This is a genomic window from Nocardia sp. NPDC049935 (assembly GCF_055586645.1).
The window spans coordinates 110,075-222,922 of the sequence record NZ_JBVJHV010000003.1; the positions used below are offsets into that span (position 1 = coordinate 110,075).

The window sequence follows — 112,848 nt, forward strand, 5'->3', positions numbered from 1 at the left end:
CCGGGCCGGTCCCGGGGCAGGAACCGGGCGATCACCCCGACCGCGACCAGTCCGGCCGCGGCCTCCAGGAGGAACACCGACCGCCACCCCGCTCCGATCAGATCCGCGTCGGCCAGTACCCCGCCCGCCACCGGGCCCGCGACGGCGGCGGCCGCGGCGGTCGCGCTGTGCAGGGCGAACGCGGTCACCCGGCGCCGGGGCCCGAAGGAGACGGTGATGATGGCCAGCGTCTGGGCCGCCACCAGCGCGCCGCACAGACCCTGCAGGCAGCGCGCGGTGATCAGTTCCGGGCCGGAGCCGGCGGTCGCGCATCCCGCCGCGCAGACCGCGAACCCCACCATGCCGATCAGGTACATCCGGCGTCGGCCGAACCGGTCGCCGAGCCGGGCGCCCACGATGAGCGTGCAGCCGAACGCGATGCTGTAACCGGAGACCACCAGCGCCTGATGCAGAACCGGCAACCGCAGATCGGCGGCGATACCCGGCAGCGCGACCGCCAGCATCGTCAGATCCAGTACCTGGACGACGACCGCGAACAGACAGGCGGCCAGCGGGCCCCGGATCAGCGGCGGCGGACTCGTTCCGGCGGCGCCGCCCGGGGCGGACGCCACCGTCACGGCACGGTTTCCACGAGGGCGTAATCGCCGGTGGCGCAGACGGTGTCCACGACCCGCCGGACCACCGCCAGATACCGTTCGACCGACTCCCGCGCCCGGGCGGTATCGGGGAACAGGACCGTGATCCGGGTTTCGTCCGAGAACCGGTTCACCCAGATGTAGACCTCGCGCGGACTGAGCGGGTTCGCATAGATTCCGCCGTTCACCGCCGTGAACATCGCGGCACCCGAGATCTTGCGGATATCGAGATAGGAGAGCATCGGCGTGGAGCATCCGGGCGCGGCGGAGATCTCCGGATCCCCGTCCGTCAGCTCCAGCACCCGGTGCAGCGAGATATCGGACAGCTGCCGGGCCGAGTCCATGGCCCGCTGCGCGGCGCCCACCAGGGTGGCGAAACCGTCCGCCGCACCCACCGGGAACGCCACCGGGACCAGGTTGGTGTACCACCCGACCGAGGCCGCCTCACCGATCGTGTGGCGGGTGTTGACCGGCGTCAGTCCGAGGTAGCGCGGCCGGCCGGCCAGTTCCTTCTCCACACACGCCGCCACCGCGAACAGGCCCGCGAGGAATCTGCCGCCCTGTTTCGTGCACAGTTCGTCGAATTCGACCGCGCGGGCTTCCGGGAACAGCGTCGCGGTCACCTGCGCACCCCGGGTGTAGCCGCCGGGCCCGATTCCGGTTTCCAGGGGGAAGGACGGGATTTCACCGCCGTGCCGGTAGAGGATATTGCGCCACTTCCGCACGCCGGGCGAATTCACCCCGAGCGCTTCGTTCACCCGGCGGTCGCGGGCGCAGTAGGCGATATGCCCGGAGACCTCCGGCAGCGCCGGCGAATGGTCGCCGCACTCCGCGGAGTAGATGGTCAGCAGGTCGACGAAGGTGAGCGCCTGGGCCACACCGTCGGTGTGCAGATGATCGATGGCCGCGTACACGGTGAACGAGTCCGCGCGCTCGATGATGCCGAAGGTGAAGCAGTCCCACCGGGAGGGATCCGGGGTCTCGCGCTGCACATGTGCCCGCACGGCGGCGGCGGTGGCGACCTCGCCGTGCCCCACCGGCCGGAACTCGATGGCCCGGGGGTCGACCACGTGCCGGGTGAAGGATCCGTCGGCGCCGCGAACGAAATGACCGGCGAACGTATCGTGACGCCGCAGGAAGGTGTTCACGGTCCTGGTCATGGCGCGATGGTCGGGCGAACCCGGCAGATCGAAGGCGATCATGCACAACCGAGAGGCCCGGAATTCCCGGTTCTCCTCGCCGTGCGCGGCCCGGAGGTACACCTGCTGCTGGTAGGAGGGCGCCGTGGGATGCGCCGGCGCGCGCCGGACGGCCTCGCGTGCCGCCGGGGTCGCGGTCCATGTGGTGAGGACGCCTCCCGCCGGATCCCATTCTTCGAAGAAGCCGTAATTGACCACCGATTGCCTCGATTCGTGCCGACTGGGACCGGCCCGCCGCGCGTGCCGGCCGGTCCGGGAATCGACGGCCGAGACCGGCCGCCGCATCGGCGTTCCTACGCCGGAGCCGCCGGAAAGACCTTGTTCCGCGGCGAACTCGCCTCCGAGTGAACAATACGAATCGGGACGCCGACCACAGCTGCCGTCGATTCTGTGAGCAACTCCAGCAGATCTCGATCGGGTAACTGGTCGGATATCCAAAAGGGTTCGGATCAGCGTTATTTCGCGCTCGACCGCTGAGGCACGATCACAACCCGGAACCCTGCTGTGACACTGAACAAACATCCGTTACTTTGTAATTCCGGGATTTTCCGAGCGATACGCTCCCCTCGTGTTCAGCAGCATCGGATGGGGCGAGATCCTGGTACTTCTCGTCGCGGCGCTCGTAATCCTCGGCCCGGAACGCCTTCCCGGCGCCGCGCAATGGACGGCCCGGGCACTGCGGCAGGCGCGTGACTACGCGACCGGCGCGACAGCGGACCTGAAACAGGATTTCGGCCCGGAGTTCGACGAGCTCCGGGCTCCGCTCGCCGAGTTGCGCGCCCCACTGGCCGAACTCCGGCGCCTGCGCGCCCTCAATCCACAGACTCTGCTCACGCGCCACCTGCTCGGCGACGAACCGCTGGTCCCCGAGGACGTCCGGACACTGCTGAGCACCGGCATCACCAGCGCCGAGAAGATCGATCCCGGGAATTTCGGCCTCGTGACCGCACCCCCGGAACCGGTCGCGGTGGATCTGACCAAGCGTCCGGCGCCATCCGCGACGGCGGCGGCCGGCGAACCGGCCGTCCGGGCCGATCCGGGGATCGACGTCAACTCGGGCGAACCGGCCTCCTGACCTGTATCGCACCGGCCCGGTTCGACCTTGTCACAACGAGATCGGAGCATTCCGGATGAGCGGACCGACATCGGATACACCCCCCGGCGCCACCGGCCCGCGACGGGCGCCGCACCGGGCAGCAGGCGAAGAGCTCGCCAGATCCCTGCTGTCACCCCCGCGCGCCGCGGCCGCCGCCCGTATCGCGGGCTATGCCTATACCGACCGGTACGGCGTGATCGCGCTGGCCGTCTGCCGCCCGAAAGCCGGGCACCGGCAGTCCGGTTCACCCGGCGCCGAGATCGCACTCGAGCGGATCCGCGCCGAACTGCTGCTCGACGGTCCCGACCCGCTCCCCGCACAACTCGGGCCGGATCGCAACACCGTCCTCGTGCCCGGGATGGGCCGGCATGCGCGGTGCGCGGAGGAATTGCTGATCCAGCTCTCCGACGCCGCCGACGCCGCCCTGCTGGCGACCGTGATACCGGCCGAGACCGAGAAGATCCCGGCCGCGGCGGAATTGGCGCACGAGCTCTTGGAAGTGGCCGTCCGCCTGGACCGGCCACCGGGAATGTACCGGTGGGAAGATCTCGCGCTGGAATATCACATCACCCGGCCCGGCCCGGCCTTCGATCGGCTCGGCTCGCTGCTGGAGCCCCTGGCGCCGCATCCGCATCTACTGGACACCCTGGAGCACCATCTCGACACGGGATTCCAGCCGCGACGCACCGCGCACCGTTTGGGTCTGCACGTCAATACGGTGCGTCATCGCCTCGAACGGACCCATCAGTTGATCGGGCTCGATCCGGTGCGGCCCCAGGACAGCTGGGTGTTGCGGTCGGCTCTCATCGCCCGCAGATTTCGCCTGGGCGGCACGACCGATACGCAGAGCCGAGACCGGGACAACCGGGAGAATCCGAAATTCTCACCGCAATGCACCCAACTCTGATACATTGTTACATCAACGCTAGCGGAGATACCCGCAGGCCGTTCGGCCTCAGTACACCGGAGCAGATGTGATCATGACTATCGCAACCCCCCACCTGGTGAATGCGTCATTCGCGCCATCCGTGCCCGACAGCTCGCGACCACACCCGGAGACACCCACCGCACCCGATCGCCCGGCGTCCCTGCCGGATCGGCAGGCGCCGAGTGCCGGGTGCGCCGGGCATCCGGTACACGGCCCGGTGATCGCGCTACTGCTCCACCTGCTCGAACCGGCGCTGGGTTCCGGCGAGAAATCCGATGCGCTGATCGCCGATCTGCACCGTGCGGTCGACATCGCGTTCGCCCGCCGGGAAACGGCCGATACCGTCGCCGAGGCCGTCCGCACCGCCGTCGCCGTGACCGTCGAGGAACTGAGATCCGCCGGGCTGGCGCCGAGCCGGCTCGCGGCCTACGGCCGGCGGATCGGCCGGGCCCGCGACTTCATCCTCACCACGGCGGCCACCGCCCACCACATCGCCGCGCGCCGCGTACCGGCGAACACCGCCGCCGCGACCGGCGCGCACGGCGAGACCTCCGGGCCCGCACCGACGCCCACCGAGGTCTACGCGGTGGTGGCGCTGGAGTTCACCCCCGACACCGGAGCCGTCGCCGAGGCCGCGCCGATCCGGCGGATATCCGCCGACCGCCTCGAAGCCTGCCTCGCCGACGAGCCCGAGACGCGCGCGCTGACACCGATCACCCGCCACGGCGGCACGGTGGCGCTGCGACTGGGCGACGATACCGACACCCGGATCGCCCGGATCATGGCGCGGCTGCGTCATCTCCTCCACGCCGACGTCACCGCCGCGGTGCTGCACTGCCCGCGCGCACAGGTCCACGACGCGGTGAACGAAGCACACGAATTGCTGGATGTGGTCCGGCGGCTGGGATATCCGCACGATATCTACCGGTTCGAGCGGCTCGCGCTCGAATACCAGGTGACCCGGCCCGGTCCGGCCCGTACGAGCCTCGCCCGGATCGCCGCGTCGCTGGACGGTCATCCCGATCTGATCGACGCACTGCTGCTGTACATCCGGTGCGGCGGCAGCCGCAAGAGCACGGCCCGGCAACTGCACGTCCACCCGAACACCGTGGACTATCGGTTCCGGCGTATCCACCAGGTCACCGGCTACGACCCCGCGACCGTGGCCGGACTGTCGAAACTCCAGGCGGCCCTGGTCGTCGGCGCCTACGCCGGCGACGGCTACCCCGGTCCGGCGGTTCCGGTCCCGGCGGCGGAATTGCTCGCGCGTTCCCGCTCGGCCCCCGTGAAGAGGGCGGTCTGAGGGCCCGCAGGATCACCGAGGAGACATGATGCAGATCATCGGCGGCCTCTCGAGATCCACCCGGACGACCGCGGCGCGGGCAGGCGACACACCGGCCCGGCCGGCGGACCCCGGCAGGATGCGTGGGCGATACCCCTATTTCGTGACACGGGAGCGAATCCGGACCTTCGCCCGCCTCACCCACAACGACCATCCGATCCACCGGCACGAGAGTGCGGCCCGGGACCTCGGTTATCCGGCGCTCGTCGCGCCGCCGACCTTCGCCACGCTCGCCATGATGCGCACCCAGGACGATGCCCTCCGGATTCTGGCGCCGGGGTTACAGCGCACCGCACTGCTGCACACCCGGCAGTCGCTGCATATCCGGAGACTCCTGGTCGCCGGGGACGTCGTCACCACCGATGTCCGGATCCATTCACTGCGGACCACCTCCGAATACGCCGTGGTGGAAGCGGATCTGGTACTCACCGATCAGCACGGCGAGATCGTGCAGTCCGGGTCCGGCGCCCTGCACCTCTCCGTATCCACGGCCGCCGCGGCACTCGCCACCGCGCGGTTGTCGCACTGCCGGGAAACCGCTCCGCCCGGGGCTCGGTCGCCGGGGGCCGCGGAAACCGCCGTCGCCCTGCGACGCAACGGCCGGTCGCCCGGATTGGCACTGCCACCACGGACCTTTCACCTCGCGACCGCCGAGACCGCTGGGCGGCGCCGCGATCCGCGCGACGAGCCCTGGGCGACGAGCACGGGGACCGGGCCACCTACCGGCATGATGCGGCTCGCGCTGGCCGCCGGATATCTCTCGTCCTGTATCGGCGACCCCGGAGCGGTATCCCGCTACGACGCCGAGTTCACGCATTTCGTGGGAAGGACCACCCGTATGGTGCATCCGGTGGATATGTCGGGCCGGGTGATATCGGTCGATCCGGCCGGCGCCGCGCTGGTCGAGATCGACGGCCGCTGCCTGGACCGCGAACTGTTCATCGCCGCGCACGCGGTGCTGCGACCACCCGCGTGGTGACCGCCGTCCGGACGGCCGGTCAGCGGCTGTAGGACTCACCCCGGGCCGGTGCATCCGGCGACGAACCGGCCCCGGCGGTCGCGCCGTACCGGACCAGGGGCACCACCGCCATGCGCACGAACGCCGCGGCCTGGTCCCCGTCCCGGAAATCGACGCCACCCAGCGGTGTGAGCAATAACGAATGCGCCAGGCGGGCCAATAATTCGGCCACCGGCCGGGGATCGTATTCGTCGATCGCGCCCGCCGCCTGCGCACGCTCCAGCATGGTGACGATATAGCCGATCGCCGAACTCACCATTTCCTCACCGCGCACGGTGTAGAACTCGATCGCTTCCTCGGGCGAGACCTCGATGAGCTGGGTGAGCAGCGGATGGGTCCGAGCCTGCTCCAACACATATAACGCGGTGCGCTCGATCTGATCGTCGACATCGGTGCCGCCGGCGGCGATCCGCCCGATTTCGGCGAGCATGCGCTCGATTTCACGCATGATCACCGCTTCGATGAGATTGTCCTTACCGGCGAACCGCCGGTAGATGGTGACCCGGTTGAGGCCGGATCTGCGGGCGATATCGTCGAGGCTCGCCCGCCGGATGCCGACCTGCAGCAACCGCACCAGCGCAGCATCCATGATCTTCTCGTCGACCGCGTCGCCCTGCCTCACCATCATTTCAATCTACCAACCGGGCAGTACCAATTGCCGATACAATCTCCCGCCCTCCGGTACACCGTTGCGTAGTCGATACGAACCCTTCGGAAGTTCGCGCGACCGATCCCGGTCCGATTTGTGTTCTGCCACAAGAGGCCCGGCGAGGCCGGCCGGTGACCGGATTCGTACACACGGTGGACCGCTACCGGAATGACCGGAACCGGGAGACAGCGCAATAGCGTTCACCCACCGGTGGACCGGTGTTACTTTACAAACACATTGACTCCATGTAACCGCATTCGTATGTTCGTTGCATATGCCGGACAGGGGTTGGTGGCATTCAGCGGGAAGGCAAGACCCGGACACTTCCGGAGGACTCCACCGGGAGTCCCGGGGAGCAGCGCTCGACGTGGCACCGCCCCGACGCACCGGCACGGCACCGTGTTCGGAGGACCTGAACCATGACCCAGCTCGTTCCCACCCGCCATCCCGGCACTCCCCGTCCTGTCCCGGGCCTGCGCCCGTTCGCGCTGTTGCTCGGTATCCGCAAACCGGATGCCGCCCGATGGCGGCGCCTGGGCGAATCGCTACTCGTCGCCGACCCCGCGATGGACGATCTCGCGGCCTGGATCTGCGATACCGGCACCGCCACCACACGACCGCTGTTCGAACAGGCGATCGCCGAGGGGATCTCGTCGATACCGAATCCCCCCGCACCCCTGGCGGCGTTCTTCGCCCAGGTCGAGACGCCACCCGCCTGGCTCGACGAGGATCTGCTCCGGCGCGGCGCACAGCTCTATCGCATGGGCGGGGCGGACGGGCTGTACCTGGCGCGCGACGTCTCCTTTCTCGGCGGTTACCTCGCTTCCGGCTTCAACCGGACCCTGCTGCGCACGGGAGCGCTGGAAAAGGGTCCCGCCGCCCGCTTCGCCGAAACCCTGAGCTGGGCCATGGATGTCTCCGGCGACGACGCGATGACACGGTTCGGCGCGGGCTACCGGTCGACGCTGCGGGTCCGGCTCATCCACGCGATGGTCCGCAGGCATCTGCTCGCCACACCCGATTGGCGCACCGCGGAGTGGGGCCTGCCGATCAACCAGACCGATATGGCCGCGACCCTGGTCGGCGCGCTCCTGGCCCCGTTCGTGGGCGGAATGGCGATGGGGATGCTGCCGGGACCCCGCGATCTGCACGCGGCCGCGCACCTGACCCGCTACGTCGGATGGCTCATCGGCGTCGAGGAACAGTGGCTGCCCACCGGATTCCGCGACGGGGTCCGGATCCTGTACCACACCCTCACCGCCATCATGAACCCCGACGAGACGAGCCGCCGGCTCGCGGTTCCGATGGATCGTGACCCGCTCACCTGGTCGTATCCGAATCTCGCGGGTCTGCGAGGGCGGTTCGCCCGCGCCCAGCACCTCTCTTTGGCCACGGCCTTCCTCGGCCCCGGCTCGCTCCGCAGACTGGGTCTGTGGCCGTATATGCCGCCCTGGTACCCGCTGGTCCGGCTCCCGGTCAACCTGGCGCGCAGCGCGACCGCCCGGTTCGGCCGGCACGGGCGCGCGCGGGCGGCCGCCCGGGGCCGCCGCCAGCAGCAGCGATTCCTCGACCTCCTCACCGGGTCCACAGCGACGGGCCCGGAGGCGGAAATTGTGAATTTCCCGAAATTGCCGGCCTAGTTTCTTTTCGCCCGGACAATGCGAAAGGTATGCCGTGCGAATATTCCGGAGAACTGTCCGGCCCTTTGCCGGTAATCACCTCGTATCTCGATTGTGGAGCGGCCCAGGAGTATCGGAATGGATTGTGTCGATAGGCCGGGAATCGACATGAGGAGTTACGGCCGTCATACACTGCGGATACCGATCGGTAATTGAGCTCTCGAAATTTGTTGGTACGACAGCAAGGATTTCTGATGCCGATAACCTCCCGCAGGCTCGCGACGTTCGCCATCGCGGTGGCGGCCGCCGGATTGGTCGCACCGCTGGCGTCGGCCCAACCGGCGGAGCAGACCACCCCGGCCCCCACACCGACCGTCGAGGCGCCGGCCGAACCCGCACCCACCACCGGAAACGAGGAGACGACACCACCGTCGGAGTCGGCGCCGCCCACGGAGGAAGAGGGGGCCCCCGGCACCGAGACGGTACCGCCCGCCGACAGCGGGGAAACCACGCCTCCGGTGGAGGAGGGCACCACCGCACCGGCCCCCGAGGGCGAGACCGGCGCGCCCTCGACCGAACCGGTACCGCCTGCCGAGGGTGAGCAGACCGACCCGCCGGCCTTGGTTCCGGAGGCCCCGGAAACGCTCCAGGGGCAGGTGGCCTGCATGTTCGAGGACGCCTCGGTCGAGGTGCTGCCCAGCCGGGCCGACGCCGACAAGAAGGCGGAGGAGAAGGGCGTCGCGCTCCTCGCCTGCGCGACCCATCCGATCGACGAGCCGCCGGCCGCCGAACCCCCGGCCGACCAGCCGCCCGCCGACCAGCCGCCCGCCGACGAGCCCCCGGCCGACGAGCCCCCGGCCGACCAGCCGCCCGCCGACGAGCCCCCGGCCGACCAGCCGCCCGCCGACGAGCCCCCGGCCGACGAGCCGCCGGCCGAGGAGCCGCCCACCTCGGTGGAACCCACCGAGTAGATCCGGCATGACAGGCGTCGCGAAACCCATTGCGGCGCTCGATGTTCGCGGCCCCTGCCGCCGAGTCCTCCACTCGGTCGGCGGGGGCCGCACCGGCGTGCGCCCGCCCGCCGTGCGCCGGCGCTCTTCCAGGAACGGGCCCCGGCGTCAGATACCGGCGGTCACCGCGGCCACCGCCCGGCTCAGGGCTGCCGCGATGCGCCGCCGTTCGACCGCCGGATCGAGCGTCGAATAGAGATCGATCGTGCGCTCGACCAGCGCGGCCAGAATCACCGCGACCGCCGGTTCCACCGCGCGCGCCGGAACCCGGCCCGCGGCCCGGGCCCGCCGCAGGCCGTCCAGAACGCTCTCCGACAACCGCGCGGTCCGGGCCGCGTGATATGTCGCCACCGCCGCGTCGTAGGCGGCCACTTCCGCCAGCGCGGTGAGCAGATGACCGCGCTCCCGGCGGTATTCGATCAACGCCTCCAGCGCGTCGGTCAGGGCGGAATCGCTCTCCGCCAGCTGGTTCCACCAGCGTTCGACCGGCGCGAAACGATCGCCGGTGCCCGCGTCGACCAACCGGATCAGCACACAGTTCTTCTGCGGGAAGTGGCGGTAAACGGTGGACCGGGCGATACCGGCGGCCACGGCGACCCGCCGCATGGAGATCGCCGTGAACGGAATCCCGGCCGCGAGCATACGGTCCGTTGCCCACAGCACGCGCTCGGCGACCGAGTCATCCGATGCGGTTTCCGCGACCGGCGGGCGGACCGCCGGTCCGCGGTCCGCCCGCCGGGGTCCCGCGGCGTCAGCTCTTTCCATCGCGGATCGCGGCGGCCGGACGCGGGACGGTCCGGTAGTTCTCGATATCGAATCGCTGTGTCCGGCGCCGGTATTCCCGCATCGAACCGGGCCAGTTGTTCGTATTCACGGGTCCGGTCGCGGTATCCGCCACATACCAGCTGTGACAGCCGCCGGTGTTCCACACCGTCGAGGCCAGGCGCGCATGGGCGTCGGCCTCGAATCGGTCCAGGACTTCCGGCCGCAGTTCGAGGTACCGCACCCGGCCGATCGCGGCGACGGCGCCGGCGATGTAGTTCATCTGGCTCTCGAGCATGTGGACGATCGAACCCGAGCCGACATTGGTATTCGGCCCGTACATCAGGAACAGGTTCGGGAAACCCGGAACCGTGAGACCGAGATAGGCGCGCGGCCCCGCCTGCCAGGCGGTATCGAGGTCCTGGCCGGCCACCCCGGTGATCCGCGTCGGCGCCACGAAATCGTGCGAACGGAAGCCGGTCGCGTAGATCAGGGTGTCCACTGCGAACCGCCGCTCGTCCTCGGTGACGATCGCCGTGGGCTGTACCGCGCTGATCGGGCTGGTGACGACCCGGGCGCCGTCCCGGTTGAGCGCGTCGTAGTACTCGTTCGAGGTGAGGATCCGGTTGCAGCCGAGTTCGTAGTCGGGCAGCAGCGCGCGCCGTAATTCCGGATCCGCGATCCGGCGCAGGTTCCACCGGCACCACAGACGTATCGGCGCGGCCATCAGGCGCCGGCCCCACCGCGACACCAGCATCGGATTCAGCACGCCCTCGAACCAGAGGAACACACCCAGCCGCGGGAGTTTCTGCAGCAGCGGCAGCCACCGGTTGGCCCGCCGCCGCAGCGCCGAGTACTCGCCGTCCGGTTTCGGGCTGATCCAATGCGGTTGCCGCTGGAATACGGTGACACTGCGCGCCTGCTCCACCAGATGCGGGACGAACTGGATCGCACTGGCGCCGTTTCCGATCACCGCAATATCGCGCCCCGCCGGGTCGTACTCGTGGTCCCAGCGCGCGGAATGGAATTCCGTCCCGGTGAATTCCGGTAACCCGGGCAGCCGGGGATAGGAGGGCCGGCTCAATTGCCCGCACGCCGGGATCAGTACATCGGCATAAGCGGTCTCGCCCGACCCCAGCTCGAGTTCCCAGCGGTAGCTGTGTTCGTCGAATACCGCCGCGACCACCTCTGTCGAGGTGCGGACGTACTGCCTGATCCCGAACTCATCGGCACATCGCCGCAGGTAGTCCAATATTTCCGGTTGCGGGGCGAAGCGCCGCGACCAATCGGGATTGGGTGCGAAGGAATACGAGTACAGATGCGACGGCGCGTCGCAGGCGGCGCCCGGGTAGGTGTTGTCACGCCATACTCCCCCGATATCGCCGGCCTTTTCATAGACCGTCAGATCGGTGAACCCCGCCTGCGCCAGGCGTATCGCCACCCCTATTCCACTGAACCCACTGCCGATGATCGCGATGGACGGATGATTCGAATCTTCGGTGCTCACTACCGCTCCTGTCGGGGCTGAAAACGGCTCCGGGCCCGGGCCCAAAGTAACTCGGCCGAACCGCGGCAAGAACACCTCGACGACAGGTTGGTGATTTTCTCCAGTCCGGGGCAGAGCCCGGTTCGGCAAATATGTGGAACAGCAATTCATTCGGGTGCCGCGAATGCGGAACCATTACAGATCGAGGACGATCCGGGTGACCGTCCGCGTGGTACTGACGCACAGCCGGATCGGCACGCCGCCCGCTTCCGCCCGGTCCGGGCGGACACCCGGAGGCCGTTCCACCGCGAGAGCCCGCTGCTCACAACTCCCGCACAATCCGGCCCGGCACAGGGAGGGCACGGCGATCCCGTGCCGCTCCAGCGCCTCCAGCACGGTCAAGGCCGGCGGGACGACGAGTTCGATACCGGATCGCCGCAACTCGACGATCACCACCCGCGCGGGCTCGCGCTCCCCGCGACGACCCGCCTTCCTCACCGCCTCGGCCGGTACATCTGCCCGCCCGCGGACCCGTCGTGATGGTCGTAGGGCGTCTCGTGGATACCGGCACGGGCGGCGGCCGCCTTCGCGATCCGCGACTGCCAGCGCCACATCGGATCGTCCCGGCGCGCCTTGCGGTCCAGCCTGGCCCGCGCGCCCGGCAACCGGTCACCCAGCGCCCGCGCCCGGACCTCCACATGCGATACCGCGGCCGTCGCCGATTTCCAGGGCTGCAACGCGATATCGCGCAGCGGTGTCGCCGCGAGCAGTTCCCGGACCAGGACATCACTGCTGTAGTAGGCCATCATGCCCGCGACCGGCCCCGCCGCGGCGATCCGGGCCCGGGCCGCCGGCCCGCTACCGGCGAATCCGGAGGTCGCCGCCTTCGCCATCTTCGCCGTCCACTCCGGCGCCGCGCCCGCGTTGGCGACCATGTAGTCGACCACTCGCATTCCTTCCAGGGCCGTCGCCGGAATCAGCTCCTCGGCCACTCCGAACACCTGCGCGATACCGGCCCAGTAGTGCATGACATCGTCGAGTTGCCCGGTGGTGACCCGCCGGCCGTGCGTATGGTCGAAACACAGCGGCGTCAGCCCGAAGGTCACCGCCGCGCCCATCATGGTCGCGTTGGAGATGGGATTGCCGTGCCGCGCGAAATGCTCCGGGCCCCAGGCCTTCTTCAACCCCGCGCGCACCTGCGCGTGCATGAGCCGGACGCGAACAGTGTTCTGGAACATCGGTGACCACCGGTCCAGCGCCCCCGCCACGGTCATACTGCGGAACCAGTTCGCCGTTTCCAGATTCCGCCGATAGGGATCGTGCACATACCTGCCGGTGGCGCCGGTCGCCGAGGCGACTTCGGCGCCGACGAAGGTCCCCATGAAGTCCTGGATCAACATCGCCGTCTTGCCCGACATCGAGGCATCGAGCCACAACCGCCGGCCCCGTTCCCAGCGCCGCGGGTCGAACCACTCCGGCGGATTGTCGAGCCGGTCGAAGAGCGCCACGAGTTCCGCGGGCGCGTCCTCGACGGTGTCGATACCGTGCGCGAGCGCCCGGTCGAGCATGTCCCGGCCCGCCGCCGTACCCACTCGGGCGAAGGCGGCGACCACACCGTCCATCAATTCGTCGCCCTGCCAGAGATGGTCGGCCATCATCCGGGCCTGCGGAGTGTCCACCGGGACCCGCCGCACATCGATCCAGGTGGACAGCATCCGTTTCCGGGTCTCGAACCACAGCCCGGACGGCGCGATCCGCGGCGGCGGCGGTCGCAGCGGCATACCGGGCCGGAAGTAGTAGTCGAACCGGTGCCGTTTCTCCGCGTCGGCGGGTTCGGTTGTCCGATCGTGCGGGTCTGTCGTCGGCTCCTGTGGCAGCATGGGCGAATGCTGACACGAACAATTACTCGCGTTCAATTCGCATTCTGAGATGCCGCCCGCACCCCGCGCCACCCTGCGCCGGACCCCTCGCCAGCAACGATCGCGCGAGATGGTCGAGCGCATCATCGATGCCGGCCAGGCCGTTCTCATCTCCCACGGATACGAGGGCGCCTCGACCAACCGGATCGCGCACGCCGCCGGAATAAGCCCCGGTTCCCTGTACCAGTACTTCCCCAACAAGGACGCGGTGATCGGCGCCGCCATCGACCGCTACAACAGCGAGGTCTCCGAACGGGTCCGCGCCCAGGTCCTGAAGAATATGGCCGAGCCTCCCGAACAGGCGCTACGCCGATCGATCTCCGCCCTGCTGGATGCGCTGGGAAATCAGCCGGAACTCCTGCGCGCCGTGGTCGAGCAGACGCCCCGGCTCAGCGTCGGGCATACCGTCGTCAACTTCGAGGATCAGATCGCCGACCTCACCCGCGCCGCCCTGACCCTACGCGGATACCGCCCGCGCGCCGATACCGATATCCCGACCGCCGCCTGGATGCTGGTCCGCACCGTGGAACACCTGACCGTCCGCTATATCCTCGACCAGCCCGCCATCCCCCGCGACGCCTTCCTCACCAATATCACCCGGATGATCCTCAACTACTTCCGCGCGGGCTGATCCACCGGCCGCCGGCGAAGCCGAGTAGGACGCGAGTACCGGGTTCGAGGACCCCACGCGCGCCGGTGTCCGCGCGGTCGAGTGGACAGTTCGCGAGTGTTCGCTCGCATAGACACCCGGCGTCGGGCACCTCGGCGATCACCCTCGCAGGTTCGCCATCAGTTCCTCGGCCACCGGCGTCAATTGCTCGGGACCCACGGGATCGAATGTGGATACGGCGACCACCAGCCGTTCCTCACCAACCGTGAACACCACAGCGACCTGGCGGCCGGACAGCGGAAGCTCCCCGTACCCGGCACGGACGCCGATCCCGGGCACGTCCCGGTAGGAGGCCACGGTCTTCTCCTCGAGATCGGTGTAGCGCCCGATACCCTCCGTGAACTCACCGTCCAGCGCCTGCTGATCGCTTTCCTCCGGCCGGGTGACATCCACCCGGGTCTCGAGCCACCACGATGTCCCGTCGGCATCCTCGTCGGGGTAGTACTTGCACCCGTGCGCGAGAACATCCGTGCGCCCCGGCGGGCGCCCGCCCAGGCGGTCACCGAGCGGCATACCCAGCACCTCCCGGATCGTCTCTCCGGAAACGAGCGCGCATACCGTCTCCTCGGTCATATCGTCCAGCACCGAGGAACTCGTCGCACCCGTCAGCGAACAGGACGATACGGCGAACGCGGCAACCGCACCGGCCACAGCCTTCCGGAACATGATCCCTACCCCCTCGTCTCCCACCGGTTCGCATACCGTAGCGCTGCGGGTGCCGCACCGATACCGTGCCGACCCGAACGTATTCCACGGCGCGACTATCGGAAAGCCCCCGATCCCACCGGCACGAGCCCGCCGCGACGACCAGGGAGCCGGCCCACCGGACCCGGTGCGGCGGAACGGAATCGACGCGCGATCGAACAGGAGAACCGATGCCCCGGACCGCCGCGAGAATCCTTCCACCGGCCGCCGCGAGCCCCGATGACGAGCAGAACCGCTACCTGCTGAAATTCAAGTCGTCGCTGGTGAAGCGCTGGTCGCATACCCGGATGACCGAGCTGTACGAGATCGTGGACCTCTCCCTCTACCTGTGGGCATCACGCCGCTCCGACGAATCGCTGGCCGTCCTGCGCTCGGTGACCACCGCGATCACCGAACCACCGCGGACCCGCGACGGCACGGCCGACTACAACCTCTGGTGCCCGGTGGCCGCGGCCAACGCCCTCGAAGCCCGGCTGCTGCGCGAGGCCGGCGATCCCGCGGCCGAGGTCCCGGCCGGGCGGCTCGCGGCCGATCCCGGTCTCGCGGACAACGCGGGCTTCATCGGAGACAAAGTGACGGGCGCCGCCGAGAAAATGGCCGCCGCCACCGCCGACACCTCGGTGAAACGGGCCTGCCATCGATTGTCCCGGACCCTGATCGATCTGCTGCTGCTCGCCGAACTCGCGGAGTCGGGGCACCCCTACGCCGCCTACTACGACGCCGCCGAGGTGGCGCGACTGATCGGAACAGGCCGCGATCTGCTGCACACCCGCCTCACCGCCGCCGCATGACCCACCCCGCGGCCAACGCCGCCCGGTGCGCTCATGTCGATCGAGACCGTATCGAATGACACCAATCCTTGATAGTGTCCGCTTCATGGCCGCCGACACTCCACGACGGGCGACCCCTCCCTACGCCACCGACCGCGCCGGCGACACATCGCCCTTCGCTCTCGGACTGCTACTGCGCCGGGCCCATCAACGCGCGGCGGCGGTGATGACGCGGGCACTTCGACCGCTCGGCATCGAGTTGCGCCACTTCGCCGTGCTCATCGTGCTGGTCGACCGTGGACCCACCACGCAACGGGAGCTGGTGGAGGCGACTGGATCGGACAAAGCCGGAATCATGCGGGTCGTGGACGACCTGGAGCGTGACCGGCTGGCCGTGCGCAAACCCGTTCCGGGTGACCGGCGCGCACGGGCGGTGGAGATCACGCCGCGCGGGCTGGAACTCTTCGAAGCCGCCCACCGCGCCGCCGAGCCACTGGCCGAGCGTCTGGTCTCCCCCCTGCGAGACAGCGAGTCCGAGCAGCTGACGGACCTACTCACCCGGTTCCTGTCCCCCGACGAGGACTGAACACCCCGGCCGTCGTCGCACGTGTCCTTCCTCTCACACGGCATACCCGGCCCTCGTTTCGGGTTGAAAGTATTGAATGACATAGTATCAATCGATACTATTTTCTGGACAACCACATCCACACCGAGCAGATCCCGGAGGTTGGAGGCAGGAGATCATGGATGTCTACGAGGCGGTCACGAGCCGGCGGGCGGTGCGCGGATTCACCGGCGAACAGGTCCCGAGAGAGGTGCTGGAGCGGGTGCTCTCCGCCGCGGCCCGGTCACCCTCCGGATCCAATATCCAGCCGTGGCACATCTACGTACTGAGCGGCGCGCCCCTGGCCGAGTTGAAGAAGCGCGCCGGCGAGCGCGTGGCGACAGGCGACCCCTGGGACGAGCGGGAGTACGAGATGTACCCGCCCACGCTGAAGTCCCCCTACCGCGAACGCCGCGCCGCGTTCGGCGAGCAGCGCTACGGCGCACTCGGCATCACTCGCGCGGATTGGGAGTCGCGCCAGCGGGCCGCGGCCGCGAACTGGGACTGCTTCGGAGCCCCCGCCGCCCTCTTCTGCTACATCGACCGCGATATGGGCCCCGCCCAGTGGGCCGACCTCGGCATGTATCTCCAGACGGTCATGCTGCTACTGCGCGCCGAGGGTCTGCACAGTTGCCCGCAGATGGCGTGGTCGGTCTACCGCAAGACCGTCGCGGAGGTCGTGGCGCCCCCCGACGACCTCATCCTCTTCTGCGGTATGTCGATCGGATTCGAGGACCCCGCGGTGAACAACCCCCGCACCGGCCGGGCGCCGCTCGCCGAAACGGTCACCTTCGTCGACGATCGGACCGGCAGCCCTGCGCGCCGGCCCGGGTACATCAGCGATCGGATTGCGACAGTAGAAGACCCATGATCCCGGCCTCTTGCCCCTGGCTGCTCAACATATCGCGAGCAGTCTGCTTGACCACACCGGAATCGAGCAGCCGGTCGGCGGCCGTGGCCATGTCGATGCCCCCGTAGTGGTGTCGCCGCATCAATTGCAGGAACAGGATGCCGGCTTGTTCGCCACGGGCCGCGGCCAGCGCGTCGAGTTCGTCTCGGCTTGCCATCCCCGGCATCGACGTACCCACTGGTTGCTGGTCGGACCCGGACTCCGGAGTGCTGCCGTGATGACCGGCATCGTCCGGCACCGGGTGCATCCAGCCCATGGGTTCGGGGTTGACCGTCGGCGCCCCCGCCAGGCGCAGCCATCCGATCAGCTGACCGATCTCCCCGCGCTGGGTGCCGTCGATACGTTCGGCCAGGGCACGAACCGCGGGCGCGGCGCCGGTATCCAAGCGCTCGACCATCATCAGAGCCTGATTGTGGTGGGCGAGCATATCCTGCGCGAACCCGATTTCGATCGGATTCAAGATCGGCTCGGGAGCCGTACGGTCGTCGAACAGCAGCGGCCGTCCCGCCGCGCCGATCGCCAGTAGCAACAACACTGTGCCGAGGACTGCCACCGCGGCCGGAATCCGGGCTTTCACGAGCCGATGGTGGTTCGCTGATCAGCGGGCGGGGTGTAGGCGTCGGCAGCGATTTCCAGGGTCAGATAGGTGTTGTCGTTGCAGCTCACCCGCAGCCGGCGACCTTCCCAATGCGGTGGCGAGGTGCACCAGTCACTGGTCATATCCCCGAACACGACCTGCCCACTCCGCGGCCCGGCGGCCTCGGCGGGGTCGAATACGCCGCTGCCGATGGCCTGCATGATCGCATTGGCGCCGAGGACCGGTGCGCCGATGACCGACATCAGCCGGTGCGGTGAATTGGTGAGCCGGTCCCGGTCGGCCGGGCGCGCGGGTGGGTTGTAGTAACCGATCTCCGCTACATCGAAAGGATCTCGCACATCGAAGACACGGATGCCCGAACCGAACCATCCGCAGGCCAGTGCGGTCGGGTCGGCGGGGCGGTCGGCGGTGCAGTAGTGCGGGTCGTAGGAGAATATGGAGCCACCCATACTCGAGGCGAGCGCGGTATCGAGGTTCTCCTGCAGGTTGATCTCGAGTTTGATCGAGTTGACGATGCGCGGGCGGGTCTCGTCGGAGATATCGATCAGCTTCACACCACCGGATCCGGCTTCGTCGGGCGCGAACAGATACGGGACGCCGCCGTAGGTGACCGGGATCGCATGCTGGGTGGCCCACCCGTCGGTCCAGGTGGTCTCCGACAGGACGGGCACCACCGGTTCCGGATCGCGCCGCTGGACAGCGCTGGTGTCCAGGACGGTGACCCCACCCATATTGTTGGTCAGGTACAGCCGGTTGCCGTCTTCGCGGAAGCCCATACCGTGCATGGACGGCCCCGGCAGCCCCTGCCAGACGACGCGGGGTCGGGTCGGGTCCGCGAGGTCCACCGCGCTCACCAGACCCGGTGCGGTTCCGGAGGTCCAATAGGTCCGGCCGTCCGGCGAGAAGCCGCCCTCGTGCGCGGTGATCGGCAGCGGTTCGGCCGAACCCGGGCCGGGATTCAGGAGTTTCGGATGCCGGCAGTCGGAGATGTCGTAGACCGCGAGCAGGCCGGCGCCGGTCAGGAACGGAACTCCCGCCGCTACCAGCAGTTTCCGTTCCGGATGGACCTTGAGCGTTTCCCAGGTGCCCGACAGCACCGCCGGCGCGGTGAGCGTATCGGTCGGAATCGGCGCGGCCGGGTCACCGACGTCGAGAACTTGGACGCCGACCGCCGGGCCGGACAGACTTGCCGGAAAGAAACTGCCGATATAGGCGCAGTTCTCGAAATCCGCCGACACCACTCCCCCACCGCGACCGTCGTAACCGCCGACCTCGGTGATATTGCAGGTGTAGCCCTCGGCGCTGCGTCCGCCGGCCCGGTCGGCGGCGGGAACATCACCCTGAAGACCCGTTTCGGGGCGGGATCCGGGGCCGCATTCGGCCGGGGCGGCGACGGTGCGGGCGATATCGTGGAAAGCCTGTACCTCGGCATGCCCCTCGGGGATCGGACCGAATCCGGTCAGCACGGGGAGCAGCGCCGCGGCGAACACGACAGCCGCACGGCGGGTACCTACGAAGTATGGAGTCATGATCTCCCTCGCCGATGAGGGACCTTTCCTACTGTGCGGCCGGATTCGGCCGGCCCGCTGTCGATCAGCGACCGAATGGATTGTGCACGACTACTGTCACCCGGCCTTCCGGGCCGTTCCAGCGTTCGTTCCGCGGTACGGCACGAGCGCCGGGCAGGTGTCCAGCGAATGCACCCGGGCCGCCGTCACACCGAGCCCGCGTCCGCTGCGGGCCGCCCCACGGTCGGACCGAACTGACGGACCTGCGGCACCGTGGTGACCATATGGGCCACGGCGCGCTCGGTCAGGCATGCGTAGGAGTGGGCGACATCGCCGGGGAAACGCACGAAATCACCCGCCGCCAGCTCGACCGGATCGTTCACCGGCCCGGTGCGCAGTTTTCCCGTGATCATGTAGAGGTGATGCAGGGTTCCCAGCGAATGCGCCTCCACGACCTGAGTCCGGTTACCGCTGCGCTCGAACCGCAGCACCAGGGTCCGCACATACCCCGACCCGTATACCTCGTCGAGCAGCCGCTCGCCGCGATCGCTCCACACTCCATCGGCTGCTCGCTGGGTGTACACCGGCGTCCCCCACTCGGTGAGCAGTCGCCGCACCGACACGTCCAAGGCGGCACCGAGTAGGGACAGGGTCTCTACCGTCGGATTGCCGACCCCCTGCTCCAGCTTCGACAACGTCTGTTTGGACAGGCCCGACCGCCGGGACAGCTCGCCCAGGGAGATGGCGCGTTCTTGCCGGTAGCGCCGCACATTGCGGGCGACAAGTTCGTTCTCGGTCGCCTTACCGTCACTTCTGGGGTTCACATCGTCATTCTCGATGAACACCGCGCCGAACACCAGGCCCGGGCCATCCGTCACTTTTAATGGAGCATTCGTCATGTTGACGCGAGTATCGGTTGCTGCCCATCATTGTCTCGTAAAGGTGACCCAACGGTCATCAGAGTTGACGATCTGGAGAGAACCGCCATGACCGGACCCACAGCCGCCCGCGACGACCGCGCCGCCGTCGACAAAGCGGTCAGCCTCCTGGTCGCCCTCGGCGAGCACCGCCGTCACGGTGCCGGCGTCAGCGAACTCGCCCGTCATACGGGCCTGTCCAAATCCACCGCGTTCCGGGTACTGCGCATGCTCGAACGCAACGACATCGTCGAACGGATCGGCACCGATTACCGCCTCGGCACGCGTATGCACCAGCTCGGACGTCCCGCACACACACCCGAACACGATGTCCTGCGCGACCGGCTCCTTCCCCACCTCGCCGACCTCTACGAACTCACCCATCACACAGTGCATCTCGGTGCGTTGATCGACACCGACGTGGTATACCTCGCCAAGCTCTACGGGCACCACAGCATGCCCGCGCCGTCACAGATCGGCGGTCGTCTGCCCGCCCACATCACCGCCGTCGGCAAGGTTCTACTGAGCAATGACCCGGTCGCGGCGACCACAGTCACCACCCGGCCTCTGCGGTCGGTGACCCCCTACACGATTACCGACCCCGCCCGGCTCTGCGCCGAACTCGCCGCGGCCCGCGAGACCGGCCTCGCGTTCGACCGGCAGGAAAGCCGTCTCGGCCTGGGCTGTATCGCGGCCCCGATCTCGGATCACCGAGGGCGGGTCGTGGCGGCCTTCTCCATCTCGGCTCCCTACACCGCGCTCGCGGCCGACGGACCTCTGAGCACTCCGCTGCGCCGCATCGCCGCGGACGCTTCGCGGACCATATCCCGGCTGCGTGTAACGGCGACCGATTCTCCCGCATCATCCATCGGCAGCGGCCACAACCCAGTTCACACCGGGTTGCGTGGTCGCACGACACCGACCCGCAAGGAGGGGCACGGGCGCCGGTTGACCGCAGCCCAGTAGCCCGGACACCAACCAGGCTGCGAACTTCCGGCGAGTCCAGGCGTGCCGGCGGGTGTCGCGCAAGCGCGTGCCGGCACCACCGTTCAGGAGCCCGGTACCCGGTCGAGATCCATATCCACGCGGGTTACCCAATCCGGTTCCGACACAAGCAGACTCAGTTCCGCACCGGTGATGTCCACGTCGACCACATATCGGAATCCGGCCGCTTCGGCCGCGGAAATCAAGGCGGCGGCCTCGCGGGGTTCCCGGCCACGGTCGACGGCGTACACGATCTTGCGGCAGTGCGGATCGACGGCACGGGCGGCGCGGACCACGGTGACCAGGATTTCGGTGAGAGGGCCGCAGAACTCAGGGTTCGACACCTGTACCTCGAGGTCGCGGGCAGCCACCGGGTAGCTGTCGCGCAGCCGCCCGTTCGCGCATCGCCGCACTTCCACAGTCACCGACAGGTCGGCACCGCGATGTAGCAGCAGTTGGCCGCCGGTGCTGGACCAGTGCAGTTCGCCGCTCGTCCACGGTGGCGCGAATCGGAGCCGAGGCAGGACGTTCTCAGGCATCATCGCGGTTCTCCGGGTCCAGCATCTTCCGGATGGTGAGTTTTTCGAGTTTGCCGGACGCGTTGCGCGGCACCCGTTCGACGACGTGCAGGCCACGGGGCAACTTGTAGCGGGCCAGTTCGGAGGCCGCGTAGTCACGGACGGCCTCGAGCGTCACCGGCGAGCCCTCGTCGGCGGAAACCACCGCGACGAGCGTCTCACCCCATTTCTCGTCGGGCACACCGACCACCGCGACATCGGTGATCCCGGGCATATTCGCCAGAACACGCTCGACCTCGGCCGGATAGATGTTCTCCCCTCCGCTGATCACCATATCCTTGAGCCTGTCGACGATATAGAGGTAGCCGTCGGCGTCGAGAAAACCGATATCACCGGAGTGGAACCAGCCGTCGGCGTCGAACGCCGCCTCGGTCGCGGCCGGGTTCTCCCAGTAGCCGGGGGTGACGTTCGGCCCACGGACCACGATCTCGCCGGAAACTCCGGGGTCCACGGGCTGGTTGGTCACCGGATCCACCACGCGGACCTCGGTATACGGCATCGCGACACCGGCGGAACCGGCTTTCCTCAGCGTGTGCTCGACCGGCAGGTGAGTGGCGAAGGGCGCTGTCTCGGTGAGGCCCCACGCCTGCTGCAGCCGGACCCCCTTCTCGGCGTACAGGTGGATCAGGGACGGCGGCACAGGGGCGCCGGCCACGACGACCGCGCGCAGTCCGGAGAGGTCGGCGTCGAATGCTCCCGGCACCCGGCTCGCGGCGGCGAGCATGGCCGGCACCGCGAAGAGCGAGTCGACTTCGAATTCGACGAGATCGGAGAGAAATTGCGCGGGGTCGAAGGTGCGCCGGACGACAACGGTCCCGCCGCGGACGATGGTACGCACGACGAAGCTGTTCAGGGCGCCGACGTGGAACAGCGGCGCCACCGCGAGGGTGACGTCGCCGCGCCGGGTATCGATACGGCTGTCGACATTGATCGAATTCCACCAGATGTTGCCGTGCGTGAGCACCACTCCCTTCGGCAGACCTGTGGTACCCGAGGTGAACATGAGGATGGCCGGGTCGTCGAACCGCGCTTCGGGAACGGATTTCGCGATAGCCGTGGTCGCCCCTACCTCCGACCACGATTCCCAGCCGGGAGCCGGGATCTGTACCGGAAACAGCGGATCGTCGTCCACGAGCAGAAACCGTTCGATCAGCGAATCGTCACGTATCGAATCGACGACCGCGCGGTGACCTTCCTCCGCCACCAGTGCGGTCGCTCCACTGCGATCCAGCACGGCATGCAGTTCCGGCCCGGCGAGCCGGAAGTTCACCGGCACGAAGATCGCGCCGGCCCGGAAGGCGGCGAACATGGTGATCAGGAAGGCCGGGCTGTTGTGCCCGGCGTAGGCGACGCGGTCCCCCGCGGTGATACCGCCGCCGGTCAGTGCGGCCGCGAGACGGGCCGCGCGCTCGTCGAGCCGGGCGTAGGTGAGGTCCCCGCCCTCGTACCGGATCACGAGTGATTCGCCGCTGTGCCGGGCATGCCGGGCTACCGCCGCCGCCGGATTGATGTTCACGGCCGCACCGGAATTGGCGGGATGTCCGAATGTCATATCGCTCGGTCTTTCTCAGAGATGATCGCCACCGGCGTCGGAGGAGAATCCGCGCACACCCATACCCCCGTCGATCGAGATCGCCTCGCCGGTGATCGGCCCGCTCTGTGCCCGGGACGCGAGCAGGACGTAGGGGCCCGTGAAGTCCTGGGGCTCGGTACTCGAATCGTGGAGCGGAATGGGCGGGGGCGGGGTGTCGGGTCCACGCTTGGCGAACGAGGCCGAGATGGACCGCTCGTCCAGCGCGAGGGCGGCCGGGCCGCGCAGGTCGGTGTTCATTCCCCCGCAGGCCACACCGTTGACCCGGACCTTCGGGGCGAGCTCGTAGGCGAGTTCACGCATCAGCCCCAGGCACGCGTGCTTGCTCGCGGTGTACACGGGACCGCCGCCGTTGACGTAGAACGACGCGTTGGACAGGGTCATCACGATGCTGCCGCGGGTTTTCACGAGTTCACGCCAGGCCGCCTCGGCAGCCAGGAAGTAGCCCTTCACATTGACCGCGAAGACCTCGTCGAAGGCGTCGGCGATCTCCTTGCCGGAGAGCCGGGTCAGCTGACGCTGGTAGTCCCAGACGCCCGCGTTCGCCACCAGCGTGTCCAGCTTCCCGAATCGGCCGACGGCCGCGGCGACTGCCGCGTGGAGCTGATCGGTGTCACGGACATCGGCCGTGACGGCGTGCATCCGTGCGGGGTCCGTGGAGTCGGCGATCACCCGGTCCAGCTGCGCCCGGTGCCGGCCGAGGATCGTGACCGAGGCACCCTCGGCGAGATAGCGTTCGGCGACCGCCCGCCCGATCCCGGTGCCGCCGCCGGTGACGAGCGCCGAGTAACCCTCCAGCCACCCGGTCATCCGAGGCTCCCGAGAAAGCCGGTGACCTGCTGCTCGAACTCGGCGGCACGTTCGAGTTGCACCCAGTGGCCGCAGCGCCCGAAGACGTGTAGCTGGACGTCCGGGATCTGCTTGAGCATGATCTGGGCGCCTTCCAGTGTGATGGTCCGGTCGTCGCGTCCCCACAGCAGCAGTGTGGGGGCGGCGATCCGGTGCAGGTCCTTCCACAGCGGGTCCATACCGTGGCGCTTGGCGAATGCCGCGTTGTAGTGGTGGTAGAAGGCGATATGGCTCTCGTCCAGAGATGCCTCGTACCGGGCGCGGACGGCGTCGGCGCCGAACTGCTTGTGGTCGAAGACCATGGTCCGGATGAACGCGGCCATCTTCTTCTCGCTGGGCCCGGCCCCGTTGAAGTACTTGAACATCTCCTTCTGCCCCTCGGTCGGGGTGGGCCCGAACGGCAGCCAGCCCCCACCGGGCGCCATGAGAACCAGCCCGGCGACCCGGTCGCGTCGCGACTGGGCCATGGCGATGGCCGCGGCACCGCCCAGGCTGTTGCCGAGCAGGTGGAAGGAGGCGATGCCGAGCGCATCCAGGGCCTGGAACAGGGCGTCGACGGTGATCTCGGTGATGGATCGGTCGTCGAGATCGGCCGCGGTCGGACGATAGCTGCCGCCGAAACCGGGCTGGTCCGGTAACAGGATCCGGAAGTGCCGGGCGAGGGCGGCGAGGTTCTGGCGGTAGTTGCTCACCCCGGAGGCGCCCGGCCCGCCCCCGTGCAGCATCACCAGCACGGGGCCGTCGCCGGGCACTTCGGCCACGGCGATATCGCCGAGCGAGGTGGGCACCGTGTGCTGGACGATTTCGATCTCGGTGGTGGTCGCGGTAGTCACTGGAATTCCCATCGACGTCGGTGGTCAGAAGAATGTGGAGAGGTTTTTCGACAGCAGGATGTTCTGGTCGAGCAGGATCTCGCGGCGGGCGACCTCGAGCCCGGAACCCGTCCGGCGCAGCACATCCGTGCGGCCGCCGGCGAAGATGTTCTCTTCTCGCTCGAGCCGGTTGCGGTAGACGAGGAACGCGGAGTGGACGAGTAGGTCGTCGGCGGTGAAGCCGGGATTCTCCGCCGGATCCACGTGCCGGACCGCGATATTGGTGATCAGGTGCCGGGTGCGCGAAGGCGGATCCTCGGCCCAGGCCATCCCGGAATCGAACCGGCGGATCCGCCACGCGAGGCTTTCCTTGGTTTCGTCGTAGAACGCGGCTTCCCCGCGGCCGGCGGTCGACAGGGCCTGCTGACGACGCAGCCGGTTGGTCCGGGTAGGCATCCAGTAGTCGAGGTCCTCGGCGAGGAACCCGAGCCAGTCGACATAGCGGCCCTCATCGAGAAGCCGGGCTTCCTCGAAATAGAACTGTTCGACCTCGAAGTGGATATCTCGATCCGCGCGCTGCCCCGCGCACTCCGCCGGGCGCGCTGCGGTCTCGGTCGTGGTGCTCACGATATTCGGTTCCTTCCAGTGACGAGATCCGGTAGCAGGATGCTCAGCCGCGCAGCAGCTTCCGCAGATCAGTAGTCGTATCGGCCAGTTGCCGGGGGTCGACCGGGATACCGCGGTCGATCATGCGCCGGGCGGCACGAACGGCGTTCGGGTCGTCGACCGCGACCGCGCCGACAACCTGCCCGCCGCGCAGTCCGAACGCGGCGAACGCCCGCGCGCCGAGCTCACCGCGCAGAACGGTGCGCGTCGCATCGGCCATGCGGCCCACCGCCTCCACGTGACGGTCGTGCCGGTCCGTCCAGAACCACGACGCCGACACCTGCGGCGGTGCAGTGCCGAGGATCGTCGCCGCGGCACGCGCACCGTCGTGCCGGGCGGCTTCCCAGTGCTCCGCACGAGGACCGAGGACATCGTCGCGGCGCATCCGCGTCGGGTCACCCACGGCCAGTACGGCGGGGTTGGAGGTGACCTGGCCGGGGTCCACCACGATCCCGCGATCGACCTCGAGACCCGCCGCCGCGGCCAGCGCGGTCTCCGGGACCATGCCGACGCCCAGTACCACCGCGTCGAAGCGGCGGGGTGCGTCCTCGCCGGCGATCTGTGCGGCGATACCGCAACCGGTCTCCGCGAACGACTCGACGGCCGCGGTGATCGTGGTGATTCCCCGCGTCCGGTGTTGTTCGTGCAGCCAGGTCGCGATATCCGGGCCCACCGCGGCGGCCAGCGGCACCGCGACCGGGTCCACCAGGACCACCTCGCAGCCGAGACCGACCGCGGTCGAGGCCACCTCGGCGCCGATCAGCCCCGCGCCGACGACGAGGATCCGCGCACCCGGGACCAGACTCCTACGGAGCCGGTCGGCATCGTCGCCGGTCCGCAGCACGTGCACGCCGGAGCTGTCCACGCCGGGGATCGGCGGCCGCGCGGCCCGGCCTCCGGTGGCGAGCACCACGCGATCCGCGCGCAGGGTCGCACCGTCGGCGAGTTCTACGACGCACTCGCTCGGACGTAGCGCGGTCGCGGTGCGGAGGTTGCACAGCCGGATCGCGTTGTCGTCGTACCACTGCACCGGCTGCAACGCGATCTGCTTCAGATCCTTGGTCCCGGCCAGGTACTCCTTCGACAGCGGTGGCCGGTCGTAGGGCAGCTCACCGGTGTCGACGAGGGTGAGCTCGCCGGCGAAACCACCGGCCCGCAAGGCCGATACCGTGCTCACGCCCGCGATTCCCCCGCCGAGCACCACCACACGTTCGATTCCGCTCATCCGGGCAGCTCTCCCGGAAACAGATAGACCGCGCCGTCACGTACCTCGACGCGATGCGGACACGCCGGCCGGGTGGCCGGGAGCCCGTCCACCACACCGGTCTTCAGGCAGAACTTGCTCGAGTGCAGCGGGCACTCGACCTGGCCGTTCTCCACCCAGCCCTCCGCGAGGGATGCCTCGGCGTGGGTACACGTGTCGTCGAGGGCCCAGACGCTGCCGTCGTCGTCTCGTAGCAGCGCGATGTTGTCGGCGGTACCGGTGATGCTCTTGTCGATGGCGATACCTTCGCCCTCGGGGAGGTCGTCGAGCGCCGCGACGCGGATGCCGGTGGTCATCGGGCCTCCTCGTGCCAGGCGGGGGTGTTCATCAGCTCACGCCACCGCGCGTAGAAGGCGCGACCGGCGGCGTCGCTGTACAACTCGCTGGTCGTGCCCGGATGGCGGCCGTCCTCGCGTTCGGATCCCATACCCATCTGGTAGTTCAGGGCGACACTGTTGGTGATGAAACCGTGCGAAATCGCCTGGACCTCACTCCAGTTCTCGCCGTCGTCCTGTTCGAAGATGCCGCTGGGACCGAAGGTCCTCAGGTTGTACAGACGCTGGGCTTCACGAACTTCCTCGGGCATGGATTTGTCGACGACCGTCCACGCCCAGACCTCCATCTTGTCCGGGCCCTTCGGATGCCAGATCCGGATCGATCCGTTCACCGGCAGATACGAGAAGTTCGGGAACACGGTCGCATGACCGTTGGTGAGCGGCCCCTCCACCCGGGCGTCGCCGAGCCGTTCGCGCAGCGCCGCGTAGTCCACCCAGTCATGCACAGTCCGTGCGTCGAAGCGGTTCTTCGGATGCACCGGGAAGCCGGCGCCGTGCCCGTTGGGGTCCACGTACTGGCGACCGGCTCGGTGCACGATCTCGTCTTTCGGCGTTTTACCCGAGGGCGACAGCAGCATGAGCGCGGAGGCGTGACTCATGTTCACGTGGTACCAGTCGGTCGCGAACTGTTCGGCCGACAGTTTCCAGTTGCCGTCGAGTACCCACTTGTGCACGCCGCCGACGACGACGGTGCCCTCGTCGTCGTGGTCGAGCATCGCGTCCATGTACCACGCCATGGTCCCCAGCGATTCGCGCAGCGGCACCGGCTCGGGATTCCAGGTACCGAAGATCAGGCCGTGATAGGTCCCGATATGGGGCACCTCGACCAGGCCCCAGTCCCGCACGTCGAACGACTCGGGATATCCCTCTTTGTTCGGGACGCTGATCAGCTTTCCCTCGAGGTCGTACGCCCACCCGTGGTAGGTGCAGGTGAAGTTGCGGGTCGCGCCGAAGTCGGCGCGGCACACCCGCGCACCGCGATGGCGGCACGAGTTGAGGAACGCCCGAATCCTGCGGCTCTTGTCCATGGTGACGATGACCGGGTCCTCGCCCATATAGGTGGTGAAGAAGTCACCGGGCTTGTGGAACTGGTCGGTGTGGGCGAGGAACAGCCAGCTCGGGGCGAAGATCCGGCGCATCTCCTGCCGGTACAGCTGATCATCGGTGAAGATGGCTCGATCGAGCAGGCCCCCTTCGGAGTCGACGAGTCCGGAGACGTCGACGTTCCGCGTCATCGCGGCCGGGCGCCGCAAGGCTCCGCGCGGGGCCGGCGTGGCCACGCCGCGAGGAGGTTCGCAGGCCCCGCCGCAGGCGCCGGACCCGGCGGAGGATCGGATGGTGGAGGTCATGCCGACCATGGGAACCCGGCCGGCGTGTTGTGTTCCAGCCGCTGTTCCGTTGTAGGCAACGCCTCCTGGGATCGTGCCCCGGCGGGCGGCAATCTGTGGACATGTTCGCCGCAACCGCCGTCTCCCAGAGCGCGACCGATCCACTGTCCGGCCTGGTTCTCGGAAACGTACCCAGGCCCGAGCCCCGGCCCGGCTGGTCGGTCGTCCGGGTCGTCGCCTCGTCGCTGAACATGCACGATCTGTGGACGCTGCGTGGCGTGGGCCATCCACCCGAACGGCTGCCGATCATCCTCGGCTGCGACGCCGCCGGTTACGACGAGGACGGCAACGAGGTGATCGTCTATCCGGTCATCGCCGACTCCGACGCCGGCATGGGAGACGAAACCCTCGACCCGAACCGCGCGCTCCTCTCCGAACAGCACAACGGGGCTTTCGCCGAGTACATCACCGTCCCGACTCGCAACCTCGTCCCGAAACCGGAGTGGTTGTCGTTCGAGGAGGCAGCGTGTCTGCCCGTCGCCTGGACCACCGCCTACCGAATGCTGTTCACCCAGGCCGCCATCACCGCCGGGGATCGCGTCCTCGTCCAGGGCGCCGGCGGAGGTGTGGCATCGGCCGCCATCAAGCTCGCGGCCGCCGCCGGAGCCGTCGTCTACGCCACCAGCCGCAGCGCGGCGAAACGCACCGAAGCGGTCTCCTGGGGCGCCCGTGCGGCTTTCGGCACCGGCGAACGGCTCCCGGAACGGGTCGACGTCGTCATCGAAACCGTCGGCGAGGCCACCTGGGCACATTCGATGAAATGCCTGCGGCCGGGCGGCACCATCGTGATCGCCGGCGCCACCAGCGGCGCCAACCCACCGGCCGACCTCAACCGGATCTTCTACCTCCAGCAGCGCATTCTCGGCTCCACCGGCTGCACCCGCAGCGAACTCGTCGCCATGCTGAAAATGATGGACGCGACCGGTGTCCGGCCGGTGATCGACCGCGTCATGCCGCTCACCGATATTCACAAAGCCTTTCAGCTCATGATCGACGGCGGCCTGACCGGCAAGCTCGTCATCCACCCGACCGTCACAACGCAGTGAGGAACCGATCCGTCATGACCGCAGCCCTCGTCGGCCTCTCGCACTCACCCCTGATCGGCAAGAACGACCCCGCCCCGGAAATCCTCGCCCGCATCGGCGACGCTCTGGACGGGGCCCGGGCCTTCGTCCGCGAGTTCGACCCGGAACTGGTCGTGCTCTTCGCACCCGACCATTACAACGGGTTCTTCTACAAAGAGATGCCGCCGTTCTGCCTGGCGACCGACGCGCACGCCGTGGGCGATTTCGGCTCCGCCGCCGGTCCGCTCTCGGTGAACTCCACCGCGGCCCGGTCCCTGGCGCAAGGTGTTCTCGATCGAGGGGTCGATCTGACGGTATCGGCCCGAATGACCGTCGACCACGGGTTCGTCCAGCCCCTCGAGGTGCTTTTCGGGGGAATCGACCGGGTTCCGGTCGTACCGATCTTCATCAACGGCGTGGCCACACCACTCGGCCCACTGCACCGGATACGTGCACTGGGCACCGCTGTCGGCGCGGCCGCCTCGGATCTCGACGCACGAGTGCTGTTCCTCGCCTCCGGCGGACTCTCTCACGACCCGCCGGTACCCACTCTCGACGGCGCGCCTCCGCGCGTCGCCGAGGCCCTCATCGAAGGCCATCCCCCCACTCCGGAACAACGGGCCAAAGGGGAAGAACGGGTGGTCCGCGCGGGGCGCGACTATGCCGCCGGATCGACCACGATGATCCCGATCAACCCCACCTGGGACAACCACGTCCTCGACACCTTCGAAAACGGCACACTCGCCGATATCGACGACTGGACCGTCGAATGGATGGCCGCCGAGGGCGGAGGCTCATCCCATGAGGTACGGACCTGGATCGCCGCCTACGCCGCCCTCGCCGCCACCGGCTCGTACACAATGACCTCACGCTTCTACCAGCCGGTACCCGAGTGGATCGCCGGCTTCTCGGTCACCACCGCGACCCCCGGCCGCTGACCGCTCGTGCTGGAAGCCGGTGGCTGCGTCCGACAGAGAGGACTACCGCCGAGTATTTCCCTACAGCGCGTTCCAGTTCCAGGGTTTTTGGACGCGGCCGCGTAGGCAGGCGATGCGGTGGGTGGCTTCAACTCGGGCGGTGGGGCTGTGGTGGGACAGGCTGATGGCGAAGGCGGTCCAGCGGAGTTCTTGGACATCGGCGTAGATGCGGAATTCCGGTGTGATGGTCATGTCGTCGCCGTAGGCGGCGACAAAGGCGTGGTAGTCGGTGGCGTGGAGGCGGTTGAAGTCGGTGTGGTCGACGGCGAGTTGGATGAGGTCCCATTCCGGGCGCCCGAGGGAGACCTTGTCGAGGTCGAGGAATATTGGTGTGCCGGTTGGGGGGACGAGGAGGTTGCCTTGCCAGGCGTCGCCGTGGATGACCGAGGTTCGGTTCACCGGCGGGAGTTGTTCGTAGCGTTGCCGGAGTTCCCTGCAGTGCTGGGTCAGCCAGTGCCGGTCGGCGTCGGTGAGTGTGGTGGCTGTGGTGATTCGCTCATCGAGTCCGGCAAACGGTTGGTATTCGGGGAGTTCGAAGGTGGTCGGTGGGGTGAGGCGGTGTAGGCGGGCGAGGGCCGTGCCGAGTTCGCTGGGGTTGGCGGGGCGGTGGTCGGGGATGAGCCGCCACCAGGTGACGGGGTGGTCGTCGATGACGATCGGCTGCGGCAGTGTGTCCACGGCGTGGACAGCGAGGATGTCGGAGTCGTTGAGCCAGTGGGAGACGCGTAGCTCGCGACGGGCGGTGTCGGCGCTGCCGGGTTTCCCGATACGGGCGATAACGCCGCCGGCGAGTTCGAAGATCGCGTGGGCTCCGGTGCGGAGCGGGGTGGCGGTGGAGGCGTCGAGGCCAGCGTGGGCGGCGGCTTGTTCGAGGATGCCGGCTGCCGAGGCGAGAGTCATGGTGTCGCCTCTAGTTCCGGTAGGGCGGCGATGGTGTGGCGGAGTTCGGCAACTTCGGCAATTCTGCGGTGTGGTGTCGTGGCGGCGGTGAGACTCATGATTTCGTCGCGGATACGTTGGGAGTGGAATTGTATGGCGTCGGTGACGGCTTGCATGCCGAGGGCCGCGGCGGCGCGCGGGTCGCCGAGTTGCATGGTGAGGGTGGCCAGGCGGGTGCGGGAGAAGGTTCGTGAGCGGGGGTAATTGTCGCACTGGAGTTGGATGGCTTGGTGGATGCGGGGTGCGGCCAGTTCGATTCGCTGGCGTGCGAGGGCGACGGGGATGAGCGCTTTGCCGGTGCTGCCGAGGTGTTCGGCGTGGTCGTAGTAGCACATCCAGGCGGGGTCTTCGTCGGGGCTGCGGGCGGCGAAATGTTCGTCGGCGCGGGCTACTTCGGAGAGGGCGTCGTCGGTGCGGTCGAGTGCTGAGAGGAATTGGGCGCGCAGGGTGGCGAGCATGGCACGGGTCGTTCCGGTGAGGCGGTCGGCGCGGACTTGGGCGAGTTCGATCAGTGAAAGTGCTCCGTCGGGGTTGCCGACGTAGGCGGTTTTGCGGGCCATGTCGGCAAGGGTTGCGGCGCGGAGTTCCCAGGATCCCGCGGCGTCGGCGCACCACAGGGCGAATCGGAAGCGTCGTTCGGCTTCGGTGTGGGCGGCGATGTCGAAGGCGGAGTAGGCGGCGATACCGCTGAGGTTACCGACTGCCTCGCAGAGCGCCTGCCGTGTGGCGGGAGCGGCGTGGGCGTGGAGCAGCGGGGAGAAGACGCTGAGATGATGGGCCGCGTCGTCGGCGGCCGAGCCACCGCCGTGCAGGTTCTCCGCTGCGGCGACCGCGGCGACCGCGTACCGGACCTTGTCGACGTCGGATCGTCCCACGCGGCCCACGGGCTTCGAGCTTGTTAGATAGTCGGTGGGGATGTGGTCGGGATCGAACGGGCTGAACAGATTGACTGCCAACGGATCTCGATGTTCAATGGCAGGCGCCCGGCGGGCGGCGGCGAAGCCGAGTTCGATTTCGGTGGCGTGGAGCACCGCGCACATGGCCTGGCGGTAGTCTTTGCCGGGCCAGCGCACCGCACCGCGTTCGTAGCGCGCGATCGTATGTGCATCGAGTTCACGGCGCCGGCCCGTGGTTCGCCACAGGTGGTCGTTGACCGCTTCGGCCAGTTCAGCGCGGGTCATCGACCGCCCCGCCACGGTCGGTGACGGGGTCGCTTCCCGACGCTGCTGCAGTTTCAGGTTCGGTGTCGGCACCTTCGATCCCCTCGATCGGCCTCGGCCAGTCTATCGACCTGCCCGAATCCGAGACCGGTTCACGCCGATCTGCCCCGCAATCTGCCCTCCTGGCATATCGCGGCACAGACAAGTCTGGAGGAACAAGTTCGACGCACACGCCAGATGAGCGAGAAGCCGATTCTCGCGCGGCGGGAGGAGACGACGATGAAACCACTTGTCTACGGCTACCTGCGACTCGACGTCGCGGGCGAACACATCCGCGACTGCGAGAGACGGATTCAGCAGTTCGCCGACCAGCAAGGCTACGACCTGGGCATGGTGTTCCACGAACGCACCTACGGGCAGGCGGGGTTGGATGCGCTGATCGCGGAACTGGTTCGCGCCCAATGTCATAACGTTGTCGTGCCCGATCTGGAGCAACTGACCCGGCAGACTGCTCTCCGGCAGGGGGTGGAGGCACGGCTGTGGTGTGAAGCCAACGCGGGCGTGCTGGTCGCGGGCGCCTCGGACGGGGTCCAGGATCGGGCGTTGGCGGGAGCGATCCGATGACGGCACTCGATTGCGCCCGCGTCGACCAGCTCCCGGAAGTGCCGACAAGCGCAGGCGAGCAGCCCCCTCGCCCACTGTCCCTCATCCCTCGGCGGCGCGTTCCGCTGCGTGTGGGTGTGATTGGGTTGGGCAGGCAGGCGCTCGACGATCACCTGCCCGGGCTGGCCTGCTGCGAGGCTGCCGAGCTGGTGGCAGTGTGCGATGAGGATCCCGAGATCGTGCGCGAACACCAGTACCGGTGCCGGGTCCCCGGGTACACCGACTTCACCGCCATGCTGGGCTCGGAGCAGTTGGATCTGGTCGTGGTGTGCGTCCCGCACTACGTCGGGCGCCGGGTGATCGAAGCCGCCGCCGAGCACCGCGTGCACGTGCTGAAGGAGAAACCGTTCGCCACATCGCTGACCGAGGCCCGGGAGCTGGCGCGGCTGTGCGAGGACGCCGGGATCGAGCTCATGGTCACCCTGCAGCGGCGCTTCAACCCGATCTACACGAGCTTCCCGCAGCTGGCCGATCAGATCGGGACGCCGTTCGTCATCGACGCCCGCTCTACCCTGCACACCACCGATCCCTCCGACGGCTGGCGTGGCGACATCGCTACCGCCGGCGGCGGCTGCGTGATCGACATGGGCTACCACGTCATCGACCTGATCCTGTGGTACTTCGGTCTCCCGGATCGCATCACCGCGGACCTGTCAGTCGCGGCCCGCCCGGACCGCGAATACGACGCCGAAGACACCGCCCTGGTGCACTTCTCCTACGACTCCGGCCTCTACGGCTCAATCCTGCTGTCGCGATTCATCGGACCCAAAACCGAAGACCTGCGCCTGGTCGGTTCCAAGGGCATGGTCCATCTCGAACGCGGACGCATCCGCCGCCTCACCAACGACGGCGAAGTCGTCGAATCCCTGCGCCGAGAACAAGCCTGGCCCTCGGCCGCAGCCACCCAGCTCGACTACTTCGGCCGGGTCATCGACGGTGAACGCCCCAACCTCAGCGGCCCTCGCCAGCACCTGGCCCACCTGCGCTTCGTCACCGCCTGCTACCAAGCCGCCCGCACCCACACCTGCGTCGACCCCAAGGAGCTCCGGTGAACTCACCTCTCGCTCTGCTCGGCGGAACACCCGCCGTCACCGGCCCGGCCCCGCACTTCCAGTGGCCGCCAACCGATCACCTCACCCGTAAAGCCGTCCTGGCCCAGCTCGACGACACCATCTCCATCTACGACCGCTCCGGTGTCATCGCCGACCTCGAAGACGCGCTCGCCGCGTACTTCGGCAGCCGGTACGCCGTGCTCACCAGCTCCGGCACCGCCGGCCTGTACTCGATGTACGCGGCTTGCGGCCTACGTCCCGGCGACGAGGTCATCGTGCCCGCCTACACCTTCTTCGCCACCGCCACTCCATTACTGCACCTGGGCGTCATCCCGGTCCTGGCCGACTGCGACGACACCGGCAACCTCGACCCCCGCGAGCTTCCCCACCGCATCACCGAGAAGACAAAAGCCGTTGTCGTCACCCACATGTGGGGAATGCCCGCACAGATGCGCAGCCTCGCCGGCCTCGCCGAGGTCTACGGGCTGCAGCTCCTCGAAGACGGCTCCCACGCCCACGGCGCCACCATCGGCGACCGCAAAATCGGCACCTTCGGTCGCGCCGCGGCCTTCAGCTTGAACGGCCCCAAGCCGCTCTCGGCCGGCGAAGGCGGATTCGTGCTCACCGACGATGACAACCTCTACTATCGCCTGCTCCTGCACGGCCAATACAACAAGCGATGCCGCAACGAAATCCCTGAACACCACTCGCTACACCGCTACGCGGTCACCGGCATGGGTCTCAAACACCGCATCCACCCCCTCGCCGCCGCCATCGCCCTCGACCAACTCGGCCACCTCGACGACTACCTCACCGGCCGCAACCGGATCGCCGATCACATCGCCGACCGCCTCGACGGCTTACCCGGGATCGTCGCACCCCGGCCCGGCCCCGAGACCCGGCCCTCCTGGTACGGGATGGCCCTGCAGTACCAGCCCGAGGAACTCGACGGAATCCCCGTCGAACGCTTCCACCAGGCGCTACTAGCCGAGGGATGCCGCGAAATCGACCGACCGGGCTCCACCTGTCCCCTCAACCAGCTCGAACTCTTCCAGACACCCAGTACCCTATTCCCGGAACACGCAGGCGAATTCGCTTATCGCACCGGTGAATTCCCGCACGCCGAACACCTGCACCACCACACCCTCAAACTCCCCGTCTGGCACCGCGACCACGACCTCCCCCTCGTCGACCGCTACCTCGACGCCATCGAAAAAGTCATCCACCACGCCCACCACCTGAAAGGATGACCCCAATGACGACCCACCTCGAAGACCTCACCACCAAAGCCGAAAGCGACGGCGTCCAGCAACTCGTCGTCGGCGCGGTCGTCGAGCACGACGGACGCATCCTCCTGCTGCGGCGCCCCGGCAACGACTTCATGGGCGGCATCTGGGAACTGCCCAGCGGCAAAGTCGAACCCGGCGAAAACCTCCACCAAGCCCTCGCCCGCGAAGTCGAAGAGGAAACCGGCCTTCAGGTCACCGCCATCGGTCGCTACATCGACAGCTTCGACTACCGCTCCGGCAGCGGAAAACACAGCCGCCAATTCAACTTCACCGTCCAGTGCACCGCTCCCGAACCCGTCCGGCTCACCGAACACGACGCCTACACCTGGACCCCACTCACCGAAGAACCGCCCGTCACCGACGCCGTCAAACAGACTCTCACCACCTACCGAAACGCCGCCTGAACGGCGAGATCATCGTGGACGCGGGCGGCGCCGGGTAAGCGGCGACGAGCGTTCGGCCGGCCGCCCGCGGCACCTCGGTCACGATCCTGCCGGTCGGCAGCTTCGAACAGCACGGCTACCACCGACCCTTCATCACCAGGGTCCCGGCGCTATCGTGGCCGCCGAACGGACCGCGCGGTGCAATCCGCCTTACGACGTCGGTGTTGCTTCGGTCACATGCCGTAGGAGAATGCGTCCGTCGAGAGGAGCAGCTGGCCCCGGTCCGGTGACAACCACACCGACAGAAAACGACCCTCACACCGGCTTTGTTGGTGTGAGGGTCACTGTCGTAGGAAACTGTCGTAAAACCCGTCAAATCGGGCATCCCAAAAGGACATAATCCCTGGTGGGGCCAAGGGGACTCGAACCCCTGACCCCACAAAGAGGTTCATGAGACCGATCGGTCCGGCGAGACATCGATGTTCGGCACCGACACCGATGATCGCCCCGGCGACGGCGACGAAAACAGCAACGTCGGTCCGCTGCGAAACAGCGAATTATTCTTGTCTGCAACGGAATACAACGCACATCGAGGAATGTCCATCAGGACTGAACCGCACGGCCTCCCCACCGGACTACCCCGCGCACACTCCACAACGACTACTCAGACCTCGATCTGTCTGGTCGTCAGGACGTCAAGTCAACCGGAGGCAACGCAGCATCCCGGCCCACAGCGCCCGAGCCGTTCCGTTGCGCCCGTGCAGACGACTGACCAGGGAGAATCCCATTCGGCCGGCGATGCCCCTTCAGCTCCACGAGCAGTCCCGTCCCGGTAGCACCCGACGCCGACGTCATATCGACGATGAAAGCGCGGGGTAATCGGGGGGCCGACTCGAGTCGGCGCCTGGACATGGGCGGCTTTGAAACCGCGGCCGACGGAGGCCGGGCCGCGAAGGCAATGGCGGGACATCTCACACCGGAGGAGCCGACCGAAACTCCAGTTGGTGCATCGCGCGCAGTGCCGACTACAGGTTGCCGGGAGTCATGACAACTCCGCTGTCAACGGTCGTTCTCAGACGAGGCGTCGTCGTCGAGAAGGCTGATGGCTTGCAGGTGCAAGGCGAGGCGCATACGACTGTCCTTCAGGTCGACATCGATGAGACCACCGATCGTGTTCATCCGATAGCGCAGTGTGTTCGGGTGGATGAGAAGCTGTTCGGCTGCGCGTCTCGGCTCGCCGAGATGGCCGAGATATGTTGCGAGTGTTCGGACATACTCGGTTCCGCGTTCGCGATCGATTGCGCTCAACGTCGACACCGGGATCATGTCCGACGCTGGGCTCCGTTTCAGTCCCGATAACACACGAGCGATCACAAGTTCGTGCCACGCATCCTCGACCGCTGAGATCGGGCCGGTACGACCCATTCGTGCAAGTTCTATCAGTTCGGCTGCCTCGCTTCGCGATCGAGGAAGCTCACCAGGGCTGCCGACGGCACGTCCCGCGACCACAATGACAGTTCCGTCCTGAGCCCGGATATCCGAGGACAGAGCCCGAAGCCACGGCCAGGTGCCGGCAGTGCGCGGTGACCCTTCGCTTCTCACCACCACCATCGGGACGCCGTCGACCTCGGTCATCGACGGCTGAGCCCACCCGAAACGGCGCAGCGTCAGTTCCCAATGCTCGAGTTGATATTGCAGATTCTCTTGATCTGAGTCCCTGACCAGGGTGGCAACCCGCCACGGTCCGCTGGGCAGCCATGTGGCCGACTCCTCATCGGCCGTGATGAGCGCTGCACGCAGCCGCTCGAACGTCACGCGACGGGCGGCGCCGGACACGGCACGAAGGCGCAGCAGATGCAGTGCGACCACAGACGCCGTCTGTGTCAGGTCGCGCAGTTGTTCCTCGGGAATCGGCCCGGGATCCACTACCCAGATCGAGCCGAGCAGTTCTCGGCCGGCTCGTACAGGGATGATCAGGCGTGGCAGGATTCCGTCGGGTCCGGATTCGACCCAGATCGGATTCTCGGAGGCGTGTAGTCGCCGGAAGACGCCCCGAGATTTGAAGTGCCGAAGGACCGGTTCCGGAACACGGCGTCCGACGATGGTGGAAATGCGGGCGCGGTCGGCCGATTCCTGTAATTCGGAATAGGCGAGTACACGGGAGTATGCGTCCTCGATTGTGACCGGCGCCGAGACGATCGCCGCTGCCGCGTCCGCGAAGACGAACAACTCGCTGTGGCTGACCACATTGCGGGCATCCGGCCCAACCGGAGCCGCGGAATTGTCGAGAATCGCGCGGGCAAGCCACACCACATGCGTCCAGGACGCCGCCGGCTGCAGCTCTATTACGGCCAGTCCGAGGGAATCGGCGTGCTCGAGGACTGCGGAGGACTCGGAGACCGGGGACTCGAGGACCACCGCACTGGCGTTCGCGCGCGCCGACCGGCTCAGCAGCTCGAGCGCGGAGTTTTCGTCCCGGACTCCGTGACACAGCACGAGCACATCGGAGTCCGGGTAGATCTCATCACGGCTGTCGGCGAGTACCACGTCTCGTACGGTGCCGCGGCGACCCGGCACGAGAAGCCTGACCATCGCCCCGCCCAAGGACTCGACCAAGGTATCGATCGCTATCACCCGAGGCTCCTCTCGGTTCTGGCCCCAGAGTGACGCTACTGCCAGAAGCCATCCCGTAGTTGTTGCGAGGACACTAATTCACACTGCCTGGTTGATGCGATCACACAGTGACTCTCGTTGCTGGACGCCCGATGATCAATCAGCATCTACTTCCCGAAAGAGGTCCCATGAGTCTCCGAAGCAAAGCACCCCGACGAGTCTGCGTGGTCGGCGCAGGAATGGTCGGCTTGTCCACCGCCTGGTTCCTTCAGGAGCAAGGGGTGGAAGTCACGGTCCTCGAGCGCGGAGCGGTGGCATCCGGGGCTTCTCGGGGGAACGCTGGATGGATCACCCCTGGAATCAGTACACCCCTGCCAGAGCCCGCTGTTCTGAAGTACGGAATCCGTGCGATTCTCAATCCGTCGTCGCCGGTGTACGTACCACCGAGCCTGAATCCTCGACTGATCCGATTCTTGTTGTCGTTCGCTCGCAACAGCACGACCTCCCGGTGGAAGGCTGCGATGGACGCGCTGGTGGCCATCAACCGCCAGGCGTTGCCTGCGTTCGACGAACTCGCTGAAGGTGGAGTGACCGCTCGAACCGAGGACGCTAAATCGTTTCTCGCCGCGTACCGCACCGCGGCCGAACAGCGGGTGCTTCTCGAGGAGTTGCGGCATATCCGGGCCGCCGGCCAGAAGATCGAGTTCGAGGTCCTGACAGGTGATGAGGCACGGGGTATCGAACCATCGCTGTCGGACCGGATCAGTACCGCGATACGACTCCACGACCAGCGATTCGTCAACCCTGGTGAGTTCGTCGCCGGTCTCGCCGCCGCCGTTCGCGCGCGGGGTGGTTCGATCGTGGAAAGGGTTCGTGTGGACCGTGTCGTCGACGAGGGCTCCGCGGTCCGCGTCACGACCTCGGAAACACGTGACGAGCAGTTCGATGCACTGGTACTCGCAACGGGCGCCTGGTTGAGCCACGATGCGCGTCCATTCGGCGTGCACATTCCCATCCAGGCCGGACGCGGATACAGCTTCAGTGTGTCGATCGACCAGGTACCGGCCGGCCCGATCTACTACCCGGCCCAGCGCATCGCCTGCACACCCATCGGAGACCGTCTGAGAGTCGCGGGGATGATGGAGTTCAAGGCACCGGACGCTGCGATGGACCACCGGCGCATCGCAGCGATCGTCGATACCGCAAGACCCCTGTTGCGCGGCGCCGGTCTCGATGAACGCCACGACGAATGGGTCGGATCGCGTCCGTGCACCCCCGATGGACTACCCGTGATCGGCGCCACCTGGTCCCAGCGCGTATTCGTCGCAGGCGGTCACGGCATGTGGGGTATTACTCTCGGGCCCGCAACCGGACGTCTTCTCGCTGCGCGGATTGCCACTGGCACGGCTCCGAGCGAACTGGCCCCGTTCGATCCCCTGCGATGAACAGAGCTGCCGTGGACGCGCACGACGATCTCCAAGGATCGGATCCCACGCCCGAAGCGCAGTGGGTGTCGCCGCGCTTCCTCTCGGCGCCTGCGTAGAGGTTGAGATTCTGGTCGAGGTACACAGCTGATAGCTGTGAAACCGAGAGATGATCCGCCGTATGTGGACCGTCTCCGCTCGATCACCAGGTGCGCCGCCAGAGCCGAGACAGTGTTCGCTCGATTCGGGATGTCGGTCGTGCCCGGCCATACCCTGCGCCGAAACTCGTGGTTCTCCCCGGCTTGCCGATTCGACCCCGGTCGGCGCCGGGGAGCTCTCGATCACAGCCGTTCGCCCACCGCCGTCTATGTTGATGTGTCGCCGAGGAATCGCACGACATCGTCGACGAAGTCCGGATGTGAGACCGCACCCATATGGCTGGTACCCGGATATAGGACCAGCCGCCCGTCCGGGATGCCGTCGGCGGTCTGCCGGAAGCTCTCGGCGCTGTAGGAGGTATCGCGCTCACCGCCGATGATCAAGGCCGGGACCTTGATCTCGCCGAGGCGTTCGGTGACATCGAACCCGTCTTCGGCGAGCAGGAAATGGTGCGTGTCGGCAGGCGACTTCGGCCGAACCAGCGGATCGGCCAACCACATCGCCGCACCGACCAGACGCGCGCCCACCGGGTTGCCGACGGTGGTGAGCGCCATATGGTGCAGTCCGCGCCTGCCCGCCAGCACCGCCTCGGCGTAACGGCGCTGACCGATCCGCAGAGCCGGATCCAGTCGGCAGGCCGCCGACACCACCACGAGCTTGCGCACCGCGTCGGGATGATCGGCGGCCAGTTGCAACGCGATCGAACCGCCGGAGGACACCCCGAGGACATCGACCGGCTCGCCGAACTCGGCACGCAATGCCTCGGCATGCTCTCCGGCGAGATCGGCCATAGTGGCTCCCGCAGCCGTTCCCGGCGCCCGGCTCACCGCGTACACCCGGAAATGCCGTGCGAGCCCGGCCAGTTTCTTGAGCTCCGAGGACCGCATCCACCCGGTCGGATTCGCGTGATCAGGAGTGAACCAGCGCAGAAAGACCAGCGGCGGTCCGCTGCCCGACGCCAGGTACGGCATTCCGTATCGCAGCACGCCCTCGGTCACCGCGAGCTCGTCGCCGCCCTTGCCCATCATCGCTCCGATCGTCGAATCGCTTTCGGCACCAACGCTAATCGCGCCGGTGCCCTCGGGCGATGACCTCTGAGGTCATGAATGCGGATCGCCGGTGGCTCCGGATCAATGCCTCCGGTCCGCGTCCGGAGGCGACGGTTGCGAAGCGCGGGTGTTGCCCTGGTCTGCGCTCGAGCAGCTCGGTAGGCATTACCGGAAGGGCCGATCATCGCCCGGTCTCCTTCAGTGTTCGGGTGCCTTGTGTTCGGGAGTCCAAGCCCGGGGCGATTACCGCGAAGGCCCGGTCGGTCAAATCGGCGGGGTCCATTGCGCCGTCACTGTCACTCCAGCATCGGAGGACCGCGTTGAAGGCGGTCAGCGCCATTCCGGTAGCCATCTGCGGATAGAGATCGCGGTCAGGGTCGAGGTCGTGCCTGCGTGCTACTTGCGCAGTCAGGTCTCGGTGCCACTGCACCTGGCGTTCCAGAAAGCGCGAGTGGAGGGCGGAGGTACGCAGCACCAGCTGGACTACTCGGAGCGCCCGGTCGGCGTGGTCGCCGCAGGCGCCGATCGGGACCCAGACAGCGTGCCGCCAGGCGACGGACGGGGGCTCGGCGATGGGGCGTGCGGCCAGTTCAGCGTGGATTCTCGTACCCATCTCGGCCAGAAACTGGACGACCACGTCCTCCTTCGACTCGAAATAGCGAAAGAAGGTACGTTTGGAAACACCTGCAGCAGTAGCGATTTCGTCGACGGTGACCGCATCGAAGCCCTTGTTCACCAGTAGCTGTAGCGCCGATTCGGTCAGCTCTCCGGCAACAAGTCGGCGTTTGCGCTCGGCCATGGTGATTCCGGCGAGATCAGTCACTCGATCACCGTAGCACACCATGCCTCATACGACACCCACTGACAGATTGACACTGAGTGACTCGAAGGTCATTATGTGCCGTATGACTGAGCGGAACTCGTGGCACGCCACGGCTATCCCTGATCAGACCGGGCGGCTTTTCGTCATCACCGGGGCAAACAGCGGCCTCGGTCTGGCGACCACCCGGGCGATCGCGAGCAGGGGCGGGCGGGTGATCCTCGCCGTACGTGACATGAACAAGGGACACCGCGCGGCCGCACGGATCAGCGCCGAGCAGCCAGGAGCTCGCCTGGAAGTTCGCAGCGTCGACTTGGCCGACTTCGATTCGGTCCGAGCGTTCGCCGACCGAATCCGAGCAGACCATGACCGGTTGGATGTGCTGATCAACAACGCGGGCGTGCTGGCGCCACCACGCACCCTCACTACGCAGGGACACGAATTACAATTCGCCGCAAATCATCTCGGCCACTTCGCCCTCACCGGCCTGCTGCTCGACCTGCTGACCGGCGACGATTCACGAGTGGTCACGGTGACCTCGGCCAATCACCGTCGGGGACGGTTGTTCTTCGAAGACCTCGCGGGCGAGCGCAACTACGCGCCGATGCGTTTCTACAACCAGTCCAAGCTGGCCAACGCCGTCTTCGGCTGGGAGCTACACCGGCGACTGAATGCGCAGGGCAGTCGGGTCCGCAGCGTGCTCGCACACCCGGGTTACGCCGCCACCAACCTGCAGCGCGGCACGCCCGTCGGCGCGATCCGGATGGTGTACGGCCGGATCCTCAGCCCGCTCGCCCAATCCCCGGACCAGGGCGCGTTACCGCAACTGTATGCCGCAACCGCACCTGAAGTGCGCGGCGGCGAGTTCATCGGGCCGGGCGGCACGGGCGAATTGCGTGGCGCACCCAAGCGGGTGCGACTGTCCGCGGCGGCTACCGACATCGAAATCGGGCAGCGGCTCTGGGTAGTCTCGGAAGACTTGACTACCGTTCGATACACCTGAGGAGCGCTCCTTCACCGCCGTCTCCCGTAGGGCTGTGTTTATTCCGGTGGACGGGTGGCGGTGGCCAGACGCTCGGCGAGGATATGCAGTTCGTCGAGAAGTTCGGGTGACGCGTCGAGGGCGAAGGGGGCGGCGAGGGCGATGAGGGCTGTGGCGATCGTTTCGGGTGAGTCGGCTCCGAGGGTGACCGTGCAGGTGTGATCGTCGAGCGGCTGCACCCGGCCGGGGATCGAGGTAGGCAGCCGGGCGGTGATCGTTTCGGCGGGTGCGGACACGGTGGCTCGGGCTGTGTATCGGTAAGGGGTATCGCGGATGCTGTCGGCCACGTAGGTGACCGGATCCGGGCCGGGTAGCTCGCGGGGGAGGAAGTGCCGGCGCAGGGGTGTGGCTGTGGAGATGCGGTCGATGCGGAAGGTGCGCCAGTCGGCGCGGTCGAGGTCGTGGGCGAGCAGATACCAGCGGTCGTGCGCGGTGACGATGGTGTAGGGCTCGACTCGCCGAGTAGTGGTGCCGCCGGCACGGGCGTGGTGTTCGAAGGACAGCAGGTCGTGGTCGCGGCAGGCGAGCGCGATAGTCGCCAGCGTTTCCGGATCGACGTGCGGACCGTGAGGCGACCGGCCGGTGTCGGTCGCGTCGGTGAGCGCGGCGACTCGCCTGCTCAGCCGGGCGGGCAGGATCTGTTCGAGTTTGGCCAGCACCCGTAATGCGATGTCAGGGCTGCCGCTGATTCCGCTGCCTGCCATCGTCAGCAGCGCGGCCGCCACGGCGATGGCCTCGTCGTCGTGCAGCAGCAGTGGCGGCAGTTTCTGACCGGAGGCCAGCCGGTAACCCCCGGCGGTGCCCGTGGTCGCCTCGACGCGGTAGCCGAGTTCGCGGAGCCGGTCGATGTCGCGGCGGACGGTGCGTCCGGTCACGCCGAGCCGTTCGGCGAGTTCGGCGCCGAACCATTCCCGCCGCGTCTGCAGCAGCGACAGCAGGCACAGCATCCGCGCCGGCATGTCCTTTGTCATAGAAATCAGATTGCCACGCCTTGCGGACTTGTTCGGTCCTAAAGGTTTTCTACCTTGGGGCATGAGCGTCCGCAGGGGACGCCACGACAATGCGGAGGAGCCGAGGGTGGCAAATGGTTTCGGGAACGCGGGGCAGGCCGCGGCGATGGCACAGTTGGCCGACCGTGTACGAGGCCCGCTGTTCTTTCCAGGTGAAGGCGGATACGACACCGAGCGGGTCGGGTTCCAGCTTTCGGACGCACATCGTCCCGAGGTGATCGTCGGGGCTGTGTCAGCCGCGGATGTGCAGGCGGCGGTCGAGTTCGCGGCTGGGCGCGGGATACCGGTGTCGGTGCAGGCGACCGGGCATGGGTTCGCGGGACCGGTGACGGAGGGGATCTTGATCAGTACCCGCCGGATGTCGGGTGTGCGTATCGACCCGGGGGCCCGTACCGCGTGGATCGAGGCGGGTGTGTGCTGGCAGCAGGTCATCGACGCGGCGGCCGGTCACGGGCTGGCCCCGCTGAGTGGTTCGCTACCCCAAGTCGGTGCCGTGTCCTACAGTCTGGGAGGCGGAATCGGGCTGCTGGCCAGGCGATACGGTTACGCCGCCGATCAGGTGCGCCGCCTCGAACTCGTCACCGCCGACGGCCGGCTGCGTGAAGTGACGGCCGAGTCCGAGCCGGACCTGTTCTGGGCGTTGCGTGGCGGCGGCGGCAATTTCGGGGTGGTCACCGGCATGGAGATCGGCCTGGTTCCGGTGCCTCGGCTGTACGGGGGCGGGCTGTACTTCGACGCCGACCCGGCGATTCTGGACGGTTGGCTGCGCTGGACAGCTTCCGTTCCGGAGGAAATGACCTCAGCGGCACTGCTGATCCCGTTCCCCGCTGTCCCGGAAGTCCCCGACCCGCTGCGAGGACGCCTGGTCGCCCACATACAGCTCGCCTACGCCGGAGACTCCGACGCCGGCGAGAAAGTGATCACGCCGCTGCGTGATCTCGGTACCTGCCTCGTGGACACCGTCCGCGATATGGCCTTCGCCGAGTCGGCCGCTGTATTCGACGACCCCTCCGACCCGCACTCCTATCAGGGAACCAACGCTTTCCTGCGCGAAGGCACCGGGATAGCCGAAACAATTCTGGCCCAGACCCACTCGAAACTGCCGCTCATCATCGGCCTCCGCCATCTCGGCGGCGCGTTGTCCAGACCACCGCAAGAACCCAGCGCGGTCGGCCACCGCGACGCCCGCTACCTGCTCAGCGTCCTGTCACCCGCGGACGGGCTCGACCCCGACCTCCTGCGCACCGCGCACAACGGCGTCCTCGACGCGATGCAGCCCTGGACGACCGGCGGATTCTCGCTGAACTTCCAATTCGGGCCGGCCGACCCCACACGCATACCGGCCGGATACGCACCAGGGGACTACCAGCGCCTCCTCGACCTGAAAAAGCAGGTCGACCCGACGTTCCTCTTCCGGGGCGGCAACACCGTCCCCGACACCGCCCTCGACAACGACTGAACCTTCGATACCGTCCAAAGGAACAGAAATGACAGAAAACTCGACGCGAGCGGCAGACGAGATCGCGCTCGCCGAACTGGAACAACGCCAGTGGCAGGCATGGGAACGCGGCGACGGCCCAGCGTTCGCCGAAACCTTCACCGAAGACGCCGACTTCGTCGCGGTCAACGGCGAGCACATCCACACCCGGGCAGCCATCGCCGAAAGCATGCAACAAGGCTTCGACACCTTCATGGCGAACACCCGGATCTCACCCGCCGAGAAGCGCACAATCCGGTTCCTGTCCCCGGATACCGCCATCGTGATCTCCAGCGGCATCTGCGTATTACGCGACGGCGCCACCGAATGCCGCCCCCAAGACCGCTCGATCCAAACCCGCACAGCAGTCAAGACAGACAGACGGGCGATGGCTGATCACCGCCTTCCAGAACGGAAGAATGGCCCCACCCCCGGCATGAACGTCGCACCGGTCGGCAGCAGACTCCGATCCCCACCACCCGGCTGCTGATCTGCTGGCCGCGCAAACGACGTGGGCATCATCCAATCCCTCACCGGACTCCCGAACGCGGCCATCGTCATCCACATGCTCGGCGCCGAACGGGACTGCTGCACGGATAGGTGTCATCGTGGTGTGCCCCACCGGTCAACCCCGTTCCCATGTTCGACGTGCCAACCGTGGGCACATCTACGCGGGACCAGGACCAGTCCGTACCGGCGGTCTGGCATCGCTGGAACGAAAAGCAATCCACGATGACCATGCGTTTTTCGGTTGCCCATGTTCTGCGTGCCTGCCGGGGACACGAACCTGCGACGACGGCAGCCACAACGGGCGATCGCACCGGCGTAGCGACCAAACATAACCCACGACCAAAACGGGGGGTAAACGCGGGGCCGGGCGCAAAAAAACAGGTCAGGCCCAATCTGAGATTGGGTCTGACCTGCTATTTTTGTGGAGCTAAGGGGACTCGAACCCCTGACCCCCACACTGCCAGTGTGGTGCGCTACCAGCTGCGCCATAGCCCCGGACATCTGCCGCCGGTTCCCCGGCTGCCTGAACGAAGTTACACCACCTCCACGTCAGGAGCCAAATCGCCTGGATTCCGAGTGAACGCTGAGGTCACGGGGCCACCTCCTGGACCCATTCGGGTTCGTTGACGTCGATCTTGGTGGCGACGTCGAACACAGCGGGAGTGGCGGCGCTGCCGTCGAGGGCGGCGGAGAGGTCGTCGACCGCGGCGGTGGCCTGGTCCTTCGCCTGAGCCTGACGCGAGCCCCCGGTGATGCAGTCGAGGGCCGGTTCGGGGGCGCCGGCGCCGGTGGCGAGGGAGGCCAGTTCCTCGTCGGTCAGGCCGGAGCCCTCTTCCGGCTGGCGGTCGGTGAAGAGGGTGTCGTGGAATTTGGCGTAGGCGACGGCGGGGCCGGAGTCGGCGACGCACTGCAGGGCCGCGGTGGCGCGGGTGGAGTAGTCGCCGCTGGAGGATTTGGGGTCGAGGAAGTTGACGAAGCGGTAGCGGACGGCGAGTTTGCCCTCGTCGATCTTCTGGGCGATCTCCTGGCCGTAGAGGGTTTCGAGGCTGCCGCAGGCGGGGCAGAGGGGGTCTTCGTAGATCTCGATGGTCTTGGGCGCCTCGGGGCGGCCCAGGCGGACGCCGCCGTCGCTCTGCAGATCCACGGTGACCGCCTCGTCGCGAACCGTTCCGTAGCCGTCGTTGCGCACCTCGGCGCTGTCGCTGCCCCATTGGAAGGCGAAGAACACGATCAGGGCGATCACCACCACGGCCACCGCGCCGAGGGCGTAGGTGGTGCGGTTGGACATGGGACGGGGGGTGTAGCCGGGCGACGAATTGCTCACCCGGACCACTCTGCCGCATCCGGGCGAACCGGTCACGCGCGAACCACCCGGGGCGGCCGCGGCCGGGTCAGGTCCGGCCGGGTCCGGGACCTGCGGTGGGAAATCCTGCGGCCTCCTCGGCCGCAGCTATGTCCACCTGGGGTTTCTCGGTTCCGGAGGACGCCGGTTGGTCACCTTCGGGGACGCGGTTCATGGGTTCGGGGACGATCAGCCAGGCCAGTGCGGCGACCAGCAGCAGCGATCCGGTAACGGCCAGGCCCGCGCCGTAGGACAGCGACTGGGCGATGGCGCCGACGATGATCGGGCCGAGAACGGTGCCGAGATCCTGCGACATCTGGAAACCGGCGAGCATGGTGCCGCCGCGGGCGCGGGAGCCGATGATATCGCCGACGGCGGCCTGCTGGGCGGGGGTGAACAGGCCCGATCCGATACCGGCGACGAACGAGGTCACCAGCAGCCAGGTGAGGTCGGGGGCCAGGCCCAAGCCGGTGGTGCCGACCGCGCAGACCAGGGCGCCGGAGATCAGCAGCGGCCGCCGGCCGTAGCGGTCGGAGAGCCGGCCCGAGAAGAACAGCACGGTGGCGTTACCGGCGGCGAATACGGTGAGCGCCACTCCGGCCATACCGGAGGGCTGCCCCAGCACCTCCACCACCAGCAGCGGCACCAGCGCCATCCGGACCCCGAAGACGGCGGCGCCGTTGGCGAAGTTGGACCACAGCGCGGCCCGGTACTCGGGGCGGGACAGGCCCTGCATGAAGCTGACGGTGCGCACGTCACCGGCGGACTCGGTATCGGCTAGCCGGGAATCGCGGAGGTTGAAATACACCACCGCGACCGCCGCCAGCAGCGCGATCGCGTAGATGAGGAAGGGGGCGCGCAACCCGAATCCGGCGAGCGCGCCACCCACCAGCGGGCCGGACAGCCCGCCGATGAGGAAACAGGTGGACCACAGCCCGGTGACACGGCCGCGTTCGGCGGGCGGGGAGAGCCGGATCACCAGCGCCATCGAGGAGACGGTGAACATGGTGGAGCCGACGCCGCCCAGCGAGCGCAGCACCATCAGCTGCCAGTAGGTCTGGGCGAAGGCGCTGGCGCCGGTGGAGACGGCGACGATCAGCAACCCGACCAGGTAGATCCGCCGCTCCCCCAGCATCTGCACCAACCGGCCGCTGACCGGGGCGAACAGCAGCCGCATGGCGGCGAAGGCACTGACGATCGCGGACGCGGCGGCCACTCCGACGCCGAAGCTGAGCGCGAACTGGGGCAGCACCGGAGAGACCAGGCCGAACCCGATCGAAATACAGAACGCGGCGCCGATCAGGACCCAGATCTCGCTGGGCAGCGGGGCGCGGCCGGATTTGCGGCGGTGCAGACGGGCGCGCAACCTGCCGGACGCCGCTTCCGCTCCACCCGATCCGTTCGTACTCCCGGATCCGGGTCGATCGTTCGCTACGGCGTCACCACTCACCCAGGCAACCAACGCCGGGTCGAGGGTCACATATTCCTGTGTTGTCGGAGCAGCTCCGCTGCTCGAGGTTCGGCCCTCCTGAGCGTCTGCTGTCGGCCCTCGAGACTCGCGGCTTCGCCGCATGCGCTTCGAGGGCCGACAGCAGACGCGGGCCGAACCGTGTCCCGGGGGGCGCCGGACTGTGTCTGGGGTACCGGGCTGTGTCTGGGGGTGCCGGAGGGGGCTAGGTGGCTTCGGACAGGGCTCGGCCTACCAGGTCTCGGGCCGCGTCCTGGACTTTCGCCAGGTGTTCTGGGCCGTGGAAGGATTCGGCGTAGATCTTGTATTTGTCCTCGGTGCCGGACGGGCGGGCCGCGAACCAGGCGTTGGCGGTGCTCACCTTCAGACCGCCCAGCGCCGCGCCGTTACCGCGTGCCTTGGTCGCGACCTCGGTGATGGGCTCACCGGCGATCTCGCTGTCGGTGACCCGGTCGGCGTCCAGTGCGGCCAGCAGTTTCTTCTCGGCGGGTCCGGCGGGCGCGTCGATCCGGGCGTAGGCGGGACTGCCGTAGCGCCGTTCGAGTTCCTGATACCGGGCCGAAGGACTCTCGCCGGTGACGGCGGCGATCTCCCCCGCCAGCAGGGCGAGCAGGATGCCGTCCTTCTCGGTGGTCCAGACGGTGCCGTCCATCCGCAGGAACGACGCGCCGGCGCTCTCCTCCCCGCCGAACGCGAGGCTGCCGCTGAACAGCCCGGGCACGAACCATTTGAACCCGACCGGCACCTCGTGGATATCGCGGCCGAGGACACCGACCACACGATCGATCATGGACGAGGTGACCGCCGTTTTGCCTATCTTGGTGAGCGCGTCCCAGCCCCGGCGGTTGGCCACCAGGTATTCGATCGCGACCGCGAGGAAATGGTTCGGATTCATCAGCCCGCCATCGGGGGTGACGATCCCGTGCCGGTCGGCGTCGGCGTCGTTGCCGGTGGAGATGTCGTAGTCGTCGCGGATGGATACCAGCGAGGCCATGGCGTTCGGTGAGGAGGGATCCATCCGGATCTGGCCGTCACTGTCGAGTGTCATGAAACTCCAGGTGGGATCCACGGTGGGATTGACCACCTCGAGTTCGAGGTCGTAGCGCTGGCCGATCTCTTCCCAGTAGTCGACGCTGGCGCCGCCCATCGGGTCGGCGCCGATCCGGATGCCCGCGCCGCGGATGGCGTCCAGGTTCAGGACGGCGGGCAGATCGCCGATGTAGTGGTCGAGGTAGTCGTAGCGGCCGGCGGCAGCCATCGCCTGCGCCAGCGGGGCGCGTTTCACCTCGGCCAGTCCACCGCGCAGCAGCGCGTTGGCGCGTTCGGCGATCGCGTCGGTGGCGCCGGTATCGGCCGGACCCCCGTGCGGCGGGTTGTATTTGATACCGCCGTCGCGCGGCGGATTGTGCGAGGGGGTCACCACGATGCCGTCGGCCTGGCCGGCGGTCGCCGCGCGATTGTGGCGGACCACCGCGTGACTCAGCGCGGGCGTGGGGGTGTAGCGGCCGCGGGCGTCGACCACCGCGCCGACCTCGTTACCGGCCAGCACCTCGAGCACCGTGGTCCAGGCGGGTTCGGAGAGGGCATGGGTGTCCCGGGCCAGGTACACCGGGCCGGTGATGCCGCGATGGGTGCGGTATTCGACGATCGCCTGGGTGATCGCGAGGATATGGGCCTCGTTGAAGGACGCGTCGAGGCTGGATCCGCGGTGCCCGGAGGTCCCGAAAACCACCTGCTGCGTGGGTTCGCCGGGGTCGGGGACGCGGCTGTAGTACGCGGTCACCAGTCCCGGAACATCCACCAGATCGTCCGGGCGGGCGGGCCGGCCGGCTCGGGTATGGGCCATGTTCGGATCTCCCTTCGTGGTCGGCCGCACGCGGCTGGTCATCATGATCATCCGAACAGTCCCGCGATCGTGGCGGCGAGATAGACCGCGACGAGGCAGATCCCGGCGTTGAGGACGATATTGGCGAGCGCGTACGCGTACGCGCCGCGGGTGGCGAGCACGACCGTCTCGTGACCGAAAGTGCTGAAGGTGGTGAGCGCACCGCAGAATCCGATGCCCGCAGCCGTCCCCAGTACTCCGCCCGCGCCGAAACCGATCAACGCGCCCAACACCGCCGAGCCCACAATATTAACCGTCAGCGTGCCCAGTGGCAGCAGGGAATCCGAGCGCAGGGTCACCGCGTGGTTCAGCAGGTATCGGGCTGTCGCGCCCAGCATTCCGCCGAAGATCACCCAGACGGCCGTCACCGCGCGCGCTCTCGCGCGATCGACCGCCGGCGAACCGGACCTACCGCCACCACCATGACCGACCTCTTTCGCTGGTACCGCCCTACGTGTGCGCTTTCGATCGCCGTATTACGCTGTCCCGCCCCGCCTGCCGGTGATACCTCGGGTGAGCCACATCCCGGCGACCACCGCGCCGAGGCACACCACCACGGTTCCCACCAGGTAGCCGAATGCCACGGCGGTGGCACCCGATTCGAGCAGTGTACGAACCTCGGCGCTGTAACTGGAAAAGGTGGTGTAGCCACCCAGCACTCCCACACCGAGGAACGGCCGGATCAGCCGATGCGGTGCGTGCCACACCTCGGTGATCAGCACCATGAGCACCCCGATCGCCAGGCAGCCGGTGACATTGGCGAGAAGGGTGCCCCACGGCACGGATTCGGGCCGATGCGGCAGCCACAGCGCCAGACCGTATCGCGCGACCGCGCCGATCCCGCCGCCCGCCGCCACCACCGCGACGACGCGCGCCTCTATCGGGGCGGGCCGTACGAATTCGGTCACTCGGGGTACCTCCGGAGCGGGTCACGGCGGGGCGGGGCACGGGTCCGGCACCGCGCCCGGGCGATCTCCGACACCGTATCCGCAGGCCGAATCGGCCTTTCGCTCGGCCGGATCGAAACGAATCGTCCTTAATTCGTAGCTTGCTACCATTCCGGATGTGAATCTCGCCACCACCGCGGTCCGGACGCGACGTCTCCGGGTCGACGCGGCGCGTAACCAACAGCGCATCGTCGATGCCGCCCGGGAATTGTTCGCCGACCGCGGTCTCGAGATCACGCTCGACGAGGTGGCCGACCACGCCGGGGTCGGCGTGGGCACGGTGTATCGCCGCTTCGCGAACAAGCGGGAACTCGTCGCGGCGGTATTCGCTGTCCATATCGAGGAGTTCACCCGGGCCGCGGAGGACGCGCTGGCGGCCGACGACCCCTGGGAGGGTCTGGTCCGCCTGTTCGAGTACGCGTGCCGGCATATGGCGACCAACCGCGGTTTCAGCGAGGTCATGCTCGAACTGCGCGACGATCCCATCCGCCTGGGCTGCGGGCAGGACCGCGTCGGCCCGGCCGTGGCCGCGGTGATGGAACGCGCCCGGACCGCCGGGGTGGTGCAGCCCGAGATCGAGGCCACCGATCTGTTCGCGCTGATCTACATGGTCGACTCGCTGGCCGAATTCGCCCGCCCGGTGGATCCCGATATCTGGCGCCGCTATATGGCGATCACCCTCAACGGCATCCGCGCCGACGCGTCGTCGCGGCAGGCGCTGCTGGTGAACGCGCTCACCCTGGCCGAGGTGGAGCAGGCCAAGGCCGCCAAACCGGGGCCCTTCCCGGCCCGTCGCCGCTGATCACACGGCTGAACCCGTTTTCCGGCGGGATACCCGCCGATGGCCTAGAGTTGGACGTGTGACCAAGTTATGGGTGAACTGGGCCGGCGACCAGCAGTGCGCGCCGTCCCGGCTGGTCGCGCCCCGCGATCAGGCCGAACTGGCCGCCGAACTCAGACGCGCCGCCGATGAGGGGCAGCGTGTCCGGGTGGCGGGGTCCGGGCATTCGTTCACCGACACCTGCCTCACCGACGGCGTACTGCTGGATCTTTCCCGGATGAACCGCGTCCTGGAGGTCGACCGCGAGACCGGCCGGGCCCGGGTCCAGGCCGGAATGACCCTCGCCGCGCTCAACGACCGGCTGGACGCGCACGGCCTGGCCTTCCCGAACCTCGGCGATATCGACGTGCAGACCATCGCGGGCGCCACGGCCACCGGCACCCACGGCACCGGGGGCCGGCTGCCGAATATCTCCGCGGCCCTGCACTCGGTGGAGCTGATGACCGCCGACGGCCGGGTCACCGAGCTCTCGGAGGAGTCCAACCCGCAGGCCTGGCGCGCGGCGCGGGTGAGCCTCGGGGCACTGGGCGTGGTGACGGCGTTCACCGTCCAGCTGGTCGAATCCTTCGTACTGGAGGGCATCGAGCGGCCGGTACCGGTCGAGGACGTACTCGCCGATCTGGATTCCCTCATCGACGACAACGACCATTTCGAGTTCTACATGTTCGCGCACAGCCCCATCGCGATGACCAAACGCAACAACCGCGTCGAGCTGCCCGCCGCGCCGCGCGGTGAGGTGGTGGACTGGTTCGCCGATGTCCTGCTGTCCAACCACGCCTTCGACGCTCTGTGCCGGCTGGCCCGGCGCCGGCCGGCTCTGATCCCCTGGATTCATCGCGGCGCGGCGTACGCCGGTAGCTACCGGCGTCAGGTGGATCGCTCCTACCGGGTGTTCACCAGTCCCCGGCTGTTCCGCTTCACCGAGATGGAATACGCCGTCCCGCGCGAGCATTCGGTCGCGGCGATCCGCGAGATCAAGGAGACCGCCAAGCGGTTCGACAGCCCCATGCCGATCGAGGTGCGCTGGGTGGCCGGCGACGACGCGTTCCTCTCCCCCGCGGGCGGACGCGCCACCTGCTATATCGCGGTGCATCAGTACCAGGGCATGGAGTACGAGCCGTTCTTCCGCGCCTGCGAAGCGGTTTTCGATCGCTTCGACGGCCGGCCGCACTGGGGCAAACGCCACTTCCAGACGGCGGACACCCTGCGCGACCGCTACCCCGACTGGGAGCGGTTCGCCGAGGTGCGCCGCCGCTACGACCCGGAGGGCCGGTTCACCAACGCCTATCTCGAGCGGGTCCTCGACCCGGTCTCAGCGGCCCAGGATCGTATCGACCAGCCGGGGTAGCGCGGTACCGATGGGTTCGCGGATCACCTCGGTGGCCAGCGAATCATAGGGCGTGGGTTCGGCGTTCACGACGATCAGATCCGCGCCCGCGGCGACCGCCCGCCCGCACAGCGAGGCCGCGGGCTCCACCTGCAGGGAGGTGCCCACGGCCAGGAAGATCTCCGCCGTCTCCGCGGCCAGCGAGGCCTTCAGCAGCGTGCGATGGTCCAGCGCCTGGCCGAACATGATCACATCCGCCTTGAGGATCCCGCCGCAATCCGGGCACGGGGGATCGGATTCACCCGCGGCGACCCGTTCCAGCGCGGCCGCCATACTCGCGGTGTACGCGCAGTTCACACACACCACATCGAACATGTTCCCGTGGATTTCGACGACCCGCTGCGGCGCCGACCCGGCCTGCTGGTGCAGCCGGTCGATGTTCTGGGTGATGATCGTGACCCCTCGACCGGACCGCTCCAGCTCGACCAGCGCGCGGTGGGCGTCGTTGGGCCGTGCGGCCCAGGCCGGATTGTCCCGGCGCGCCAGCCAGGACCGTTCGCGCAGCCCGGGGTCGGCCATGTAGTTGTCGTAGGTCGACAGCAGCTCCGCTATCGGGTCCTCGGTCCACACCCCACGCGGCCCGCGGAAATCGGGGATACCACTGTCGGTGGAGATACCGGCGCCGGTCAGCACCGCGATCCGGCCGGTCCGCTCGTACCATTCGGTCACCGGCGCACCCCGCGTACCGCCGCACCCGCGCGGGAGGGACGACGACGGCGCGGCGCCCGGGAGTCTGGAATCGGCATGCCACCAGCTTAGGCACGGCGTGATCACCGGTTGCCATACCACAGCCCGCGAGGATGCCGGGCAAATATTTGGCAATCCATTTGCAGACTTTCGGTCTGTTATCGGATCGTTTCGGAAACCTACGGTCCCGTACTTGCCTCAACGGCCGTTCTGATCCCCGCCAGCTGCCGATTTACCCTTCCAGATCACGCCCAGATCGCGGTAACCGACCGCCTCACGGCGTTCCCTGTGACCCTTTTCTCCAGATTTGCTACGCGGTATCCAGACAGAGATTTCTCCGTTACGCTGAACACAGTTGCCGCACCGACACCGAGACGGAGGTCCCGCCATGGCCAGCCATTACGCACCTCGTACGGCCGACCTGCGGGTCGGATCCCGGCCTGCGGAGAGCTACGGCAGTAACGGTTTGATAACCAACCGGCTGGGGTACCCGGAAGATATGGCAGCCCTGCGAAATCGACCCGCCCGGATCGCCGGCATGGAATGGGGTACCGCGCTGCTGGCTCTGGCCACGTGCCTGATCTTCAGCACCGGAATCGCCGCCATCACCCAATCGCTGGGCACCGCCCTGGTCGCCACCGCCTGCATTCTGGTCGGCATCGGGGTCGCGCTCCGCATCCTGAGATCCCCGCGCTGAAAGATTTCCGGCACCGGCCGACCGGCCGTGCGCATCGCCCCCGAATTCCTCGTCACGGGGTTACTCTGCGTGCATGCCACCCGGGGATGACTCCGATCAAGCGAGCGGCGCGGAGATCGGTGGACCCACAGCCGGCGAACCCGCCGATGCCGCTCCCGCGCGCGGACCGCATATCGACCCCGCTGTCGAGAGCGGCTGGCTGGGCCGCCGGGTGCCCCGCCCCCGGCATCGCCCCCGGTGGTCCACCGTCCTGCTGGTCGTCGCCTTCGTGGCGGTACTCGTTCTCTATCTGATCCTGCAACCCGCCTGAGTGACGACCGGGAATAATCCGGTTGCCGCAGCGCCTTAAGGTTGTCGATATGAAGGAGAAGGGGCGCAAGGTCATCGCGACCAACCGCCGGGCGCGGCACAACTACACGATCCTGGACACCTACGAGGCCGGGATCGCGCTGGTCGGCACCGAGGTCAAGAGCCTGCGTGAGGGTAAGGCCTCACTCGTGGACGCCTTCGCGACCGTGGACAACGGCGAGGTCTGGCTGCGCGGCCTGCACATCCCCGAATTCAGTCACGGCACCTGGACCAACCACTCCCCGCGGCGGGTCCGCAAACTGCTGCTGCACAAACGGGAGATCGAGCGGCTGGTCGGCAAATCCCGCGAGGGCAATCAGACACTGGTACCGCTGTCGATGTACTTCTCCGACGGCAAGGTGAAGGTCGAGCTCGCCCTGGCCAAGGGTAAACAGGACTACGACAAGCGCCAGGACCTCGCGCGGCGTACCGCCGAACGGGAGGTCACCCGCGAGATCGGGCGCCGGATCAAGGGGATGCGCTGACGCCTCCCGCAGGGGACCCGGGCACCCGGAAAACGGGAATGAACGACCCTGCCCGAAGTGTTAGCATGACTAGCCCGGCAAGGTGCCGGGACGTACGGGGCTGAACGGTTTCGACTGCGTACGTTGATTCAGGGGAAGCGTGTCGGTGCAGGCAAGAGACCACCGTAAGCGTCGCTGCAACCAATTAAGCGCCGATTCTCATCAGCGCGAGTACGCTCTCGCTGCCTAAGCGATAGCGTCTCTGTCGGCCCGAGGTTCGCCCTCGGCTTCGGTGCCGGCATCAGCTAGAGGGCTCACCGTGCGGCTCGGTCGCGGAGTCGTACGGGACATCTCACAGCGACTGGGATCGTCATCCCGGCTTGTTCGCGAGACCGGGAGATCCGAGTAGAGGCACAGCGAACTGCACACGGAGAAGCCCTGGTGACGCGGCGGAGGACCCGGGTTCGATTCCCGGCAGCTCCACGAAAGGCCCGGTCCGAACGGACCGGGCCTTCGCCTTTTTCATTCGTCGGTCTCGGGTGGGTTTGCGGATGCCCAACTGGCCTCGTCGGTGGGTTGGACCGTTCGATGATCCAGTTGGTGCATTTGCGTCGCCCCCGGGGCAAGGTGAACAAGAGGATCAAGCAGCGTCGGTGTGATGGCCCGTGAAAGTCACCCTGGTGGCATCGATGTCGAGGGCGATATTGAGGGTGGCGTCGAGGGCATCGGCGAGCTTGGCGAGCAGTGGAAGGGTTGGCACAGTGTCGGAACCCTCGATACGCGAAATCTTCGCCTGGGTCAGTCCGGCACGATCGGCAAGGTCGGCTTGAGTGAGTCCGAGTTCGACGCGGCGGTCGTAGACCGCCTTGGCCAACGCCATAGAGAGTCGGATCTCGCGGCGGGCCTCGGTGACGTCATCGGGCTCGGTATAGCCCGCAACAAGGTTACGTTCCTGGCGGGTTTGCCAGCGTGCGTGGCTCATCGGTCCAGTTCTCCCTTCTCGATCATGCGGACGAATTGCCGATGGGCGGGTTCATGTTCTGCCTGGCAGATCTGCTGGGCGAGCTTTGCGCGTTTCACTTGGGCGTCCTCGCGCATCCGCGTCTTACGGAACACTGTCAGCAGGATGGCACGTTTGCCAGGCGCGAGCCAGTAGGTGATACGGATGGCAGCACCGCCCACCGTCGGACGTAATTCCCGTACACCGTCGCCGAGGTACCGGGCGAAGGGCTCCCCCAGGAACTCGGCTTGTTCGGCGAGCAATCCGACGTATTCGTCGATTTTCAGGAAGTGCCTGGCAGGCAGGGACTCGAGCCAGGCCCGGACCTCGGGCTCTATTTCGATAGTGAACAGTTCCCCCACAGCATAAAGCCTATATGTCGTTGACGACATACTGCAAGGATCTCGGGCTCCTCAATTGGAAACGGGTATTCCGGAGAGCACCAGCGCCGCGCCCGCCGCCGACGCGGTGGCCACGACGGCGGCGAAAAGGGTGACGCCGGTGGAGAAGCCGAGTCCGTCGCTGACGACTCCGAGCGCGAGAGTCATGAAGCCGGCGACGGCGTAGGCGCCGATATTGAGCGCGGCATTGGCCTCGGCGAGCCGCTCGACCGGGACCCCACTGTTCAGCAGGGAGAGACCGCCGAGCATGCCGGGACCGTACGCGGCCCCGGCCAGGGCGGCCGCGGCGGCGAATCCGGCCACCGAGGCGGTATCGACCGCGACCACCAGGGCGGCGACACAGGCCACCGTGGTCACCGCGGAGATCAGCAGTAACCGGCGCACGGGCAGACCGCGGAGCAGGAACTGACTGCCGGTGGCGACGGTGAAGGTGAGGCAGGCCATGGCGCCGGCGAGGATCCGGTTGGTGGACGCGAGCAGTTCGGACAGCAGCGACGGCGCCAGCGAGAGCATGAACGCGGTGGTGGTGAGCGCGGGTCCGGCGACCACCACCGCGATCAGCAGGTGGCGGCGGTTCGGGCGCGGCACCCGGGGAACGCGCACCCAGGCGGTGCCGGAGCGGGTGGCGGGGCGCGGGATGGGCAGCACGGTCACCAGGACCAGCGCTATCAGGAGGAATACGGTCTCGGCGAGGAAGACCGTGACGGTCGGGCCGGGCAGGGTTTCGGAGAGTATCCCGCCGAGCAGGGGGCCCAGCCCGGTTCCCACCGCGATACCCACGGCGCCGGCCAGTGCCGCGGTGCGGGCCCGCAGCGGTCCGGCGATATCGGAGACCGCGGCCACACCCGCGGACACCATGGCGCCGCTGGCGATTCCGGTGAGCGTGCGGGCGACGAACAGGGCGGGTGTTCCGGGCGCGACGGCGAACAGCACCCCGGCCGCGAGGGCCAGGACGAGCGCGGGGATCAGGACGGCTTTGCGCCCGAGCCGGTCGGAGACCACCCCGGATACCAGCAGGGCGGCCGCCATACCGGCCATATAGCAGCAGAAGACCGCGGTGAGGGTGCTCTTGCCGAATCCGAATTCGGCCTGCCAGAGCACATAGAGCGGGGTGGCCGCGTTGGCGAGCACGAAAACGGCCGCGATCGGCCAGGCGGTCGCCCAGATGCGCAGGTTCGGTGATCGGATCGCGGACGGTGCGGCGGTGGCTACGGCCATGGCATGATCCTGTTCTCGAGTACGAGTTTTATCGAACTAGTTCGAATAGAATCGAACTGTAGCAGCCCGGTACGATGTTTGTCGTACCGAACGAGCGGAGACGAACGTGCCCGACCCCTCACCCACCCCACCGGCCGGGGCGCCGCTACCCGAACCCACCCGCGCCGAACTCCGCCTGGAGACGGTGCTGGGAGCCCTGAGCGATCCGCTCCGGCTCGCCATCGTGCGCGCCTACTACCTGGAATCCGGAGGTGTCCCGCAGGCCTGCGGCTGGTTTCCCATCGACCGTCCGAAATCGACCCGGACCCACCACTGGCGGGTACTGCGCGAAGCCGGGCTGATCCGGCAGTGGCAGCACGGGATGGAACGGCGCAATCTGGTGCGGGTCGAGGATCTGAACGATCGCTTTCCGGGCCTGCTGGACCTGGTGGCGCACTGGGAGCCGCCCGCCGGATAGGACGAATCCGGAACTATATGTAACCCTTCGTCCTAGTTATGGGTATGATCGCAACACCGGGGCAATCTCCGGCCGCGATCTCGGTCGCGGCCGGTGCTGGTGACGATCGAGGAGGATCGATGGGGCTGTTCGGCCATCCCGCACTGCGGCAGGTGACAGATCCGGGCGAGGTGGCGCTCAACGCCCGCAACGTCAGTTTCGACTGGACCGCCATCCCCCTGCACTGGATGCGCGCCGAACCCATCGCCTCCCATGTGCTCAACGCGCTGAACCTGCTGCTGCCCGAGGGCGAGCGCAACTTCCTGGTGACCTTCGGGGAAGCGCTGCCCTTCGTCCGGGACGAGAAACTGCGCGAGGACATGCTCGGATTCATCGGGCAGGAATCGATGCACGCCGAAACCCACGCCGATTCGCACGAAGCGCTGCTCGCGGCCAACGGTATCGATCCGCGGCCGTTCGTCCGGCAGACGGAATACCTGTTCCGCACCACCGTCGGCCCGCGCCGCAGCACCGCCACCCGCGCCGGCCGCCAGCAGCTGGTGGACCGGCTCGCCGTGATCGCCTCGCTGGAGCATTTCTTCGCCTTCCTGGGCGACTGGGTGCTCAACCAGAATCTGGAGAAATTCGAGGCCGACCCGCGCATGCTGGACCTGTTCCGCTGGCACGGCGCCGAAGAGGTCGAACACCGCAATGTGGCCCACGATGTGGCCGAATACTTCGGGGTCGGCTATTTCCGGCGCGGGGCGCTGATGCTGCTGGTCTTCCCCACCTTCCTGGTGCTGCTCGTCCGGGGCACCAAATTCCTGGTGCATCGGGACCCGGCACTGCCCGATCTCGGCTATCCCCGGCTGCTGCTGCGCATCCTGGGCGCGATGCGCCGGGGCGCGCTGCCCGGCATCCCGTCGCTGCTGATCAGCGCGCTGTCGACATTCAAGCCCGGCTACACCCCGGAGTCGGTCGGCTCCACCGCGCAGGCCATCGCCTATCTCGCGAAATCCCCGGCGGCACGGGCGGCGTCGTGACGGTCACCGATTCCGGGCGGCCGATGCCGCCGGCCGATCTGTACGGCAGGAGCCGGGGCGATCGCACCATGCGCGTGCTGGACGCGGTCGTGAACGCCCGGATGCGCTGGACCGCCGTGACCAACCTGCGCGACCTGCGCCCCCGGGTCGACGACCGGCGGATCCCGCTCGTGGTCACCGAACGCCGCATCGTGGCCTCCGACCAGGACGTGGTGAGCCTGCGGCTGGCCGCGCCGGGCGGCGGCCCGCTACCCCCGTGGCGGCCCGGCGCCCATCTGGATCTGGAACTGCCCTCCGGGTTGCTGCGGCAGTATTCGCTGTGCGGCGACCCGCGCGATACCCGTGGCTACCGGATCGCGGTCCGGCGCATCCCGGACGGCGCCGGATCGGCCGAGGTGCACGATGATCTGGGCGTGGGGCGCGCGCTGGTGGTTCGCGGGCCGCGCAACGCGTTTCCGTTCGCCGCGCCGGGCCACGGCTCCGCGGCGACCCGGGTGCGTTTCGTGGCCGGCGGTATCGGGATCACCCCGATCCTGCCCATGATGCGGCTGGCCGACGCCCTCGGTATCGAATGGACCGCGATCTATACCGGACGCACCCGCGACACCCTGCCGTTCCTGGCCGAGGTGGAGGGTTTCGGCCCGCGCGCGCGGGTGCGTACCGACGACCGGCACGGCCTGCCCGATATCGCCACACTGCTGGACGGAGCCGGTCCCGATACCGCCGTCTACTGCTGCGGCCCGGCCCCGATGATCGCCGGTGTCGCCGCCGCGGTCCGCGGGATGCCCGGCGTCGAACTGCATTCCGAACGTTTCTCGGCGCCTCCTGTCGTGGACGGCACGCCGTTCGAGATCCAGTTGTCGCGCGGCGGTGAGGTGATCGAGGTTCCGGCCGACCGCTCGGCGCTGGAGATGCTGCTGCGCAGCCGCCCGGATCAGCCGTACTCGTGCCGGCAGGGCTTCTGCCGGACCTGCAAGGTCCGCGTTCTCGACGGCGAACCCGAGCACCGCGATTCGGTCCTGACCCCCGCCGAACGCGCGGCAGGCGAACTGCTGGTGTGCGTATCGCGCTGCGCGGGCGGCCGATTGGTACTCGACCTGTAGCTCCGGCCCCGGCCGGAACCCGACCCCACCGACAGCACGAGGAGTGAAGCGTGACCGCATCGAGCACCGGCATCCCCGAGACCACCCGGACGGTTCACCACCGCGGATTCGACCTCGCGGTCTACGAATACGGCGACCCCGCCGCCGAAACCGTCGTACTGGTCCACGGCTGGCCCGATACCCATCACCTGTGGCGCGGGGTGATCCCGCTGCTGGCCGAACGGTTCCATGTGGTGGCCTACGACACCCGCGGGCACGGGGCGTCCACCCGTACCTCCCGGGTCGCCGACTTCCGCCTCGAGGAACTCGCCGCCGATTTCTACGCGGTCGCCGACGCGGTCAGTCCCGGCCGCCCCGTCCACGTACTCGCGCACGACTGGGGTTCGGTGCAGGTATGGGAGGCGGTCTGCGAACCGCAAGCCATCGAACGGATCGCCTCGTTCACCTCGGTATCCGGCCCGAACCTGGACCATCTGGCGGCGTGGGTGCGCGCCCGGCTCGGCAGCCCGAGCCCGCGCAATCTGTGGCAGCCGTTCACCCAGTTGCTGTCCTCGGCCTACACCGGTCTGTTCATGACGCCGATGCTGCCGCGACTGCTGTTCGGCGCTGTCGCCACCGAGGGGCGGTGGCGGCGGGTGATCCAGCTGATGAACCGGACACCGGCCTCCACGATCCACTTCGGCCCGACCCTGAAACAGGATATGGTCGACGGCCTGCTCATCTACCGGGCCAATATCATCCCCCGGATGCTCAATCCGCGGGAACGCACCACCGATGTCCCGGTGCAGCTGATCGTGGCCGGCCACGATATCGCCGTCCGCCCGGCGGGTTACGACGATTCGGCACGGTGGGTGTCGCGGCTGTGGCGGCGTGATGTTCCGGCCGGACACTGGATGCCGTTCTCGCATCCCGAGCTCTTGGCGGAGGCGACGAGCGAACTCGCCGCCACGGTCGGCACGGGCGCGGACGATTCCGCGACAGTGCATCTGCTCCCGAATGCCGGCACGACCTCGCCCGGGCGCGCGAACGGTAACCGGGCCGCGCGCTGATCAGAGGTCAGGACGCGGTCGCGGAGTCGGCCGCGCGCAGGAAATGCCGCCCCCAGGAACGGATCTGGGCGATGAGCTCCGGTGGTTCCAGCACCTGGAATTCGGCATCCAGCGATCCCAGCGCCATGGTGGGCCAGTCGAGGGAGTCGGTGCTCATCGTGACCCGGCAGCGGCCGGCCGATACGGCGTCGACGGTGCTCCACTGCCCGATCCGGGCACGGACCTCGTCGGCGGGTGCGTCGACCAGCGCTTCGATCCGGTAGGGGCGGGCGACACTGTCGACGCCCGCCCGGACGAATTCGGCGGCGTCCGCGACGGGGAGTTCGCGCGGCCGGAACCGGGAACCGTCGCCCTCCGGACCGGTCAGGCGGTCGATGCGGAAGCTACGCCAATCGTGGCGCAGGAGATCGAAGGCGACCAGGTACCAGCGCCTGCCCAGCGATACCAGCCGGTGCGGTTCGACATGGCGTTCGGTGCGGCTGCCGTCGGCGGCGGTATAGGAGAACCGCAGGCGTTCGCTGTCCCGGCAGGCCAGCGCCAGCGCGGTCAAGGCCGCCGGGTCGGGACCGGGGCCGGGGCGGCCGCTCCACTCGGCGGGCACGGTCATGGCCCGGATCGCCTCCACCCGGCGGCGCAGCCGCGGGGGCATCACCTGGACCACCTTGGCGAGGGCGCGCACCGAGGATTCCGCGACACCGGCGACCGATCCCTGCATGGCGGTCTGCAATCCGATCACCAAGGCCACCGCTTCGTCGTCGTCGACCATCAGCGGCGGCAGCGCCGCACCCGCGGCGAGCTGATATCCACCGTCGACGCCGCGCTGGGCCTCCACCGGGTAGCCCAGGTCACGCAAACGGTCGACATCCCGGCGCAGGGTCCGCGCGGAGACGCCGAGGCGGTCCGCCAGCTCATTGCCCGGCCAGTATTTGTGGGTCTGCAGCAACGACAGCAGGCGCAGGGTCCGCGTGCTCGTATTCGCCATACTCCGATTGTCCTCGCTATTGCGGTCATTTTGTGACCGCTGGCCAACGCGGGTCAGGCCTGCAGGGACAAACCCGTGATGGTGTCCGCGGTGATCGTCCCGTCGGCATGTCTGCGCCCGTACACCACCACCGGGGCGCCGATGGTGATGCCCTCGACACTGCCGGCCATCAAGACGTACAGCTTGGTCTCACGGTCGGTGTAAACCGTGAGCTCCGAGCGGGTGAGTTCGCTGCTGATGGTGAGCGTCGAACCGTCGTTGCCCCGGACCTTGCCGAAGACGAATCCGGTTCCGACAATGCGCGATCCGCTTCCCGGCGAGTCCGATTTCGAGGGTGCGGGCACGGCCTGGACGGTGGCCGTCGGCGCCGAGGCCACGGTGGCGAGACCCGGCCGGCCGGCCTCGTCGAGGCCTGTCGTGCGGCCCAGGTAGAAACTGCCGGCGGTGAGCAGCACCGCCAGGCCGAGGCACAACCCGAGCAGGGCGTGTCCACCGAACGGGCTCGACCGGGTGAGGCCCGGGCCCGACGAGTTCTCGGCGGACAGCGGGTGAGGGTCCGGGTACCGGGCCGGGTCCGGGGCACCGGAGATCTCGGCGGACGGGTACGTGCCGAAGGGGTCCGTCTCGGTGTCCTCGGTATCGGGGTACGCAGCGGCCCGCGGCCCTCCGGGTCTCGCCGCGGCCTCGGTTACGGAGAAGTCATCGACCGGATGGTCCCCGGAACCTGCCGGAGTCGTATCTCCGATCTCGGTGTGCCGGAAGGTCGCGGTGCGGATCGCCTCCGACTCAGAGCGGGTGGGTACCGGTGTGGCCGCGGGAAGGGCCGGCAGGGTGGCGGACGGTTCCCCGGAGGGGTCCGGAGTCGCCGGGACCGCCGCTCCCAGCAGATGTGCCGACACCGTCGGGTCGGCGTCGCCGGCCGGTCCCTCGGCACCGGCCGGGCCGGACGGTGGCGGACGCTTCCCGGTCGCGGCACGGATCACCGCCGGGTCCAGGCTGCCGAACCGGGCGACCGGCGCCGCCGGACGGCCGGGTGACCGTGACCACGGCGGGCGCTTACTGGACATACTGCCAGGCTAGGGGGTCCTGTCCAGGCCCCTATCGTCACTGGCGGGAGCAACCGGCGAGTGAATCACGATGTGCGCCCGGCTGTTCCGCGCCGGCACGCCGGTTCAGCCCGCCGCCACCACCTCGAGCACCTGTTCTCCGTAGCGGGCGAGCTTGTTCTCACCGATTCCGCTGAGCGCGCCCAGCGCCGGGAGATCGGCGGGTTTGCGGGCGGCGATATCGCGCAGGGTGGCGTCGTGGAAGACGACATAGGCCGGAACGCCCTGTTCCTTGGCGGTATCGGCCCGCCACTGCCGCAGTTTCTCGAACAGGTCCACGTCGGCGCCGCTGAGATCCGCGGGCGCGGATCGGGCGGCCTTCGCGCCGCGCGCGGCCCGTGAGGGGGTCGGACGCTCGGGTTCGCGGCGCAACCGGACGGTGCGGCCGTCGAAGAGCACCGCCTCGCTGGCCTCGGTGAGGGTGAGGACGCCGTAATCCCCGTGCACTGCCAGCAATCCCTGCGCCAGCAGTTGCCGGATCACCCCGCGCCATTCGGTATCCCGCAGATCGCCGCCCACTCCGAAAACACTGAGTTCGTGGTGGTCGTATTGCAGGACTTTCTGATTCTGCTTGCCCAGCAGGATATCGATCAGATGGCCGGCGCCGAAGCTCTGGCCGCGTTCCCGCTTCAGGCGCAGCACCGCCGAGAGCAGTTTCTGCGCGGCGACGGTGCCGTCCCAGGATTCCGGCGGGGTCAGGCAGGTATCGCAATTTCCGCAGGGCAGCGGCGGCTGCCCGAAATAGGCCAGCAGCTGGGCGCGGCGGCAGTCGACCGTTTCGCACAGGGCGAGCATGGCGTCCAGGTGCAACTGCAGGCGACGGCGGTGCGCGGCGTCGCCCTCGGAGGATTCGATCAGCTTGCGCTGCTGCACCACATCCTGCAGGCCGTACACCATCCAGGCGGTGGACGGCAGGCCGTCACGACCGGCGCGGCCGGTCTCCTGGTAGTAGCCCTCCACCGATTTGGGCAGATCCAGATGCGCGACGAAACGGACGTCGGGTTTATCGATTCCCATTCCGAAGGCGATGGTCGCGACCACGACCAGGCCCTCCTCACGCAGAAATCTCGCCTGGTTCTCGGCACGCGTCCGGTTGTCGAGACCGGCGTGATAGGGCACCGCCCGGATACCGTTCTCGGTGAGGAAGGCCGCGGTCTTCTCCACCGAGTTACGGGACAGGCAGTAGACGATTCCGGCGTCGCCGGGGTGTTCGGCGCGCAGGAAATCCAGCAGCTGGCGGTCGGGGCGGTTCTTGGGCTCGATCCGGTATTGGATATTGGGCCGGTCGAAACTGGCGACGAAGCGGCGCGCCCCGCCCAGTTCCAGCCGGGTGACGATCTCGTCGCGGGTCTTCTCGGTGGCCGTCGCGGTGAGCGCGATCCGGGGCACCTCGGGCCAGCGCTCGTGCAACATCGACAACGCCAGGTAGTCGGGCCGGAAATCGTGACCCCACTGCGAGACACAGTGCGCCTCGTCGATGGCGAACAGCGCGATCCGGCCACGGTCGAGGAGCTGGGCGGTGGATTCCATCCGCAGCCGTTCCGGGGCGAGGTAGAGCAGGTCGAGTTCCCCGGCGGCGAACTGCGCCTCGACCATGCGGCGTTCGTCGGGGTTCTGCGTCGAGTTGAGGAAGCCGGCCCGCACGCCCAGCGCGCTGAGCGCGTCCACCTGGTCCTGCATGAGTGCGATGAGCGGGGACACCACGACACCGGTACCCGGCCGCACCAGCGCGGGCACCTGGTAGCAGAGCGATTTTCCCCCGCCGGTCGGCATGAGGACCAGGGCGTCGCCACCGGCCACGACATGATCGACGATCTCGGCCTGATCCCCCCGGAAACTGTCGTAACCGAACACCCGTCGCAGAACCTGTTGTGCCGTATCGGTTTCGGAGCCGGGCACGGTATCGGCCGTCATGGGGGTGTCGAGGGGATCCACGCGGCCATCCTACGAGGGGCCCCGGACTCCCGCAGGCGCCGCGGGCCGGATACCGGCCCGTTGTCCACATGTGGACAACCACGGCCACGCCGCGGTCCGGAACCGAGCGTGACCCGCGACCGTGCTCTAGGTTTCCGGTTATGACATCCGAGAAGAAGCGGGCCCGCGGGCGGTCGGCGGTATTCGCCGCGGCGCTGGCCGCGCTGGGGTTCGCCGTCGTTCCCGCGCCCGAGGCCCGGGCCTTTCCGGCGATGTGCGATCAGGGGTGGCGGATGGACACCCTCGTCGAGGGCGTCGGCAATCTGGAGAACCTGGACTCCGACGGCGCGGGCGGTTTCTACGTCACCGGACTCCTCGACGGATACCTGGCCCATGTCTCCGCGGACGGCCGGTTCGAGAAACTGCTCACCGGACTCGACCGCCCGGCGGGCGTCCGCGTGGCCGGGCGATCGGTGTACTTCGTGACCGGCGACGATTTCACCGCCCCTCCGGGCACCCTGCAGCGCTACGACCTCGACACCGGCGCGGTGACGGTGCTGCTCACCGGCCTCAACGGCGCGAACGGCCTGCTGCTGCTCCCCGACGGCGACCTGCTGTTCAGCAATTCCGGGGGTCTGCGCGATCCGCGCGATCTGCCGTCCGGTATCTCGCGGTACCGGCCCGCCACCGGGGAGTTCATCCGGACCTGGTCGCCGGTACCGCTGCCCAACGGGCTGGCCCTGGCCCCCGACGGGCGGGCGATCTACGCGAGCAGCATCACCCTGCAGATCTTCCGGGTACCGCTGGACCATCCGGCCGCGCCGGCGGTTGTCGCCGGGGTGCCCGGGCTTCTCACGCTGCCCGACGATATGGAGGCCACCGCCGCCGGGGACCTCTTCGTCGCCGACCACGGCGTGGGCGCGATCTACCGGGTCGATCCCGCCACCGGGCAGGGCTGCGCCGTGGTCACCGGCCTGATCAAACCGCCCGCCCCGGTACGTGTGCCGCCCGACGGCACCACCTCGGTGCGGATCGCCCGCGACGGGGACGGCTGGTCCCTCTACTTCACCGGTATGGACGGAGCCCTGCGCCGGCTGCGCCCGCCCGCCGATATCGACCTCACCCCGGCCGATCCCACCCACCGCTGATCAGCTCGCCGAGGCGACGGTCCCGGCTCGGTTCCCCGTGGGACGGGACCCGTTCGATTCCGGTCGCCGGCGACCGGCCCGGGACCGCACAACGAAGTGCCGCTTCGGGGCAGGTCGAAAGTTTTTTCCGCCCGGCGGTTATTGAGGACAGAAAGTGGCCGCTATGGGTCATACCGTGGTTTTCGAACACGGGAACAACCCCTCCTCAGCCCCCACGGAAGGCGAAGACCATGGCCGACACCTCCACCCTCACCGAGACCGGCGACAACGGGACCCTGACCGGCGAGCGCGCCGATATCCTGGCCCAGCTCGGCCAGGCCCGTTTCTTCCTGCGGTTCACCGCCCAGGGCCTCACCGACGAGCAGGCCGGTGCGCGTCCGACCCCGAGCGAACTGTGCCTGGGCGGGCTGATCAAGCACGTGACCGGAGTCGAACGCGGCTGGGTGGATTTCATCGTGGACGGAACTTCGGCCATGAAGGATTTCGACGATCTGACCGCCGAGGATTTCGCGGAGCGCGAGCACGAGTTCCGGATGCTGCCCGGTGAGACCCTGTCCGGAGTCCTCGCGGCCTACGACGAGGTGGCGCGGCGGACCGATGAACTGGTCGCGACGCTGGATCTCGATTCGGCGTGGCCGCTGCCCAAGGCCCCCTGGTTCCAGGAAGGGCACTGGTCGGCCCGACGAGTGCTGCTGCACATCATCTCCGAGACCTCCCAGCACTCCGGGCACGCCGATATCATCCGCGAGGCCCTCGACGGTCAGAAGACCATGGGCTGAACCGGGCGTTATCCGCCGAGGCGGTCGAGGACCTGTCGCTGCAGCAGGCCGTTGGTCGCCACGGCGTCGCCGCCGTGCGGGCCGGGACGGCCGTCCAGCGAGGTGAAGGTCCCTCCGGCCTCCCGGACCAGGATGTCGAGCGCGGCCAGATCCCACAGCGAGACCTCCGGTTCGGTCGCGATATCCACCGCACCCTCGGCCACCAGGCAGTAGTTGAGGAAATCGCCGTACCCGCGAACCCGCCAGACCTCGTCGGTGAGGTCGACGAACCGCTCCCGCAACCCCCGGTCACGCCAGCCGGACAGACTGGAGAACGCGAGACTGGCCGAACCCAGATCACCGACCGCGGAGACCGAAAGCGGCTGCGGCGCACCGGGATGGAAGCTCGACCAGGCGCCCTGCCCCGCGGCGGCCCACCATCGGCGGGCCAGCGCGGGCGCGCTCACCACCCCCACCACCGGGACACCGTCCTCCAGCAGCGCGATGAGCGAGGCCCACACCGGAACCCCGCGCACGAAGTTCTTGGTGCCGTCGATGGGGTCGACGACCCACTGCCGGCCGCTGAATTCCGCGGTGCCGCCGAATTCCTCGCCCAGCACCGAATCCTCGGGGCGCCCGTGCCGCAGCATCCGCCGGATCGCCTCCTCCACCGCGAGGTCCGCGTCGGAGACCGGGGTCAGATCGGGTTTGGCGTCGACCTTCAGGTCCAGCGCACCGAACCGTTCCCGGGTGATCGCGTCCGCCTCGTCGGCCAGGCGCAGCGCGAGTTCGAGGTCAGAGGAGTGAGCAGCCACACCCGAACACTATCGAGTCGGTCCGGGCGTGGTCGCGCGCCGTGCCGTCACGCCCCGGCACCGCTCTCAGGCCGCGAGCGCGCGGGCGTCGACCAGAGCCCGGGCCCACCAGTGCAGCCGGTCCAGCATCACCTGGGCCGCCGCCGCGGGCTCCTCGGGGGCGAGCAACTGCCCGTCCTCCCCGAACAGCAGGTAGTAGCGCGGGAACGAGACGTACTCCCGCACGGTGTGCGCGTCGAGTTCGTTGAAGACCTGACGCAGCTGTTCGATGGCGAGCAGGCCCCCGCTGGCCCCGCTGTAGCCCACGAACGCGACGGCCTTGCCCTGCCACTGGGTGAAATGCCAGTCGATGAGGGCCTTCAGGGAGGCCGGGAAGCTGCGGTTGTAGTCGGGGGTCACGATCACGAACGCGTCGGCGGCCGCGAGCCGTTCACTCACCTCGCGCAGCCCCGCGGGGCGCTGCGGATCCGGTTCCATCGCCGGCGGCACGGCGGGCAGCGCCAGCGGGATCTCGGCTTCGGCCAGGTCGATCACATCGATCTCGAAGCGATCGTGACGGGCGGCCTGCGCGGTGATCCACGAGGCGACGACCGGCCCGAAACGGCCTTCGCGGACGCTGCCGATGATCACCGCGAGACGCAGTGGCGTGCTGGACATGCTGTGCTCCTTCGTCGGGCGGCCCCGCGGCCGCCGCTCGCTGTCGAATCTGCCGGGGCGGGCGGGCGGCGGGGAGACCGTGCCGAGAGTGGTACTGCCACGGCCACCCTCGGCGCGGCGCCGCGCCGTACCGTGGGACCGTGAGCGAGAACGAGATGGGGCTGTTCCTGCGCAGCAGGCGCGATGCGGTGACACCGGCCCGGGTGGGGCTGCCCACCGGCGCCCGCCGCCGGGCGCCCGGCCTGCGCCGGTCGGAGCTGGCCACGCTCGCGGGGGTCAGCGTCGAATACATCACCCGGCTCGAACAGGGCCGCGATCGCAACCCCTCGCCCCAGGTGCTCGCCGCACTCGCCGACGCGCTGGCGCTCACCTCGGCGGAACGGGTCCACCTGTACCGCCTGACCAAGGCCGATACCGGATTCAACTGTATGGGCCGGGCACGCCCGGAACGCGAGATCCGGCCGACGATCCGGGCCCTGCTCGATCAGCTCGAACCCGCGGCGGCTGTCGTGGTCAACCGGCTCACCGATGTTCTGGCCTGCACCGACGGCTACCGGCGGCTGATGGAGCCGACCGGCGCGCTGGACGGTGCGCATTTCGCGAACCTCGCCCATTTCGCCTTCACCGACCCACGGGCCCGTGACGTGTACCCGGACTGGGATCAACTGGCCGACCAGCTGGTGGCCACCCTCAAACAGGGGCCCTTCCGCGCCGACCCGGATATCGCGGCACTGGCCGACCAGCTCACCATCACCGCGGGCGCGGCCTTCACCGACCGTGTCGCCACCGTGCCCAACCTGCCCGCGGCCACCGGGGTGACCCGGATGGCGCATCCGGCGGCCGGGCCGCTGCGGCTGGCCTACGAGACCCTGGATCTGTCCGCCGACGACGACCAGCGGCTGATCGTCCACCTGCCCGCGGACCCGGCGACGGCGGGCGCGCTGGACCGGATGGCCGGCCACCGCCCCGGTAACCTGCGCGCCGTCCCGAGCTGAGCCGTGGCGCCCCGGCGGCTACCACCCCGGGCGGTATCGGACATACCGTTTCACCCCGCCGGACGCTCCTAGTAGCCTTGAGCACCGTGCATCCAGACGTTACCGCCGACCTCGCCGAACTCGACGCGACTCTGAAGACCGTCGAATCGGTCCTCGATATCGAGGAGCTACGCCGTCGTATCGACGAGCTGGAGCACCAGGCCGCCGACCCCGAGCTGTGGAACGATCAGGACCACGCCCAGAAGGTCACCAGCGAACTCTCGCACGCGCAGGGTGAACTGCGCCGCGTCGAGGAGTTACGCCAGCGCCTCGAGGATCTGCCGGTGCTCTACGAGCTGGCCGAGGAGGAAGAGGGCGAGGCGAGGACCGGCGCGCTGGCCGACGCCGACGCCGAACGCGCGGCCCTGCACACCGACGTGGAAGCCCTCGAGGTCCGCACACTGCTGTCGGGTGAATACGACAAGCGCGACGCCCTGGTGAACATCCGCTCCGGCGCCGGCGGGGTGGATGCCGCCGACTGGGCCGAGATGCTGATGCGCATGTACATCCGCTGGGCGGACCGGCACAAGTACTCCGTCGAGGTCTACGACACCTCCTACGCCGAAGAGGCCGGGATCAAGAGCGCCACGTTCGCGGTCAAGACGCCCTACGCCTACGGCACCCTGTCGGTGGAGATGGGCACCCATCGGCTGGTGCGTATCAGCCCGTTCGACAACCAGGGCCGCCGCCAGACCTCGTTCGCCGAGGTCGAGGTGCTGCCGGTGGTGGAGACCACCGACCATATCGAGGTCCCGGAAACCGATATCCGCGTCGATGTCTACCGGTCGTCGGGTCCGGGCGGGCAGAGCGTCAACACCACCGACTCGGCCGTGCGGATCACCCATATCCCCACCGGCATCGTGGTGACCTGCCAGAACGAGAAATCGCAGCTGCAGAACAAGGTATCGGCCATGCGGGTGCTGCAGGCGAAACTGCTGGAGCGCAAACGCCAGGAGGAGCGCGCCCAGATGGACGCCCTCAAGACCAACGAGGGCGCGTCCTGGGGCAACCAGATGCGCTCCTACGTCCTGCACCCGTACCAGATGGTCAAGGACCTGCGCACCAACTACGAGGTCAACAATCCCTCGGCGGTGCTCGACGGCGATATCGACGGTTTCATCGAGTCCGGGATCCGCTGGCGGATGAGTACAGTTCTGCAGGAGAGCTAGCGGTACCGGGATCCGGAGCGCGGCACACCATCCGGCGCGAGTGGAAGAGCAGGTTGTCCCATGTATTCGGAGGGGACCCGGACACTGATCGTGGCCCTGCCCTCGTTGTCCTCGGATGTGACGTCCTGGCTGCGATCGTCGGGTCTGGAGATCGTGCTGCTGGTACTGGGCGCCATGCTGTTCGCCCGCTTCGCCACCTATCTGCGCGACCGGGTGACCCAGCGTATCGATTCCGGGTTCCGCGGCGGCGACGCGCTGGTGCGGTCCGAGGAGGCCAAACACCGGCACGCGCTCGCCCAGGTACTCACCTGGGTGGTGCTGACCGTGGCCTATGTGCTGGTCGCCATGGAGGTCCTGCAGCGGCTCGGCTTCTCCATGTCGGGGCTGGTGGCGCCCGCCGCCGTTCTGGGCGCCGCGCTCGGTTTCGGCGCGCAGCGCATCGTGCAGGACATTCTGGCCGGGTTCTTCCTGATCACCGAACGCCAGTACGGGTTCGGTGACGTGGTGCGGATCGCGGTGACCGGTGTCGCCGACCCGGCCGAGGGTACGGTCGAGGACGTCACGCTGCGGGTCACCAAGCTGCGCAACTCCGACGGCGAGGTGATCACGGTCCCGAACGGCCAGATCGTGAAGGTCACCAACCTGTCCAAGGATTGGGCCCGTGCCGCGATCGATGTCCCGGTCGCGGCCAGCGCCGATATTCTGCGGATCAACGAGGTTCTGCACGAAGTGGGCGGTCAGGCCTACCGCGACCCCCGGCTCGAGCCGTTGCTGCTCGACGAGCCGACCGTGATGGGCGTGGAGGATCTGACCGTGGATCAGATGAACATCCGTATGGTCGCCCGGACACTTCCGGGCAAACAGTTCGAGGTGGGACGTGAACTTCGGGTCCGGGTTGCGGCGGCTATGCGCCGAGAGGGTCTCAACGCACGCACGTAGGTCGACACTGATGCTGGCCGCCGGCTGGCTCGCGACCTTCGTGCTCTACCTGTTCGTCAAACCCGACGACATCGCACCGGCCGAGAGGACGCCGGCCCCCGCCGCACCGGCCGTCCACCAGGTTCCCGCGCTCGTCCCACCGGCCCCCTGAGCCCCGGGAAGTGGTCGCGCGGCGGCTTCGTTATCGAATGGTTACACTGACTCCTCGTGATCACCCTGCGCGACGTCAGCAAGTCGTATCCGACCTCGACGCGACCAGCACTCGAACACGTCACCGTGCACGTCGACAAGGGTGAGTTCGTCTTTCTCATCGGTCCGTCCGGTTCCGGGAAATCGACCTTCATGCGGTTGCTGCTCAAGGAGGAGATACCGACCACGGGCGAGATCTCGGTCGCGGATTACCGGGTGGACCGGTTGCCCGGACGCCGGGTACCGAAACTGCGGCAGCGTATCGGCTGCGTTTTCCAGGATTTCCGGCTGCTGCAGCAGCGCACGGTCGCGCAGAATGTCGCCTTCGCGCTGGAGGTGATCGGGAAACGCCGGCAGTTCATCGACCGGACCGTGCCGGAGGTACTGGAACTGGTCGGGCTCAGCGGTAAAGCCGACCGGCTGCCGAGCGAACTGTCCGGCGGCGAACAGCAGCGGGTGGCCATCGCCCGCGCGTTCGTGAACCGCCCGCTGGTCCTGCTGGCCGACGAACCCACCGGCAACCTCGACCCCGAGACGAGTTACGAGATCATGCTGCTGCTCGAGCACATCAACCGGATGGGCACCACGGTGCTCATGGCCACCCACGATCCGCTGATCGTGGACGGGATGCGACGGCGGGTGGTCGAGCTCTACGAGGGCCGGCTGGTCCGCGACCAGGCCACCGGCGGCTACGAGGTGGGCCGGTAATGCGCGCGGGATTCCTGCTGGGCGAGGTCTCCGAGGGCCTGCGCCGCAACGTCACCATGACGATCGCGATGATCCTGACCACCGCGGTCTCGCTGACCATGCTCGGCGGCGGCATCCTCGCGATCCAGATCGCCGACAAGACCGAGCAGTACTTCCTGGACCGGCTCGAGGTCCGGCTCTATCTCACCGAGGACATCTCCGCGACCGATCCCGACTGCGCCTCGGAGCCCTGCCATACGCTGATGGCGGATCTGCGCTCGGTCGGCGGTGTGGAGAGCGTCCAGTACCTCAACCGCGACGCGGCGATCCGCGAGGCCAAGGAACAGACCTTCAAGGATCAGCCGGAACTGGCCGAATATGTGAGCGAAACCCCGCTGCCCGCCTCGCTGCGGGTGAAGATGGGCGACGCCTCGCTGTATCCGGCCATCTACGAGCAGTTCTACGAACGGCCGGGCGTCGGCATGGTCCGCAACGACAAGGACACGGTGGACCGCCTGGTCAGCCTGTTCGACGGACTGCGCAACGCCGCGTTCGGCATGGCGCTGCTGCAGGCGGTGGCCGCCCTCCTGCTGATCGCGAACATGGTGCAGATCGCGGCCTTCACCCGGCGGACGGAGGTGAGCATCATGCGCCTCGTCGGCGCGACCCGCTGGTACACCCAGTTGCCGTTCCTGCTGGAAGCGGTGGTCGCCGCGCTGGCCGGCGGACTGGTCGCGACGATCGGCCTGTTCGCCGCCCGGCCGCTGGTGATCGACCGCGCACTGGGCGATCTGTTCGCGAGCAATGTCTTCCCGGCCGTCACCTTCGACGATATCTTCACCACCGCGCTGATGGTGGTGCCGGTGGGCGTGGTGTTCGCCGGTCTCACCGCCTACGCCACTCTGCGCTGGTACGTGCGGGAGTAAGGGAAGGCTCCGGCACCGCCCCGCACGACCGCCCGCCCCGTCGCCCGGGGCGGGCGGTCGTGTTCGCGCCCGGCCTGTCCGCTCACCAGGACGGAAGACGCCCTCGACGCCGTTCTTACTCCGCAGTAAGATAGCCTTACTCCGCAGTAAGATAGCTGGGGACAGACCTTCACCCCGCGCGAGGAAACAGGTGACGATGAGCATTCGAGACAGCGCTACCAAGCGGCGTCCTGATACGGGAGTCCGCCAGGAGAACGGGGTGGGCCTGCACCAACCCAAACGGGATTGGATGGGCGCCGCCATGCGGGTCATGTCGACGATCACCGGCTCGGAGCTCGCCGAGAAGTACAACCTGCGCAAACAGATCGACCGGGTCACCTACGAGAGCACCAAAACGGGTTTCCGGACCCTCGGCGCGGCCACCCGGGCGTTCAACAAGGTCGCCGGCGGCGGCGCTCCCAAACGCCTGCCCGACAACGAGTCGAAGACCAAGGACTACTTCGACCTCACCCCGACCGACGAACAGCAGATGATCGTCGAGACGGTGCGTGAGTTCGCGGCCGAGATCCTGCGCCCGGCCGCGCACGACGCCGACGAGGCCGCCGCGGCCCCGAAGGATCTGCTGGGCCGCGCCGCGGAACTGGGCATCACCCTGATCAACGTCCCCGAGGAACTCGAGGGCGCGGCGACCGAACGCGGTGCTGTCACCAACGCGCTGGTGGCCGAGGCGCTCGCGCACGGCGATATGGGCCTGGCCCTGCCGCTGCTGGCGCCCAGCGGTGTCGCGGTGGCCCTCTCCCAGTGGGGCACCGACGCCCAGCAGCAGACCTATCTGCCCGCCTTCACCGGCGAGAACGTCCCCCAGGCCTCCGTGGTGATCAGCGAACCGCGCGCGCTGTTCGACCCCTTCGGCCTGCAGACCAAGGCCGTGCGCTCCCCCAGCGGCTATCGGCTCAACGGAGTGAAGAGCCTGGTCCCGGCTGCCGCCGACGCCGAGATCTTCATCGTCGGCGCAGAACTCGACGGCCGCCCTGCCCTGTTCGTGATCGAATCCGACGCCAAGGGCCTGTCGGTGGAGGCCGATCCGAGTATGGGTCTGCGGGCCGCGGGCCTGGGCCGGCTTGTCCTGGACAATGTCGCCGTCGGCATCGACGCGATCCTCGGCGAGGGCGATGCCAAACAGCACGCCGCCGACTACCGCGATGCCGTCCAGCTGGCGCGCCTGGGCTGGGCCTCGCTGGCCACCGGCACCGGGCAGGCCGTCCTCGACTACGTGATCCCCTACGTCAACGAGCGGGAGGCGTTCGGCGAGCCGATCAGCCATCGGCAGGCCGTGGCCTTCATGGTCGCCGATATCGCCATCGAACTGGACGGCCTGCGTCTGGTGACGCTGCGCGGCGCGGCCCGCGCCGAACAGGGCCTGACCTTCGCCCGCGAGGCGGCGCTGGCCAAGAAGCTCGCCGCCGACAAGGGCATGAAGATCGGCCTCGACGGTGTGCAGCTGCTCGGCGGGCACGGCTTCACCAAGGAACACCCGGTCGAACGCTGGTACCGCGACCTGCGCGGTATCGCGATCGCCGAAGGCATTGTGCTCGTGTAGTCGGCGCCGCCTCCAGCGGCCCCTGGCGACGAAGTCCTTATCAGGAGACTTTCCATGATCAATCTCGAACTTCCCAAGAAGCTGCGGGCCAGTGCCAATCAGGCGCATCAGGTGGCCGCGCAGATCTTCCGGCCCATCTCCCGCAAGTACGACCTCGGCGAGCACGAGTATCCCGTGGAGCTCGACACCATGGCCGCCATGGTCGACGGGCTCAGCGATTCCGGCACGCAGAAGATCAGCGGCGCCAGCGGCGGCCGGTCCGACGACGAGGCGCCCAGCACCGCCGTGCTCCTCAACGCCAACGGCGGCAATATGTCCGCGCTGCTCAACGCCCTGGAAACCTCCTGGGGTGATGTCGGGCTGATGCTGTCCATCCCGTACCAGGGCCTGGGCAACGCCGCCATCGCCGCGGTCGCCACCGATGAGCAGCTGGAGCGGTTCGGCAAGGTGTGGGCGTCGATGGCGATCACCGAGCCCAGTTTCGGCTCCGATTCGGCCGCGGTCACCACCACCGCCGTCCTCGACGGCGACGAATGGGTGCTCAACGGCGAGAAGATCTTCGTCACCGCCGGGCAGCGCTCCACCCATATCGTGGTGTGGGCCTCGGTGGACCGCAGTCTCGGCCGTGCCGCCATCAAATCGTTCGTGGTCCCGCGTGACGCCCCGGGGCTGTCGGTGGCCCGGCTCGAGCACAAGCTCGGTATCAAGGCCTCCGATACCGCGGTCCTGCTGCTGCAGGACTGCCGGATCCCGAAGGACAATATCCTCGGCAGCCCGGAAGTGAACGTGGAGAAGGGTTTCGCCGGGGTCATGCAGACCTTCGACAACACCCGTCCCATGGTCGCCGCCATGGCGATCGGCGTCACCCGCGCCGCGCTCGAGGAACTGCGCACCATCCTCACCGACGCGGGTATCGAGATCTCCTACGACACCCCGCCCAACAACCAGCACGCCGCGGCGGCCGAATTCCTGCGGATGGAGGCCGACTACGAGTCCGCCTACCTGCTGGCCCTGCGCGCGGCCTGGATGGCCGACAACAAGAAGCCGAACTCGCTCGAGGCCTCCATGTCCAAGGCCAAGGCGGGCCGCACCGGCACCGATGTGACCCTGAAGTCCGTGGAACTGGCCGGCGCCGTCGGTTACTCGCAGCGGCTGCTGCTGGAGAAGTGGGGTCGCGACTCCAAGATCCTCGACATCTTCGAGGGCACCCAGCAGATCCAGCAGCTCATCGTGGCCCGCCGGGTCCTGGGCAAGAGCAGCGCCGAACTCAAGTAGGCGGGTGGGGTAGGTGAAACCGGTGTGGTCCGCTGGGGGTACCACACCGGTTTCGCGTTTTCCGGCGAGAAGCGTTCGTCGGCTTTCGGGCCGCCCGCGGGCCGTCATCGGCGGGCAGCGCGTATCGGCTCAGGGCAGCGGCACCCACTCGGTACTGCCGTCGGCGGCGCGTGCGACCGTGCCGAACACCACATCGGCGAAATGGTTGCCGAAGGCCAGATCGCCGCTGTCGGCGAGGTCCGCGACGATCCGGCGGCGCTCTCGCGCCGACTGCTCGCGGTCGTGATCGACGCCCGAGGACCAGTGGGGATGGCGAACCTGCAGCGGGCTGTGCAACGCGTCGCCGAACGCGAGCAGTCGTCGCCCACCGGAGTCGATCGAGTACATCGCATGCCCTTCGGTATGCCCTGATGCCGACCACATCCTGACGCCGGGGAATATCTCCGCCCCGTCGGCGACCGTGCGGACCTTCGGGCTCATCGCTTCGAGCATCTCGGCCGTCACGGCGTGTTCGGCGGACGGGTGCCGTTGAGCCCACTCCGTTTCGGCGACCAGATAGTCGGCACCCGCGAACACGGAGCCGCCGCCGGGCCCGCGATGCGCCGCCCATCCGATGTGATCACCGTGCAGATGGGTGAAGGCCACCGCCTCGATCCGCTCCGGGAGGACCCCCGCCGCTGCCAGATTGGCCGGCAGCGCACCACCGCGGATCGCACCGATCAACGGATTGGCGGGGTCGGCGGGCACGGAGACCGGTCCGATACCGGCGTCGATCAGCAGCGCGCGCTGCCCCCGCTGGACCAGCAGACCGCCGATTCCGGCGACCAGGTACCCGTTCTCGTCGAGATGGTCGGCATATGCGGCCCAATCGGCATCGGTGCCGTCCGGGAGCCAGCCGCGCGGAGCCAGCCCGACCGAACCGTCGGGAACGTAGGTCACGGTCGTTTCTCCCAATCGGATCGAGCGCATCCGCGACGGGCGACGCAGCCGTTCGGCGCCGACCGGCCCGGCCGGCCGGCTGTCCGTGGAATCGGCCTGGTGAACAAGAGACATGGCGCGGGCTCCTGGATCGTTGGGTGACCGAGGGTCGATCACACCCGGGAAGCCTAAAGCTTAAATAATTCAAATTGCAACTATTTCAACTTCACGCATCGGCTAGGATGATCCCATGGGCGATACACCGGCTTCGGATCTCGTGGCGGCGGAACGGGAACTGTGCGGGCTGGTCAACGCGCTGGCGAGCCGTATCGAGAACCATGTGCGCCTACGGTCGACCCCGCTCGGCCTGAGCGCGCCGCAGGCCGTGGCCCTGCGCGAACTGACCGGGCCCATGACCATGCGCGATCTGGCCCAGCGAATGAGCTGCGAACCCTCCAACGCGACCTTCGTCGTCGACAAACTCGAAGCGGCCGGATACGTCGAACGCCGGGCCCACCCCACGGACCGGCGCGCCAAACTCATCGTGCTCACCGCCGCCGGGGCCGGACTACGGGAAACCCTGCTGGACAGGCTCACCGAGGACTCACCGCTGCAGCCACTGGACGCCCAGGAGCTACGGACGCTGCACGAACTGCTGGAACGCGCCGTCACCGGGAATCGGCCCGGGGCGTCACCTCACTGACGGGCCACCGCGGTCTGATCCATCACGACCGGTGTCGCGGCGGGCCGGCCGCGACGCCGGTGCCCACGCTGACGGCAGGTCGGTCCGCAATAGCGGGCCGGTCTGCCGGTCTCCCGGACCGGGAGCCGGGTCCCGCATTCGGCGCAGAGTTGCGCGGCGCCCGGGGTTTCGTGACCGGTCGGCCGGGAGTTGTCACGGAAGAGCGGGCCTTCCGTGACCGGCACCGTTCGCAATCCGTCCAGCAGCTGCCGGACCAGCCGTGCGCCGCGGGCCCGGTTCCGGTGTGCCGACCAGATCGCCGCACCACCGATGGTCAGCGCGGTCAGATCGGCGACCTGGACATCGGGGTCGACGGCCCTGGCCCGTTTCGCGTTGTGCAGCAGGTGTTCCAGGGCCGCACCGAAGCGTTGGCCCGCGGTGGCGAGCACGGCGTGCGGCCAGCTCTGATCCGTGGTCAGCGCATCGCAGATCTGTTTGTGACCGGCCGATTTCTCGATCACCTCGAGCAGGAATCCGAACAGCGCGTCACCGGGTGCGGCACGTGCGGCCCATCGATCCGCCGCCCGGGCCAGGCCCGCGACATGTTCGGAGAGCACCGCCTCCACCAGCGTCTCCTTACTGGGGAAGTGCCGGTACACCGTCCCGGCGCCCACACCCGCGCGTTGCGCGATCCGGCCGATCGACACCTCCGGCCCCTCCTCGGCGAATACCCGCGCGGCGGTACGGAGTACAAGGTCGCGGTTGCGCCGGGCATCCGCCCGGCGATTGGCGGGCAGCGCTGCTGTGGTCATGTCACGTAATCCTTGTCCGGGAAACGGAAACGGGCGGATCATTCCGGATCGTGCCAGTATCCACCACCGTCGAAACGGATGCCATGACCACCGAGAACCCGATAGATACCGATACCCCGATCCTCGTCACCGGGGCCACCGGCCAACAGGGCGGTGCCACCGCGCGGCGCCTGCTCGCCGCGGGGCGAACGGTGCACGCCATGGTCCGCGATACGAAAGCCCCGGCGGCAGCCGCTCTGGAGGCCGCCGGCGCCCGGCTCGTCTACGGCGATTTCGACGATCCCGGCAGCCTGCTGCCCGCACTGGACGGTGCCGCCGCCCTGTTCGGCATGCCGCCGGTGGTATTCGGGCCGGACGGCGGCGATACCGAACTCGAAGCCGCCCGGGGCCGGGCGCTGATCGACGCCGCCGCGGCCGCGGGAATCGAACGGGTCGTGTTCAGTACCGTCGCCACGACCACGGCGCCCACCCCGGGATGGGCCGGAAAGTCCGCGATCGAGCGGTATCTGCGTGATCGCATCCCGGTTTCCACCGTGCTGCGGCCGGTCCGTTTCATGACCAACTATCTCGGGTTGGCCGTGGCCGCGATCGACGGAATATCCGAGGGGGCGCACCGGCACCTGTTTCCGCCGGACGAACCGATGCAGATCATCGCGGTGGAGGATATCGCCGAATTCGCCCTGCTCGCGTTCAGCGACCCGTCCCGCTTCGCGGGCCGGACCCTGGAGCTCGCCGGTGACCAGCCGACTCCGATCGCCGCCGCGGCGGCGATCAGCGAGGCCACCGGTATCGCCGTACGGTACGAGCAGCTCACCGACGACGAGGCCGCCGCACTCGGCCCGGAGATCGCCGGAGTGAAGCGGAGCTGGCGGGACGGTCACGGCTGGCACGCCGATATCGAGGCGCTGCGGGTGATCCACCCCGGCCTGCGCACTTTGGACGACTGGCTCGCCGAATCCGGCGCCGCGGTTCTGCGCGACCACCTCACCCGGACCGGGCGGGCGACGCGGTAACGCCGTTCGGACGGCCGCGCGGCGGTTCTGGACACCGCGCGGTCCGAGTGACACTCTGTTGTCGATCGAGCTGTTCCGAGGTACGACCGGCAGCTCCGCCCCGCCCGGCATCGTATTCGCCCGGCGTGTTCCACCGGCTCCACCGCACGCACCCGTTCACCGAGCTGCATCCCGAACCACCGTATCGGCAAGGAGACTGGTCTATGCGTACACAGGGCTTCGCCCGTCGGCTCCTCACCACTGTCGCCGCGACGGCCGCGGCCACCGTCCTGCTCACCGGGCACGCCGCTTCCGAACCCGCCCGGGTCGACTGGCCCACGGCGGTTCAGCAGCTGCGCCAGGCCGCCATCGGCAATCTGGATGCCGAGCGGGCCGTGGAGATGCTGCTCGACGATCCACGGGTCGATACCGCCACCCGCGAGGCGGCGCTGCCGGCGCAGCCGTTCCAGGTGCCCGCCGAATCCACCATCGGCCGCGGCGGCGGGCAGGGGCTCTACGGCAACGGGCTGGCGCTGAGCGTCGACGGTTTCCGGTTCGCGTTCTTCGGCGGCCCGGGCACGATCGCGCCCAACCAGACCGGCGCGCGCCTGGATGTGGTGTGGCTGAACCTGTCCAACGGCCGCAGCGGAATGGAACAGTTCACCGAGCACGTCGACATCATCGCCGACACCACCATCCGCACCCGGGTGATCGATCCCGGCCCGGGCATGGTGGTGGCGGCGGTGTACGGCAACCTGTGGCATCGGTGGCCGGTTCCGGTGAGCCCGCAGAATCCGGACGGATTCGCCTATCAGCGCGGCGATATCACCTTCCCGTCGCTGGGAGCGATTTACAACTGAGCGAACAGCCCTGGTCGGAGCGGGGATGCGCGTCGAATATTCGACACGCGTCCCCCTCCGGACCGGAACTCATCGTTACCGTGATGTCTTTTTTGTCCGGAGCGTACGTTGTGAGCGGACGCACTTTCACTGCTACGGTGAGCCCCGATATGCCGTTCGGAATCGCTAGGTCGAGTGCCGACGCGAGAGTCTGTGGAGGTGTTCGAGGGTGAACCTGGCGCATACGCTGGAAGTCGTCAAGGCATACGGGCTGCTGCAGTCCAGCGGCTTCATCGATCTGAAGAATCCCGGGGAAACCCTGCGGACGCTGAAGGATTCCAAGACCTATATCCCGCAGGCCACCCTGATCATGCATTCCGCGCGGATCGCGCCCGAGGCGCCCGGGCTGGTCGACGAACGCGGTGAGCTGACCTACCGCGAACTGGACGAACAGTCCACCAAAATCGCCAACGGACTGCGCAAGGCCGGGATCACCGAAGGCACCGTGATCGGTATCCTCGCCCGCGACCACCGCGGCCTGATCCTGTCCATGGCGGCCGCCGGGAAACTCGGTGTGAAGATCGCCCTGATGAACACCGGCTTCGCCAAGCCACAGTTCGCCGAGGTGTGCGAGCGGGAGAAGGTCAAGGCCGTCCTGCACGACAGCGAGTTCCTGGGCCTGCTCGACGCGCTGCCCGCGGATATGCCGCGCTTCCTGACCTGGGTCGACGAGGGCGCGGAGCTGCCCGAGGGCGCGAAGACCCTGGACGATCTGATCGCCGAGAACGGCCTCGAGGCGCTGCCCGTGCCCAGCAAGCCGGGCGGCTTCATCATCCTCACCAGCGGTACCACCGGTCTGCCGAAGGGCGCGCCGCGCGAGAAGGCCAGCCCGGTCGCCACCGCGCAGTTCCTGGACCGGATGCCGTTCCCCAAACGCGGCACGGTCGTCATCGTCTCGCCGATCTTCCACAGCACCGGGCTGGGCACCTGGCTGGTGAGCACCGGTCTGACCAACAAGATCGTGATGCGACGCCGGTTCGATGCCGAGGCCACGCTGAAAATGGTGTCCGAGCACAAGGCCTCGCTGCTGGTCGCGGTCCCGACCATGCTGCACCGGATGGTCGAACTGCCCGCCGAGGTCCGGGCGAAGTACGACACCTCCTCGCTGAAGGGCATCGTGCTGGCCGGTTCGGCGCTCTCGCCCGAACTGAGCATCAAGGCCGCGGAGGTCTTCGGACCCGTCGTCTACAACCTCTACGGCTCCACCGAGGTCGCCATCGCCACCGTGGCCCAGCCCCACGAACTGGCCAAGGCCCCCGGCACCGTGGGCCGCCCGCCGCTGACCTGCGATGTGCGGCTCTACGACGACAACGACAAGGCCGTCACCGCGAAGAACGTCACCGCCCGCATCTTCGTGCGCAGCGGCGCGCCCTTCGAGGGCTACACCGACGGCCGGCACAAGCAGATCATCGACGGCTACATGTCCAGCGGCGATGTCGGGCATTTCACCGAGGACGGCCTGCTCATGGTCGACGGCCGCGACGACGACATGATCGTCTCCGGCGGCGAGAACGTCTTCCCGCAGGAGGTGGAGAACCTCCTGCTGGAGCGTGCGGACATCTTCGACGCGGCCGTGGTCGGTGTCGACGATGTGGAGTTCGGTAAACGCCTGCGCGCGTTCGTGGTGCCCGAACCCGGCCACAAACCCACCGAGGACGAGATCAAGAACCACGTCAAGGAGAACCTGGCCCGGTACAAGGTGCCGCGCGAAGTGGTCTTCCTCGACGATCTGCCGCGTAACCCGACCGGCAAACTGCTGCGCCGGGTGCTCGTGGAATACGAGGTCTGACACCCTGTTCCGTCGATGAAACCGGGAACTCTCACAGCGGAGGTCCCGGTTTCATTGCTGTCCGAGACAATGACGGCCGGGGTGGCGCGGGGCATTGCTAGGGTTGGCCGAGCACTGGAGTTCGAGGAGGTCGGCCGCCGTAGCGGGCGGTACACCGCGGAAGGTTGTCACCGATGACATTGTCGCTGCCCGGACCCGTTCGCAAAGCCGGCGACCTCGCACTCGCCGTGAATGTGATGCGCAAGCGCGGCCTCTTCGATCCGCTGCGGCTCGACCACGCCGCCCGGTCGATGATCAACGCGGGCAAGTTCGGACCGTTCGCCGGAGTCGTCATGCACGCGGCGCAGACCCGCCCGGATCTGGCCGCCATCGTCGACGAGAAGGGCGAGCTCACCTACCGCGAGCTCGACCGGCAGTCCAACGCCTTCGCGCGCGGTCTCGCCGGGCAGGGGCTGCGCGGCGGCGATGTAGTGGCGGTCCTGGCCCGCGACCATCGCGGCATGGTGCTGAGTATGCTGGCCGCCGGCAAACTCGGCCTGCGCGCGGTGCTGATGAACACCGGATTCGCGACTCCGCAGTTCGCCGATGTCGCCGAACGCGAACAGGTCAAGGCGGTGCTGCACGACAGCGAGTTCTTCGGCCTGATGAGCGCCATCCCGGCCACCGTCCCGCGCATCCTGACCTGGGTGGACGAATCCGATCATGCCGATCCCGGGCTCGCGACGGTCGAATCACTGTCCGCGGGACAGTCCACCGAACCCGTGGCCGCCCCGGCGAAGCCCGGCGGCATGGTCATCCTGACCAGCGGCACCACCGGAACACCGAAGGGCGCCCCGCGCGACAAGGTCAGCCCGTTCATGTCCGCCCAGTTCATCGACCGGGTGCCGCTGCCCGCGGAGGGCACGATGGTGATGGCCGCGCCCATCTTCCACGGCACCGGGCTGTCGCAGTTCTCGCTCGGCCTGGCGCTGGGCAACCGGGTCATCTTCCAGCAGCGCCGTTTCGATCCCGAGCGCACTCTGGCCGCTATCGCCCGCTACCGGGCGGATTCGCTGGTCGTGGTGCCCACCATGCTGCAGCGGCTGCTGGACCAGCCGCGCGAGGTACTGGACCGCTACGACGTCTCCTCGCTGAAGGTGATCTTCGCGGCGGGTTCGGCGATCCCACCCGATGTCGTGGTGCGCACCGGCGCGCATTTCGGCGATGTCCTCTACAACCTCTACGGCTCCACCGAATGCGCGGTGATCACCGTGGCGACCCCGCAGGAGCTGCGGAAATCGCCGACCACCGCCGGCCGCACCCCGGTCGGCGTGCGGATCGCGCTCTACGACGAGAATCGCCGGCGGATCACCGCGCCGAATGTGACCGGCACGATCTTCATCGACAATCCGCACGCCTTCAAGGGCTATACCGACGGCCGGACCAAGGAGAGCGTGGACGGCATGATGTCCAGCGGCGATGTCGGTCATCTGGACGACGACGGCCTGCTGTTCATCGACGGCCGCGACGACGACATGATCGTCTCCGGCGGCGAGAACGTCTTCCCGCAGGAGGTCGAACACCTCATCGCCAACCGCCCCGACGTCCTGGAGGCGGCCGTGGTGGGAGTCGACGACCGGCAGTTCGGCAAACGACTGCGCGCCGTGGTGGTGCCCGGACCGGATTCGGCACGCGACGCGCAGGAGATCAAGGACTACGTGAAGGCGAACCTGGCCCGGTACAAGGTTCCCCGCGAGGTGCTCTTCCTCGACGAACTCCCCCGCAACGCCACCGGCAAACTCCTGCGGAAACCACTGGTCGAGCTGGAGACCGAGGGCTGAGATCCGGCCGTCCGGGCCCTGCGACCGGGTCGGATATCATCACCGCGTGCGTATCAGGTTCGGCTCCGCCCCCGCGGCGGATCATCGCGACGCCGCCCGCGTCCGCGGTGCGGTGGCCGGCCTGATCTCGGGCACGGTATCGGTGGCCGCGCACGGCTGGGCCGCCCCCACCGCCGTACCGGACAGTGCGGCCGTCATGCTGCTCGCCGCGGCGTCGGCCGCCCTCGGCGCACTGGTCGCCGGACTGCGGCAGCTGCGTACCGGCGCCGGGCTTCCCGCCGTACTGGCCGCCGGTCAGCTGCTCGGCCATATCTGCCTGGGCTGGGGTTCGGGTCATCTGCATCACGGCGACCTGCAACTCACACCGGCCATGATCGCGGCGCATATCGCCGTGGCCTGCGCGGCCGCGGTCGTCGTCCGGGGCGCCGAGGCCGCCTACCGCAGCGGCGCCGCGGCGCTGTCACGGCTGCTGCCGGTGCTCTTCCGGTCACCTGTGGTGGCCGATCGCGAGGTCCTGCGCCTCACCTACCGGGACCGGGTCGTCCCGCGCGTCCTGGTCGTCGGGGCCGTCGGCACCCGGGCCCCACCCCGCGTCGTCCTGAACTGATCTCACCCGGCCCCGGGCAGCGCCGCGCAGGCGAAGGCCCGGATCGCCGGTTCCCACCCATTCCGGCGACACCGTCCCGGCGCCCGTACACGCGGCGCCGGAACCTCTTCGCGCCGACTTCCTCGGCCCGCGCCGGACCCAGTACAGGACGCAGGTAAACCAGTGACCACCACCGACGTCGACGCGGCTCCCGCCGCGCCGGCCACCCCGCCACGGCCGGGCAAGGGCGCGGTCCGCGCGCTCGCGCTGCGGCTGCATTTCTACGCCGGTCTGTTCGTCGGACCGTTTCTGCTGATCGCGGCACTCACCGGGGGGCTCTACGCGATAGCCCCGACCGTCGAGAACATCATGAGCCGGGATCTGCTCCAGGTCGATTCCGTAGGCCCGGCCCGGCCGCTGTCGGAACAGGTGACCGCGGGCACCGCGCAGCGACCCGATCTCACCCTGGTCGCGGTCGCACCCGCCCCGGCGCCGGACCAGACCACCCGGGTGCTGTTCAGCGACCCCGCCCTCGGCGAATCCGAGCGCCGCGCGGTCTTCGTCGACCCGGTCACCGCGCGCCCGGTGGGCGAAGCGGTGGTGTACGGCAGTTCCGGCGCGCTGCCCTTCCGCGCCTGGGTCTCGCAGGTCCACCGGCATCTGCACCTCGGCGAACCGGGCCGCCTGTATTCCGAACTGGCGGCCTCGTGGCTGTGGCTGATCGCGCTCGCCGGCCTGGTGCTGTGGGTGCGCCGGGTCCGCGCGCGGCGGCACCGTGATTCGGCGGGCTGGTTGTTCGTGCCCAACCTCGCGCAGGGCGCCCGCGAACGCCGGCTCAACTGGCATGCCGCGGTGGGAATGTGGATTCTGCCGGTGGCCCTGCTGCTGTCGGCGACCGGTCTGACCTGGTCGACCTACGCCGGCGCCAATATCGAGAAGCTACGGGAGAACCTGAGCTGGACCACGCCCGCCGTGGACACGGCTCTGCCCGGCACCGCCCCGGCAGGTCATACCGGCCACACCGACCATCACGGCGGCCCGGCTGTCACCCATACCGTGCCCGCCGACCGGATCGGGCAGCTGGACACCGTCGCGGCCACCACCCGGGAGGCCGGCGTCACCGACCCGGTGGAGATCGCGATTCCCGCCGACGAGGCGACCGCGTTCGCGGTGAAGGAACGCAGGATGCCGGGTGTGCTCGGTGTCGACGCGGTATCCGTGGACGGCGCCACCGGCGCGGTGGTCGATCTGCTCCCCTACTCCGACTGGTCGCTGATGGCCAAACTCGCCAATTGGGGGATCCAGCTGCATATGGGCCTGATGTTCGGCCTGCTCAACCAGTTGCTGCTGCTGGCGGCGGCGGTGGGGCTGGTCACGGTGATCGTGCGCGGATACCTCATGTGGTGGCGGCGCCGCCCGACCCGTGACGCGCGATGGTTCACCTCCGGCACCCCGCCCCGCCGGGGCGCGCTCCGCAAATCCGTCCCGCTGGCGGTTCCGGTGCTGGTGGCGGCCGCGCTGATCGGGTGGTTCGCACCGGTCTTCGGCGTGAGCCTGCTCGCCTTCCTGGTGGTCGATTGCGTCGTCGGCCTGATCCGCCGGACACGGGCCACGGCCTGACCCCGCCTCCGGTGGCCGGATCCAGGGCCGGCCACCGGAGTTCCCCCATCCGATCGCCGCCGTCGCGACGGCACCGGCACCACCGACCCGCCCCGCGTCACCCCACCGGCCCGGCCCCCGGCGCCGCCACGGCCTCGAATGCGCGGGAATGCCCGAATCCCAGGCCCGCGAGCCGTTCCCGCACCGCCTCCTGGACCCGATCCGCACCCGCGGTGTCGACCAGCGCGATGATGCTGCCCCCGAACCCGCCGCCCACCATGCGCGCACCGTGCGCTCCGGCGGCCCCGGCGGCATCCACCGCCGCGTCCAGCACCTCGGTGGAAACCTCGAAATCGTCACGCAACGAACGATGCCCCGCCGAGAGCAGTGGCCCGATCGCCCGCGGATCGGCGCCCCCGCGCAGCTCACCGGCCACCGCGCGCACCCGGTCGTTCTCCGTGACCACATGGCGGGCGCGCCGGTACAGCACCGGATCGGTGAGCCCGGTCAGCCTGTCGAGATCGCCGATATCGCGCAGCGATTCCACTCCCAGCGCCTCGGCGGCGGCGGCGCATTCGGCCCGGCGGGCGCCGTAGCCGCCACCGGCGTGGTCGTGGGTCTGCCCGGTATCGATGACCAGCAGGCGTAGACCGGCCGCCGACAGGTCGAAAGGGATCTGTTCGTAGCCACCGGTTTCCGACTCCCGGAACGCGCGGACATCGAGGAACAAGGCGTGCCCGGCGGTGCACAGGATCGAGGCGGCGTGGTCCAGGATCCCGGTCGGCGCGCCCACATAGTCGTTCTCGGCGGCGCGGGCGATATCGATCAGTTCCCGGTCGGGCACCGACGGTGCGCACAGGTCCCGGACCGCCACCGCGGTCGCGCAGCACAGCGCCGCCGAGGACGAGAGTCCGGCGCCCGCCGGAACGGCGCCGTCGAATTCCAGTTCCAGACCCTCGGTCCGGTGTCCACGCCGGGCGAACTCGGCCACCACCCCGAGTGGATAGCGTGCCCAGCCCGGCACCAGATCGCGTTCGGCGCGTAGCGCCCGGACCGGCAATCGCACCGGTTCACCCGGGCGCTGCCGGGAACCCACCCGGACCAGATCGTCGGGATGGCGCACCCCGGCGCAGGTGACCGCCAGCGGTATCGCGATCGGCAGGACGAAACCGTCGTTGTAGTCGGTGTGCTCACCGATCAGGTTGACCCGGCCCGGCGCCGCCCAGACGCGGCGGGAATCGATGCTCTCCTCGCGTTGTGTCACCGGACCACCGTACGAGCCGGGAACCGCCGCACCGCGCGACGCCGCCACCCGCGAGACAGCCGTTACGACGTTGTTGCGCCAAGACAGCGACAAATTCGACACTGCGTGTCATCATCGGACTCATAGTCCAGGTTTGGTGGCCGAGCGTTCGCGCCCGGCTCGGACGTCCCCTCGTACAGGAAAACTCGGTTTCGTCAGCCGCCGCTCGATGGGTTGGTAGAGCACGACAGACAAGGATTCCCAGACCTGCGACGCGGCTCGATTTCACCGGGAATGGAGCGACTAAAGGGGGGCTGATGATAATCAGCGACTCGCAGGGTGCAGGACGACAGGTTTTACACCGGAAGTTTCTCTGTGCAGCACTTTTCACGGCCGCGGGCGTTCTGGTCGTGATTCCCCCGGTGCTCGGATCCTCGCTGCTGTCCGTCACCGCCACTGTGCTGGCGGCACTGGCCGCGGTGACGGTGGCCGGATTCGGCGTGCACCGGCACACTCCGGCCCACCCGCTGCCGTGGTACCTGCTGGCAGCGGCCATCGTGCCGTACACCGTGGGCACCGTCCTGCGCGAATTCGGTTCGGCCGCGTCCAGCCCTCTCGACGAGATCTGCACGCTCACCGGATATATCGCCACCGGGGCCGCCGCCGCGCTGTGGCTACGTCCGCGGCAGACCCGGGCGCACCCCGATGTACTGCTGGATTCGGGGCTGATCGGTCTCGGCGCCCTGCTCGCCTCCTGGATCTTCCTCATCGCCCCGGTGCTGCACTCGGTCGAGGGCCGGATGGACACCTTCACCGTGGTGGCGTATCCGGTCTTCGACGCATTACTGCTGACCCTGCTGGCCCATTCGCTGGCGACCTCGAGCCGCTCGGAAACCTCGCTGCGGCTCCTGCATCTCGGCCTGGCCTTCGCCCTGCTGACCGAGATCGGCTTCCGGCTCACCGCCGCCGGAACGCTCACCACGGACCCGGAACTGCTGTTGCTGCCGCTGCTCGGCGCCTTCGCCGCGTTCGGGGCGGCGGCGCTGCATCCCACGATGGCGACGGTGAGCGAACGGCGGCCCGTCCGGCCCAACCATTCCCGGCAGCGCGCCAGTGTGATCGCGGTGGCGCTGGTGGTCTCGTCCCTGGTGCCGGTGGCCCGCGCACCGCTGAGCCAGCTCGACCAGGTGGTGGTGTCCACGGTTCTGGCCCTGTTGCTCATCGGCCTGCTGATCCGCAGCGAACGTGCCATCGGCCGCAGTACCCGCAGCGAACGGCGCGCCCAATACCAGGCCGACCACGATCCGCTCACCGGACTGCTGAACCGCTCCGCGCTGTTGCGGGTGCTGCACCGGGATCACCGCGACTGGGCCGAACGGGCGCTGTGCCTGCTGTTCGTGGACCTCGACGAGTTCAAGGCGATCAACGACAGCTACGGCCATACCGTCGGCGACGAACTGATCGTGCAGGCGGCCAACCGGATCCGCGCGGCCGTCCGCCGCGACGATGTGGTGGCCCGCTACGGCGGCGACGAATTCATCGTGCTGGCGCCGCTGGACCGGGACGAGGCCACGACCATGGCCGAGCGGCTGCTCGGAATCTTCATGAAACCGTTCCCGCTCAGCACCGGCGAGGTCCCGCTGACCGCCAGTATCGGACTGGCCTGCGGCGGTCCCCGCGATATCGACGCGACCGTCTACGACCTCATCCGCGATGCGGACGCGGCCATGTACCTGGCGAAGCGCCGCGGTTTCGGCTACATGTTCCACGACACCATCCGGCATACGCCGGCCGAGCCGATGCAGCAGGGCTGGCGGCCCCGCGAAACCGCGGTCTGACCGCTACCTCAGTCCGACAGTTCCTCGAGCAGTTTGCGGGCCTGCGCCAATTCGGCCTGGAGTTGCGCGACTTTGGCCTCCTGCGCGCCGCGAACCGATTCCTGCAGGCCCTCGACCACCTCGGCGACCTCCGGATGCAGCAGTTTCGCCGCCTGCGCCACCGCCGGGCCGGCCACCGGCAGGGCGCGGGTGGTGCGCTTCTTGCCGTTGGTCACATCGACGGTCCACTCCCCCTCGGCGGTGCCGTTGATGGTGACCGTGACCTCGGGGCCCTTCGGTTTACGGGCGGCCGGAGCCTTGGCCGCGCGGGCCGGGGTACGCGGCGTGGTACCGGGTTTCGGTTCGGCGGCGGACTCCTTCGGCGCCGGGGCGGCCGGTGTCTCGGAGGCGGGTTTCTTGGCCGCGGCGGTGGGCGCGGACGGGGACGCGGCGGGAGTCACGGACGTTTCCTTCGGTTCGGGCGCGGATTTGGGCGCGGGCGCGGGGCCGGCCGGCCGATCACGCGGCGGTTTGGTGAGCGTGACCTCGGTGGGACCGAACGACAGTACATCCTTGGACCCGGTGGGCCGGATCTGCAGGAAGTCGCCGTCCGCCGGGTCACCGAGCGAGACGACCTTGCCCGAACGCCCTTCGGTGACCCCCACCGCCGCGGACGTGAACCAGACCATCGGCGGGCGCCCCGCATCGATCTCTGCGGCGATCTGCTCGAGGTCGTTGTCGGACAGAGGTTTCGGCTTCGCGTTCGAAGGTGTTCGCGACGGCATGGCGCACTCCGGGCAATCTCACTGTTTCGTCGAATAGCTGCGTGCACAGATGATGCCGCACACCACCGACATTTTCACAAGCAGGCAGGTCGGCAGGCAGCGGCGACCGGTAGAACCTGTTCTACTATGGGCGCCGAATCCGGAAACCCGAAGGAGCCATCGTGCCGTTGGACCCGACCGCCACCCAGTTGCGCGACGCCGTACTGGCCTCACCTCGCGCGGTGGCCGCGCACGATCGGGACGCCTGGGTGGGCCTGTTCACCCGGAACGCGGTGGTCAACGACCCGGTCGGCTCGGCGCCGCATACCGGATACGACGCGATCGCCCGGTTCTACGACACCTTCATCGCGCCGAACGAGATCGTCTTCGACGTCGCCCACGATTTCACCGGGCCGGCGACGGTCCTGCGCGATCTCTCCATCACCATCACCATGGCGAGCGGCGCCCGGGTACGGGTCCCGATGCATCTGCGCTACGAGGTCACCGAAGAGGACGGGCGACTGCGTATCGGCCATCTGGCCGCCTACTGGGAGCTGCTGCCGATGATCGGGCAGCTCATGGGAACCGGACTCCCCGGGCTGCGCGCGGGCACCCGGCTCGGCGCGCTGCTGCTGCGCAACCAGGGCGTGCGCGGGCTGACCGGGATGGCGCAGGCGTGCACCGGTATCGGACGCACGGGTAAGCGGATCGCGCAGCGCCTGTGTGCGGCCGCCACCGCCGGCGATCAGGCGGCACTCGACGCCCTGGCCGGCAGCCGCGAGACCGTACTGCTGTGGTCGGGTGCGGCGATTTCCACGGCAGAGTTCGCCACCCGCGCTCGCGGCCTGCGCCAGGGCAAGACCTTGGCGGCCGGTCGCTCGGTAACCGTCAGCGCCGATCTCCCGGCCGGACCGGCGCTGCTGATCCTCGATTTCCATCCGTCCCGCGCGACCCTGGAGACCATCCGCGTGCACACCGACACGGTCACCTCCTGACCCGCTTGCCGGTATCCGGAGTCATCCGGCGGCCCGCGCCGCCGCGTACAGCACGATCGGGTGTCACCCGGCCGCCCGCTATTTACTGAGACCTCGAGTACCGGTAAATTCGGAACAGAGAGATGTACGCCATACCGCACGAGGAGGCACCGATGACGCCGTCGACTCTGCCGCGGGCGCCGAAACTGGACGCCCGGTACCGCGAGATGCTGGAAACGCTGTCGGAGGGCTCCGTGCACCGCCGCTTCGACCCGTATCTCGATATCGAGTGGGATTCCCCCGAACTCGCCCTCGACCGGGACGATCCACGCTGGGTGCTGTCCCCCGACTACGACCCACTAGGCGCCACTCGCTGGTACCGCGAACTACCGGTCGGCAAGCAGATCGAGATCGGGCGCTGGCGGATCGCGAATGCCATCAAGGTGGGCGCGGCCTTCGAAACGGTCCTGATCCGCGGGATGATGCAGTACATCGCGAAACTGCCGAACGGCTCCCCGGAGTTCCGTTACTGCCTGCACGAGATGACCGAAGAGTGCAATCACATCCAGATGTTCCAGGAACTGGTCAACCGCATCGGTGACGATGTTCCGGGGATGCGGCCGATCTTCCGCGCCCTCTCGCCGTTCATCGGAGTGGCCGGCGGTTATGCGCATGTCGTGCTCTTCCTCGGGATCCTGGGCGGCGAAGAACCGATCGATCACTACCAGAAAGCGATGATCCGCAACGGCGCGAACCTGCCGCCGCTGGTGGTGCGGACGATGGAAATCCATATCGCCGAGGAGGCCCGGCACATCTCCTTCGCGGGCGAATTCCTGCGGGCCCATATCGCCAAACTGGGCCCGGTCCCCACCGCGATCTGCGGGGCCACCTTCCCGCTGGCGCTGCGCTGGCTGGCGGGCGAGATCATGGCGCCACCCCCGGAATTCGCGCGCCGTTTCGATATCCCCCGCGAGGTCATCAAGGAGGCCTTCTGGCGCAGTCCGCACTCGCGGCGGATCCTGGCCGGCTATTTCGGGGATATGCGCACCCTCGCCGACGAGCTCGGACTGATGAATCCGGTCACCACCCGGCTGTGGAAGGCATTGGGAATCGACGGTGACCGCTCGCGCTACCGCAGCGAACCGGAACGCCGGGTGCGGCCCGCCGTGGCCTGACCCGGTACGCCGGGCCGACCGATGAAGTTCGGCCCGGCCCCGGGCGGCCGCGTCAGTTCGCGGCGTCGAGCCCGGCGATCACCTCGGCCAGTTCCCGGTCGGGATCCACCTCCACCCCCAGCGCGCGCGCCGCGCCGTCGAGGACGTACCAGGAATAGGCGGACAGCTCGGCGACCATCTCCGCGCGGGCGCGCCTCGGCACCGGCTCGGCGACCCAGGCCGCCAGCACCCCCTCGACCATGGTCACCACGGCGAAGGGCACCGGTTCCAGCGCCGCGGCATCGACGCCCACGATCCGGGCGATCGCCTCGATCAGTTCCCGGGACCGGTCCGTGATCCGCGATTTGAGACTGCTTATCGCGTCGATGGCATCCGGCCCATCGGCCGGCGGGCCGGTACGCGCGAACGCGGTCAGGTTGGGATGGTCGCCCATCCAGTCCGCCACCGCGCGCACGGTCCGGGTGATGATCTCGCGCACCGATCCCGACGAGACATCCAGCTGCGCGTCCAGAATCGCTCCGAGATCGTCGATCAGATACGACCGGATCCTGCGATCCAGATCCTCCCGGCCGCCGAACTGGCGGTAGACCACGGATTTGGCGACCCCCGCGCGGGCCGCGATCTCACGCACCGGAATATCCGCCCCCGGCGGCTTCTCCTCCAGCAGGTCGACCGCGGCCCGCAGGATGTGCTGACGGCGCGCGGTATTGTGCTGTTCCCAGCGCGCCTCGTAGCCGTTCACCGCACCCGGTACCCGCGACCGCGACGACGCCACCGACATGTCCGGCAGTGTACTCAGCGAGGCCGCCACGACGCGCGGTCCCGGCGGCCGGCCGTCTCTTCATCGGGATTTCACATGGTACCGGCCGAATGCACGAGCAAATGAAAGAACATTTACACCGGCATTAATTCAAGATTTCGCGCGTACAGTGCGTAATACATTCGGCACATTCTACAAACCGGTCGTTTTGTCGACACCGGCCCGGGAGAGCGGCGTTACGGACCCGGAACCTGTTCTCGCACAGACTCATCCAGCATACCGCGCAGTGGATGACGGGCGCCCCGTATAAATCATAGATTTCACCGGATTACGAATCTGTGGGCAGTCCGATCGAAAAAGGCTAGAATTGCGGCAGATTGGTACCGGGCGGGTCCGGCGAACTGCCGCCACCACGTTGCTCGGTCGCGGGAATTCCCGGCGAACCGGTTTCGGTGGCGCATTCGAGGCGGCGTGCTGTGCACGCGGTGATCCGCCGGTGACCACGCGCACAGGAGGCAAGGATGCCCGACAACACCGGCCCCGAGGAGCACGACGTGGAACTGAACTCCGAGCACGCCCCCGTGATCTGGCCCGAACCGAGCCGGCTGGATTCCTGGTGGCGCGACATCATGACCGACCCGGTACCGGCCGGAGAGCCCGAACCGGCTCCCCCGACCCTCACCCGCAACGCCTGACCCTCGGTCGTGTACCGGCCGGATCCCGGCGCCGGGCGGCGATCCTCGCTTTCCGGCCGGTATAGAAACAGAACTCGACGCCGGGCGCGGGTGGGCCCCGGCGTCTATCCGGCGCGCGGAGCGAGCCGGACGAGCGGGATCTCCCGGGTGGTGCGCTTCTGGTAGTCGCCGTAGACGGGATAGTCGGCGACGATACGGGTCCACAGCGGCGCCCGTTCCTGCGCGGACAGCACGGAGGCCGTCATGGGCATACGCCGTCCGTCCGGAAACGCGATCTCGACCGCGGGATTGTCACGCAGGTTCCAGTACCACGCGGGATGGGTCGGATCGCCCGCGCGGGACGCGACGACGATGTACTCGCCACCGTCCACGATCGGCGCGGTCAGCATCACCGACCGCGGACGCCCGGATCTGCGCCCGATCGTCGTGAGCTCGAGGGCCGGCATCCCGTAGAACTCGGTTCCCAACCGGCCGAAGCTGATCCGCAGCAGCGCCCGATGTGCCGCGTTGGTGGCCTTCAGCATGAAATTCGAGGGCATGGCACGCCATCCTTCCGATCGCGACACCCGGTGTCCAGTGCGACGGCCTGAATCATCGTCCGGGCGAGGCCGCGGTTCTCGCCCGGCCACGCCCAGGACTCCCACCCGGGCCGGACCCGCCCCGCGCGGCCACGGCCCGGACCGCCGATCACGGAAGCGCTTCCACCCCTTGCCGGTTCCTCCGACCCGTGGAACGGCCGTCTCCCGGTGTCCACTGTCTATTACGGAACGCCTACGCGAATTACATGAATGCAATTCGGTAGCCGATATGTATACGGCGTCCAATCGACCTGCTCGGAGCCGGTTTTCGACATGGAATCAGAGATCTGAACCCACGAAGTCGAGCGCGATCAGGTGCCGCCACCGAAAGTTGCTATATATTTGCCCTATGCGCCAACGGTTTCCGGCCGGGCCCGGCGAGGCGGACCGAGCCCGGCCCGGCGCCCCGCGGAACCCCGAACGACGGGATGGGGGAGGCCGCCGCCCCTCGATCACGCCGGACCGTACTCACGCACCGGACCGGCGGGAGACAGGGAATGGGGGCAACCGAGGCCCCCGGAAGCTCACCCTTCGTCGAGAGAGCTGTCGCATGGCGGCCCACAACGGGCGCCGATACGCCGGCGTGGGCGACGAGCTGTTCGAGAGAAAGAGAAAGGCCCCGGAGATAATCTCCGGGGCCTTCTCGTAGTAGCGGGGACAGGATTTGAACCTGCGACCTCTGGGTTATGAGCCCAGCGAGCTACCGAGCTGCTCCACCCCGCGTTGGGTGAACACAACATTACACACGCCTTCCGCGCATCGCCAAATCGCCCGATCAGAGGCACTTTCTCGATCGATTCGACCCATTCGCCGACCGGTCCGCGCGCCCCTCCGTGACCCCCTTCCGCGAGAACCCGGCAACCTCGTCACGCCACGGCCGCCGCGAACGGCTTCAGAACGTTAACGGAGCGATTGCCACGTTTCTCTACCGCGATACGCGTGACACGAATTACGAAATTAGAGTGATCCCGCTCACATTTCGGTGTTGTCACGGCGCGAGTTGGGTAGGAGAAATTCCGGATATGACCAGCAGTTTTCCAGATATTCCCGGTTCGCACCAATCGACTTATCGATAGTTATCGATACGTGATCTGACGAGATTTCTTCGTTACCGTCGTTCCCAGGCCCCGACCAGACCGGGACGGGCCGGACCGAACCGGAGAACACCGGCAACCCTGTCCCACGGTTCGGATCAAACCCCGACACATCACCTGGGGACAGGGGCACGCAAGCCTCGATCGCGCTGCCGGTGGGCACAGGGAGGGATTCGCATATGACCAAGACCCGAAAGTTCAGCACCCGCGCCCTCGGCCTGACCGCTATCGCCGGAGCACTCGTTGCCGTACCGTTCGGTCTTTCCACCGCCACCGCTTCTGCCGACTCGGGCAACTGGGACGCTGTTGCCCAGTGCGAGAGCAGCGGCAACTGGTCCACCAATACCGGCAACGGCTTCTACGGCGGCCTGCAGTTCACCCAGAGCACCTGGGAGGCCAACGGTGGTAGCGGCAGCGCCGCCAACGCCAGCCGCGAGGAGCAGATCCGCGTCGCCGAGAACGTTCTCGACACCCAGGGCCCCGGCGCGTGGCCGGTGTGCGGCTCGTACCTGTGACCCGCTCCGGCGTCTGCCGCCGGTAGCCCGCGCACACGAAGAGGCGCTGTCATCCAGTGGATGACAGCGCCTCTTTCGTCGTCGGTGACCGGCCCGGGCCACCCGGCCGTTTACCTACCGGCGTCCTGGTAGGCCTTCACGGCGGCCTCGAGCTCGTCGAGCGCCTGCCCGAACTCCTCGAAGTTCCCGGTCCGCATGGCGGCGCGGACCTCCTCGATCTTGCGATCGAGCTCCGCCGCCGCCGCGGCCTGCGCGGCCGATCCGGTACCGGCCGTGGGGGGCGGCGTCCCGTTGCCCGCGGCGCCCTGGTCCCGAGGCTCCTCGGGTTCGGTCTGCGGCGGCGCGGCGCCCGGACTCGGTCTCGTCGCCGGATCACCGCCCGACGGCGTCGCCAGCGCGCCCGAACCGGGGAGCACCTGGTTCAGCGCATCGGCCAGCGTGGACCCGTACCCGACCTTCACACTGCCGGCCTGATCGCGATAGCTGACCAGCACCCGCAGCAGCTGCGGGAAGGTGGCCGTGTTCTGGCCGGTATTGCGCTCGTTGTAGAAGGGTTCGACGTACAGGATGCCGCCGTCGGCGACCGGCAGGGTCAGCAGATTGCCGTATCTGATCTTGTTCGAGTTCGACAGCAGGGTCTTCTCCTGCGAGACCTGCGGCGCCGTCGTCATCGTGTTCTGGGTCTGCTGTGGACCCTGGGTCTGGGTATCGGTCGGTAGCTGCAGGATTCTGAACTTCCCGTACCCGTCGGGATCGGAACGCACCGAGATATAGGACGAGAGGAACTGCCGGTTGTAGCCGACCATGGCACTGGTCAGGTTGAACACCGGCTTACCGGTCTCCGGATCGCCCAGCAGTACGTAGTAGGGCGGCTGACTCGCCGACACCCCCTCCACGGTCGGATCGGCGGGCACCGACCAGAACGCGTTGTTGGTGAAGAACTCGCGCGGATCATCCACGTGATACTTGGTGAGCATCTCGCGCTGGACCTTGAACAGATCCTCCGGATAGCGGAAGTGCTCGCGCAGCTCGGGGCTGATCTCGCTCTCGGGGGTCACCGCGTCCGGGAACACACCACGCCACGCCTGCAGGACCGGATCGCTGGGATCGGTCTCGTAGAGCTGGACGGTGCCGTCGTAGGCGTCGACGGTGGCCTTCACCGAGTTGCGGATATAGCTGACCTCTTTACGCGGCAGCAACCGGCCGGTGCGCTGGTCGATACTGTCCTCGACCGCACCCTCCAGCGAGGTGGTCTGCGCGTAGGGGTAGTTGTCCAAGGTGGTGTAGGCGTCGACGATCCACTTGATCCGGCCGTCCACCACCGCCGGGTACGCGTTGCCGTCGGTGGTGAGCCAGGGCGCGACCTTCTGCACCCGGTCGCGCGGCGACCGGTTGTAGAGGATCTTCGAATCGTCGCCGATCGCCGACGAGAACAGGATGTTGCGCTCGGCGTACTTGGCCGCGAAGGCCAGCCGGTTGAACCAGTTGCCGATCGGGACGCCGCCGCTGCCGTCGTAGGTGAAGCGCGCCTGGTCGGTGTCGTATTCGCGCGGTGTCTGGCCCTCCTGCGCGCCGACGATGGCGTAATCGGGGTCGGACTGCGAGATCAGCTCGCCGTAGTAGATACGCGGCTGGTCCACCGGGATCCGCTGCTGATCCTTGGGCGTGAACAGATCGCTGACCAGGAAGATCGGATATCCGGAATCACTGCTGCCGCCCGCGGCGTTGGGGTCCTCGGACTGCGGCCGGTTCACCCGGTTGGCCGGCGCGGCGACGAAACCGTTGCCGTGGGTGTAGACGGTGTGCTTGTTGATCCAGTCGGTCTGGTTACCGCTCAGGGTCGCCGGCGACAGTTCGCGCGCGGCGACGATGTAGTCCTGGATCTGGCCGTTGAGCGAGTACCGGTCGATATCGAGCGTGTCGGGGAACCCGTAGAAGTTCTTGAGCTGACGCAGCTGGGTGAACGTCGGGGACAGGATGTTGGGATCCAGCAGCCGGGCGTTGGCGATGGTCGCGTGATCGACCGGCACGTTCACCGGGTTCTTGCTGCTCTCGCCCTTGTAATCGATGTACTCGATCTTGTCGTCGGTGATCCCGTACGCGTGCCGGGTCGCGTCGATATTGCGTTCGATGTATTCGCTCTCCTTCTCCGCGGCGTTCGGCCGCACGGAGAACTGCTCGACCATCAGCGGCCAGACCGCCCCGACGAGGACCGACGACAGCACCAGCAGGGCCGCGGCCATCGCGGGCACGCGCAGATCGCGCAGCACGATCCCGGCGAAGAACGCCAGCGCGCAGATGATCGCGATCGACATCAGGATCAGCTTGGCCGGCAGCACCGCGTTGATATCGGTGAACGAACCGCCGTTGAAGGTCGGTTCCTTCCGGTTGCTCATCAGCAGCTGGTACCGGTCGAACCAGTAGGCGACGGCCTTCAGCAGCACGAACAACCCCGCGATAACCGCCAGCTGCACGCGCGCCGGGGTGGTGAGCACACCCTCGCGACCGGTCAGCCGCAGGCCGCCGAAGATGTAGTGCGTCACCAGGTTCGCGAAGAACGCGATCACGATGGCGACGAACAACCAGTTCAGCACCATCCGGTAGAACGGCAGATCGAAGGCGTAGAAACCGACGTCGAGGCCGAACTGCGGATCCGTGCGCCCGAACGACCCGCCGTGCAGGAACAACTGCACCGTCACCCAGTTCGACTGGGCCACCAGCCCGGAGAGCACACCGAGCAGCACCGGGATCCCCAGCCCGAACAGCTTCAGTTTGCCGAGCACGGTGGTCCGGTACCGGGCGATGGGATCACCGGCGCCTGAGGTCGGTACGAACACCGGCCGGGACCGGTAGGCCAGCAATAGTGCCAGCCATACGATCGCGCCGACGACCAGCGCGACGATCGCGAAGACCGCGACCCGGGTCAGGAGCACGGTGAGGTAGACGCCCCGGAAATCGACCTCCCCGAACCACAGCCAGTTCGTATAGGTGTCGACGAGCCGGGGACCAACCAACAGCAGTGCGGCCAGCACCACCGCGCCCACCAGCAGCAGGCGGCTGCGCCGGGACAGCGAGGGTAATCCGGCGGGGGGGCGCATGCCCACGATGCCACTCTCCAGGGTCCGGCGGCGGGCGACCCGGTAGCGCCACCGGCCGCCGCGCCGCAGTCCGAATTGTTGCGGTCGGGGTCCGTACGGACCCTCTGCGCCCACTTTACGGAAAACGGACATGTACGCGACCGCAGGGTTGGGGCGGTGTCGCGGCGCCGGATGCGAGGATGGTCGGGTGAGCGCCGATCTGCATGCCGAAATCGTCCTTGCCCGTTCCGTCCACGAGGTCGCGGAGTTCGTGGACGCCGAGGGCTGGGGGAGATCTCCGCAGATGTTCGCGCTGGTGCGCACGGCCGATCTGGTGGCCGCCGAACCCGCGCTGATCGATCAGGTCGACACCGCCGACGAACTGACACCGATCGCTCAGGACCCACTGCCGGAGGACGTGGCCGACGGTGGAACGGTCGCGCTGGACGAATTCCTGGCGACCACGAGCTGGCCGCCCGCGGTGGCCGGGTGTGTCCTGGTCCAGGAGATCGTGGTGCTGCCGCCGGACGCGGAAAACGATCTCGACGAGGCCCTCACGCCGCTACTGGCCGACGCCGACGCGGCCGATGCCGCGGGCCGGGCCGCGGCCGAAGCCCATCCGGAACGCCGTGACGCCCGGCTCTTCGCCGCCGCACTGCGCACCGGAGACACCCTGTGCCTCATGCAACTCCGGCCCGCGGACGACGAGCCCGAGGACCGGCTCGAACTGCGCACGCACCCGAACCTCGCCCCGAACCTGGTGGAGGCGTTGCGCCACACCCTGGAGGAATCCGGCGACTAGCCGCAGGCCGGCGCTTCCCGGCCGGCGCCCAGATCCTCGAGTGCCTGTACCGCGCCCGCCAGCGTCTCCACCCGGACCAGCCGCAACCCGTCGGGGATCCGCTGACTCGCCTCGTTGCAGTTACCCGCGGGCACCAGGAAGGTCTCGGCGCCCGCTTCCCGGGCGGCCATCATCTTGTACTGGATGCCGCCGATGGCGCCGACCTTGCCGTCCTCGTCGATACTGCCGGTACCGGCCACGAACGAACCGCTGTCCAGATCCCCGGGGCTCAGTTTCTCGACCAGCGCCAGGCTGAACATCAGCCCGGCCGAGGGTCCGCCGATATCGGCGAGGTTGAAGGTGATCTCCATCGGCGGCGCCGCCGATTCGGTGGGGGTCAGGCCGAGATAGCCCTTGGCCGGGTCGTCGGGGCGCGCGGCGAGGGCGATGTTCGCGGTCTGCTCGGCGCCGTCGCGCCGGTACACCACGCCGATCACCGTCCCCGGGGCCCGGCTCGACACCTCGGTGACCACGTCCTGAGTGGTGGCGACCGGTTTACCGTTCACGCTGACCAGCTGATCGCCGGGGCGCAGCACCTCGTGGGAGGGCCCCTGGTCGGAGACCTCGTGCACCAGGACCGCGGTCGGCAGGTTCAGCTGATGCATCGCCGCGACCTCGGCATTGCTCTCGGAGTTCGTGAACTCCTGCTCGTTGGACCGATCGACTTCCTCGCGCGAGACATCCGGCGGATAGACCTCGGCGCGCGGCACGATGCCGTGGCGGCCGCTCACCCAGAAACCGAGCGCCTCGAACAGGGTCAGGCCGTCGCGTACCGCGACGGTGGTCATATTGAGATGCCCGGAGGTGCGGTCGACCTCGGCCCCGGTCACCTCCACGACATCCTCCCCGTCGACTTCGCCCAGCGTATCGACGGTGGGGCCGGGACCGAGCGCCACGAACGGCACGGTGGCCACGCTGCCGATCACACCGAACAACACCACCGGAACCAGAGCGACCAAGAGCGTGATGATCCGACGATTCACCCGGTCAACACTAGCCATCCGGACCCGCGTGATGCGGGACAGGGACGCGCGGGGCGCGCCGCGGCATCCGCCGCTCCCCGGCGATACCGCGCCGACCGGATCCGGGCCCGGGTCCGGTCGGGCCCGGTCACGCGGGCTCAGCCCAGCCGGGCGAGCACCTGCTTCACCTCGGCCAGGGACGGATTGGTCGCGGTCGAACCGTCGGCGAACTTCAGGGTCGGCACCACGTGGTTGCCGTTGTTCACACTGCCGACGAACTCGGCCGAGGCGGGATCGTCCTCGATATCGATCTCCGCGTAGGTGATCCCGGCCTCCTTCAGCTGTGTCTTCAGCCGGCGGCAGTAACCGCACCAGGTGGTCGAGTACATGGTCAGATCCGGTGTCGCTTCAGTCACGCAGAGAGCAACGCATCCGCCCTCGCGCGTGTTCCGGGACCGCCGCGGCAGGCAAGCCCGGCCGGAACACATGCCCCGGGAGCGTGGCGCGCGGTGCCCCGGGGAGGCGCGGGGCACGCTGTGCACAATGGAGCCCGTGGCCGCACTCGATCTCTCCGCGCTGGATCCCGAGCAGGCCGCCGCCGTCCGCGCTCCCCGCGGACCGGTGTGTGTGCTCGCCGGGGCGGGCACCGGGAAGACACGGACCATCACCTACCGCATCGCCCACCTGGTCGCGGCCGGTCAGGTCCGCGCCGACCAAGTGCTGGCGGTCACCTTCACCGCCCGGGCGGCGGGCGAACTGCGCGGCCGGTTGCGTGCGCTCGGGCTGGGCGACGCCGCGTCGACGGTCCAGGCCCGCACCTTCCACGCCGCGGCGCTGCGGCAGCTGCGCTACTTCTGGCCGCAGGTGGTGGGCGAGGTGCCGTGGCGGATGCTGGACGGCAAGTTCCCGGTGGTGACCCGGGCCGCGCAGCGCGTGGGTCTGGCGTCGGGGACCGACAGCGTCAAAGACCTGCTGAGTGAAATCGAATGGGCCAAATCCTCGCTGATCGCGCCCGAGGACTACGCGACCGCCGCGGCCGGGCACCGTCGCGACACCCCCTTCCCCGCCGCCCGGATCGGCGAGGTCTACGCGGCCTACGAATCGCTCAAGAACACCCCCGAGGGTCTGCTGCTGGACTTCGACGATCTGCTGCTGCACACCGCCGCCGCGCTCGAGGACTATCCGGCGGTGGCGGACGTGTTCCGCGAGCGGTATCGCTGTTTCGTCGTCGACGAGTACCAGGACGTGACCCCGCTGCAGCAGCGGGTGCTCGACGCCTGGCTGGGCGATCGCGACGATCTCACCGTCGTCGGCGACGCCAACCAGACCATCTACTCGTTCACCGGCGCGAGCCCCGCCCACCTGCTGGACTTCTCACGGCGCTTCCCGGAAGCCACCGTGGTGCGGCTGGAACGCGACTACCGGTCGACCCCGCAGATCGTCGGCCTCGCCAACCGGGTGATCGGTATGGCACACGGTCGCATCGCCGGCACCCGGCTGCAACTGGTGGGCCAGCGCCCGGACGGGCCGGAACCCGAGTTCGCCGAGTACGAACAGCTCGCGGGGGAAGCGGCCGATATCGCGCGGCGGATCGAGCAGTTGATCGCGGACGGCACCCCGGCCGCCGAGATCGCCGTGCTGTACCGGATCAACGCGCACTCCGAGGCCTACGAGCAGGCCCTGACCGAACGCGGTATCGCGTATCAGGTCCGGGGCGGCGAGGGTTTCTTCCAGCGGCCGGAGGTGCGCCAGGCGGTCCAGGAACTGCGCAAGGCCACCGCGCGCGACGATCTGCCCGACCCCGCGCGAACCGGTGGCAACCTCGTCACGCTGGTCCGGGCCGCCCTCGCAGCGATCGGTCTCACCAACTCCGCCCCGGCCGGCACGCAGGCCCGGCAACGCTGGGAATCGCTGATCGCGCTCGTCCGGCTCACCGAGGAACTGGTGGAGCACGAACCCGGCCTGGATCTCGCCGGTCTGCTGCGCGAACTCGCCCTCCGGGCCGAATCGCGGCATCCACCGACCGTGCAAGGGGTGACCCTGGCCTCGCTGCACGCCGCCAAGGGCCTGGAGTGGGATGCGGTGTTCCTGGTGGGGCTCACCGACGGGGCGCTGCCGATCTCCTATGCCCTCAACGGCGACGGATCGGTCGCCGATCCGGCCGCGCTGGAGGAGGAGCGCCGGCTGCTCTACGTCGGGGTGACCCGCGCCCGGACCCATCTGCTGCTGTCCTGGGCGCTGTCGCGCGGCGACGGGGATCGCCGGGCTCGGCGCCGCTCACGTTTCCTCGGCGGACTGGTGCCCGAGAACTCCCCCGCGTCCCGCATCACGACCGCGCCCCGGCCCGCCGATACGAGCCGCCCCGTCTGCCGTGTCTGCGGGCGGGCCCTGCTCGAACCGGAGACCTTGTTGCTGCGTCGCTGTAAAGGCTGTGCGGGACAACCCGATACGGAACTGCTGAGCGCGCTGCAGGATTGGCGCCGGGAGAAGGCGGCCGAACTCGCCGTTGATCCCCGGGGCATCCTGGGTGTGAATACGCTCACCGCAATCGCCGAGCAACTTCCCGAGGACGAGGCCGGCCTCGCCGCGCTCGGGGTCACCGAGAGCAAGGTCCGGCAGTACGGCGCGGAGGTTTTGGCGATCATCCGGTCCCGCCGCCGCGCGACGTCCGGACGGTAGCGCCACACCGTTTTCGAGATCTGCGCAAAACCGCAGGTAGAAAATAGGTTGTCGAGTCCGCCGAGATTGCTTAAGGTGGAAATCGCGCTCGGGAGGGTACATCGACGCGCACTGTTGGAATTCGGATCACGAGTACATGGAGGGAGGCAGACAGATGAACGGCATCACTGACTACGGCAATTCGACCGTAGCGCTGAATACGCGGTTGTCGGCTGCTTCCCGGGGGTTCCTCGCTATGCAGGGGACCGGCCGGTCCTGCACCGATGGTTTCGGTGCGCAGCCGCGCATTCGCCGTTCGCATCAGAACGTCATCGCACTGCAGGACCAGTCCTTCGCAATCTGGCATCCGGCCGCCGCACCCGTGGCAGCCGGCCCGCTCGCTATCGATCCCGTCGCAGCGAATGAGGCGGCCGACAAGCGCGCGGAAAGCCTCCGCAAAGGACACCCAGCGACCGTGAACAGTCGGCCACAGAGCCGACCGAGGTAGGACACCACTCCCGCCTCCTGGCCACGGATCGCAGATGCGAGACCGTGGCCATATTTTTTGGCCTTCAGCCCACAAGGCATCGGTCTCGCGACAGCAACACCGAACCGCTGCACAACAAGCTGAAGGAGAACGACGTGGTCACCACCACACAGGACTGGCCGCCGGCCACCACTGACGTGGCGTGTCGCACTGTGGCAACCGAAGCCGTGGACCCGCGGCTGCCGGCTCTGCCGTGCCGGGCGGGGGATCCGGACCTCTGGTTCGCCGAGAGCCCGGGCCAGCTGGAAGAGGCCAAGGCCCTGTGCGCGGCCTGCCCGATCCGGCAGGGCTGCCTGAGCGCCGCCATCGATCGGCGGGAGCCGTGGGGTGTCTGGGGCGGTGAGATCTTCGATCAGGGGGTCGTCATCGCTCGCAAGCGCCCGCGGGGCCGGCCGCGCAAAGTCGCCAGCTGTGTCTGACGGGGTCCGCGCCGCGACCCCGCCGGATGCGCACCGACTGAGGAAACGAGCCGCTCATCGCTTCGCCGGTGAGCGGCTCGTTCGCGTTCGGGGCACCGTCGGTGTCCACGGCCGGATGATTCTCAGTCCTCGCCCCGTCCATGCGGTTGCGCCGCGGGGTAGAGCCGGTGGATGGTGACCGCGGCCGCCAGCAGCCGGGAGTTGTTCGGTTCCGCCGGATCTATACCGGTGAGTTCCCCGACCCGTCGCAGCCGATAGCTGAATGTGTTGGGGTGCACGTGGAGCTGCGACGACGCGGTCTTGCGATCGGGGCCGAACCGCAGATGCGCCTCCAGCGCCTCGAGCAGATGCGGGGCCCGCAGCAACGGGGCGATACGGGCCGCCAGCCGGTCACGTGCGGCACCGGGTCTGGTGAGCTGATACTCGAGGAGGAGATCGTCGAGCCGGTACAGGCCCGGAGACCGGCCCAGTAGCCGCGCGAGCGTGGCGAGTTCGGTGACCTCGGAGGCCGCGCGCGGAATGTCCACGGGCGCGACGGGTTCCGATTCCGCGAGATAGGTCTTCACGCCGAGCGCCTCGGTGAGCTCGGCGGCCAGCGCGGCCGTCCGCGGCTCCGGTGCCGGACCGGAATGGCCGGGCACGAGCGCGATACCGCTCGAACCGTCGAAGGTGGCGAGCGCGCTACCGTGGCTGAAAGCGTCCAGTGCCCGGTGAAAGACGCGAATCCTTCGCCGTGCCAGCAGGTCCGCGGCACCGTTCGATTCCTCCGGCGCGGTGTGCACCGCGACGACCGTGTAGCGGTCGGTCAACGGCGTATCGGCCCGGGCCGACAACTGATCGGCCGGCCGTCCGCGCAGCAGCGCCGAGCACAACTCCCGGCGCGCCTCGCGCTCGGCGTTGTGGATCGATTGACCGACCTCGGCGTAGGCCTCGGTCACGATCACGGTGATATGCATCAGCACGTCCAGCAAACCCGAACCGATCGCCACGAGTTCGTCCATCTCGCCGGGCGTCGCCAATCCGGCGGCCTCGGCCAGCAGGGTCTGCGCCGAGGCGTGAACGGCCTCGATCAGCAGCGGCAGGGGTAGCCGGTCTTCCGCGTGCCGTTCGGCGACCGGCGTGACGAAGGCGGCGATCTGGGCTCTGCCCAGTGGATCGTCGTCACCGATGGCTCGCAGGACCGCGTGTCCGCACGCGTGGATGGCGGGCAGCACCTCGAGGCGGAAATGCCCTTCGGGGAGGTCCGCCGCGGGCGGTGTCGCGCCGAGACCTTCCGCCAGCAGCTTTTCCGACAGTTGTGGCCATCGCGTCTGCAAACGCCCGAGTAGCGAAACGTCGGCGGTGGACGAATGTGATCTTGCCCGCATAGGGCGATTGTTGCCGAACGCCGGGCGGTCGGGACGGTCTCTCGAACGCCTCGCGGATTACTTTGTCTCCGGAGACAACCTCGGTACCCCGGACTTCGTCCGGTAGTGCAGTGACCACCTCGGAGAGCGGGTGCAGACTGGGATCGGCATATCCGAGACGCAGTGACGGGGAAGAACGGAAATGGTCGCACCGGCGCATCACATCGGCGAGTGCGCCGCTCCCCACGCCCACCGCGCCATGGCTCTCGCCCTGTTGAACGGGCACAACAGCGCGCGGATCGCCCGGGAGTCCGGAGTGCAGATCGCCGACGGGTACACGGTGCTCGCCGTCGCGACCGAAGCGGACGAGCGGAGCGTGCGACCGGCGGCCCGCTTCGCGGCAGTGCTCTCCGGGCGCTACGGGCAGCCGGTCCCCGCGCTGCTCAGTTCGTTCGGGGGCACCATCCTGGTTCCCGATTCGGCCTGCGGCCCGGGCGATCTCGCCGATCTCGCGAGCGGAATGCCGCTCGTCCTCGCCGCGACCACCGCCGCACCCGGCCGGATCCCGGTCGCCGCCGATATCGCGCACGAACTTCTCGAGATGGTGTGCCGGATCTACGCCCGCCCCGGCCTGTACCGTTTCGACGATCTCGCCCTGGAATACCAGCTCACCCGCCCGGGCCCGGGTCGCGACCGGCTCGCGGCCCTACTCGATCCGGTTGCCTGCCATCCGGAACTGATGTCGACGCTGCGGATCCATCTGCACAACGAATTCAACCGCCGCCGCACGTCCCGGATGCTGCATATCCATCAGAACACCGTGGACTACCGGCTCAAACGCATCGGGCAGCTCGCCGGGCTCGATATCACCCGGGCCGATGCTCTGTGGCAGTTGCGGGCGGCCCTGGTCGCTCGCAGCTATGCGGAGCCGGTGGCGCGATCCGAGCATCCGGCCGCCGACTCGGTCACCGGTCCCGGCGCCATCTGACGATCTCCCCGCACGGGACGGCCCGCCAGCTCAGGCGGTGTCGCGTTCATCGCGGAACCCGGGCAGCCAGGTGGCGGCCAGCGCCATGAACGGCACCTCGGCGTCGAGCTGCGCGCAGATCCCGATCGAGCCGCCGAGAACCCGGAAGATCATGACGTATTCGCTCGGCAGCATCATCGCGCGGGCCGTTTTCATCTCCGGCGAGGAGTAATCGGTGGCCTTACCGGCCACGCGCTGCATCCAGCGCCGGGTGAAATGGAACGATTCGGACCGGATCGGATCGGTGAAGGGCCGCAGGTAGTCGGCGATTTCCTGCTCGGTGAGGGTGCGCCCGGGCAGCACCCAGCCGTTGGCGTGCAGCAGCGCGGTGAGCTCGCCGTATTCTTCGGCCACCGCCAGGGCGAGAATGCGGCCCAGCAGTTCCGGGAAACCACCCGGCAACGGCGCGCAGGCGCCGTAGTCGATCACCGCGAGTTTTCCTTCCGGGGTGATCATGAAATTGCCCGGATGCGGATCGGCGTGCAGCAGGCCGGCGGTCTCGGGGGCGGAGAAATGGAACCGGCCCAGCAGACCCGCGACCCGGTTACGCAGCACCCGGGTACCGTCGGGATCCGCCTGCCCCGCGGCGATGATCGCGGAAACCGGTGTGCCCTCGAGCCATTCGCTCACGATCACCTTCGGCGCGCTCGCGACGACCTTGGGGATCACGAATTCCGGATGGCCCTCGTAGGCCTTGCCGAAGGCGCGCTGATTGGCGGCCTCGTTGCGATAGTCCAGCTCTTCCTCGGTGCGTTCGGTGATCTCGGCGAGCAGCGGTTTCACATCGGCGCCGGGTATGACCTTGGCGAACAGCCCGGTCATCCGGTTGAGGGTGCGCAGGTCGGCGCGCAGCGCCTCGTCGGCGCCGGGGTACTGGACCTTCACCGCGACGGTGCGGCCGTCGGACCACACCGCTTTGTGCACCTGGCCGATACTCGCCGAGGCGGCCGGGGTGTCGTCGAAGGATTCGAACCGCTTACGCCAGTCGGTACCGAGCTGCTGGTCGAGGACCCGGTGCACGGTGGCCGCGGGCATCGGCGGCGCGGCGGCCTGCAGTTTGGTGAGCGCCTCGCGGTAGTGTTCGCCGAATTCCTCGGGAACGGCGGCCTCCATCACGCTCAGCGCCTGACCGAACTTCATCGCGCCGCCCTTGAGCTCGCCCAGGACGGTGAACAGCTGCTCGGCCGCCTTCTGGTTCAGCTCGGTGCTGATCTCCTTGCGATCGCCCCCGGCGAGCTTCTTACCGAAGCCCACCGCCGCGCGGCCGGCGACCCCGAGGGGAATCTTGGCCAACTTCGCATTGCGGGACATAGGCCGGCGCACGATCTCAGACACTCCCCCATCATGGCCGACGGAACGGCGGGTCTGCCACGGAAAAGCGAAGAGAATTACCACTGCCCCGGCAAGTGTGAGTGTGATCACAGGGACTCCGCCGCCGCGCGCGACAGGCATCCACACCGGATATGCGGGAGCCAGGGCCGGCGGCTCAGGTACCGGGAATCCAGATCGAGTTCGAGCGTCCGGTTCAGCGTTTCGGGTGGACGACCGGGTTCACAGGCGATGATGGTCTCCAGTTCGCCCAGCGCCAGCGCGGCCACGGCGGCTATCCCCGCCGGGCTGGCATGCCCCATCCGGCCCAGGAGCTGCGCGGCCAGCCGCGGCCATTCGGCATCGTGATCGCATCGAGTGAGATCGGCACAGCGCAGACAACTGGTGCGGCCCGGTAGCACCAGCGGCCCGACCAGCCCCTTCCCGTCCCGCAAACGGACGACCAGATGGGCGGTGCCCGCATGAGACAGTTCCCGCACCAGCCGCGGATCGGGGATGAAGGCATCCGCCAGCACCACCAGATCGGCGGATCGGGCGGCGGCCTCGCGCTCGCCACGATGGCCGCGTGAGCGGGCCGGACGGATACCGAGTTCGCGCAGGCCGGCGGCTATCGCCTCGGCCAGCGGCCCCACCCCGTGCACCCGGATGGAACGCACCCGTCCGGCCGGGGCGGGCGGATGCACCAGCAGGCCCGCCGCGTCGATCACCTCGAACAAGGCGATGGCGCGGCGTGGTTCCAGGCCCAGCGCCCGGGCGTGCCAGATCACCTGGGGCCGGCTGTTGAGGCCGTCGAGCAGGCGCAGGAATCCGAGTACCTGCCCGGTCTCGAGGCCCGGCGCCTCGCACAGCACCGCGCTGTCGGGATCCCAGCCGAGCTGCACCTGGCCGGTGGAACGCACCAGTATCGGCACCCGGGGGTGCAGGAGTGGCCCGCGGGGCCGAAGCGTCGTCATGGGCAAAGTATGCGAACTCCGCCCGGGGGTGACGGCCCTCCGAAGCGGAGTTGTCCACAGGCCGCACGCCTGTGGACAACGCCATCTTCGCAGTTCAGAACCTACTCACCGACCACCCGTGGATCCGGATCCGAATTCGCGCGGATGGCAGGCCGGACCGCGTTACTTCCGCGGGGACTCCGGATCGCCGGGAGCCGGATCGGGCCCGTCGTCGCCGTATTCCGGGGCATCCGACCCGGCGGCGTCGGACTCCTCGGTGGACGATCCCGATTCGGCCTTCGCGCGTTCGGCCGCCTCGGTGGCGGCGAGCTGGGCCAGCGGATCGTCGAAGGCCCCGGTACCGCCGCCGATCACCGAGTCGATGAAGGCGGCGGGGGTGTCCAGATCGGTGGCGTCGGGCAGCAGATCGGGATGCGCCCAGACGCCGTCACGGGCGGCCATTCCGGCATCATCGGTCAGTCGCTGCCACAGGGTGGCCGCCTCCCGGAGTTTGCGCGGACGCAGTTCCAGACCGACCAGGGTCGCGAAGGTCTGCTCGGCCGGACCACCGGTGGCCCGCCGGCGGCGCAGCGTCTCCGCCAGCGCGCCCGCACCGGGCAGCCGGTCGCCGACGGCGGCCGCGACGACCACCTGCACCCAGCCCTCGATCAGTGCGAGCAGGGTCTCCAGCCGCTCCAGAGCCTGTTTCTGCTCGGGTGTGGTCTGCGGTTCGAAGCTGCCCTGGGAGAGGATCTCCTCCAGCTTGGACGGATCGGTGAGCGCGGAGGGGTCCAGGTTACGGGCGGTTTCCTCCAGCGCCGAGAAATCCATGGTGATCCCGCGCGCGTAATCCTCGACGGCGCCCAGCACCTGCTGGCGCAGCCACGGTACGTGGACGAACAGCCGCTGGTGGGCCACCTCACGGGCGGCGAGGAACACCACGATCTCGCTCTCCGGCTGCTCCAGCCCCTCGGAGAACTCCGAGATGGCGGTGGGCAGCAGGGCCGCGGTACCGGCCGGGCCGAGGGGCAGGCCGATATCGGTGCCGGTCAGCACCTCCTTGGCCAGCTGTCCCAGCGCCTGCCCGAGCTGCGAGCCGAAGGCCAGGCCACCCATCTGGCCGAGCATGCCCATCATCGGGCCGGCCATATCCCGGGCCTCCTCCGGGAGCCCGGCGGTCCACATACCGGAGATCTGCTGGGCCACCGGATCGCAGAGACGCTGCCAGGTGGGCAGGGTCTTCTCGATCCAGTCGTTGGCGGTCCAGGCGACGGTGCTCGTCGCGCCGGCGGGGAAGGTGGTCGCATCGTCGAGCCAGAGTTCGGCCAGGTGAGCCGCATCGGCGACGGCCGCGGCGGTGCCACTGGACACCGGCGGCACCGTGGCGCCGAGCTGCTGGCGGGCCAGACGCTTGGCCACGTCGTAGTTGACCGGGCCGCTGCCGCCGCCGGTCACGCCCTGCCCCATACCGCTGAGCATCTGCCCCAGCGAGGTGAGCATCTGCCCCAGCGAGGCCGGATCGAATCCGGCGCCGCCGAAGCCGAAGGGATCGTTACCGCCACCGGGTTTGTCACCGCGGCCGCGGTCGTCGTCGTCGCCTCCTTGTGAGAATCCGAACGGGAGATCGCTCATTCCGCCTCACCCGCCGGTCTCGCGTCCGGTCGGTATCCGGTGAGCGCGCGCGAACCGGCTCGGCCGGTCGGCGCTTCGAGAAGCTGCATGTAGTCCATAGTAGGCGCGACGAACCGGCCGGTCCGCCGCACCGGCGCGGCTTCGCGACGGGCGAACAAACTCACCGGAGCGCACCTCGGCCCGGGACTCTCATTCCGCCGTCGCGGCGTCTCCCGCGGCGACCCAGGACTCCACGATCGTGCGGGCGATCGATACCGCGCCGGGCAGCAGCAGGCGGGGGCCACCGCCGCCCTCGGGCGGAGTCCGCCAGGCTCCGGCCGCGAGGGCCGACCGCACCTCGTCGCGGGTGAACCAATGCGCCTCGGCGATCTCGCCGTCGGAGAAGACCAGCGGCTGCGCCGGATCGCC

Annotated in this window: 110 protein-coding genes, 3 tRNA genes, 1 other RNA gene and 1 pseudogene (2 of these 115 only partly in view); 59 read left to right on the top strand and 56 right to left on the bottom strand. The window is 68.3% G+C overall.

Annotation, left to right across the window (positions count from 1 at the left end; all coding sequences use genetic code 11):
* Together ACZ6SF_RS13430 and ACZ6SF_RS13435 are read right to left on the bottom strand one after the other, a co-directional pair.
* Positions 1–617, bottom strand: partial view of an MFS transporter gene (locus tag ACZ6SF_RS13430; protein ID WP_466062392.1) — the 5' portion only. It extends 820 nt beyond the left edge of the window; the window shows 617 of its 1,437 coding nt (coding positions 1–617); the start codon lies at positions 615–617; its stop codon lies beyond the left edge, outside the window.
* Complete coding sequence (locus ACZ6SF_RS13435) at positions 614–2,119, bottom strand: condensation domain-containing protein (RefSeq protein WP_466062393.1); 1,506 nt, start codon at positions 2,117–2,119, stop codon at positions 614–616. The genes ACZ6SF_RS13430 and ACZ6SF_RS13435 overlap by 4 nt, the downstream gene beginning before the upstream one ends.
* Positions 2,120–2,402: 283 nt before the next feature.
* On the opposite strand from ACZ6SF_RS13435, the gene tatB reads away from it, so the two are divergent.
* The 4 genes from tatB (at position 2,403) to ACZ6SF_RS13455 (ending at position 6,179) form a co-directional block, all read left to right on the top strand.
* Positions 2,403–2,909, top strand: coding sequence for a Sec-independent protein translocase protein TatB (gene tatB, locus ACZ6SF_RS13440; protein WP_466062394.1), 507 nt, complete (start codon positions 2,403–2,405; stop codon positions 2,907–2,909).
* Between the two features lie 55 nt (positions 2,910–2,964).
* A complete protein-coding gene (locus ACZ6SF_RS13445) occupies positions 2,965–3,837 on the top strand; it encodes a PucR family transcriptional regulator (protein WP_466062395.1) in 873 nt (290 codons plus the stop codon).
* Positions 3,838–4,075: 238 nt separating this feature from the next.
* Positions 4,076–5,161 carry a PucR family transcriptional regulator gene (locus ACZ6SF_RS13450; RefSeq protein WP_466062396.1) on the top strand — a complete coding sequence of 362 codons (1,086 nt, stop codon included), beginning with the start codon at positions 4,076–4,078 and terminating at the stop codon, positions 5,159–5,161.
* A gap of 118 nt (positions 5,162–5,279) precedes the next feature.
* Positions 5,280–6,179: an FAS1-like dehydratase domain-containing protein gene (locus tag ACZ6SF_RS13455; protein ID WP_466062397.1), complete on the top strand. Its 900-nt coding sequence runs from the start codon at positions 5,280–5,282 to the stop codon at positions 6,177–6,179.
* Between the two features lie 19 nt (positions 6,180–6,198).
* Here ACZ6SF_RS13455 and ACZ6SF_RS13460 read toward each other — a convergent pair whose 3' ends face one another.
* Positions 6,199–6,843 carry a TetR/AcrR family transcriptional regulator gene (locus ACZ6SF_RS13460; RefSeq protein ID WP_466062398.1) on the bottom strand — a complete coding sequence of 215 codons (645 nt, stop codon included), beginning with the start codon at positions 6,841–6,843 and terminating at the stop codon, positions 6,199–6,201.
* A 443-nt stretch (positions 6,844–7,286) separates the two neighbouring features.
* Here ACZ6SF_RS13460 and ACZ6SF_RS13465 point away from each other — a divergent pair, with 443 nt between their 5' ends.
* Together ACZ6SF_RS13465 and ACZ6SF_RS13470 are read left to right on the top strand one after the other, a co-directional pair.
* Positions 7,287–8,507: an oxygenase MpaB family protein gene (locus tag ACZ6SF_RS13465; protein WP_466062399.1), complete on the top strand. Its 1,221-nt coding sequence runs from the start codon at positions 7,287–7,289 to the stop codon at positions 8,505–8,507.
* 233 nt (positions 8,508–8,740) lie between these two features.
* Positions 8,741–9,457, top strand: a complete 717-nt coding sequence (locus ACZ6SF_RS13470; protein ID WP_466062400.1) for a hypothetical protein — start codon at positions 8,741–8,743, stop codon at positions 9,455–9,457.
* 147 nt (positions 9,458–9,604) lie between these two features.
* On the opposite strand, the gene ACZ6SF_RS13475 is transcribed toward ACZ6SF_RS13470, so the two are convergent.
* The 4 genes from ACZ6SF_RS13475 to ACZ6SF_RS13490 form a co-directional block, all read right to left on the bottom strand.
* Positions 9,605–10,138: a TetR/AcrR family transcriptional regulator gene (locus tag ACZ6SF_RS13475; RefSeq protein ID WP_466062401.1), complete on the bottom strand. Its 534-nt coding sequence runs from the start codon at positions 10,136–10,138 to the stop codon at positions 9,605–9,607.
* A gap of 109 nt (positions 10,139–10,247) precedes the next feature.
* A complete protein-coding gene (locus ACZ6SF_RS13480; RefSeq protein WP_466062402.1) occupies positions 10,248–11,765 on the bottom strand; it encodes a flavin-containing monooxygenase in 1,518 nt (505 codons plus the stop codon).
* Positions 11,766–11,939: 174 nt separating this feature from the next.
* Positions 11,940–12,242: a 2Fe-2S iron-sulfur cluster binding domain-containing protein gene (locus ACZ6SF_RS13485; RefSeq protein WP_466062403.1), complete on the bottom strand. Its 303-nt coding sequence runs from the start codon at positions 12,240–12,242 to the stop codon at positions 11,940–11,942.
* Positions 12,239–13,624 carry an oxygenase MpaB family protein gene (locus ACZ6SF_RS13490; protein WP_466062404.1) on the bottom strand — a complete coding sequence of 462 codons (1,386 nt, stop codon included), beginning with the start codon at positions 13,622–13,624 and terminating at the stop codon, positions 12,239–12,241. Before ACZ6SF_RS13490 ends, ACZ6SF_RS13485 begins: the two co-directional genes overlap by 4 nt.
* A gap of 49 nt (positions 13,625–13,673) precedes the next feature.
* Between ACZ6SF_RS13490 and ACZ6SF_RS13495 the strand changes: the two genes are divergently transcribed.
* Positions 13,674–14,294, top strand: coding sequence for a TetR/AcrR family transcriptional regulator (locus tag ACZ6SF_RS13495; protein WP_466062405.1), 621 nt, complete (start codon positions 13,674–13,676; stop codon positions 14,292–14,294).
* Between the two features lie 138 nt (positions 14,295–14,432).
* On the opposite strand, the gene ACZ6SF_RS13500 is transcribed toward ACZ6SF_RS13495, so the two are convergent.
* On the bottom strand, positions 14,433–14,999 hold the full coding sequence (locus tag ACZ6SF_RS13500) for a hypothetical protein (protein WP_466062406.1): 567 nt from the start codon (positions 14,997–14,999) through the stop codon (positions 14,433–14,435).
* Between the two features lie 209 nt (positions 15,000–15,208).
* Here ACZ6SF_RS13500 and ACZ6SF_RS13505 point away from each other — a divergent pair, with 209 nt between their 5' ends.
* The 3 genes from ACZ6SF_RS13505 (at position 15,209) to ACZ6SF_RS13515 (ending at position 17,283) form a co-directional block, all read left to right on the top strand.
* On the top strand, positions 15,209–15,829 hold the full coding sequence (locus ACZ6SF_RS13505) for a hypothetical protein (RefSeq protein WP_466062407.1): 621 nt from the start codon (positions 15,209–15,211) through the stop codon (positions 15,827–15,829).
* An 85-nt stretch (positions 15,830–15,914) separates the two neighbouring features.
* Positions 15,915–16,394 carry a MarR family winged helix-turn-helix transcriptional regulator gene (locus tag ACZ6SF_RS13510; protein WP_466062408.1) on the top strand — a complete coding sequence of 160 codons (480 nt, stop codon included), beginning with the start codon at positions 15,915–15,917 and terminating at the stop codon, positions 16,392–16,394.
* A 157-nt stretch (positions 16,395–16,551) separates the two neighbouring features.
* Complete coding sequence (locus ACZ6SF_RS13515; RefSeq protein WP_466062409.1) at positions 16,552–17,283, top strand: nitroreductase; 732 nt, start codon at positions 16,552–16,554, stop codon at positions 17,281–17,283.
* On the opposite strand, the gene ACZ6SF_RS13520 is transcribed toward ACZ6SF_RS13515, so the two are convergent.
* From ACZ6SF_RS13520 to ACZ6SF_RS13530, 3 genes are all read right to left on the bottom strand, one after another.
* A complete protein-coding gene (locus tag ACZ6SF_RS13520; RefSeq protein ID WP_466062410.1) occupies positions 17,249–17,899 on the bottom strand; it encodes a DUF305 domain-containing protein in 651 nt (216 codons plus the stop codon). The genes ACZ6SF_RS13515 and ACZ6SF_RS13520 overlap by 35 nt on opposite strands.
* Entirely contained in the window at positions 17,896–19,449 is a 1,554-nt protein-coding gene (locus ACZ6SF_RS13525) for an LVIVD repeat-containing protein (protein WP_466062411.1), read from the bottom strand. The genes ACZ6SF_RS13520 and ACZ6SF_RS13525 overlap by 4 nt, the downstream gene beginning before the upstream one ends.
* Before the next feature lie 185 nt (positions 19,450–19,634).
* Positions 19,635–20,252 carry a helix-turn-helix domain-containing protein gene (locus tag ACZ6SF_RS13530; protein WP_466062412.1) on the bottom strand — a complete coding sequence of 206 codons (618 nt, stop codon included), beginning with the start codon at positions 20,250–20,252 and terminating at the stop codon, positions 19,635–19,637.
* 162 nt (positions 20,253–20,414) lie between these two features.
* Between ACZ6SF_RS13530 and ACZ6SF_RS13535 the strand changes: the two genes are divergently transcribed.
* Positions 20,415–21,311 (top strand): IclR family transcriptional regulator, encoded by an 897-nt coding sequence (locus tag ACZ6SF_RS13535; protein ID WP_466062413.1) that lies wholly within the window; start codon positions 20,415–20,417, stop codon positions 21,309–21,311.
* A gap of 83 nt (positions 21,312–21,394) precedes the next feature.
* On the opposite strand, the gene ACZ6SF_RS13540 is transcribed toward ACZ6SF_RS13535, so the two are convergent.
* Genes ACZ6SF_RS13540 through ACZ6SF_RS13575 form a run of 8 tightly spaced genes read right to left on the bottom strand, consistent with a single transcriptional unit; the run spans position 21,395 to position 28,554 of the window.
* Positions 21,395–21,871: a hypothetical protein gene (locus ACZ6SF_RS13540; RefSeq protein ID WP_466062414.1), complete on the bottom strand. Its 477-nt coding sequence runs from the start codon at positions 21,869–21,871 to the stop codon at positions 21,395–21,397.
* A complete protein-coding gene (locus ACZ6SF_RS13545; protein ID WP_466062415.1) occupies positions 21,861–23,459 on the bottom strand; it encodes a long-chain-fatty-acid--CoA ligase in 1,599 nt (532 codons plus the stop codon). Before ACZ6SF_RS13545 ends, ACZ6SF_RS13540 begins: the two co-directional genes overlap by 11 nt.
* Before the next feature lie 15 nt (positions 23,460–23,474).
* A complete protein-coding gene (locus ACZ6SF_RS13550) occupies positions 23,475–24,308 on the bottom strand; it encodes an SDR family NAD(P)-dependent oxidoreductase (protein WP_466062416.1) in 834 nt (277 codons plus the stop codon).
* The gene (locus tag ACZ6SF_RS13555; protein ID WP_466062417.1) at positions 24,305–25,192 is read right to left on the bottom strand and encodes an alpha/beta fold hydrolase; all 888 of its coding nucleotides are present in this window, start codon (positions 25,190–25,192) and stop codon (positions 24,305–24,307) included. Before ACZ6SF_RS13555 ends, ACZ6SF_RS13550 begins: the two co-directional genes overlap by 4 nt.
* A 12-nt stretch (positions 25,193–25,204) precedes the next feature.
* Positions 25,205–25,786, bottom strand: coding sequence for a 3-phenylpropionate/cinnamic acid dioxygenase subunit beta (locus ACZ6SF_RS13560; protein ID WP_466062418.1), 582 nt, complete (start codon positions 25,784–25,786; stop codon positions 25,205–25,207).
* Positions 25,787–25,829: 43 nt separating this feature from the next.
* A complete protein-coding gene (locus tag ACZ6SF_RS13565) occupies positions 25,830–27,041 on the bottom strand; it encodes an NAD(P)/FAD-dependent oxidoreductase (protein ID WP_466062970.1) in 1,212 nt (403 codons plus the stop codon).
* Positions 27,042–27,046: 5 nt separating this feature from the next.
* Entirely contained in the window at positions 27,047–27,385 is a 339-nt protein-coding gene (locus ACZ6SF_RS13570) for a non-heme iron oxygenase ferredoxin subunit (RefSeq protein ID WP_466062419.1), read from the bottom strand.
* Positions 27,382–28,554 carry an aromatic ring-hydroxylating dioxygenase subunit alpha gene (locus ACZ6SF_RS13575; protein ID WP_466062971.1) on the bottom strand — a complete coding sequence of 391 codons (1,173 nt, stop codon included), beginning with the start codon at positions 28,552–28,554 and terminating at the stop codon, positions 27,382–27,384. Before ACZ6SF_RS13575 ends, ACZ6SF_RS13570 begins: the two co-directional genes overlap by 4 nt.
* Positions 28,555–28,874: 320 nt before the next feature.
* Between ACZ6SF_RS13575 and ACZ6SF_RS13580 the strand changes: the two genes are divergently transcribed.
* Together ACZ6SF_RS13580 and ACZ6SF_RS13585 are read left to right on the top strand one after the other, a co-directional pair.
* The gene (locus ACZ6SF_RS13580) at positions 28,875–29,858 is read left to right on the top strand and encodes a zinc-binding dehydrogenase (RefSeq protein ID WP_466062420.1); all 984 of its coding nucleotides are present in this window, start codon (positions 28,875–28,877) and stop codon (positions 29,856–29,858) included.
* Between the two features lie 14 nt (positions 29,859–29,872).
* The gene (locus tag ACZ6SF_RS13585; RefSeq protein ID WP_466062421.1) at positions 29,873–30,814 is read left to right on the top strand and encodes a 3-carboxyethylcatechol 2,3-dioxygenase; all 942 of its coding nucleotides are present in this window, start codon (positions 29,873–29,875) and stop codon (positions 30,812–30,814) included.
* A gap of 60 nt (positions 30,815–30,874) precedes the next feature.
* Here ACZ6SF_RS13585 and ACZ6SF_RS13590 read toward each other — a convergent pair whose 3' ends face one another.
* Positions 30,875–31,753 (bottom strand): phosphotransferase, encoded by an 879-nt coding sequence (locus ACZ6SF_RS13590; RefSeq protein ID WP_466062422.1) that lies wholly within the window; start codon positions 31,751–31,753, stop codon positions 30,875–30,877.
* Positions 31,750–33,045 carry an XRE family transcriptional regulator gene (locus ACZ6SF_RS13595; protein ID WP_466062423.1) on the bottom strand — a complete coding sequence of 432 codons (1,296 nt, stop codon included), beginning with the start codon at positions 33,043–33,045 and terminating at the stop codon, positions 31,750–31,752. Before ACZ6SF_RS13595 ends, ACZ6SF_RS13590 begins: the two co-directional genes overlap by 4 nt.
* A gap of 144 nt (positions 33,046–33,189) precedes the next feature.
* Between ACZ6SF_RS13595 and ACZ6SF_RS13600 the strand changes: the two genes are divergently transcribed.
* From ACZ6SF_RS13600 to ACZ6SF_RS13615, 4 genes are read left to right on the top strand one after another with little or no spacing between them, the layout of a single operon-like run.
* A complete protein-coding gene (locus ACZ6SF_RS13600; protein ID WP_466062424.1) occupies positions 33,190–33,576 on the top strand; it encodes a hypothetical protein in 387 nt (128 codons plus the stop codon).
* Complete coding sequence (locus ACZ6SF_RS13605; protein ID WP_466062425.1) at positions 33,573–34,667, top strand: Gfo/Idh/MocA family protein; 1,095 nt, start codon at positions 33,573–33,575, stop codon at positions 34,665–34,667. The genes ACZ6SF_RS13600 and ACZ6SF_RS13605 overlap by 4 nt, the downstream gene beginning before the upstream one ends.
* A complete protein-coding gene (locus ACZ6SF_RS13610; RefSeq protein ID WP_466062426.1) occupies positions 34,664–35,917 on the top strand; it encodes a DegT/DnrJ/EryC1/StrS family aminotransferase in 1,254 nt (417 codons plus the stop codon). Before ACZ6SF_RS13605 ends, ACZ6SF_RS13610 begins: the two co-directional genes overlap by 4 nt.
* A gap of 5 nt (positions 35,918–35,922) precedes the next feature.
* Positions 35,923–36,360 (top strand): NUDIX domain-containing protein, encoded by a 438-nt coding sequence (locus ACZ6SF_RS13615; RefSeq protein WP_466062427.1) that lies wholly within the window; start codon positions 35,923–35,925, stop codon positions 36,358–36,360.
* A 383-nt stretch (positions 36,361–36,743) separates the two neighbouring features.
* Here the strand turns inward: ACZ6SF_RS13615 and ACZ6SF_RS13620 are convergent.
* Together ACZ6SF_RS13620 and ACZ6SF_RS13625 are read right to left on the bottom strand one after the other, a co-directional pair.
* A tRNA-OTHER gene (locus ACZ6SF_RS13620) sits at positions 36,744–36,848 on the bottom strand.
* A 550-nt stretch (positions 36,849–37,398) separates the two neighbouring features.
* Positions 37,399–38,973, bottom strand: coding sequence for a PucR family transcriptional regulator (locus ACZ6SF_RS13625; protein ID WP_466062428.1), 1,575 nt, complete (start codon positions 38,971–38,973; stop codon positions 37,399–37,401).
* Between the two features lie 167 nt (positions 38,974–39,140).
* Here ACZ6SF_RS13625 and ACZ6SF_RS13630 point away from each other — a divergent pair, with 167 nt between their 5' ends.
* Complete coding sequence (locus ACZ6SF_RS13630; protein ID WP_466062429.1) at positions 39,141–40,397, top strand: NAD(P)/FAD-dependent oxidoreductase; 1,257 nt, start codon at positions 39,141–39,143, stop codon at positions 40,395–40,397.
* 37 nt (positions 40,398–40,434) lie between these two features.
* Positions 40,435–40,527: pseudogene (locus ACZ6SF_RS13635) on the top strand (RidA family protein); the annotation flags it as partial.
* Between the two features lie 214 nt (positions 40,528–40,741).
* Here ACZ6SF_RS13635 and ACZ6SF_RS13640 read toward each other — a convergent pair.
* Together ACZ6SF_RS13640 and ACZ6SF_RS13645 are read right to left on the bottom strand one after the other, a co-directional pair.
* The gene (locus tag ACZ6SF_RS13640) at positions 40,742–41,563 is read right to left on the bottom strand and encodes an alpha/beta fold hydrolase (protein ID WP_466062430.1); all 822 of its coding nucleotides are present in this window, start codon (positions 41,561–41,563) and stop codon (positions 40,742–40,744) included.
* Between the two features lie 202 nt (positions 41,564–41,765).
* Complete coding sequence (locus tag ACZ6SF_RS13645; RefSeq protein WP_466062431.1) at positions 41,766–42,407, bottom strand: TetR family transcriptional regulator; 642 nt, start codon at positions 42,405–42,407, stop codon at positions 41,766–41,768.
* Positions 42,408–42,489: 82 nt separating this feature from the next.
* Between ACZ6SF_RS13645 and ACZ6SF_RS13650 the strand changes: the two genes are divergently transcribed.
* On the top strand, positions 42,490–43,407 hold the full coding sequence (locus ACZ6SF_RS13650; RefSeq protein WP_466062432.1) for an oxidoreductase: 918 nt from the start codon (positions 42,490–42,492) through the stop codon (positions 43,405–43,407).
* A 38-nt stretch (positions 43,408–43,445) separates the two neighbouring features.
* On the opposite strand, the gene ACZ6SF_RS13655 is transcribed toward ACZ6SF_RS13650, so the two are convergent.
* Positions 43,446–44,417, bottom strand: a complete 972-nt coding sequence (locus ACZ6SF_RS13655; protein ID WP_466062433.1) for a helix-turn-helix transcriptional regulator — start codon at positions 44,415–44,417, stop codon at positions 43,446–43,448.
* Between the two features lie 145 nt (positions 44,418–44,562).
* Between ACZ6SF_RS13655 and ACZ6SF_RS13660 the strand changes: the two genes are divergently transcribed.
* Positions 44,563–45,915 carry an FAD-binding oxidoreductase gene (locus tag ACZ6SF_RS13660; protein WP_466062972.1) on the top strand — a complete coding sequence of 451 codons (1,353 nt, stop codon included), beginning with the start codon at positions 44,563–44,565 and terminating at the stop codon, positions 45,913–45,915.
* Between the two features lie 28 nt (positions 45,916–45,943).
* Complete coding sequence (locus ACZ6SF_RS13665; RefSeq protein WP_466062434.1) at positions 45,944–46,423, top strand: SgcJ/EcaC family oxidoreductase; 480 nt, start codon at positions 45,944–45,946, stop codon at positions 46,421–46,423.
* A 442-nt stretch (positions 46,424–46,865) separates the two neighbouring features.
* On the opposite strand, the gene ACZ6SF_RS13670 is transcribed toward ACZ6SF_RS13665, so the two are convergent.
* The 6 genes from ACZ6SF_RS13670 to crcB (ACZ6SF_RS13695) form a co-directional block, all read right to left on the bottom strand.
* Positions 46,866–46,938, bottom strand: a tRNA-Ala gene (locus ACZ6SF_RS13670).
* A gap of 94 nt (positions 46,939–47,032) precedes the next feature.
* Entirely contained in the window at positions 47,033–47,767 is a 735-nt protein-coding gene (locus ACZ6SF_RS13675; protein ID WP_466062435.1) for a DsbA family protein, read from the bottom strand.
* 67 nt (positions 47,768–47,834) lie between these two features.
* Entirely contained in the window at positions 47,835–49,139 is a 1,305-nt protein-coding gene (locus tag ACZ6SF_RS13680) for an MFS transporter (RefSeq protein WP_466062973.1), read from the bottom strand.
* Positions 49,140–49,458: 319 nt separating this feature from the next.
* Positions 49,459–51,099: a phosphoglucomutase (alpha-D-glucose-1,6-bisphosphate-dependent) gene (pgm, locus tag ACZ6SF_RS13685; RefSeq protein ID WP_466062436.1), complete on the bottom strand. Its 1,641-nt coding sequence runs from the start codon at positions 51,097–51,099 to the stop codon at positions 49,459–49,461.
* A 47-nt stretch (positions 51,100–51,146) separates the two neighbouring features.
* Positions 51,147–51,506 carry a fluoride efflux transporter CrcB gene (gene crcB / locus ACZ6SF_RS13690; RefSeq protein WP_466062437.1) on the bottom strand — a complete coding sequence of 120 codons (360 nt, stop codon included), beginning with the start codon at positions 51,504–51,506 and terminating at the stop codon, positions 51,147–51,149.
* 108 nt (positions 51,507–51,614) lie between these two features.
* Positions 51,615–52,046 carry a fluoride efflux transporter CrcB gene (gene crcB, locus ACZ6SF_RS13695; RefSeq protein ID WP_466062438.1) on the bottom strand — a complete coding sequence of 144 codons (432 nt, stop codon included), beginning with the start codon at positions 52,044–52,046 and terminating at the stop codon, positions 51,615–51,617.
* A 157-nt stretch (positions 52,047–52,203) separates the two neighbouring features.
* Here crcB (ACZ6SF_RS13695) and ACZ6SF_RS13700 point away from each other — a divergent pair, with 157 nt between their 5' ends.
* Together ACZ6SF_RS13700 and ACZ6SF_RS13705 are read left to right on the top strand one after the other, a co-directional pair.
* Positions 52,204–52,887, top strand: coding sequence for a TetR/AcrR family transcriptional regulator (locus ACZ6SF_RS13700; RefSeq protein ID WP_466062439.1), 684 nt, complete (start codon positions 52,204–52,206; stop codon positions 52,885–52,887).
* A gap of 58 nt (positions 52,888–52,945) precedes the next feature.
* Entirely contained in the window at positions 52,946–54,274 is a 1,329-nt protein-coding gene (locus tag ACZ6SF_RS13705; RefSeq protein ID WP_466062440.1) for a D-arabinono-1,4-lactone oxidase, read from the top strand.
* On the opposite strand, the gene ACZ6SF_RS13710 is transcribed toward ACZ6SF_RS13705, so the two are convergent.
* Complete coding sequence (locus ACZ6SF_RS13710) at positions 54,239–54,982, bottom strand: SIR2 family NAD-dependent protein deacylase (RefSeq protein WP_466062441.1); 744 nt, start codon at positions 54,980–54,982, stop codon at positions 54,239–54,241. The two genes, ACZ6SF_RS13705 and ACZ6SF_RS13710, sit on opposite strands and share 36 nt — an antisense overlap.
* A 517-nt stretch (positions 54,983–55,499) precedes the next feature.
* On the opposite strand from ACZ6SF_RS13710, the gene ACZ6SF_RS13715 reads away from it, so the two are divergent.
* From ACZ6SF_RS13715 to ssrA, 4 genes are all read left to right on the top strand, one after another.
* Positions 55,500–55,697, top strand: a complete 198-nt coding sequence (locus ACZ6SF_RS13715) for a hypothetical protein (protein ID WP_466062442.1) — start codon at positions 55,500–55,502, stop codon at positions 55,695–55,697.
* A 73-nt stretch (positions 55,698–55,770) separates the two neighbouring features.
* Complete coding sequence (locus ACZ6SF_RS13720) at positions 55,771–56,007, top strand: hypothetical protein (protein ID WP_466062443.1); 237 nt, start codon at positions 55,771–55,773, stop codon at positions 56,005–56,007.
* A 49-nt stretch (positions 56,008–56,056) separates the two neighbouring features.
* Entirely contained in the window at positions 56,057–56,530 is a 474-nt protein-coding gene (smpB, locus tag ACZ6SF_RS13725; RefSeq protein ID WP_450000533.1) for an SsrA-binding protein SmpB, read from the top strand.
* A gap of 96 nt (positions 56,531–56,626) precedes the next feature.
* Positions 56,627–56,995, top strand: a transfer-messenger RNA (tmRNA) gene (gene ssrA / locus ACZ6SF_RS13730).
* Between the two features lie 154 nt (positions 56,996–57,149).
* Here the strand turns inward: ssrA and ACZ6SF_RS13735 are convergent.
* The 3 genes from ACZ6SF_RS13735 to ACZ6SF_RS13745 are packed head-to-tail and all read right to left on the bottom strand — an operon-like array spanning position 57,150 to position 59,128.
* On the bottom strand, positions 57,150–57,491 hold the full coding sequence (locus ACZ6SF_RS13735; protein WP_466062444.1) for a helix-turn-helix transcriptional regulator: 342 nt from the start codon (positions 57,489–57,491) through the stop codon (positions 57,150–57,152).
* Positions 57,488–57,871 carry a type II toxin-antitoxin system RelE/ParE family toxin gene (locus ACZ6SF_RS13740; protein WP_466062445.1) on the bottom strand — a complete coding sequence of 128 codons (384 nt, stop codon included), beginning with the start codon at positions 57,869–57,871 and terminating at the stop codon, positions 57,488–57,490. The genes ACZ6SF_RS13735 and ACZ6SF_RS13740 overlap by 4 nt, the downstream gene beginning before the upstream one ends.
* A gap of 51 nt (positions 57,872–57,922) precedes the next feature.
* Complete coding sequence (locus ACZ6SF_RS13745) at positions 57,923–59,128, bottom strand: MFS transporter (protein ID WP_466062446.1); 1,206 nt, start codon at positions 59,126–59,128, stop codon at positions 57,923–57,925.
* 106 nt (positions 59,129–59,234) lie between these two features.
* On the opposite strand from ACZ6SF_RS13745, the gene ACZ6SF_RS13750 reads away from it, so the two are divergent.
* From ACZ6SF_RS13750 to ACZ6SF_RS13765, 4 genes are all read left to right on the top strand, one after another.
* A complete protein-coding gene (locus ACZ6SF_RS13750) occupies positions 59,235–59,585 on the top strand; it encodes an ArsR/SmtB family transcription factor (RefSeq protein WP_466062447.1) in 351 nt (116 codons plus the stop codon).
* Between the two features lie 119 nt (positions 59,586–59,704).
* Positions 59,705–60,607 carry a metal-dependent hydrolase gene (locus ACZ6SF_RS13755; RefSeq protein WP_466062448.1) on the top strand — a complete coding sequence of 301 codons (903 nt, stop codon included), beginning with the start codon at positions 59,705–59,707 and terminating at the stop codon, positions 60,605–60,607.
* A 68-nt stretch (positions 60,608–60,675) separates the two neighbouring features.
* On the top strand, positions 60,676–61,710 hold the full coding sequence (locus ACZ6SF_RS13760; RefSeq protein ID WP_466062974.1) for a PDR/VanB family oxidoreductase: 1,035 nt from the start codon (positions 60,676–60,678) through the stop codon (positions 61,708–61,710).
* A 50-nt stretch (positions 61,711–61,760) separates the two neighbouring features.
* Positions 61,761–62,759 carry an alpha/beta fold hydrolase gene (locus ACZ6SF_RS13765; protein ID WP_466062449.1) on the top strand — a complete coding sequence of 333 codons (999 nt, stop codon included), beginning with the start codon at positions 61,761–61,763 and terminating at the stop codon, positions 62,757–62,759.
* Positions 62,760–62,766: 7 nt separating this feature from the next.
* On the opposite strand, the gene ACZ6SF_RS13770 is transcribed toward ACZ6SF_RS13765, so the two are convergent.
* From ACZ6SF_RS13770 to recQ, 3 genes are all read right to left on the bottom strand, one after another.
* Positions 62,767–63,741: a helix-turn-helix transcriptional regulator gene (locus tag ACZ6SF_RS13770; RefSeq protein ID WP_466062450.1), complete on the bottom strand. Its 975-nt coding sequence runs from the start codon at positions 63,739–63,741 to the stop codon at positions 62,767–62,769.
* 53 nt (positions 63,742–63,794) lie between these two features.
* Positions 63,795–64,808 carry a hypothetical protein gene (locus ACZ6SF_RS13775; RefSeq protein ID WP_466062451.1) on the bottom strand — a complete coding sequence of 338 codons (1,014 nt, stop codon included), beginning with the start codon at positions 64,806–64,808 and terminating at the stop codon, positions 63,795–63,797.
* A 105-nt stretch (positions 64,809–64,913) separates the two neighbouring features.
* Positions 64,914–66,761: a DNA helicase RecQ gene (gene recQ / locus ACZ6SF_RS13780; protein WP_466062975.1), complete on the bottom strand. Its 1,848-nt coding sequence runs from the start codon at positions 66,759–66,761 to the stop codon at positions 64,914–64,916.
* Between the two features lie 161 nt (positions 66,762–66,922).
* Here recQ and ACZ6SF_RS13785 point away from each other — a divergent pair, with 161 nt between their 5' ends.
* Entirely contained in the window at positions 66,923–67,909 is a 987-nt protein-coding gene (locus ACZ6SF_RS13785; RefSeq protein WP_466062452.1) for an SMP-30/gluconolactonase/LRE family protein, read from the top strand.
* A gap of 230 nt (positions 67,910–68,139) precedes the next feature.
* Entirely contained in the window at positions 68,140–68,688 is a 549-nt protein-coding gene (locus ACZ6SF_RS13790) for a DinB family protein (protein WP_466062453.1), read from the top strand.
* 8 nt (positions 68,689–68,696) lie between these two features.
* Here the strand turns inward: ACZ6SF_RS13790 and hisN are convergent, their stop codons facing one another.
* Both hisN and ACZ6SF_RS13800 read right to left on the bottom strand, forming a co-directional pair.
* Positions 68,697–69,482: a histidinol-phosphatase gene (gene hisN / locus ACZ6SF_RS13795; protein WP_466062454.1), complete on the bottom strand. Its 786-nt coding sequence runs from the start codon at positions 69,480–69,482 to the stop codon at positions 68,697–68,699.
* A gap of 66 nt (positions 69,483–69,548) precedes the next feature.
* Entirely contained in the window at positions 69,549–70,139 is a 591-nt protein-coding gene (locus tag ACZ6SF_RS13800; protein ID WP_466062455.1) for an NADPH-dependent FMN reductase, read from the bottom strand.
* A 140-nt stretch (positions 70,140–70,279) separates the two neighbouring features.
* On the opposite strand from ACZ6SF_RS13800, the gene ACZ6SF_RS13805 reads away from it, so the two are divergent.
* The 8 genes from ACZ6SF_RS13805 to ACZ6SF_RS13840 all read left to right on the top strand — a co-directional run bounded on the left by ACZ6SF_RS13805 (position 70,280) and on the right by ACZ6SF_RS13840 (position 77,958).
* A complete protein-coding gene (locus tag ACZ6SF_RS13805; protein ID WP_466062456.1) occupies positions 70,280–71,134 on the top strand; it encodes a helix-turn-helix domain-containing protein in 855 nt (284 codons plus the stop codon).
* A gap of 86 nt (positions 71,135–71,220) precedes the next feature.
* Positions 71,221–72,342 carry a peptide chain release factor 2 gene (prfB, locus tag ACZ6SF_RS13810; RefSeq protein ID WP_466062457.1) on the top strand — a complete coding sequence of 374 codons (1,122 nt, stop codon included), beginning with the start codon at positions 71,221–71,223 and terminating at the stop codon, positions 72,340–72,342.
* A gap of 60 nt (positions 72,343–72,402) precedes the next feature.
* Entirely contained in the window at positions 72,403–73,281 is an 879-nt protein-coding gene (locus ACZ6SF_RS13815; protein WP_466062458.1) for a mechanosensitive ion channel family protein, read from the top strand.
* 10 nt (positions 73,282–73,291) lie between these two features.
* Positions 73,292–73,432, top strand: a complete 141-nt coding sequence (locus ACZ6SF_RS13820; RefSeq protein ID WP_466062459.1) for a hypothetical protein — start codon at positions 73,292–73,294, stop codon at positions 73,430–73,432.
* Positions 73,433–73,488: 56 nt separating this feature from the next.
* Positions 73,489–74,178, top strand: coding sequence for a cell division ATP-binding protein FtsE (ftsE, locus tag ACZ6SF_RS13825; RefSeq protein WP_466062460.1), 690 nt, complete (start codon positions 73,489–73,491; stop codon positions 74,176–74,178).
* Positions 74,178–75,083, top strand: coding sequence for a permease-like cell division protein FtsX (ftsX, locus tag ACZ6SF_RS13830; RefSeq protein ID WP_466062461.1), 906 nt, complete (start codon positions 74,178–74,180; stop codon positions 75,081–75,083). The genes ftsE and ftsX overlap by 1 nt, the downstream gene beginning before the upstream one ends.
* A 190-nt stretch (positions 75,084–75,273) precedes the next feature.
* A complete protein-coding gene (locus tag ACZ6SF_RS13835; protein ID WP_466062462.1) occupies positions 75,274–76,683 on the top strand; it encodes an acyl-CoA dehydrogenase family protein in 1,410 nt (469 codons plus the stop codon).
* Between the two features lie 54 nt (positions 76,684–76,737).
* On the top strand, positions 76,738–77,958 hold the full coding sequence (locus tag ACZ6SF_RS13840; protein WP_449997074.1) for an acyl-CoA dehydrogenase family protein: 1,221 nt from the start codon (positions 76,738–76,740) through the stop codon (positions 77,956–77,958).
* 129 nt (positions 77,959–78,087) lie between these two features.
* Here ACZ6SF_RS13840 and ACZ6SF_RS13845 read toward each other — a convergent pair whose 3' ends face one another.
* On the bottom strand, positions 78,088–79,011 hold the full coding sequence (locus tag ACZ6SF_RS13845; protein ID WP_466062463.1) for an MBL fold metallo-hydrolase: 924 nt from the start codon (positions 79,009–79,011) through the stop codon (positions 78,088–78,090).
* A gap of 115 nt (positions 79,012–79,126) precedes the next feature.
* Here ACZ6SF_RS13845 and ACZ6SF_RS13850 point away from each other — a divergent pair, with 115 nt between their 5' ends.
* Entirely contained in the window at positions 79,127–79,579 is a 453-nt protein-coding gene (locus ACZ6SF_RS13850; RefSeq protein WP_466062464.1) for a MarR family winged helix-turn-helix transcriptional regulator, read from the top strand.
* On the opposite strand, the gene ACZ6SF_RS13855 is transcribed toward ACZ6SF_RS13850, so the two are convergent.
* Positions 79,573–80,370, bottom strand: a complete 798-nt coding sequence (locus tag ACZ6SF_RS13855; protein WP_466062465.1) for a TetR/AcrR family transcriptional regulator — start codon at positions 80,368–80,370, stop codon at positions 79,573–79,575. The two genes, ACZ6SF_RS13850 and ACZ6SF_RS13855, sit on opposite strands and share 7 nt — an antisense overlap.
* A 50-nt stretch (positions 80,371–80,420) precedes the next feature.
* On the opposite strand from ACZ6SF_RS13855, the gene ACZ6SF_RS13860 reads away from it, so the two are divergent.
* The 6 genes from ACZ6SF_RS13860 to ACZ6SF_RS13885 all read left to right on the top strand — a co-directional run bounded on the left by ACZ6SF_RS13860 (position 80,421) and on the right by ACZ6SF_RS13885 (position 88,076).
* Positions 80,421–81,383, top strand: coding sequence for an NmrA family NAD(P)-binding protein (locus tag ACZ6SF_RS13860; protein WP_466062466.1), 963 nt, complete (start codon positions 80,421–80,423; stop codon positions 81,381–81,383).
* Positions 81,384–81,586: 203 nt separating this feature from the next.
* Positions 81,587–82,222, top strand: a complete 636-nt coding sequence (locus ACZ6SF_RS13865) for a hypothetical protein (RefSeq protein WP_466062467.1) — start codon at positions 81,587–81,589, stop codon at positions 82,220–82,222.
* A 208-nt stretch (positions 82,223–82,430) separates the two neighbouring features.
* Positions 82,431–84,050: an acyl-CoA synthetase gene (locus tag ACZ6SF_RS13870; protein ID WP_466062468.1), complete on the top strand. Its 1,620-nt coding sequence runs from the start codon at positions 82,431–82,433 to the stop codon at positions 84,048–84,050.
* 173 nt (positions 84,051–84,223) lie between these two features.
* Positions 84,224–85,870, top strand: a complete 1,647-nt coding sequence (locus ACZ6SF_RS13875) for an acyl-CoA synthetase (RefSeq protein ID WP_466062469.1) — start codon at positions 84,224–84,226, stop codon at positions 85,868–85,870.
* A gap of 46 nt (positions 85,871–85,916) precedes the next feature.
* Positions 85,917–86,477: a hypothetical protein gene (locus tag ACZ6SF_RS13880; RefSeq protein WP_466062470.1), complete on the top strand. Its 561-nt coding sequence runs from the start codon at positions 85,917–85,919 to the stop codon at positions 86,475–86,477.
* A gap of 162 nt (positions 86,478–86,639) precedes the next feature.
* The gene (locus ACZ6SF_RS13885; protein ID WP_466062471.1) at positions 86,640–88,076 is read left to right on the top strand and encodes a PepSY-associated TM helix domain-containing protein; all 1,437 of its coding nucleotides are present in this window, start codon (positions 86,640–86,642) and stop codon (positions 88,074–88,076) included.
* Between the two features lie 97 nt (positions 88,077–88,173).
* Here the strand turns inward: ACZ6SF_RS13885 and galK are convergent, their stop codons facing one another.
* Complete coding sequence (gene galK, locus ACZ6SF_RS13890) at positions 88,174–89,319, bottom strand: galactokinase (protein ID WP_466062472.1); 1,146 nt, start codon at positions 89,317–89,319, stop codon at positions 88,174–88,176.
* A 401-nt stretch (positions 89,320–89,720) separates the two neighbouring features.
* Between galK and ACZ6SF_RS13895 the strand changes: the two genes are divergently transcribed.
* Positions 89,721–91,136 (top strand): diguanylate cyclase, encoded by a 1,416-nt coding sequence (locus ACZ6SF_RS13895; protein ID WP_466062473.1) that lies wholly within the window; start codon positions 89,721–89,723, stop codon positions 91,134–91,136.
* An 8-nt stretch (positions 91,137–91,144) separates the two neighbouring features.
* On the opposite strand, the gene ACZ6SF_RS13900 is transcribed toward ACZ6SF_RS13895, so the two are convergent.
* Positions 91,145–91,804 carry a DUF6319 family protein gene (locus ACZ6SF_RS13900; protein ID WP_466062474.1) on the bottom strand — a complete coding sequence of 220 codons (660 nt, stop codon included), beginning with the start codon at positions 91,802–91,804 and terminating at the stop codon, positions 91,145–91,147.
* Between the two features lie 257 nt (positions 91,805–92,061).
* On the opposite strand from ACZ6SF_RS13900, the gene ACZ6SF_RS13905 reads away from it, so the two are divergent.
* Positions 92,062–92,874: a nuclear transport factor 2 family protein gene (locus ACZ6SF_RS13905; protein ID WP_466062475.1), complete on the top strand. Its 813-nt coding sequence runs from the start codon at positions 92,062–92,064 to the stop codon at positions 92,872–92,874.
* A 152-nt stretch (positions 92,875–93,026) separates the two neighbouring features.
* Positions 93,027–94,028 carry an AurF N-oxygenase family protein gene (locus ACZ6SF_RS13910; RefSeq protein WP_466062476.1) on the top strand — a complete coding sequence of 334 codons (1,002 nt, stop codon included), beginning with the start codon at positions 93,027–93,029 and terminating at the stop codon, positions 94,026–94,028.
* 52 nt (positions 94,029–94,080) lie between these two features.
* Here ACZ6SF_RS13910 and ACZ6SF_RS13915 read toward each other — a convergent pair whose 3' ends face one another.
* A complete protein-coding gene (locus tag ACZ6SF_RS13915; RefSeq protein WP_466062976.1) occupies positions 94,081–94,818 on the bottom strand; it encodes a TetR/AcrR family transcriptional regulator in 738 nt (245 codons plus the stop codon).
* 491 nt (positions 94,819–95,309) lie between these two features.
* On the opposite strand from ACZ6SF_RS13915, the gene ACZ6SF_RS13920 reads away from it, so the two are divergent.
* Positions 95,310–95,483 (top strand): hypothetical protein, encoded by a 174-nt coding sequence (locus ACZ6SF_RS13920; RefSeq protein WP_466062477.1) that lies wholly within the window; start codon positions 95,310–95,312, stop codon positions 95,481–95,483.
* Between the two features lie 104 nt (positions 95,484–95,587).
* Here the strand turns inward: ACZ6SF_RS13920 and ACZ6SF_RS13925 are convergent, their stop codons facing one another.
* Together ACZ6SF_RS13925 and ACZ6SF_RS13930 are read right to left on the bottom strand one after the other, a co-directional pair.
* Positions 95,588–96,022: a nitroreductase/quinone reductase family protein gene (locus ACZ6SF_RS13925; RefSeq protein ID WP_466062478.1), complete on the bottom strand. Its 435-nt coding sequence runs from the start codon at positions 96,020–96,022 to the stop codon at positions 95,588–95,590.
* Between the two features lie 688 nt (positions 96,023–96,710).
* Positions 96,711–96,784 (bottom strand) — tRNA-Met (locus ACZ6SF_RS13930).
* A 550-nt stretch (positions 96,785–97,334) separates the two neighbouring features.
* On the opposite strand from ACZ6SF_RS13930, the gene ACZ6SF_RS13935 reads away from it, so the two are divergent.
* Positions 97,335–97,670 (top strand): transglycosylase family protein, encoded by a 336-nt coding sequence (locus ACZ6SF_RS13935; protein WP_466062479.1) that lies wholly within the window; start codon positions 97,335–97,337, stop codon positions 97,668–97,670.
* 110 nt (positions 97,671–97,780) lie between these two features.
* Here the strand turns inward: ACZ6SF_RS13935 and ACZ6SF_RS13940 are convergent, their stop codons facing one another.
* Positions 97,781–100,774 carry a UPF0182 family protein gene (locus tag ACZ6SF_RS13940; protein ID WP_466062480.1) on the bottom strand — a complete coding sequence of 998 codons (2,994 nt, stop codon included), beginning with the start codon at positions 100,772–100,774 and terminating at the stop codon, positions 97,781–97,783.
* A 181-nt stretch (positions 100,775–100,955) separates the two neighbouring features.
* Here ACZ6SF_RS13940 and ACZ6SF_RS13945 point away from each other — a divergent pair, with 181 nt between their 5' ends.
* Positions 100,956–101,549, top strand: coding sequence for a PPA1309 family protein (locus tag ACZ6SF_RS13945; RefSeq protein ID WP_466062481.1), 594 nt, complete (start codon positions 100,956–100,958; stop codon positions 101,547–101,549).
* Here ACZ6SF_RS13945 and ACZ6SF_RS13950 read toward each other — a convergent pair.
* Positions 101,546–102,571 carry a YlbL family protein gene (locus tag ACZ6SF_RS13950; RefSeq protein WP_466062483.1) on the bottom strand — a complete coding sequence of 342 codons (1,026 nt, stop codon included), beginning with the start codon at positions 102,569–102,571 and terminating at the stop codon, positions 101,546–101,548. The two genes, ACZ6SF_RS13945 and ACZ6SF_RS13950, sit on opposite strands and share 4 nt — an antisense overlap.
* Positions 102,572–102,708: 137 nt before the next feature.
* A complete protein-coding gene (locus ACZ6SF_RS13955; RefSeq protein WP_466062977.1) occupies positions 102,709–102,939 on the bottom strand; it encodes a mycoredoxin in 231 nt (76 codons plus the stop codon).
* 154 nt (positions 102,940–103,093) lie between these two features.
* Here ACZ6SF_RS13955 and ACZ6SF_RS13960 point away from each other — a divergent pair, with 154 nt between their 5' ends.
* From ACZ6SF_RS13960 to ACZ6SF_RS13970, 3 genes are all read left to right on the top strand, one after another.
* Positions 103,094–105,229: an ATP-dependent DNA helicase UvrD2 gene (locus ACZ6SF_RS13960; protein WP_466062484.1), complete on the top strand. Its 2,136-nt coding sequence runs from the start codon at positions 103,094–103,096 to the stop codon at positions 105,227–105,229.
* 154 nt (positions 105,230–105,383) lie between these two features.
* The gene (locus ACZ6SF_RS13965; protein ID WP_466062485.1) at positions 105,384–105,716 is read left to right on the top strand and encodes a hypothetical protein; all 333 of its coding nucleotides are present in this window, start codon (positions 105,384–105,386) and stop codon (positions 105,714–105,716) included.
* 176 nt (positions 105,717–105,892) lie between these two features.
* Positions 105,893–106,174 (top strand): WhiB family transcriptional regulator, encoded by a 282-nt coding sequence (locus tag ACZ6SF_RS13970; protein WP_466062978.1) that lies wholly within the window; start codon positions 105,893–105,895, stop codon positions 106,172–106,174.
* A gap of 122 nt (positions 106,175–106,296) precedes the next feature.
* On the opposite strand, the gene ACZ6SF_RS13975 is transcribed toward ACZ6SF_RS13970, so the two are convergent.
* Positions 106,297–107,541, bottom strand: a complete 1,245-nt coding sequence (locus ACZ6SF_RS13975; RefSeq protein WP_466062486.1) for a PucR family transcriptional regulator — start codon at positions 107,539–107,541, stop codon at positions 106,297–106,299.
* Between the two features lie 181 nt (positions 107,542–107,722).
* Here ACZ6SF_RS13975 and ACZ6SF_RS13980 point away from each other — a divergent pair, with 181 nt between their 5' ends.
* Positions 107,723–108,508 (top strand): PucR family transcriptional regulator, encoded by a 786-nt coding sequence (locus tag ACZ6SF_RS13980; RefSeq protein ID WP_466062487.1) that lies wholly within the window; start codon positions 107,723–107,725, stop codon positions 108,506–108,508.
* Positions 108,509–108,538: 30 nt separating this feature from the next.
* On the opposite strand, the gene ACZ6SF_RS13985 is transcribed toward ACZ6SF_RS13980, so the two are convergent.
* The 4 genes from ACZ6SF_RS13985 to nudC form a co-directional block, all read right to left on the bottom strand.
* A complete protein-coding gene (locus ACZ6SF_RS13985; RefSeq protein WP_466062488.1) occupies positions 108,539–109,858 on the bottom strand; it encodes an ABC1 kinase family protein in 1,320 nt (439 codons plus the stop codon).
* Between the two features lie 107 nt (positions 109,859–109,965).
* The gene (locus tag ACZ6SF_RS13990; protein ID WP_466062489.1) at positions 109,966–110,829 is read right to left on the bottom strand and encodes a TOMM precursor leader peptide-binding protein; all 864 of its coding nucleotides are present in this window, start codon (positions 110,827–110,829) and stop codon (positions 109,966–109,968) included.
* Positions 110,830–110,991: 162 nt separating this feature from the next.
* Positions 110,992–112,440, bottom strand: a complete 1,449-nt coding sequence (locus ACZ6SF_RS13995) for a zinc-dependent metalloprotease (protein WP_466062491.1) — start codon at positions 112,438–112,440, stop codon at positions 110,992–110,994.
* A gap of 189 nt (positions 112,441–112,629) precedes the next feature.
* A protein-coding gene (gene nudC, locus ACZ6SF_RS14000) for an NAD(+) diphosphatase (protein WP_466062492.1) crosses the window boundary here: on the bottom strand, positions 112,630–112,848 show its 3' portion. The gene runs 714 nt beyond the window's last position; the window shows 219 of its 933 coding nt (coding positions 715–933); its start codon lies off the right edge, out of view; it ends in the stop codon at positions 112,630–112,632.

Coding starts and splice junctions, on each gene's coding strand:
- ACZ6SF_RS13435 (WP_466062393.1), bottom strand. CDS start 2,119: ATGCGGCGGCCGGTCTCGGCCGTCGATTCCCGGACCGGCCGGCACGCG.
- ACZ6SF_RS13445 (WP_466062395.1), top strand. CDS start 2,965: ATGAGCGGACCGACATCGGATACACCCCCCGGCGCCACCGGCCCGCGA.
- ACZ6SF_RS13455 (WP_466062397.1), top strand. CDS start 5,280: ATGCGTGGGCGATACCCCTATTTCGTGACACGGGAGCGAATCCGGACC.
- ACZ6SF_RS13460 (WP_466062398.1), bottom strand. CDS start 6,843: ATGGTGAGGCAGGGCGACGCGGTCGACGAGAAGATCATGGATGCTGCG.
- ACZ6SF_RS13465 (WP_466062399.1), top strand. CDS start 7,287: ATGACCCAGCTCGTTCCCACCCGCCATCCCGGCACTCCCCGTCCTGTC.
- ACZ6SF_RS13470 (WP_466062400.1), top strand. CDS start 8,741: ATGCCGATAACCTCCCGCAGGCTCGCGACGTTCGCCATCGCGGTGGCG.
- ACZ6SF_RS13475 (WP_466062401.1), bottom strand. CDS start 10,138: ATGCTCGCGGCCGGGATTCCGTTCACGGCGATCTCCATGCGGCGGGTC.
- ACZ6SF_RS13490 (WP_466062404.1), bottom strand. CDS start 13,624: ATGCTGCCACAGGAGCCGACGACAGACCCGCACGATCGGACAACCGAA.
- ACZ6SF_RS13495 (WP_466062405.1), top strand. CDS start 13,674: ATGCCGCCCGCACCCCGCGCCACCCTGCGCCGGACCCCTCGCCAGCAA.
- ACZ6SF_RS13500 (WP_466062406.1), bottom strand. CDS start 14,999: ATGTTCCGGAAGGCTGTGGCCGGTGCGGTTGCCGCGTTCGCCGTATCG.
- ACZ6SF_RS13505 (WP_466062407.1), top strand. CDS start 15,209: ATGCCCCGGACCGCCGCGAGAATCCTTCCACCGGCCGCCGCGAGCCCC.
- ACZ6SF_RS13510 (WP_466062408.1), top strand. CDS start 15,915: ATGGCCGCCGACACTCCACGACGGGCGACCCCTCCCTACGCCACCGAC.
- ACZ6SF_RS13515 (WP_466062409.1), top strand. CDS start 16,552: ATGGATGTCTACGAGGCGGTCACGAGCCGGCGGGCGGTGCGCGGATTC.
- ACZ6SF_RS13525 (WP_466062411.1), bottom strand. CDS start 19,449: ATGACTCCATACTTCGTAGGTACCCGCCGTGCGGCTGTCGTGTTCGCC.
- ACZ6SF_RS13535 (WP_466062413.1), top strand. CDS start 20,415: ATGACCGGACCCACAGCCGCCCGCGACGACCGCGCCGCCGTCGACAAA.
- ACZ6SF_RS13540 (WP_466062414.1), bottom strand. CDS start 21,871: ATGATGCCTGAGAACGTCCTGCCTCGGCTCCGATTCGCGCCACCGTGG.
- ACZ6SF_RS13545 (WP_466062415.1), bottom strand. CDS start 23,459: ATGACATTCGGACATCCCGCCAATTCCGGTGCGGCCGTGAACATCAAT.
- ACZ6SF_RS13550 (WP_466062416.1), bottom strand. CDS start 24,308: ATGACCGGGTGGCTGGAGGGTTACTCGGCGCTCGTCACCGGCGGCGGC.
- ACZ6SF_RS13555 (WP_466062417.1), bottom strand. CDS start 25,192: ATGGGAATTCCAGTGACTACCGCGACCACCACCGAGATCGAAATCGTC.
- ACZ6SF_RS13570 (WP_466062419.1), bottom strand. CDS start 27,385: ATGACCACCGGCATCCGCGTCGCGGCGCTCGACGACCTCCCCGAGGGC.
- ACZ6SF_RS13580 (WP_466062420.1), top strand. CDS start 28,875: ATGTTCGCCGCAACCGCCGTCTCCCAGAGCGCGACCGATCCACTGTCC.
- ACZ6SF_RS13585 (WP_466062421.1), top strand. CDS start 29,873: ATGACCGCAGCCCTCGTCGGCCTCTCGCACTCACCCCTGATCGGCAAG.
- ACZ6SF_RS13590 (WP_466062422.1), bottom strand. CDS start 31,753: ATGACTCTCGCCTCGGCAGCCGGCATCCTCGAACAAGCCGCCGCCCAC.
- ACZ6SF_RS13600 (WP_466062424.1), top strand. CDS start 33,190: ATGAGCGAGAAGCCGATTCTCGCGCGGCGGGAGGAGACGACGATGAAA.
- ACZ6SF_RS13605 (WP_466062425.1), top strand. CDS start 33,573: ATGACGGCACTCGATTGCGCCCGCGTCGACCAGCTCCCGGAAGTGCCG.
- ACZ6SF_RS13615 (WP_466062427.1), top strand. CDS start 35,923: ATGACGACCCACCTCGAAGACCTCACCACCAAAGCCGAAAGCGACGGC.
- ACZ6SF_RS13630 (WP_466062429.1), top strand. CDS start 39,141: ATGAGTCTCCGAAGCAAAGCACCCCGACGAGTCTGCGTGGTCGGCGCA.
- ACZ6SF_RS13640 (WP_466062430.1), bottom strand. CDS start 41,563: ATGATGGGCAAGGGCGGCGACGAGCTCGCGGTGACCGAGGGCGTGCTG.
- ACZ6SF_RS13650 (WP_466062432.1), top strand. CDS start 42,490: ATGACTGAGCGGAACTCGTGGCACGCCACGGCTATCCCTGATCAGACC.
- ACZ6SF_RS13655 (WP_466062433.1), bottom strand. CDS start 44,417: ATGACAAAGGACATGCCGGCGCGGATGCTGTGCCTGCTGTCGCTGCTG.
- ACZ6SF_RS13660 (WP_466062972.1), top strand. CDS start 44,563: ATGGCACAGTTGGCCGACCGTGTACGAGGCCCGCTGTTCTTTCCAGGT.
- ACZ6SF_RS13665 (WP_466062434.1), top strand. CDS start 45,944: ATGACAGAAAACTCGACGCGAGCGGCAGACGAGATCGCGCTCGCCGAA.
- pgm (WP_466062436.1), bottom strand. CDS start 51,099: ATGGCCCATACCCGAGCCGGCCGGCCCGCCCGCCCGGACGATCTGGTG.
- ACZ6SF_RS13715 (WP_466062442.1), top strand. CDS start 55,500: ATGGCAGCCCTGCGAAATCGACCCGCCCGGATCGCCGGCATGGAATGG.
- ACZ6SF_RS13720 (WP_466062443.1), top strand. CDS start 55,771: ATGCCACCCGGGGATGACTCCGATCAAGCGAGCGGCGCGGAGATCGGT.
- smpB (WP_450000533.1), top strand. CDS start 56,057: ATGAAGGAGAAGGGGCGCAAGGTCATCGCGACCAACCGCCGGGCGCGG.
- ACZ6SF_RS13735 (WP_466062444.1), bottom strand. CDS start 57,491: ATGAGCCACGCACGCTGGCAAACCCGCCAGGAACGTAACCTTGTTGCG.
- ACZ6SF_RS13745 (WP_466062446.1), bottom strand. CDS start 59,128: ATGGCCGTAGCCACCGCCGCACCGTCCGCGATCCGATCACCGAACCTG.
- ACZ6SF_RS13755 (WP_466062448.1), top strand. CDS start 59,705: ATGGGGCTGTTCGGCCATCCCGCACTGCGGCAGGTGACAGATCCGGGC.
- ACZ6SF_RS13760 (WP_466062974.1), top strand. CDS start 60,676: ATGCGCGTGCTGGACGCGGTCGTGAACGCCCGGATGCGCTGGACCGCC.
- ACZ6SF_RS13770 (WP_466062450.1), bottom strand. CDS start 63,741: ATGGCGAATACGAGCACGCGGACCCTGCGCCTGCTGTCGTTGCTGCAG.
- ACZ6SF_RS13775 (WP_466062451.1), bottom strand. CDS start 64,808: ATGTCCAGTAAGCGCCCGCCGTGGTCACGGTCACCCGGCCGTCCGGCG.
- recQ (WP_466062975.1), bottom strand. CDS start 66,761: ATGACGGCCGATACCGTGCCCGGCTCCGAAACCGATACGGCACAACAG.
- ACZ6SF_RS13785 (WP_466062452.1), top strand. CDS start 66,923: ATGACATCCGAGAAGAAGCGGGCCCGCGGGCGGTCGGCGGTATTCGCC.
- ACZ6SF_RS13790 (WP_466062453.1), top strand. CDS start 68,140: ATGGCCGACACCTCCACCCTCACCGAGACCGGCGACAACGGGACCCTG.
- ACZ6SF_RS13800 (WP_466062455.1), bottom strand. CDS start 70,139: ATGTCCAGCACGCCACTGCGTCTCGCGGTGATCATCGGCAGCGTCCGC.
- ACZ6SF_RS13815 (WP_466062458.1), top strand. CDS start 72,403: ATGTATTCGGAGGGGACCCGGACACTGATCGTGGCCCTGCCCTCGTTG.
- ACZ6SF_RS13820 (WP_466062459.1), top strand. CDS start 73,292: ATGCTGGCCGCCGGCTGGCTCGCGACCTTCGTGCTCTACCTGTTCGTC.
- ftsX (WP_466062461.1), top strand. CDS start 74,178: ATGCGCGCGGGATTCCTGCTGGGCGAGGTCTCCGAGGGCCTGCGCCGC.
- ACZ6SF_RS13840 (WP_449997074.1), top strand. CDS start 76,738: ATGATCAATCTCGAACTTCCCAAGAAGCTGCGGGCCAGTGCCAATCAG.
- ACZ6SF_RS13845 (WP_466062463.1), bottom strand. CDS start 79,011: ATGTCTCTTGTTCACCAGGCCGATTCCACGGACAGCCGGCCGGCCGGG.
- ACZ6SF_RS13850 (WP_466062464.1), top strand. CDS start 79,127: ATGGGCGATACACCGGCTTCGGATCTCGTGGCGGCGGAACGGGAACTG.
- ACZ6SF_RS13855 (WP_466062465.1), bottom strand. CDS start 80,370: ATGACCACAGCAGCGCTGCCCGCCAATCGCCGGGCGGATGCCCGGCGC.
- ACZ6SF_RS13865 (WP_466062467.1), top strand. CDS start 81,587: ATGCGTACACAGGGCTTCGCCCGTCGGCTCCTCACCACTGTCGCCGCG.
- ACZ6SF_RS13875 (WP_466062469.1), top strand. CDS start 84,224: ATGACATTGTCGCTGCCCGGACCCGTTCGCAAAGCCGGCGACCTCGCA.
- ACZ6SF_RS13900 (WP_466062474.1), bottom strand. CDS start 91,804: ATGGTCTGGTTCACGTCCGCGGCGGTGGGGGTCACCGAAGGGCGTTCG.
- ACZ6SF_RS13910 (WP_466062476.1), top strand. CDS start 93,027: ATGACGCCGTCGACTCTGCCGCGGGCGCCGAAACTGGACGCCCGGTAC.
- ACZ6SF_RS13920 (WP_466062477.1), top strand. CDS start 95,310: ATGCCCGACAACACCGGCCCCGAGGAGCACGACGTGGAACTGAACTCC.
- ACZ6SF_RS13925 (WP_466062478.1), bottom strand. CDS start 96,022: ATGCCCTCGAATTTCATGCTGAAGGCCACCAACGCGGCACATCGGGCG.
- ACZ6SF_RS13935 (WP_466062479.1), top strand. CDS start 97,335: ATGACCAAGACCCGAAAGTTCAGCACCCGCGCCCTCGGCCTGACCGCT.
- ACZ6SF_RS13955 (WP_466062977.1), bottom strand. CDS start 102,939: ATGTACTCGACCACCTGGTGCGGTTACTGCCGCCGGCTGAAGACACAG.
- ACZ6SF_RS13960 (WP_466062484.1), top strand. CDS start 103,094: ATGGAGCCCGTGGCCGCACTCGATCTCTCCGCGCTGGATCCCGAGCAG.
- ACZ6SF_RS13965 (WP_466062485.1), top strand. CDS start 105,384: ATGAACGGCATCACTGACTACGGCAATTCGACCGTAGCGCTGAATACG.
- ACZ6SF_RS13975 (WP_466062486.1), bottom strand. CDS start 107,541: ATGCGGGCAAGATCACATTCGTCCACCGCCGACGTTTCGCTACTCGGG.
- ACZ6SF_RS13980 (WP_466062487.1), top strand. CDS start 107,723: ATGGTCGCACCGGCGCATCACATCGGCGAGTGCGCCGCTCCCCACGCC.
- ACZ6SF_RS13985 (WP_466062488.1), bottom strand. CDS start 109,858: ATGTCCCGCAATGCGAAGTTGGCCAAGATTCCCCTCGGGGTCGCCGGC.
- ACZ6SF_RS13990 (WP_466062489.1), bottom strand. CDS start 110,829: ATGACGACGCTTCGGCCCCGCGGGCCACTCCTGCACCCCCGGGTGCCG.
- ACZ6SF_RS13995 (WP_466062491.1), bottom strand. CDS start 112,440: ATGAGCGATCTCCCGTTCGGATTCTCACAAGGAGGCGACGACGACGAC.